73 protein-coding genes, 1 tRNA gene and 2 pseudogenes (2 of these 76 cut by a window edge) are annotated in these 115,343 nt (G+C 65.5%); 31 read left to right on the top strand and 45 right to left on the bottom strand.

What is annotated here, in order from left to right; genetic code table 11:
• The 7 genes from ACPDIT_RS13515 to ACPDIT_RS13485 form a co-directional block, all read left to right on the top strand.
• Nucleotides 1–1,784: the 3' portion of a PVC-type heme-binding CxxCH protein gene (locus ACPDIT_RS13515; protein WP_423444317.1), read on the top strand. 1,117 nt of this gene lie to the left of the window's left edge; 1,784 of the gene's 2,901 nt are visible here — the last part of the coding sequence; its start codon lies off the left edge, out of view; its stop codon occupies nucleotides 1,782–1,784.
• Between the two features lie 397 nt (nucleotides 1,785–2,181).
• On the top strand, nucleotides 2,182–5,376 hold the full coding sequence (locus ACPDIT_RS13510; protein WP_423444315.1) for an autotransporter-associated beta strand repeat-containing protein: 3,195 nt from the start codon (nucleotides 2,182–2,184) through the stop codon (nucleotides 5,374–5,376).
• 56 nt (nucleotides 5,377–5,432) lie between these two features.
• A complete protein-coding gene (locus ACPDIT_RS13505) occupies nucleotides 5,433–6,203 on the top strand; it encodes a PEP-CTERM sorting domain-containing protein (protein WP_423444313.1) in 771 nt (256 codons plus the stop codon).
• A 401-nt stretch (nucleotides 6,204–6,604) separates the two neighbouring features.
• Nucleotides 6,605–9,469 (top strand): hypothetical protein, encoded by a 2,865-nt coding sequence (locus tag ACPDIT_RS13500; RefSeq protein ID WP_423444311.1) that lies wholly within the window; start codon nucleotides 6,605–6,607, stop codon nucleotides 9,467–9,469.
• A 160-nt stretch (nucleotides 9,470–9,629) separates the two neighbouring features.
• Nucleotides 9,630–12,959: a glycosyl hydrolase gene (locus ACPDIT_RS13495; RefSeq protein WP_423444309.1), complete on the top strand. Its 3,330-nt coding sequence runs from the start codon at nucleotides 9,630–9,632 to the stop codon at nucleotides 12,957–12,959.
• 1,094 nt (nucleotides 12,960–14,053) lie between these two features.
• Complete coding sequence (locus ACPDIT_RS13490) at nucleotides 14,054–15,136, top strand: prepilin-type N-terminal cleavage/methylation domain-containing protein (protein ID WP_423444307.1); 1,083 nt, start codon at nucleotides 14,054–14,056, stop codon at nucleotides 15,134–15,136.
• An 88-nt stretch (nucleotides 15,137–15,224) separates the two neighbouring features.
• Nucleotides 15,225–16,025 carry a helical backbone metal receptor gene (locus ACPDIT_RS13485; protein ID WP_423444306.1) on the top strand — a complete coding sequence of 267 codons (801 nt, stop codon included), beginning with the start codon at nucleotides 15,225–15,227 and terminating at the stop codon, nucleotides 16,023–16,025.
• Between the two features lie 210 nt (nucleotides 16,026–16,235).
• Here ACPDIT_RS13485 and recG read toward each other — a convergent pair whose 3' ends face one another.
• The 9 genes from recG to ACPDIT_RS13440 all read right to left on the bottom strand — a co-directional run bounded on the left by recG (nucleotide 16,236) and on the right by ACPDIT_RS13440 (nucleotide 27,911).
• Nucleotides 16,236–18,320, bottom strand: coding sequence for an ATP-dependent DNA helicase RecG (gene recG / locus ACPDIT_RS13480; RefSeq protein ID WP_423444304.1), 2,085 nt, complete (start codon nucleotides 18,318–18,320; stop codon nucleotides 16,236–16,238).
• Nucleotides 18,321–18,508: 188 nt separating this feature from the next.
• Nucleotides 18,509–19,456, bottom strand: a complete 948-nt coding sequence (locus tag ACPDIT_RS13475; protein WP_423444302.1) for an ABC transporter permease — start codon at nucleotides 19,454–19,456, stop codon at nucleotides 18,509–18,511.
• A gap of 3 nt (nucleotides 19,457–19,459) precedes the next feature.
• On the bottom strand, nucleotides 19,460–20,203 hold the full coding sequence (locus tag ACPDIT_RS13470) for an ABC transporter ATP-binding protein (protein WP_423444300.1): 744 nt from the start codon (nucleotides 20,201–20,203) through the stop codon (nucleotides 19,460–19,462).
• A gap of 1 nt (nucleotide 20,204) precedes the next feature.
• On the bottom strand, nucleotides 20,205–21,413 hold the full coding sequence (locus ACPDIT_RS13465) for an NEW3 domain-containing protein (RefSeq protein ID WP_423444298.1): 1,209 nt from the start codon (nucleotides 21,411–21,413) through the stop codon (nucleotides 20,205–20,207).
• Nucleotides 21,414–22,110: 697 nt separating this feature from the next.
• Nucleotides 22,111–23,478 carry a Gfo/Idh/MocA family protein gene (locus tag ACPDIT_RS13460; protein ID WP_423444297.1) on the bottom strand — a complete coding sequence of 456 codons (1,368 nt, stop codon included), beginning with the start codon at nucleotides 23,476–23,478 and terminating at the stop codon, nucleotides 22,111–22,113.
• Nucleotides 23,479–23,833: 355 nt separating this feature from the next.
• The gene (gene ispE, locus ACPDIT_RS13455) at nucleotides 23,834–24,715 is read right to left on the bottom strand and encodes a 4-(cytidine 5'-diphospho)-2-C-methyl-D-erythritol kinase (protein ID WP_423444295.1); all 882 of its coding nucleotides are present in this window, start codon (nucleotides 24,713–24,715) and stop codon (nucleotides 23,834–23,836) included.
• A 67-nt stretch (nucleotides 24,716–24,782) separates the two neighbouring features.
• Nucleotides 24,783–25,223 carry an exosortase system-associated protein, TIGR04073 family gene (locus tag ACPDIT_RS13450; RefSeq protein ID WP_423444294.1) on the bottom strand — a complete coding sequence of 147 codons (441 nt, stop codon included), beginning with the start codon at nucleotides 25,221–25,223 and terminating at the stop codon, nucleotides 24,783–24,785.
• Nucleotides 25,224–25,552: 329 nt separating this feature from the next.
• Nucleotides 25,553–25,768 carry a hypothetical protein gene (locus ACPDIT_RS13445; RefSeq protein ID WP_423444293.1) on the bottom strand — a complete coding sequence of 72 codons (216 nt, stop codon included), beginning with the start codon at nucleotides 25,766–25,768 and terminating at the stop codon, nucleotides 25,553–25,555.
• Between the two features lie 142 nt (nucleotides 25,769–25,910).
• On the bottom strand, nucleotides 25,911–27,911 hold the full coding sequence (locus tag ACPDIT_RS13440; RefSeq protein WP_423444291.1) for a choice-of-anchor Q domain-containing protein: 2,001 nt from the start codon (nucleotides 27,909–27,911) through the stop codon (nucleotides 25,911–25,913).
• A 1,459-nt stretch (nucleotides 27,912–29,370) separates the two neighbouring features.
• Between ACPDIT_RS13440 and rpmE the strand changes: the two genes are divergently transcribed.
• Nucleotides 29,371–29,616 carry a 50S ribosomal protein L31 gene (rpmE, locus tag ACPDIT_RS13435; RefSeq protein WP_423444289.1) on the top strand — a complete coding sequence of 82 codons (246 nt, stop codon included), beginning with the start codon at nucleotides 29,371–29,373 and terminating at the stop codon, nucleotides 29,614–29,616.
• A gap of 234 nt (nucleotides 29,617–29,850) precedes the next feature.
• Nucleotides 29,851–30,960 (top strand): peptide chain release factor 1, encoded by a 1,110-nt coding sequence (gene prfA / locus ACPDIT_RS13430; protein WP_423444427.1) that lies wholly within the window; start codon nucleotides 29,851–29,853, stop codon nucleotides 30,958–30,960.
• 163 nt (nucleotides 30,961–31,123) lie between these two features.
• Here the strand turns inward: prfA and ACPDIT_RS13425 are convergent, their stop codons facing one another.
• The 8 genes from ACPDIT_RS13425 to nuoF all read right to left on the bottom strand — a co-directional run bounded on the left by ACPDIT_RS13425 (nucleotide 31,124) and on the right by nuoF (nucleotide 40,766).
• On the bottom strand, nucleotides 31,124–32,767 hold the full coding sequence (locus tag ACPDIT_RS13425) for a complex I subunit 4 family protein (protein WP_423444287.1): 1,644 nt from the start codon (nucleotides 32,765–32,767) through the stop codon (nucleotides 31,124–31,126).
• A 37-nt stretch (nucleotides 32,768–32,804) separates the two neighbouring features.
• Nucleotides 32,805–34,670, bottom strand: a complete 1,866-nt coding sequence (gene nuoL, locus ACPDIT_RS13420) for an NADH-quinone oxidoreductase subunit L (RefSeq protein WP_423444285.1) — start codon at nucleotides 34,668–34,670, stop codon at nucleotides 32,805–32,807.
• Between the two features lie 88 nt (nucleotides 34,671–34,758).
• On the bottom strand, nucleotides 34,759–35,070 hold the full coding sequence (nuoK, locus tag ACPDIT_RS13415; RefSeq protein WP_423444284.1) for an NADH-quinone oxidoreductase subunit NuoK: 312 nt from the start codon (nucleotides 35,068–35,070) through the stop codon (nucleotides 34,759–34,761).
• Between the two features lie 92 nt (nucleotides 35,071–35,162).
• Nucleotides 35,163–35,672 (bottom strand): NADH-quinone oxidoreductase subunit J, encoded by a 510-nt coding sequence (locus tag ACPDIT_RS13410; protein WP_423444282.1) that lies wholly within the window; start codon nucleotides 35,670–35,672, stop codon nucleotides 35,163–35,165.
• A 70-nt stretch (nucleotides 35,673–35,742) separates the two neighbouring features.
• On the bottom strand, nucleotides 35,743–36,291 hold the full coding sequence (locus ACPDIT_RS13405) for a NuoI/complex I 23 kDa subunit family protein (protein WP_423444280.1): 549 nt from the start codon (nucleotides 36,289–36,291) through the stop codon (nucleotides 35,743–35,745).
• 140 nt (nucleotides 36,292–36,431) lie between these two features.
• On the bottom strand, nucleotides 36,432–37,517 hold the full coding sequence (gene nuoH / locus ACPDIT_RS13400) for an NADH-quinone oxidoreductase subunit NuoH (RefSeq protein ID WP_423444278.1): 1,086 nt from the start codon (nucleotides 37,515–37,517) through the stop codon (nucleotides 36,432–36,434).
• Nucleotides 37,518–37,578: 61 nt separating this feature from the next.
• Nucleotides 37,579–39,282 (bottom strand): molybdopterin-dependent oxidoreductase, encoded by a 1,704-nt coding sequence (locus tag ACPDIT_RS13395; RefSeq protein WP_423444276.1) that lies wholly within the window; start codon nucleotides 39,280–39,282, stop codon nucleotides 37,579–37,581.
• Nucleotides 39,279–40,766, bottom strand: coding sequence for an NADH-quinone oxidoreductase subunit NuoF (gene nuoF / locus ACPDIT_RS13390; protein WP_423444274.1), 1,488 nt, complete (start codon nucleotides 40,764–40,766; stop codon nucleotides 39,279–39,281). Before nuoF ends, ACPDIT_RS13395 begins: the two co-directional genes overlap by 4 nt.
• Before the next feature lie 74 nt (nucleotides 40,767–40,840).
• Between nuoF and ACPDIT_RS13385 the strand changes: the two genes are divergently transcribed.
• A tRNA-Gln gene (locus ACPDIT_RS13385) sits at nucleotides 40,841–40,914 on the top strand.
• 122 nt (nucleotides 40,915–41,036) lie between these two features.
• Here ACPDIT_RS13385 and nuoE read toward each other — a convergent pair.
• From nuoE to nuoB, 4 genes are all read right to left on the bottom strand, one after another.
• A complete protein-coding gene (nuoE, locus tag ACPDIT_RS13380) occupies nucleotides 41,037–41,573 on the bottom strand; it encodes an NADH-quinone oxidoreductase subunit NuoE (RefSeq protein ID WP_423444272.1) in 537 nt (178 codons plus the stop codon).
• 74 nt (nucleotides 41,574–41,647) lie between these two features.
• On the bottom strand, nucleotides 41,648–42,946 hold the full coding sequence (gene nuoD / locus ACPDIT_RS13375; RefSeq protein ID WP_423444270.1) for an NADH dehydrogenase (quinone) subunit D: 1,299 nt from the start codon (nucleotides 42,944–42,946) through the stop codon (nucleotides 41,648–41,650).
• A 49-nt stretch (nucleotides 42,947–42,995) separates the two neighbouring features.
• Entirely contained in the window at nucleotides 42,996–43,580 is a 585-nt protein-coding gene (locus tag ACPDIT_RS13370) for an NADH-quinone oxidoreductase subunit C (protein ID WP_423444268.1), read from the bottom strand.
• Nucleotides 43,577–44,134, bottom strand: a complete 558-nt coding sequence (nuoB, locus tag ACPDIT_RS13365; RefSeq protein WP_423444266.1) for an NADH-quinone oxidoreductase subunit NuoB — start codon at nucleotides 44,132–44,134, stop codon at nucleotides 43,577–43,579. The genes ACPDIT_RS13370 and nuoB overlap by 4 nt, the downstream gene beginning before the upstream one ends.
• 351 nt (nucleotides 44,135–44,485) lie before the next feature.
• On the opposite strand from nuoB, the gene ACPDIT_RS13360 reads away from it, so the two are divergent.
• Together ACPDIT_RS13360 and ACPDIT_RS13355 are read left to right on the top strand one after the other, a co-directional pair.
• The gene (locus ACPDIT_RS13360) at nucleotides 44,486–47,029 is read left to right on the top strand and encodes a response regulator (protein ID WP_423444264.1); all 2,544 of its coding nucleotides are present in this window, start codon (nucleotides 44,486–44,488) and stop codon (nucleotides 47,027–47,029) included.
• Between the two features lie 27 nt (nucleotides 47,030–47,056).
• A complete protein-coding gene (locus tag ACPDIT_RS13355) occupies nucleotides 47,057–48,022 on the top strand; it encodes a S66 peptidase family protein (protein ID WP_423444262.1) in 966 nt (321 codons plus the stop codon).
• A 44-nt stretch (nucleotides 48,023–48,066) separates the two neighbouring features.
• On the opposite strand, the gene ACPDIT_RS13350 is transcribed toward ACPDIT_RS13355, so the two are convergent.
• The 3 genes from ACPDIT_RS13350 to ACPDIT_RS13340 all read right to left on the bottom strand — a co-directional run bounded on the left by ACPDIT_RS13350 (nucleotide 48,067) and on the right by ACPDIT_RS13340 (nucleotide 50,305).
• Nucleotides 48,067–48,774, bottom strand: coding sequence for a 3-keto-disaccharide hydrolase (locus tag ACPDIT_RS13350; protein ID WP_423444261.1), 708 nt, complete (start codon nucleotides 48,772–48,774; stop codon nucleotides 48,067–48,069).
• Nucleotides 48,775–48,942: 168 nt separating this feature from the next.
• Nucleotides 48,943–49,947, bottom strand: coding sequence for a DUF6807 family protein (locus tag ACPDIT_RS13345; RefSeq protein ID WP_423444259.1), 1,005 nt, complete (start codon nucleotides 49,945–49,947; stop codon nucleotides 48,943–48,945).
• A gap of 58 nt (nucleotides 49,948–50,005) precedes the next feature.
• Nucleotides 50,006–50,305 (bottom strand): Dabb family protein, encoded by a 300-nt coding sequence (locus ACPDIT_RS13340; protein ID WP_423444257.1) that lies wholly within the window; start codon nucleotides 50,303–50,305, stop codon nucleotides 50,006–50,008.
• Nucleotides 50,306–51,202: 897 nt separating this feature from the next.
• Here ACPDIT_RS13340 and ACPDIT_RS13335 point away from each other — a divergent pair.
• Nucleotides 51,203–52,306, top strand: a complete 1,104-nt coding sequence (locus ACPDIT_RS13335) for a 3-isopropylmalate dehydrogenase (protein WP_423444255.1) — start codon at nucleotides 51,203–51,205, stop codon at nucleotides 52,304–52,306.
• A 333-nt stretch (nucleotides 52,307–52,639) separates the two neighbouring features.
• Nucleotides 52,640–53,668, top strand: coding sequence for an SDR family oxidoreductase (locus ACPDIT_RS13330; protein WP_423444253.1), 1,029 nt, complete (start codon nucleotides 52,640–52,642; stop codon nucleotides 53,666–53,668).
• 171 nt (nucleotides 53,669–53,839) lie between these two features.
• On the opposite strand, the gene ACPDIT_RS13325 is transcribed toward ACPDIT_RS13330, so the two are convergent.
• From ACPDIT_RS13325 to ACPDIT_RS13310, 4 genes are all read right to left on the bottom strand, one after another.
• A complete protein-coding gene (locus ACPDIT_RS13325) occupies nucleotides 53,840–54,847 on the bottom strand; it encodes an aspartate-semialdehyde dehydrogenase (RefSeq protein WP_423444252.1) in 1,008 nt (335 codons plus the stop codon).
• Nucleotides 54,848–55,554: 707 nt separating this feature from the next.
• A complete protein-coding gene (locus tag ACPDIT_RS13320; RefSeq protein WP_423444250.1) occupies nucleotides 55,555–55,866 on the bottom strand; it encodes an isoamylase early set domain-containing protein in 312 nt (103 codons plus the stop codon).
• A gap of 612 nt (nucleotides 55,867–56,478) precedes the next feature.
• On the bottom strand, nucleotides 56,479–57,633 hold the full coding sequence (locus tag ACPDIT_RS13315) for a trans-sulfuration enzyme family protein (RefSeq protein WP_423444248.1): 1,155 nt from the start codon (nucleotides 57,631–57,633) through the stop codon (nucleotides 56,479–56,481).
• 217 nt (nucleotides 57,634–57,850) lie between these two features.
• Nucleotides 57,851–58,357 carry a DUF488 domain-containing protein gene (locus ACPDIT_RS13310; RefSeq protein ID WP_423444246.1) on the bottom strand — a complete coding sequence of 169 codons (507 nt, stop codon included), beginning with the start codon at nucleotides 58,355–58,357 and terminating at the stop codon, nucleotides 57,851–57,853.
• Nucleotides 58,358–58,804: 447 nt separating this feature from the next.
• On the opposite strand from ACPDIT_RS13310, the gene ACPDIT_RS13305 reads away from it, so the two are divergent.
• The gene (locus ACPDIT_RS13305) at nucleotides 58,805–59,236 is read left to right on the top strand and encodes an RrF2 family transcriptional regulator (RefSeq protein ID WP_423444245.1); all 432 of its coding nucleotides are present in this window, start codon (nucleotides 58,805–58,807) and stop codon (nucleotides 59,234–59,236) included.
• A gap of 281 nt (nucleotides 59,237–59,517) precedes the next feature.
• On the opposite strand, the gene ACPDIT_RS13300 is transcribed toward ACPDIT_RS13305, so the two are convergent.
• From ACPDIT_RS13300 to ACPDIT_RS13270, 7 genes are all read right to left on the bottom strand, one after another.
• Nucleotides 59,518–60,540 (bottom strand): nucleoside hydrolase, encoded by a 1,023-nt coding sequence (locus tag ACPDIT_RS13300; RefSeq protein ID WP_423444243.1) that lies wholly within the window; start codon nucleotides 60,538–60,540, stop codon nucleotides 59,518–59,520.
• A gap of 208 nt (nucleotides 60,541–60,748) precedes the next feature.
• Nucleotides 60,749–63,379, bottom strand: coding sequence for an ATP-dependent chaperone ClpB (gene clpB, locus ACPDIT_RS13295; protein WP_423444241.1), 2,631 nt, complete (start codon nucleotides 63,377–63,379; stop codon nucleotides 60,749–60,751).
• A gap of 27 nt (nucleotides 63,380–63,406) precedes the next feature.
• The gene (gene lon, locus ACPDIT_RS13290; protein ID WP_423444239.1) at nucleotides 63,407–65,908 is read right to left on the bottom strand and encodes an endopeptidase La; all 2,502 of its coding nucleotides are present in this window, start codon (nucleotides 65,906–65,908) and stop codon (nucleotides 63,407–63,409) included.
• The gene (locus ACPDIT_RS13285) at nucleotides 65,905–66,342 is read right to left on the bottom strand and encodes an Hsp20/alpha crystallin family protein (RefSeq protein WP_423444237.1); all 438 of its coding nucleotides are present in this window, start codon (nucleotides 66,340–66,342) and stop codon (nucleotides 65,905–65,907) included. The genes lon and ACPDIT_RS13285 overlap by 4 nt, the downstream gene beginning before the upstream one ends.
• 4 nt (nucleotides 66,343–66,346) lie before the next feature.
• A complete protein-coding gene (gene ftsH, locus ACPDIT_RS13280; RefSeq protein WP_423444235.1) occupies nucleotides 66,347–68,392 on the bottom strand; it encodes an ATP-dependent zinc metalloprotease FtsH in 2,046 nt (681 codons plus the stop codon).
• Nucleotides 68,393–68,473: 81 nt separating this feature from the next.
• Nucleotides 68,474–70,033 carry a DegQ family serine endoprotease gene (locus tag ACPDIT_RS13275; protein WP_423444233.1) on the bottom strand — a complete coding sequence of 520 codons (1,560 nt, stop codon included), beginning with the start codon at nucleotides 70,031–70,033 and terminating at the stop codon, nucleotides 68,474–68,476.
• Nucleotides 70,034–70,354: 321 nt separating this feature from the next.
• Nucleotides 70,355–70,816 carry an Hsp20/alpha crystallin family protein gene (locus ACPDIT_RS13270; RefSeq protein WP_423444231.1) on the bottom strand — a complete coding sequence of 154 codons (462 nt, stop codon included), beginning with the start codon at nucleotides 70,814–70,816 and terminating at the stop codon, nucleotides 70,355–70,357.
• A gap of 1,269 nt (nucleotides 70,817–72,085) precedes the next feature.
• On the opposite strand from ACPDIT_RS13270, the gene ACPDIT_RS13265 reads away from it, so the two are divergent.
• Complete coding sequence (locus tag ACPDIT_RS13265; protein WP_423444230.1) at nucleotides 72,086–73,180, top strand: aldose epimerase family protein; 1,095 nt, start codon at nucleotides 72,086–72,088, stop codon at nucleotides 73,178–73,180.
• A 33-nt stretch (nucleotides 73,181–73,213) separates the two neighbouring features.
• Here the strand turns inward: ACPDIT_RS13265 and ACPDIT_RS13260 are convergent, their stop codons facing one another.
• Nucleotides 73,214–74,227 carry an ABC transporter ATP-binding protein gene (locus tag ACPDIT_RS13260; RefSeq protein WP_423444228.1) on the bottom strand — a complete coding sequence of 338 codons (1,014 nt, stop codon included), beginning with the start codon at nucleotides 74,225–74,227 and terminating at the stop codon, nucleotides 73,214–73,216.
• A gap of 346 nt (nucleotides 74,228–74,573) precedes the next feature.
• Between ACPDIT_RS13260 and ACPDIT_RS13255 the strand changes: the two genes are divergently transcribed.
• Nucleotides 74,574–75,728 (top strand): hypothetical protein, encoded by a 1,155-nt coding sequence (locus tag ACPDIT_RS13255; protein ID WP_423444226.1) that lies wholly within the window; start codon nucleotides 74,574–74,576, stop codon nucleotides 75,726–75,728.
• 461 nt (nucleotides 75,729–76,189) lie between these two features.
• On the opposite strand, the gene rho is transcribed toward ACPDIT_RS13255, so the two are convergent.
• Nucleotides 76,190–77,374: a transcription termination factor Rho gene (gene rho, locus ACPDIT_RS13250; protein WP_423444425.1), complete on the bottom strand. Its 1,185-nt coding sequence runs from the start codon at nucleotides 77,372–77,374 to the stop codon at nucleotides 76,190–76,192.
• 508 nt (nucleotides 77,375–77,882) lie between these two features.
• On the opposite strand from rho, the gene ACPDIT_RS13245 reads away from it, so the two are divergent.
• Nucleotides 77,883–79,256 carry a right-handed parallel beta-helix repeat-containing protein gene (locus tag ACPDIT_RS13245; RefSeq protein WP_423444224.1) on the top strand — a complete coding sequence of 458 codons (1,374 nt, stop codon included), beginning with the start codon at nucleotides 77,883–77,885 and terminating at the stop codon, nucleotides 79,254–79,256.
• A gap of 92 nt (nucleotides 79,257–79,348) precedes the next feature.
• Here ACPDIT_RS13245 and ACPDIT_RS13240 read toward each other — a convergent pair whose 3' ends face one another.
• From ACPDIT_RS13240 to ACPDIT_RS13230, 3 genes are all read right to left on the bottom strand, one after another.
• A complete protein-coding gene (locus ACPDIT_RS13240) occupies nucleotides 79,349–80,197 on the bottom strand; it encodes a formyltetrahydrofolate deformylase (RefSeq protein WP_423444222.1) in 849 nt (282 codons plus the stop codon).
• A gap of 136 nt (nucleotides 80,198–80,333) precedes the next feature.
• A complete protein-coding gene (locus ACPDIT_RS13235; protein WP_423444220.1) occupies nucleotides 80,334–82,676 on the bottom strand; it encodes a tetratricopeptide repeat protein in 2,343 nt (780 codons plus the stop codon).
• A 113-nt stretch (nucleotides 82,677–82,789) separates the two neighbouring features.
• Nucleotides 82,790–83,674 (bottom strand): D-hexose-6-phosphate mutarotase, encoded by an 885-nt coding sequence (locus ACPDIT_RS13230; RefSeq protein WP_423444218.1) that lies wholly within the window; start codon nucleotides 83,672–83,674, stop codon nucleotides 82,790–82,792.
• A 119-nt stretch (nucleotides 83,675–83,793) separates the two neighbouring features.
• On the opposite strand from ACPDIT_RS13230, the gene ACPDIT_RS13225 reads away from it, so the two are divergent.
• The 3 genes from ACPDIT_RS13225 (at nucleotide 83,794) to ACPDIT_RS13215 (ending at nucleotide 89,214) form a co-directional block, all read left to right on the top strand.
• Nucleotides 83,794–86,373 (top strand): hypothetical protein, encoded by a 2,580-nt coding sequence (locus ACPDIT_RS13225; protein ID WP_423444216.1) that lies wholly within the window; start codon nucleotides 83,794–83,796, stop codon nucleotides 86,371–86,373.
• Nucleotides 86,374–86,492: 119 nt separating this feature from the next.
• On the top strand, nucleotides 86,493–88,091 hold the full coding sequence (serA, locus tag ACPDIT_RS13220) for a phosphoglycerate dehydrogenase (RefSeq protein ID WP_423444214.1): 1,599 nt from the start codon (nucleotides 86,493–86,495) through the stop codon (nucleotides 88,089–88,091).
• A gap of 25 nt (nucleotides 88,092–88,116) precedes the next feature.
• The gene (locus ACPDIT_RS13215; protein WP_423444212.1) at nucleotides 88,117–89,214 is read left to right on the top strand and encodes a peptidylprolyl isomerase; all 1,098 of its coding nucleotides are present in this window, start codon (nucleotides 88,117–88,119) and stop codon (nucleotides 89,212–89,214) included.
• A 66-nt stretch (nucleotides 89,215–89,280) separates the two neighbouring features.
• Here the strand turns inward: ACPDIT_RS13215 and ACPDIT_RS13210 are convergent, their stop codons facing one another.
• On the bottom strand, nucleotides 89,281–90,357 hold the full coding sequence (locus ACPDIT_RS13210; protein WP_423444210.1) for a ribonuclease D: 1,077 nt from the start codon (nucleotides 90,355–90,357) through the stop codon (nucleotides 89,281–89,283).
• A gap of 215 nt (nucleotides 90,358–90,572) precedes the next feature.
• Here ACPDIT_RS13210 and ACPDIT_RS13205 point away from each other — a divergent pair, with 215 nt between their 5' ends.
• Both ACPDIT_RS13205 and mnmE read left to right on the top strand, forming a co-directional pair.
• On the top strand, nucleotides 90,573–92,444 hold the full coding sequence (locus tag ACPDIT_RS13205) for a hypothetical protein (RefSeq protein ID WP_423444208.1): 1,872 nt from the start codon (nucleotides 90,573–90,575) through the stop codon (nucleotides 92,442–92,444).
• A gap of 337 nt (nucleotides 92,445–92,781) precedes the next feature.
• Nucleotides 92,782–94,152 carry a tRNA uridine-5-carboxymethylaminomethyl(34) synthesis GTPase MnmE gene (gene mnmE / locus ACPDIT_RS13200; protein ID WP_423444207.1) on the top strand — a complete coding sequence of 457 codons (1,371 nt, stop codon included), beginning with the start codon at nucleotides 92,782–92,784 and terminating at the stop codon, nucleotides 94,150–94,152.
• 42 nt (nucleotides 94,153–94,194) lie between these two features.
• On the opposite strand, the gene ACPDIT_RS13195 is transcribed toward mnmE, so the two are convergent.
• Together ACPDIT_RS13195 and purF are read right to left on the bottom strand one after the other, a co-directional pair.
• Entirely contained in the window at nucleotides 94,195–95,694 is a 1,500-nt protein-coding gene (locus ACPDIT_RS13195; protein WP_423444205.1) for a sodium:solute symporter family transporter, read from the bottom strand.
• A 108-nt stretch (nucleotides 95,695–95,802) separates the two neighbouring features.
• Nucleotides 95,803–97,263 (bottom strand): amidophosphoribosyltransferase, encoded by a 1,461-nt coding sequence (gene purF, locus ACPDIT_RS13190; protein WP_423444204.1) that lies wholly within the window; start codon nucleotides 97,261–97,263, stop codon nucleotides 95,803–95,805.
• A 1,308-nt stretch (nucleotides 97,264–98,571) separates the two neighbouring features.
• On the opposite strand from purF, the pseudogene ACPDIT_RS13185 reads away from it, so the two are divergent.
• Nucleotides 98,572–98,832 (top strand): annotated as a pseudogene (locus ACPDIT_RS13185) (hypothetical protein); the annotation flags it as partial.
• Between the two features lie 147 nt (nucleotides 98,833–98,979).
• Here ACPDIT_RS13185 and ACPDIT_RS13180 read toward each other — a convergent pair.
• The gene (locus ACPDIT_RS13180) at nucleotides 98,980–99,582 is read right to left on the bottom strand and encodes a discoidin domain-containing protein (protein ID WP_423444202.1); all 603 of its coding nucleotides are present in this window, start codon (nucleotides 99,580–99,582) and stop codon (nucleotides 98,980–98,982) included.
• A 631-nt stretch (nucleotides 99,583–100,213) separates the two neighbouring features.
• Complete coding sequence (locus tag ACPDIT_RS13175; protein WP_423444201.1) at nucleotides 100,214–106,957, bottom strand: autotransporter-associated beta strand repeat-containing protein; 6,744 nt, start codon at nucleotides 106,955–106,957, stop codon at nucleotides 100,214–100,216.
• A 785-nt stretch (nucleotides 106,958–107,742) separates the two neighbouring features.
• On the opposite strand from ACPDIT_RS13175, the gene ACPDIT_RS13170 reads away from it, so the two are divergent.
• From ACPDIT_RS13170 to ACPDIT_RS13140, 7 genes and pseudogenes are all read left to right on the top strand, one after another.
• On the top strand, nucleotides 107,743–108,681 hold the full coding sequence (locus tag ACPDIT_RS13170) for an SPFH domain-containing protein (RefSeq protein ID WP_423444200.1): 939 nt from the start codon (nucleotides 107,743–107,745) through the stop codon (nucleotides 108,679–108,681).
• Nucleotides 108,682–108,709: 28 nt separating this feature from the next.
• Nucleotides 108,710–109,240: a PH domain-containing protein gene (locus ACPDIT_RS13165; RefSeq protein WP_423444198.1), complete on the top strand. Its 531-nt coding sequence runs from the start codon at nucleotides 108,710–108,712 to the stop codon at nucleotides 109,238–109,240.
• The gene (locus tag ACPDIT_RS13160) at nucleotides 109,240–109,428 is read left to right on the top strand and encodes a ribbon-helix-helix domain-containing protein (protein ID WP_423444196.1); all 189 of its coding nucleotides are present in this window, start codon (nucleotides 109,240–109,242) and stop codon (nucleotides 109,426–109,428) included. The genes ACPDIT_RS13165 and ACPDIT_RS13160 overlap by 1 nt, the downstream gene beginning before the upstream one ends.
• Before the next feature lie 327 nt (nucleotides 109,429–109,755).
• Complete coding sequence (locus tag ACPDIT_RS13155) at nucleotides 109,756–110,439, top strand: TetR/AcrR family transcriptional regulator (protein ID WP_423444194.1); 684 nt, start codon at nucleotides 109,756–109,758, stop codon at nucleotides 110,437–110,439.
• Between the two features lie 200 nt (nucleotides 110,440–110,639).
• On the top strand, nucleotides 110,640–111,752 hold the full coding sequence (locus tag ACPDIT_RS13150) for an efflux RND transporter periplasmic adaptor subunit (RefSeq protein WP_423444192.1): 1,113 nt from the start codon (nucleotides 110,640–110,642) through the stop codon (nucleotides 111,750–111,752).
• A gap of 30 nt (nucleotides 111,753–111,782) precedes the next feature.
• Nucleotides 111,783–114,899, top strand: a pseudogene (locus ACPDIT_RS13145) (efflux RND transporter permease subunit); the annotation flags it as partial.
• A protein-coding gene (locus ACPDIT_RS13140; protein WP_423444423.1) for an efflux transporter outer membrane subunit crosses the window boundary here: on the top strand, nucleotides 114,897–115,343 show its 5' portion. Its footprint extends 1,074 nt past the window's final position; 447 of the gene's 1,521 nt are visible here — the first part of the coding sequence; it begins with the start codon at nucleotides 114,897–114,899; the stop codon falls past the right edge of the window. The pseudogene ACPDIT_RS13145 and the gene ACPDIT_RS13140, both read left to right, overlap by 3 nt.

Genomic DNA, 115,343 nt, shown 5'->3' with positions numbered 1-115,343 from the left:
CGTTGTACGTCGTGGACTTGCACAGGGAATTCGTCGACCTCCCGGAAGCACTCCCCCCAGACCAGCAGGAACCGGCCCGACTTCGACGGGGTGCGGACCGCGGCCGGATTTATCGCATCGTGCCGGTCAAATTCCAGCAACCCTCGCCCCCCCGCCTGGAGCACGCGCCGCTGCTCGAAGTGCTCCGAACTCTGGCTCATCCCAATCCGTGGCACCGAGAGACCGCGTTGCGCCTGATCTGCCAGCGACAGGATCCCGCTGCGGTCCCGTTACTGAGCAACATGGTGGCGACGGCACGAAGCCCCCTGGCCCGTCAACACGCCCTGGATGCCCTGGGAGGCCTGAACGCGCTGCATCCGGCGATTCTCTCCCGCGCCCTGCAGGACACCAACGCAGCCGTCCGCTTGCAGGCCGTGCGGTGGATGGGCACGCTGGCGGAAACCGGAGCGCGAATCCCGGATGGGCTTTGGGTCGTTTTGCGCCGGCTCAGTGCGGATCCCTCGCCCCTGGTCCGCTACGAACTGGCCTTGACGCTGAATCGTTACCAGGCGCCCCAGCGCGAAATCGCATTGCTCGAAGTGCTGCGCCGCCAACCGGACAGCCCGTACACACGCGCGGCCGTTCTCGTGGGCCTTTCCCGCGATCCCGGGGACAGCCTGGCTCTGGCGATGCTCGACCCGACGTTGACCCGAAGCCCGGGAGGACGACTGTTCCTTCGAGAGCTTGCTCGTCTGACCGGCCTGCTCGAACACGGCCCGGGGATTCAAAACATCCTGACAGCCGTGCAACGGCTTCCGGATGCAGAACTGGGCTTGAGCCTGATGACCGGTCTCCAAGAGGGTCTGCGCATGCGTGGCGACACCGTGGCGCGCTTCGCAGAGTGGGAGCCTTTCGAAACCGCCTGGCAAAAAACCCTGCTGGCCGTGGAAGACCGTTCCCTGCCCCTGCCCACGCGGGTCGAGGCCGCGCGCCTGCTCTCAGCACTCCCGTACCTGACAACCCGGGACGTTCTGCTCCCGCGCCTGATGGCCTCCGAGCCTCCGGAACTGCAACAGGCCGCCTTGCTCACCCTCGGATCCTACGCCGGCACAGACGCCGTCGCCACCCTTGTGGAACGCTGGCCCAACCTCGCCCCGGCCGCGCGGGCCACCGCGCTCCGCGTGCTCATGGCCCGCCCGGAGACCGCCCTGGCCCTGCTCGGGGCCATCGATCAGGGTCGCCTCCCACACCACATCCTCGGGCCGTGGGAAGTGGAAGGGCTGCGACGTTACCCGGCCGCCCAGGTGGCAGAAGCCGCCCAGAAACTGCTCGGCCCACCCGGCTCCACCAACCGCACCGAACAGGTGAGCGGGTGGCTTACGAATCTACCCCCCGCGGGCGTTGCGGAACGCGGTCGCGCCTTGTTTCAACAACGATGCGCCCGCTGCCATCGATTCCAAGGAATGGGCAGCGCATTCGGACCGGATCTGGAGGCATCCCTACCCCGGGGGCGCCAGGCCCTGTTGGTCCGAATCCTCGACCCCAACCGATCCATTTCTCCGCGGGCAGAACTGCGGTGGATCGAAACGCGCGAGCAGGGATTCCTTCTCGGCACTGTCCTCGACGAAAACCCTGCCGGCCTTTGGGTCTTGACCTCCGACGGCGAAACCCTGGCCCTGCCGCGTGCAACCGTGCGCTCGCTGAGTCCCTTGGGCCGCTCCGCCATGCCCGAAGGGTTGGAATCCGGTCTGACCGCGTCTCAAATGGCCGATCTGCTGGAGTTTCTGGTCGAACCTCGAAACTGATCCGCTCGCCCCGACACCGCGAATGGGACCCCGGAGCCGCCGTTCCCGTCCCGCTTGAAATCCCGGAACTTTGCCTCTGAGCCGTGCCGGGCACTTGACGCGAACTTGCCGGCTCGCGGACATCGACGGATTCCGGAACCTTGCTCGGTCTTTGGGGCACCGTGAGCGCCAACGCCGGGGACTCGTCCAGAACCTCACCCAGCCGGTGCCTCGCAGCCCGCGCCGCCCGAATAGCCTCACCCGATTGGGGGATGGGCAGTCCCGCTGGCGGACATTAGAGTGGCACCGCGAAAGAGCGAATGGGACGTCGAGAGGAGCGACGACTGCGTTGGCCGGCCCCAGAGGGCGCGGCGAGGGACGCAGGCAGGTGGCGCTCCCAGGCAGTGAACCCATGGGCATGAAGCGCTACAATTTTGGGTGGCCAGCCTCCCTGGCCGCGTTGATCGCGGGGACCTCGATGGTTCCGGCCGTCATTGTCGGTCCCTACTCCCCGGATGCGCATACGTTGCATCTCTGGCACTTCGACGAGCCGGCTCCACCCATCACCAACGCCGTGGCGGGCGGCCTGGAGCTCACCGTTCTCGGGGGCGGCGCCGTGCTCACCAACCTTTCGTACCCCGGCTTCGGGGGTTCCCTCAACACCTTCGATGGCGGACCGAACGCCACGGCGGGGACCGACCGGGACGCCTACGCCGCCCCGCGCACGCTGGTCAATGGCACCGCCGACAATGTCTCGCTCACCTACGCCGATCCGGCAAGCGGGGCGTTCACCCTCGAAGCGCTGGTGCGCATCGACTTCGATCCCTCCCTCAATTACGGACCGGTCGCCAGCGGCGGCAACGGGCGCGCCGCGCCCATGCAAATCGTCACGGCCGAAGACGAAGCCAACGCCGGCCGTGTCTTTCAGTTCCGGATCGTCCCCATTGGCGTGATCAACAACAACCCTTACGTGTACCTCGAGTTCATCAATGTCCACCAGGCCGCTCCCCCTATCGAAAACATCACCGTACCCATCCCCACGGAAGGGCCCGACGCCATCCAACAGGGCCAGTGGTACCACGTGGCCGTCACGTATGACGGCAACGAGAACACCCCGGACAACCTCAAGTTCTACTGGACTCGCATGGACCCAAATCGCACCGAGGCCAACCTCATCGGTACCTGGGCCATGCAAAACGACCTGCCCGTGGCCGCCACCGATTTCGTGGTGGGCAACATCGGACGCAACCCTTCCCAGAACAATTTTGTGGGGCTGATCGACGAGGTCCGCATCAGCAGCATCGCCCGACCGGCCAATGGCATGATGTTCGCACCCGCGCCGCCGATTGTCGTCAGCCAGCCGCAGCCCCAAACCCTGGCCGTCGGTCAATCCTTCACGCTGGCCGCGGCAGCCAGCGGTCAGTTGCCCCTGGCTTATCAGTGGGAACGCAACGGACAGCCCATCCCCGGCGCCACGCAGGAGGTGCTCCACGTCGACAGCGCCACGCTCGCAGACGACGGTCTCTACCGGCTCCGGGTCACCAACGTGGCCGGCGTCGCCTACAGCGATCCCGTGCGCGTCCAGGTCCGGACACCGGCAGACCTCGTCTGGGCACCGGCGGTAAGCTGGACGTGGAATTCCACGGACCCCAACTGGGACAGCAACGGCGATCGCCAGGCCGACACGACCTTCACCGGAGGCGACCGCGTGACGTTCGATGACACGGGTGTCCACGCCCCCGTCGTGTACCTCGAGGGAGTGCTCAACCCCAGCCGCATCACCGTGCAAACCTCCTCCGAGTATCAGTTCACCATGCTGGGCTCCGCGGCGTTGGTGAACAAACTCACCCTGGTGAAGGCCGGCCCCGGAACGCTGACGTTGGACGTGGACGGCAGCTGGAGCGGGCCCACCCTCGTGGCAGAGGGCACCCTGCAAATCGGCGCCGGCAGCAGCCGCGGCAGCCTCGGCCGTGGTCCCGTTACGAATCAAGCGACCCTCGTGTTCAACCGCACCGGGACCCTCAACCTCCCTGACTCCATCTGGGGACCCGGCCACCTGATCAACAGCAACACCGGAACGATTCGTCTGCTGGGCACGAACGGTCTGACACCCGAGGCCCACGTGGTGATCGATCGCGGAGCCATCGTGTTCGGCCCCGCCGCCCTGGGCTCGGTGACCAACATTGTCGCCCGTCCCTTCGGGCCCCTGTTGGGCACGCAATTCGCCCTCACCGGAGGCGCCGTGGTGGGATCCAACGTCACCATTCATCTTGCCTCGACCAACTGGAGCGACGGCATCAGCACCTACGATTGGCGCTCCAGCATCTTTGCCGAGGCCGGCTCGAACATCGTCCACGCCCATCTCCGCCTGAGCGGCAACAGTGCCATCTTCCTCGCCGCGGAGGCCGGCGCCTGGCTGGAAGTGGACGGCCCGGTCAGCGGCCCGGACTTTACCTACCAGTTCGCCATGCGCGGCAACGGACAGGGACTCCTGCGGAGCGTGGTGACGTTGCCCCAGGGTGCCCTGGCCAAAACCGATGGCGGCGTGTGGACCGTGGCCGGGGACGGCAGTGCCAGCACCTACCTCTACACGCTGATCGTGGGCGGCCGCCTTGCCCTCGGAAACGACAACGCCTTGAATCCCAACGCCTACCTGCGTCTCGGAAACGGGGTCTTCGACCTCGCCGGGTTCAACCAAACCGTGTCCGGTCTCAGCAACGAGACCTCCGGCGTCCGTCTGATCGCCAGTAGCAGCACCAACCGCGATTCCGTCCTGACGATCACCACGGACCGGTCCTGGATCTTCGACGGCCAGATCGCCGACAGCACTGCCGGTGGCACCCGCACCGTCGGACTGACCTTTCGCGGCAGCGCCAACGCCGCACTCACTCTCAGCGCAACCAATCCCTACAGCGGTCCGACCCGCATCGAGGCCGGCCGCCTGATCCTCACGGGCGCAGCCGACCTGCCCAACACTGCGTCCCTGTGGATCGGTTCCAACGCTGTCCTCGATGTGAGCACGCGCACCGACGGCGCCTTCGTCCTCTCTCCGCGCCAAACCCTGCGCGGTGAGGGTCGCTTCTTCGTCGTTGGCTCCCTGACGAACCTCGGCACCATCGAACTGCGCATCCGCAAGGCGGGAGCCGCCCTTGCCCACGACCGCCTGGCCGGTCTGCAGCATCTCCAGCTGGGTGGAACGTTGCGGCTGGTGCTCTCCGGGGATCCCCTGGCCCCGGGCGACGTTCTTCCGTTGTTCGAAGCCCGAACCCTGACCGGCGCCTTCCAAACCATCGAACCGCCCGCGCCCGGCCCCGGCCTGGCCTGGGATTTGGAAAACCTTGGCGTCAACGGCTCGCTGCGCGTCGTGGCCACAGAGCTCCGCGTGCCCACGATCTCGCGTGTGGAATTCGGCGGGGCGCAACTGGTCCTGCGCGGCCAGCAGGGTCCTCCCGAGGCCCCTTATACGTTGCTTGCCACGACCAACCTCGCCCTGCCGTTGTTCCAATGGACCCCGGTGACCACCGGACAGTTTGGCCGCGACGGTTCGTTCGAAATTGTCCTGCCCGTGCAGCCCGAGCCGTCGCAACGCTATTTCCGGCTGCGGGTGCCTTGACGCAGCCGGCACAGCAGAGCAACCCACGAAGGCAACCCGGAACAGCGAAGATACACATGAAACGAATCCTCCTCACCACCGTGTTGGGTGCGGGCCTGGCAACCGCCTGCGCCCAGACGGTCATCTACAACCATTCCTTCAGCGGCTCCGGAGGGCCCTTGCATGGAACGCCGGAGACCGTCAGCGGTACGCCGTGGCAGGCGGGCAACCTGTTCCTCGACAACGGCGTGGTTCTAACCCTGGTGGCAGGCTCGGCCAACGGTCAGGCCGCATGGCTCCCGTTCAGTCCCGCCGACGGCCTCATCTACACTGCCACGGCCACCATCTTGAATCCCCAGCCCAACTGGATCGCCTTCGGCTTCATGCCGGCCACACCCCCGGCAGGCCTGAGCTGGTCGGATACGAGCTTCCAAGTGCGCCACTCCAATAACGGCGCCTATCTGTGGGGGTTGACGCGCAACAATCCCACTCAGCCCGACCAACAAGCCTTCGTCGGTCCCAACACCACGGGGGGACTGAGCAACTTCAACGGCGATTTGGTCGACTCCACCCAGCCGGTGGAGATCAAAATCGTCCTCGACACCACCGCGCCCACGTGGACCGCGGAGTTTTTCCTCAACGGCGTGTCGCGCCAGGTCGTCAACGTGCCTGATGCCGCGAAAACCGCCATCGGCGGCATCGGCTTCAGTCGGGAGCGCAACGCCACGGACAACCCCGGCGGCCAGATCCAATCGTTCAGCCTGACCGTCGTCCCCGAACCGGCCACGGGCGCTCTCTTGCTCACCGGCTTGCTGGGACTCTGGCTGATCCGTCGGCGCGAGGCGTGATCCCCCGGATCGTCGCCCTCTGGAGGCGTGAAGACGGCCGTCAAGGCGCCCCGCCAGATTCCAACGGTTCTTTGGCTCCCCGCACTCATGAAGTCGGCGGCGGAGCCTCCTGCGGCGGGCCCTTGGCGGCCGGTGCTTTGTTGATTCAGGGCGACAAGAGACCCGGGCACTGCGGCAATTCTCGAGAGCCGCTTGTCCGCCGCGGCTCTGTGTGGGAATCCCGTGTAGTTCACTCCGGCATTTCTGGCTCGGGCTCCGTTCCCCGCGCACCACGGCCGGGCTCCCTGTCCGCCTCCGTTCAGGTCAGCCGATCCCACCTCGCGCAGACACCTCGCCCCGGGGTCTCAACCCCGCCGGCAAGTCCCTGGCCGCTTCCATTCCCCATACCGCTCCGCAGCCACATGCCGGGTTGTTTGTCCACGGTTTCTCCCACCCGCAGGTTCCTGACCACCGCGTTGGTGTATCTACCCCTCCTGACCCTGCTGAATGCGCATCCGCTGTACCTGGAGGCTCTTGAAGATTTCGAACGCCACGCCGAGACCCTTTGGCGGAATGCAACGCACACGGGCCGCCCACCGGACTCGGGCTACTGGGGCGATGGGAACAGCACCGGCAACGGCGGGATTCGCGGTTCATGTGGCATCGCCGTGGCCTACGCCACCCTGGTCTATGCCCAACCCTCGGCCCCGCAAAACAGCAACCGCCTGGACAAACTCCGCCGCGCCCTCAATTACGCCGCGAACACCCATCTGACCGGAAGTTATGTCGCCCGCGACGGACGTCGCTGGGGTCGTGGTTGGCAGACCGCAGAGTGGGCCGCGTCGATGGGCCTGGCCTGCCTGTTGGTCCAGGCTCGCCTGCCCGGCGATACCGTGGCGGCCGTGCAGCGGGTCGTGGCCGATGAGGCCGACCACCGTGCCGGAATTCCCCCCGCCACCGGTTACATCAGCGACACCAAATCGGAGGAGAACGGGTGGAACAGTAACATCCTTGCCCTCGGGGCGGCCTGGCTGAGCGAACACAGCAATGCCCCCGTTTGGCTGGAAGCAGCCCGTCGTTATCTGGTCAACACGTACACCATCGCCGATACCAACAACAATCCGCTAAGCCCCTGGATTACCACCGTTACGCTCTACCCGAGTTACGCCCTGGAAAACCACGGTTTCTTCCACCCCACCTATCAAATGGTCGGCGGCATGTCCCTGGGCGATTCCCTCTTGATGGCCCGACTGGCGGCTCCCGCGATCGCCCGCGAGCTTCAACCCTTCGCCGAACATAATGTCAGGGCCGTCTGGACCAATATCCTGGCGCCCCTGCTGCTCCACTCGGGAGATTTTGCATATCCGGCCGGTTTGGACTGGGAGCTGCATGATTTCGAGCACAACAGCTATCTGGCCTGGCTGGCCGCCCACTTTCGCGATCCGCTGGCCCGGTGGGCCCACGAACGCGTGGCGCGACTGGTCCGGTACCGCCAGATCATCAACGGGGACGGTCAATTCGTGGGGCCCAGCGGTGGGGGGTTCTATCGCGAAGCGGTCGAGGCCCGGCGGACCGCCATCGCGTGGCTCCACGCACAATTCGACGAGGATCCCAGCGGGGCGGCAGTGCCTCCCGGGGAAGCGTTCCTTCACAACCCGGACGTCCAGGTCATCCATCTGCGCGCGGCGCGCGGTTCTTTCTCCATCAGCTACAAGTCGGGACGCATCATGGCGGTGGTGGAGCCCGCCGCCCGGGACGTTCCCACCAACGCCTTCGTGGCCACCCCGCGGCTGCCCGGCCTGATCGGCCTGGGTGCACTGGGGCCGCCCACCGCGGCGCGACTGCTGTCACTGAGCCAACCGGAACACGGATTCGACGCCGAACTTGCCCTGACCAACGGAAGCATGGGCTGGACCCACGTACGGGTGCGTTGCGATGGTGAAAGCTTCGCCGTCCTCGAGGTACCGCACCCGACCAGTGGCGCTGGCGCCCCTCCGGCCCCCAGTTTCATCTGTGGCATCGAAAACGACCCGCTGACCGGAGGCGTGCGATTGTTGAACTGGGCTTCCGGCACCGGCTTGGTGACGAACCGGTCCGGCCTCCTGGTCCGGGCGACGAATGCCTGGATCAGTGTGTCGGATTGGTACGGGCTGATCGCGGGCCCGGAAGGTTGGTTCGAGTACCAGGCCGCCTCGAATTACAACATCCTCGGGGCCGCCGAGGATCAGTTGCGGTTTTTTCCCGCTGATCCCCTCGGCGCGCGCTATGCCATCTGGTTCCCCGCTCGCACAACCGCCGAGTTGCAAGTTCTGGCCGCGCAGGTCGAATGGTCGCTGAGCAATGGTACGGCCCGTCTCGCATGGCCGGCGCCGGATGGCTCCCGGCACCATCTTGAACTTGCCGTGCCACAAGCCCCGCGCTACCCGCCGTATTCGGTCCGACCTGACTGGATCCGGGCCTCTTCTACGCAGGGAGTCTATGGGGTCGAACGGGTGTTGGACGGTGATCCCGGCAGTTTTTGGGTTTCGCTCTACGGTCTCACCAACCGGATCGAGTGGATCTGGGTGGCCTGGTCCCGACCCGTTGCATTGTCGGACATCACGCTCGTGCCCCGACCCGACAATGGCGGATATGGTCCCAGCCAGGTCCAATTGCTGTTGAACGTGTCTCAACTGCCTTCTCCGGGCAGTCCGCCCCTCACGGGAGAAATCGCTTACGAGGGTCCGGTGCCACCCACCAGCGAGCTGTATCTTCGCCTCCCCTCCCCGCTGACCGCCACCAATGCACTCTGGCTGATTCTCGGTGCTTACGACCGCGGCAGCACCAACGCTCCGCGGAACGTCCAGATCAGTGAGCTCATCTTCCGGGAACGCGCCCGTCCGGGAACCTACGCCGACTGGGCCCTGCGCAACTTCTCAGCGGCGCCGGAACCGGCAGCCGACGCGCTCGGCCCCACCGCAGATCCGGACCGGGATGGAGCCGTCAACCTCTTGGAGTTCATCCTGGGCACGGATCCCCGGGTCCCGGAACCGCCTCCGGCGAGCCCGGTCGCCGGGGATCTCTCATCCACTCATGTCCACTGGTTGCTCCGGGAGTCTTCCGCTCTCGCAGGAGTCTCCCGGCGCTTTGAGTCGTCCCCTGATCTGCACGCCTGGTCCCCGGTGGAGCCGACTTCGATCCGCCTGCTGCAACGCACAAATGGCCTGGACCTTTGGGAAGCGACTTTTCCCGTGGAAACAAGCCCGAGATACTTCCGCCTGCAGTATGAACTTACCGAGGAACGCTGAGGCGGGCCGCTGCCCGCGTCGGGACTCCCGGGGACGCTGTGTCCTTCGACCGACGCTGTCTGCACACGCCAGAGAACAGCGCCCTCCGCACCGAGGGCCCGGGTTGAGATTGGGTCGCATCGCGGTTCGGCTCGGACTGGCGCTGCTTTTCTGTAGCCTGTTGCGGCCCTTAGCCGCCGGGCACGATCTACCCGATCCCCTCGAGGCCGGATTCGACGCGCCACCTCCGGAAGCGCGCCTCCGTGCCTACTGGTGGTGGCTGAACGGCAATGTCACCAAAGAAGCCATCACCCGCGACCTGGAGGAAATGAAAGCCAAGGGGTTCGGCGGTGCAATCCTTTGCGACGCCGACGGTTCCAATCAGGACGGCAACGCCCGCGTGCCGCATGGACCTACCTTTCTTTCCCCCGCGTGGCTGGAATTATACCGACATACGCTGGACGAAGCCGCCCGGCTCGGACTCGAAATCAGCCTCAACATCCAGAGCGGTTGGAACCTCGGAGGTCCCATGGTGCCACCTGACGATGCCCCCAAGAAAGTCGTTTGGAGCTTCACGCGGCTCACCGGACCTACGAATGGCATCTTTGCCCTGCCTCGACCCGAGGCCCGTGATGGTTACTACCGGGATCTCTACGTCCTGGCTTATCCGGTCCGACCGCCCCCGCCCCACTTGCCCATCCTGCACACCGTCCGCAGCAGCTCGGCCCAAGTCGACCATCCCCCGAGCCTCGCCGTGGACGACGACCCCGAAACCTTCTGGGTCTCGGGCGGGGAGAGCCCGGGCGACGGCCCGCGGCCCGACCGCCCGGAATGGATCGAGTTGGAATTCGACCGCCCCGTGGACGTGCAACAACTGGCCCTCCGGCCTCGTCCGCGTTACGGACCTGCCGAACTCGAGCTGTCGGTTTCGGACGATGGCACCCAATTTCGCCCCGTGCATCGCGCCCCCGTCTCCGGCACCCGTGAAACCACCCTGCGTTTCCCCTCCGTCACCGGCAGGGTGTATCGCGTCACCTTCTATCGATCGCGGGACCCCCGCTTCCCCGGAGCGGCGCGCAACGTACAAGTGGCCGAGATCAAATTGGCCGGCGGGCAGGGCGAGTGGCCCGCCTTGAACCGCATCTCGCGCCCCTTGCGAAACTGGGCCCAGAAAGCCATGCACCGTACTCTGGAGCCTTTCTCCGCTCCCGAATCACGTCCCCTCTTCGAAGAATGGCCCGCCCGCCCGGACGAAGCAGATCTGCGCACAGCCGATGTCCGCGACCTTACTTCAGCCCTCGACTCCCAGGGGCCTCTCCACTGGGAGGTGCCGCCCGGTCCATGGGAAGTCCTTCGCCTCGGCTGTACCCTGAACGACCACTGTTATGTCTCCACCTGCAGTGAAGGTTGGGAGGGTTACGCTCTCGACCCCTTCGACGCGGGTGCCTTCCAGCGTTACTGGGACCTGGTGGTGGAGAAGCTCCTCGAGCATGCCGGGCCCCACAAGGGCCGGACCCTCAAGTATCTTCATACCGACAGCTGGGAAGTGGAGGTCGCCAATTGGACCCCGACGCTGCCGCAGGAGTTTCAACGCCGCCGCGGCTACGATCCAAAACCGTGGCTGCCCGTCCTCGCGGGCCGGATCGTCAACAGCCGCGAAGAAAGCAACCGCTTCCTGCATGACTTCCGACGGACCTTCGGGGACCTGGCCATCGACCACCACTACCGTCTGTTCCGTGACCGCGCTCATCGCCACGGACTCCTGATTCACCCCGAAAGCGGCGGCCCCCATGCGGTGCCCATCGACGCCCAACAATGCCTGGGTTTCAACGACGCTCCCATGAGCGAGTTCTGGGCCTGGTCGTGGCGCCATCGCGTGGGCGACGCCAACCGCTTCTTCGTCAAGCAGCCCGCCTCCGCCGCCCACACCTACGGTCGCAAACTCGTCATGGCCGAAGGGTTCACCACCATCGGTCCGCACTGGCAGGAAACCCTGTGGGACAACCTCAAACCGACCTTCGACAAGGCTTGTACGGAGGGACTCAACCTCCTGGTCTGGCATGCCTTCGTTTGTTCACCGGAGAGCGAGGGCATCCCGGGCCAGCAATACTTCGCCGGCACCCACCTCAACCCCCTGGTAACCTGGTGGTCCAAATCCCGACCGTTTTTCGACTATATCAACCGCTGCCAGTTCCTGCTCCAGCAGGGGTGGTTCGTGGCCGACGTTGCCTTTTATTACGGGGATCACGTGCCCAACTTTGCCCAACTCAAGAGCAGCGATCCCGCCGGTATCCTGCCGGGATACGACTACGACGTCGTGACCGCGGAAGTCCTGTTGCAGCGCATGGAGGTCCGTGACGGCCGATTCGTGCTGCCGGATGGGATGAGTTATCGTGTCCTCGTCCTGCGGGATCTCGGCGTGATCTCCCCTCCGGTCCTGCGGCGGTTGCGCGACTTCGTCCGGGCCGGCGGCATCGTCGTTGGACGCCGTCCTGTCAGCCCCGGTACACTCACGGATTACCCCGCTTGCGACGAGGAATTCGGCCGTCTGGTGGAAGAACTCTGGGGCCCTGCAGACGCGCCGCCGCCCGAGATCACCCCCCGGGGGACGGTCCCGCGCCGCGTCATCGCAGACCGGGGAGCCCGGGCGGTGCTCGCCGCCCTCGGGGTACCCCCGGACTTCGAGTGGAAGCCCCTCGACACCAACAACGTCGCCGATCTGGACTACATCCATCGCCAGACCGAGCAGGCCGACATCTACTTTGTCGCGCACCGGGGCACCAATGCGACTCGCGTTCTGGCCACCTTCCGTGTGGCGGGGAAGGTTCCCGAGCTTTGGGATCCGGTCACGGGGGAGCGCCGCCGTGCCACGGACTATCACATCGGCGACGGCCGCACGACCCTGCCCCTGTCGTTTGCCCCCTGCGGCTCCTGGTTCATCGTGTTCCGACATCCGGCAAAGCTGCATCCCCCGACAGGCCGGCCGAACGAGCCGGAGTTTCATCCCGTTCTCGCCATCGAGGGACCGTGGACGGTTCATTTCGACCCTGCGTGGTCCTCGGTCTCGAACCTCGTTCTAACCAATCTGATTTGCTGGACCGAGCATCCCCATCCAGACATCCGATATTACTCGGGCACGGCACGCTACGAGACCCGTTTCGTCTGGACACCGGATCGACGGCCGCCCGCCACCGAGATCTGGCTGGACCTGGGCGATCTGAGGGAACTGGCCGAAGTCCGCCTCAACGGCCGGGCCTGCGGCATTGTCTGGACACCGCCTTTTCGCGTGCAGGTGGATCCGGCGCTTCGCGCAGGGGAGAATCACCTGGAGATCGAGGTGGTCAATTTCTGGCCCAATCGATTGATCGGGGACACCGGCCTGCCGCCCGAACAACGGCGAACCCGAACAAACATCCGAAAGTTCACCCCCGAAACCCCGCTGATGCGCTCCGGCCTCTTCGGACCCGTGCAGCTGCTGATTGCCGGGCCTGACCCCGCTCCCGACCGGTAACATCCCGCCGCCTCTTCGAATCCTCACCCGGCCATGTGGGCACGCACCCGCGCCACCTAAACAGCGAGATTGCGTCCATCTCTCCGGCTGCAGGTTCTGACGCAGGCGGCTTTGTCGGGGATCTCTGACGAGGGCACTGACGACGTTGTCCCTTCGAAAAGGCGCCGGGCAGATCAAAGCCTTGTCCCAGGCGCCCCTGGGACAAGGGGCCCTGGGCAGCAAGTTGTGAGTGCAAGCTGTGTAGTCTCCGGGAATGGTGCCCCCAGGCACTTCACTCCCCAGCAGATCTCTGAAAGAGGCCGGTCCAACCCTGGCAGCTTCCCTTGCGGGCGAAAGTCGCGAGCCCACGATGCCGCCCCGACCCTGGCTACACGGGGATCGCGAGCTCAATATCAAGTAGCCGCCGACGAAAACCGCCGAATTTCCATACAGCAGCGCCTGCCGGAACTTGGTCGGCCAGCCCACCATCGACCGGGTGGCCGCGTGGTCACGTTCCGGGACACGGACCGTATTCCGATTCCGGCTCCGCCACCTCGCGGTAGCGGCTGCCAACCCTCAATCCGTAGCCGCCGACGGAAGTCGGCGGATCTCCTGAGAGCGGCCGCAGACAGAGGTCCTCGGACTTGCCCACTGTCCATCCCGCTGCCTTGCCGTTCATCACAGAGGGTCCGAGCCCGATTCCAGATTCCCGGTCCGCCACCTTGCAGGGGCCAACCGACCTCAAATCCGTGGCCGCCCCGGGACCGGCGGAAAATCTTCCGCGGACCTTCCAGCGCGTGTCCGCACGGCTGGGCGACCTGCCAGGCTTTGCGAAATCCGAGGGCTGGAGCCATCGTGGACTTGCGAGAGGCACGGATGACCAGCGGAGGATTTCGTCCACAGCGATGCGTTTTCTTGGCTGGCCTGCAGGGAGACCACGCGCGCTTCACACGCTGCCGGCAGGCAAACGCCGCACGAGGGCCCGGGCAGGATCTTGAGGATCGTGTCGGCCCGGCCAATTCGAGGTGTTGAAGCTCGTCGATTGCGCTACTTTCCCAGTCGTGGTAGGTCGCGGGTACCAGGGACACTCAATCGCGCCAAAGCCGTCGCAGCCGATGGGAACGGCCAGCACGGGTGTGCCGAAGTTCCGTTGCGGGATCAGTCGCCCACGCAGCGATTCCGATGTCTGCCAGCACGAAGAGGGCCGAGACCGGGCCGTGTTCCGAACGGGCTCGAAGGGTCCGACCACGCTGCGCCCGGTGCCGAAATGCTCGCCAGGTCCTGAACTCGATAAGATCCCAGGCCGCGTCCCCGTGGGTGGGTCTCACGGTGCGATCTCTTCCCGCGAACCGGATTTGAGACCTCTCTACCCGCCCCGCGACCTGCGACGGAGCGTCAGCAGAAAGCCGGTCGCAGCCGACCCCGGTGGGCCTGGGTGGTCCACTCGGCCGCAACGGCCCCCGCCTGCGTCAGCGGGGTTCTCCCTCGTCGAGCTCCTGGTCGTGATGGTCATTTTGGGGATCCTGGCGGGGATTCTGTTGCCCGCCCTGGCTCGCAGCCGGCAGCTGGGCAAGCGCACGCAATGTCTGAGCCAGCTGCGGCAATTGGCCGTGGCCGCGCAAATGTACACCGATACCTACGCCGGCTTTTTCCCGCCTGCCTACTCCTATGAAGTCCGCGAGGGTCTCCCCTGTGCGGTGGCATGGGACTTGACCACGGTCATGAGTGATCCACCGCGCGTGGTCCCGGGCACCCTGTGGGATGGCCAGGGCAACCCGCAGATCCAACAGTGCCCTGAGTATCGCGGCCCCGCCAATTGGGCCGTGGACCCTTACACAGGTTACAACTACAACACCAGCTATCTCGGTCATGGCCAATTCGAATCCGTGCCCGAACCGGCCCGATTGGCCGCCGTGAAGCAGCCGGCGGCCACGGCGATGTTCGGCGACGGACAATACGCCGGAGGAGCCAACAAATTCATGCGCGCTCCCTGGCCCAACCCCGGCGATGCGGAATTCCGCGGGCGCTGGGCGGGCACCCAGGGCTACCGACACGCGAACCGAAGCAACACCGCATTTGTGGACGGACATGTGGAAAGCCTGCAGCGGCGTTTTATCGAGAACCAGGACGGAGCCCTCATGGTGGCACCGGGCACGGGCTTTTTGTCCCCTGACAATTCCCTGTACGACCTGGAATGAGGCGTAAACGTTCTTCCGCACTTGAAGCGCCCCGCAATCATCAGGAAGGCAGAGTGGATGAGAATTCCGGACAAATGACTTCGCCGAGATGAACCGACACCGACCGGAACGGATTGTGTGCCTCAGTGCCGAGGCTGCAGACTGGCTTGCCCGCATCGGGGCATGGGACCGTGTCGTTGGTGTAAGCGCGTTTTTCCAGTGCCCGGATGGGCTCCCCCCGAAGCCGCGCGTCGGAGGGTTCAGCTCGGCAAATGTGGAGGCGGTGCTGGCGCTGCGACCGGACCTGGTCGTTCTGTTCTCGGACGTGCAGGCGGATCTCGCCGCGCGCCTCATCCGGTGCGGTTGCACCGTCCATGTGACCAACCCCCGTACCCTGACGGACGTGGAGCAAACCCTCGCCACCCTGACACGCCTGGTCGACGGCGGGGAGCGGGGCATGGCGTGCCTGGAGGAGTTCCGCCGACGCATGCAACCGTACCCGCCCCTGCCACGTCGCGTCCGTGTGTACTTCGAAGAGTGGGACGAACCTCCCATCTCCGGCATTGCATGGATCAGCGAAATGATCGAGCGAGCCGGAGGTGAGGATGTGTTCGCCGGATTCCGGAGCCGCGGCCGCGCATCCGACCGGACCGTGGAGCTGCGGCAAATCCAGGCCGCCGATCCCGAGCTCATTCTGGCCAGTTGGTGCGGCAAGCCCACCTCGGTGGATCGCATTCTGACGCGGCCCGGTTGGGAAACGGTCGCCGCCGTGCAGCACCGGGCCGTGCATGCCGTCCCACCCGAGATCTTTCTGCAACCCGGATATCGGCTGGTCGAAGGTTACACGCTGTTGCGCCGTTTGCTGGAGGCAACCGTCGGGGACCCGAAGAGTTCAAGGGACCCGGATTAACCGACCCAGATCGCCTGGGTGCGGTCTCGCGAACCTTGGATTCCCGGGCTTCCAGAGTGCAGCGTGCACTCGCCGCTCCGCCTCTGAACCGCCTACGTTGTTCGCACCCCTCCGGATCGGCCCCTCGCCGGGGTGGCGCACAGTCGCTGCAAAGCCCCATCCCAGCGGCGCGTCCCGACAATCGACACCCCGCGCACACCACAGCCGACCTCAAGAACCCACCGAATTGCGCGTGGCACTCGGTTCCTGATCCGATCGCGGCGCCCCTTCCCGCACGATTCGCCGTGCAGCCTCGATGAGGGCATGGTCGCGAACCAGATCGCCAAAACGCAGGCGCGGCATCCCGCTTTGTTGCTGGCCCAGCAACTCCCCCGGGCCACGCAGTTGCAAATCAGCCTCCGCGATGGCAAAGCCGTCCCGGGTTTCCTCCAGCACGCGCAGTCGTGCCCGTGCCTCGGGCGTGCGGGCGTCGGACACCAGGATGCATTCCCCCGGTTGCGCTCCGCGGCCGACCCGCCCCCGCAATTGATGCAGTTGCGCCAGCCCAAAGGTCTCGGCGCTGAGGATGACCATCACGGTGGCCCGCGGCACATCCACCCCCACTTCGATCACCGGCGTGCTCACCAGGACCGAGATCGCTCCGGTGCGAAAGGCCTCCATGACCTGCTCCTTTTGCCGCGCCGGCAGACGACCGTGAAGCAGGGCCACCGGGTACGGTCGCAAGGCCTGCTGGACCCGCGCGAATTCTTTCTCCACCGCTCGCACGACACCCGCGTCGGTGTCCTCCACACGCGGGCAGACCACGTAGGCCTGCCGACCCGCCGCCAGCTCGGCCCGCACCCGCGCCCACACCTCCGGAAGCTGCGCCGACGATCGCACGCAGGTGCGCACGGGTTTGCGCCCGGGCGGAAGTTGGTCCAGCAACGACACGTCCAGATCCCCATAGAGCGTCAGAGCCAGGGTGCGCGGGATGGGCGTCGCCGTCATGACCAGCAGATGTGGGTGCCGGCCCTTCCGCACGAGGGTCTCGCGCTGGGTGACGCCGAACTTGTGTTGTTCGTCGATGATGACGAGACCCAGGCGGGGCAGAGAGACCTCGCCGGTCAGCAGCGCATGGGTGCCGACGTAAAGGGCGGCGAGCTCGCCGGGCTCGCCCTGCGGGGCACCCGACGCCGATCGCCGCGCAGACCCTTCGACCGGCAAGGGTTCGATTTTGCGGCTTCCGGTCCGCAACCAGACAGGCACTCCCAACGGACCGAACCACTGCTGAAACACGCTGTAATGCTGCTCGGCCAAAATCTCGGTGGGCGCCATGAGGGCCACCGAGTAACCGCTCTCGATCGCCATGAGAGCCGCACAAGCAGCCACCACCGTCTTGCCGCTGCCCACGTCTCCTTGCAACAACCGGCGCATGGGCCAGGGCCCGCCCAGGTCGCGCCGGATCTCCCGCAGGACGCGGGTCTGGGCCTCGGTCAAGCGGAATCCGAGCCGGGCCAGAAACGGTTTGATCAGGCGATTCCGATCCCCGGCACAGGGAAGCGCCGTGGCCACCCGTTCGAATCGACGGCGCCGCTCCCACAGGGCCTGCTGCAGGGGAACGAACTCGTCCAGCGCCAGCCGCTGCCTGGCCCATTCCGCCTGCTCCAGCGTGTCCGGGAAATGGAGCCAGCGCAGGGCCTGGGCACGGGTGGGCAGATGCTGCAGTTCCGCGGGGAGTTGCGACCGTGGCCAGGGGTCGGCCACTGCCTCGCCGTACTGCGCCAGCGTGCGCCAAATCAGCGCGCGCAACCAGCGTTGCGGCAGCCCCTCCGTCAGAGGGTAGACCGGCGTCAGCCGGTCGAAATGAATGAACGCCTCGGCGTCTCCTTCGATGACCTCGGTCTCCGGATGATCCATCGCAGGGGGCCGGAGCGCGCGCACCTTGCCGTACACCACCACCTCGTCCCCCACGCGAAAGTACCGTTCCATGAAGGGCGAGTTCCACCACCGACAGTACAACCGGCCGGTTTCGTCCTCCAAAACGACCTCGAAGAGCGAACGCGTCCTTCTCCGGAAGGTCTTGAGTCCCATGGCGATCACGCGCCCCCGCGTCAGCGCCGCCTCGCCCACCTGCAACTGGCCAATGGGCCGGAAGTGCCGGCGATCCTCGTACCGACGTGGCCGATGCAGCAAAAGGTCCTCGACCGTCCGAATCCCGAGGCGTGCCAATTGTTCGGCCCGTTCCCGGCCCACGCCCCGCAACTCGGTCACGGGGAACGCCAGGGGCCCGGCAGGCTCCGATGTCTTCGCATCCATCGGCTCCGCACCTTACGAGACGGCTCCACGCCCCTCAACGGCAAAGCCGGCGAGGGGACGCCCGGAGTCGAAGACAGGCCGCGAGAAGGTCCTCCGCCAGGCGGTCCGGCCCCGCACGGGCACGACACCCGGGGGTCGCGATGAAGGGCCCGGGTTCGAGTGGGAAACTCTCCCGGACTCGCCCGGTCCTAGACGGTTCGAATCTCCTGCCGCAAGAAGGTGACGTACCCGATCCCGAAGCAGATCAGGGTCAGAGCCATCATCAGGACAATATGCGGCCAGACGATGAACATGGACTGGTCCAGCGGCAGAGGACCCCGAAAGCGCTCCAAGGAGAATGCCTCCATCGGCGTGATCACCAGCAGGGATCCGGCACTTCGCTGGAAGGGATCCAGAATGGGACCCGTGGCTTCTCCGTAAAGGACCACCGGAGATACCAGGCTGAACGCATGCGCCAGGCGGTCGTTGGCCACCACCTGTTCCACGTCCCGCCGATTGTACACGGGCCGCAGGGTGTCCGCTGCCATGTCGGCGACGAAGCCCATGAAAAAGGAGAAAAAGATCCACAGCGCCACCGAGGCCAGCGCCGACGTGGCCAGGGAGCGGAACACGATGGAGAACAGAATCGCCAATCCCAGCCAGAAGGAGATATACGCGATGCTGATGATGAGATACACGGCCAGCCGCGCGATCTCCTCCCAACCCGGCACCACCCCCAGGGTTACCAGCCCCATCCCGGTCAACAACAACAGCAGGCTCACCATGACCAGCGTCACCGTGATCACGCCGGCTAGAAACTTCCCGTTGATCACCGCGTCCCGAAAGATCGGCTGCGACAAGAGCTTGCCCAGGGTTCGCAAGTGCCGTTCCCGATTGATGGCGTCAAAGCCCATGATGATCCCCAACAACGGCCCGAAAAACGCGACGAACTGTACGAGCGAGAAAAACTTCCCCGGGGTGGTGAACATCATCAGGAATACGTGGGAGGACTTGGGAAACCCCTCGAGCGCCTTGTGCACATTTTCCACAGCCATGTAGGCGGCCACCAGCGCCACCATGAAGATCAGGCAGAACAGCAGCAGGAAACGGGTGGAACTAAAATGGTCCGCCAGTTCCTTGCGGCAGATGGTCCACATGGCTCAGGCCTCCTTGAAGTAACGCATGTAAATCTCTTCCAGAACCGGGCGCCCGCTGTCGGCGCCCTTGCGCCGGGCCAGTTCCTCGATGGTCCCCAGGGCGACCAGGCGACCCTTGATCATGATGCCGACCCGGTGGCAAATCCGCTGCACCTGATCCAGCAGGTGCGACGAAAGCATCACCGTGATGCCCCGGGACCGGTTCAGATCCCGGATCAAATCCAGCATCTTGTTGGTTCCGTCGGGGTCCAGTCCCAGAGTCGGTTCGTCGAGAATCAGCAACCGCGGGTCCTTGACCAGGAGCTCCGCGATCCCCAGCCGTTGCCGCATGCCCCGGGAATAAGCCCCCACCAGCTTGTCCCCTTCGTCGGCCAGGCCCACCGTCCGGAGCGCCGATTCGATTTTTCCCGTGGCCTCGGGTTCAGGGATGCCGTTCAAGTCGGCGATGTAACGGAGGTTCTCCCGCCCGGTGAGGTCATCGTAAAAGCCGACATTTTCCGGTAAATACCCGACCTGGCGCTTGATCGGCAGGGGATCGCGCACCGGGTCGTAGCCCAACACGCGCGCAGAGCCCGCGCTGGGTTCGGTCAGGCCCAGCAACATCAGGATGGTGGTCGTCTTTCCCGCGCCGTTGGGGCCGAGAAAGCCGAAGATCTCGCCCTCCTGCACCTCGAGATCGAGCTGCTCGACGGCGGTTTGGCGGCCGTACCGTCGGGTCAGGCCCTGCGTCTGGATGATCGCAGCCATGTCACCGGCGGCCCAAATAGTGAAACGTCACACCCAGGCCCGCCACCACCAGCACGATGATGGCCAGGCCCACCCAGCCCCATGTGGCTCCCGCCCGGATGGTGACCCGGAATTCCAGGTCGCGATTGACCCGTTCCCCATCGATGGCCAGGCTGACCGAGTAATCGCCCACCAGGGCCTGCTCGGCCGGGGTGATGCTGACCTCCACCTGTTTGACCTCGCCCGGTTGCACATTCTCCAGCTTCTCCGGGGAGAACTCGACCTTCCAATTCTCCGGCTTGAAAGATTGAAAACTGATCTCCCGCTGCGGCGCCGAACCGGTGTTCTGGACCAGCAACGTGGCAGTGGTCTTTTTCCCCCGCTCGGTGACCAGCGAGAGCAGCCCGCTCGGCGTGCCGACCTTGAGATCGTAGGTGCCCGTCAACACCACCTTCAGATCCTTCTCGGCTCGCGCCCGACCCGCCTCCACCTCCACCTTGAAATCGTACTCGCCCGCCTGGGCCCGATAGGGCGGGGTCACCTCGAACTCGATCGACCGACTCGAACCGGCATTGATCTGCAACGAGGTGATCTGCTTGGATTCGTAGGCGGGCCGGAAGGAGGTCTGCCAGCCCTGGGGCGCCGTGGCCCGGAAGTTGAACACTGCGTCCTGACCGGTCTCGTTTCGCACATCCAGCGAGAACTGGAATTTGTCGCCGCTGGAGCCCCGCAGCGTGGGATACGAGGTTTCCAACGTGATGCGCTCCGGGCCATGCTCGCCCGAGCTGACGGTAACCACCAGCGACGATTCCCGCACCAGGGCGTTGTCCGGAGTATGAGCCCGGATGGCAAAACGGTACGTCCCCTCCGGAAGCCGCTTGAGGTTCCGGTCCTTCGGACGAGCCGTGAAGGTCAGCGTTTGATCCTCTCCCGAGGGCAGGAAAACACCGGTCACGGCCGTGCCGTAGCGGCGAATCTCCACGTTCCAGTCCGCCGGTTGCTCGGTCACCTCCAACAACACCGTCTCGTCACTGCGGCCGCGGTTTTTCAACCGCACGTCCACGTTGAGGCTGTCCTCCGGACTGAGCCGCACACCCGGATATTGAAACGCCGCTGTGAAATATCGTTCCGGCAGGTCATTGGTGCTGGTGGCAGCCAGAAGCGGGTCGGCACCCGACCCCAGCCACCCCAGCAACCCCACCATCCAACAAAGCTTGGTCACGCGCTTCATAATCCTCCACTTTGGTCCTCCGGTTGGGTCGAAGCGTTCAAACAACCGCAGCTTCCGTCCGGGGCCGCGCCGGCTCGGACAGACTGGACTGGCCTTGTAGGCAGGCGCGCCCGGCGCTGTCAAGCGGAAGGCGCGGGCCGGTCGTCGAAGCCCGGGCAGGTTCTCCGGACCCCCGGCGGTCCCCTGCGGCCAGTCCGCCGTCGTCGGCCGCGAGCCGCCCGGAGGTTGGCGCGCAAAAAGCAGAGCCGGTAACTCCCCGGGAGTTCACCCGCCGCAATCTCGTGCGCGCGTCCGCAATGCACGGATGCCTGCTTCTGGTACCCTGGTACGAAATGCAGAGCCCAGCCCGGACTTCGCACCCCCTGTGCGGTGGCTACGCCGTCTCAACCCGGGTCCGCTCAACCGAAGCCCACCGCGAGTCGATGCTCGAAGAACACCCGACAAAATTGCATCGCCGGCACGGAACTCTCAGGTCCCGACCCCGGCGGCGCAGCCTCTCCGATCTGCGCGGCCGGAGCGCGCTTGCGCCTGCAGTCGAGCCGGGGAGCAGACAGGCCGGCAGCTTCGCGCCGTGCAACCAGCCGGCGCCGCGTGTGGCTCGGTCCGCCCCGGACCAGCCCCAACCATGTCTGCCCGGCCTTCGGCCGGCCCCCGTATCATGCGCCTTCCATTCAGGCGCGCTCCATTCCGCCCATGTTCAGACCTTGGGCAGCGACCAGGGCGCCCGATACGGCTTGGAAACCCAGCGTGCCAGCTCTGCGTCGCCTACAATCCGCTCCTGATTCGGATCCCAGCGGACCACTTTCCCCGTCCGCACGGCAATGTTGCCCAAATGACAAACCGTGGCCGACCGATGCCCGACCGCCACATCGCAGATCGGCAGCGCCCGCGTGCGAATGCACTCCAGCCAGTTCTGATGATGATTGCGGCTGGCGTACACCCGCAGGTCGTTGTCCCCGATGGATTGCTGCAGAATCTCCTCCGGCCACGTCGCGATCGCACCGCGGTTGATGTACAACAGCCCTCGTTCGCCCTCAAAGATGCAGCCGGTGAATTCGTCGCGCCCGTTGAGGATCTCCCGGGCTTCCTTTTGCCGATCCGGCAACAACTCGGAGACCAGGGCCCGCGGACTCCGACACTCCACCACCACCCCGTTGGCATACCGGTAGGTGATGGAGAAGGACACGGGCACCTCGAACCGTTTCTGCGGATCGTACTCGCCCGTGCCGCGAATCTCCAGCGGACCCGAGCCATCCATCCCGAGTCCCCATTGTGCGATGTCCAGATGATGCGCCCCCCAATTGGTCATCTGGCCCCCGGAATAGTCCCAGAAAAACCGAAAATAGTAATGCACGCGGTGTTTGTTGTACGGTCGCCAGGGCGCCGGGCCCAACCACATGTCATAGTCCAGCTCGGGCGGCGGCTCCGAATCCGGTACGGGGGGCTCCTGAGTCCAGTTGACCCCCGTCAAGCCCACCAACACCCGCTTGATGACTCCGAGCCGGCCGTTGCGCACCAATTCGACCGCCTGCCGAAACCGGGCATCGGACCGCTGTTGGCTCCCGGTCTGGACCACCCGACCCGTCCGCCGTGCCACCGCCACCATGACCTGCCCCTCCTCGATCGTCAGCGTCAGCGGCTTCTCCACATACACATCCTTGCCCGCCTCGCATGCGTGGATGGTGGGCAGCGCATGCCAATGATCCGGCGTACTGATGCAAACCGCATCCACCGACTTGTCCTCGAGCATGCGCCGGTAATCCCGATACCCCGCGCAGGTGCGGCCCGTGGCTTTCTCCACGGCTTTCTGCGCTGCTTCCAGGTGGTTCTGGTCCACATCGCAAACCGCCACCGCGTTTTTCATGAGCGCCCGCAGGTTGCTCATGCCCTGGCCGCCCACGCCGATGAATCCCACGCGGATGAATTCCGACGGATTCTGACCCGTGGCCGCCTTCGTTCGGTTGAGGAAGAGGTTGGGGAAGGCCAGCCCCGCTGCCACGCCCACGGTGCTTCGCCCGGCCGCTTGCAGAAACTGGCGACGAGTGACACTGCGCCTTTGACTCATGCCAACCATTTGCACGGATCTGGATGCGCATGTCAATCGAACGAAGTATGGAGTCGTCTCCAAATCACAAACCCAGCCCGCCCCCTCCGAGGGCGCGCGTCAACGCGGTCCTTCCCGGCGGGATCGGCAACGCAGCTCGGCACGATCTGCCCGTGCTTCAACCGAACGATCCGTTCTCCGCCCCGCCCGTTTTGCCCCGCGGAAGAAGCTGGCCGCCGGGCGCCGGTGAAATCGAGGTCGGTTCCGTCAAAGACGTGCGCTCTTCCCCAACCACGGGCTTCAACCCCGATCGCGGCTGCCAAAAGAGCCCGCCCCACAATCCCCATGACAGCCAGTCGGGAACCGGGCAAATGCCTCAGCCCGGGCAAACCGGTACGACCGCGGCCCAGACCCGATTTCCGAACCGGTCCTTGAAAGCTTCCAGCATCCGTTCTCCCGCAGCGACATCCGGAACCACCGCAAACACGGCCGAACCGCTCCCGCTCATCCGCGCCCCGTAAGCGCCGTGGGAGGCGAAAAACTCGCAATACAGCGCCAGCACCGGAAACTTTTCAAAGGCTGGAGCCTCGAACGCGTTGTAAAACTCCGCCCCGGCCTTTCGAGGGTCGTCTCCTTGCAAAGCGACCAACGCCGCCCGGGCCCGGCCCGGCGTCCCATGCAGAACCTCCGGGAACCGACGCAGTTGCGCGTACGCCCAGGGTGTGGCGATCCCAAAGCCGGGATGCACCACCACAAACGCACAGCCACGCAGGGCGGGAAACCAGTCCAGCCATTCCAGGCATTCCCCCCGACCAGTGGCCAGGGCGGGCACTCCGCGCAGGAAAAACGGCACGTCGGATCCCAGCCGGGCGGCCAGCTCGTGCAACGCGCTCTCTCCCAGTGGCGCCCCAAAACATTCATTGAGTGCCAGCAGCGTGGCGGCCGCGTTCCCGCTTCCCCCGCCCAGTCCGGCACCCTGCGGGAGCCGTTTCTCCAGATGAATGCGTACCCCGGCCCGCACGCCCGATGCCTCGAAGAACATTCGGGCCGCCCTGTACACCAGGTTTCGGTCATCCGTGGGCAGCCGCGGATCCGTACAGGTAAGCTCGATCCCGTGCGGCCGCGTCTCGAAAACCAGACGGTCCTGCACTGCCAGGGGATGTAGAATGGTCTCCAACTCGTGGTAGCCATCCGGACGGCGACCCAACACGTTCAGCACCAGGTTCAGCTTCGCAGGAGACGGTTTCTGCAGTTCCATGGCAAAACAAAGGCGCGCCGGGACAATTCCCACAGCGCGCCCTTCGCTTCCGGCGAACGCCGCCGGTTTAGCGATCGAAAATCTTGAAACGGCTGTTCGGAATCATGGGCGCCACATCGCCCCCACTGAAGCCCAGTTCGTTCGCCGAATCGAAGGCCGGCACCGCCAAAAGGTCCGGTTTGTAGTTGTCCGGATACACCGGCTCGGGCGACAGATATCGCGTGGCGACCGGCTCGTAGGGTGGGAAAGGCGCCGTCACAATCTCGTACAGGCCCACGCCAAAACGTGCCATGGACCGGTTGAACCCGCGTACCAACCCCGTGGTGTAGGCCTGATCCGGCGAATCGAACAACGCGGTCTGCTCCACCGTGCGGCGCAACTCCCCCCAGCGCACAATCTCCGTCGTGTTCCGCAGGCCCCGCCCCAACTTCTGCTCCGGCCCCGCACAACCGCACAACAGCCCCGTCGCCATCGCCAAACCCACCAGGAATTGGATGCTCGCCTTCATAACGTTCCTTGTCCGCCGGCAAGCCTAGTCGCCCCGATCGCCATGTAAAGTGCATTTCACGGGAGGTCGAGAAAGAGGGCGCATGTTCCGCCCCCGATCGTGCCCCTCAAGAGCGTGAGCTGCTCCAAGCGCCAAAACCACCCTTCACACCGCCCAAGTGACCACGCGTCAACATCCCCAGAGCTCGAGCGCCACCGTCCCAGCGTGCATTGTGACCCACACCGGCCTTTGCTGTGATCGCACCGAACGCCACTGGCCCACACAAGAAGTCGTCGGCCCGGCACCGCCGCCACAAATCCAAGCGGTGCGGCTCGCCGCTTCTCGTGCGCTCACCATACCGTCCGCCTACAAACACACCGCCACCAGCCCGCCCAACGCTCCTCCCTGACCCCAAGGCCCTCCAGGCCCGACTCCTGCCTCCGTCCCACCCACCAGCCCTCGAACTCCGGGTTTTCCCGCTCCGTGCATACATCAGTGCCTGCCGCCTGCGTCTCAAACGCACCTTCCACCTTGCGCCGCAGTGCCAGCACCACCGACCGCGTCATCCGCCTGGGGCTTTTCAGCCCGTCACGCAAGAAGCGAGCCTTAAGAAGGCAGTTCCACGGCTGCCATCGCCCCAGTGTGCGGGAGGCTCTGTGGGTTTGGCCGCCGCAGCCCGGCCGTCGGGAAGGGCCCTCCTGTCCGGCATCAAGGCCGAACTTGACAGGCGCGGAAGAAACGCGCCGGACAGTCCTCGACCGCATTCGTCCAATCCACGATGACGGTGCAGTTGGTAAAGGCCCCCACTTCGACCCACGCCAGGAGGTTCGTGGAGGCTTCGAGCCGGTACGCGCCCGGCTCTGCGAGCAGACGCAGTTTCAGTCGGTCCGGGTCAAGCCAACCGACACTGAGGAACTGCAACGGTTGGCAGCTTTCGTACGCGCCAATGTCCGTGCGGGCTCCGGTGGCGCGGGACAAGCCGCGCTGGTCAACGGTCAATCCGGCCACGTTTTCCCCGGCATCGATGGCCGGGCTGCCGGGGAGCAACCTTAATGTGCAGGTCGGCCCGCCATTGTCGCTCAGTGGACCAAGCATGGGGTCGGTGTTGATCAGGTTGCTGGGCTCCCGAAACGCGCCGCTGGCGTCGGAACACAAGTTGTGTCCGCCGTCCACCGGCGCGCCGAAGATGTTCGAGCCTGTGATGCTGTGCGCAATGATGGTGTTTTTGAGCCACAAGAGGCTCTCCAAAACAGCCAGGCCCCCGCCGTTACTGGCGCCGGGCGGGCCCAATAGACCTGGGTCCGGGTCGCCCGAGCCAAGGCCCCCCATGGCACTGTTGGCAGCAATGGTGACGTTGGTCAGGCCGGCCCGCCCGCGACTGCACAAGCCCCCGCCCCATGCGTCGCCACCGGCCTCGCCTGAGGAAGCCATCCAGGGGAATCCACCTTGCCCTCCAACCGCCACGTTTTCAAATATCGTCGAGTTGAGGATCGTCATGTGCCCGTTGTTCAAGATCGCGCCCCCCAGACCCTGTCCGCCCAACCACACGAACGGGCTGATTCGCCCGTCGCCGCCACGCGCTTCATTGGCGTGGAACAGGCATCCGGCTATCTCGCAGGGTGCAGTGCTGGCAACGGAAGCACCATGACGCAACGCACCACCGGAGCCCTCGCCCGGCCGTGTATGGTAGCCGCCTCCGCCGCCAGTAGCGCGGTTCGCCCGGAAGGTGCAGTCCCGGATGGCCAACCGGCCACCGGCGTTATGGACGGCGCCCCCTTGACCGGCGGCCCCTCCTCCGCCCTGACAGCGATTTGTCACAAAGGTGCTCCCAACGATCTGAGTCTGGTTGCTGCCCAGGCAAAGGCCCCCGCCCTCGGCAACCCCGCCCCAGCCGTAACGCGCGCCATAGCCTCCTCGCGCCTCGTTGTCGGCAAAGGTGCAACCGGTTACGTGCAGCGTTCCGCCCAGGACCCGGATGGCGCCGCCATGCGCGCTACCGCCGCCGCAGCCGGCCATGGAGACCGGATCATAACCTCCCTGGCCGCCAACAGCGCTGTTGTACTGAAAGTCCACGCCTTCCAATTTGACCTGCCCGCCCACGCTAAACACAGCGCCCCCTTCAGCCCCGCCCCCTCCACCGCACACCCCGGGCCGCGCACTCCCGTCTCCGCCCCGCGCCAGGTTGCCCACCAGACGTCCGCCCCGAATGATCAACGTGCCCTGGTTGAAAACCGCCCCGCCATATGCGGGTAATCCCTGCAGGCCGTCGTCTACCAGCTCACCCACGGCCGTATTGGACACAACCTGGCAGTTCACCAGGGTAACTGCCTCACCGATGTTGCGGATCGCTGCACCGCTGGCACTGCGCCCTTCCCGCACCGTCAGGTTCCGAAGCGTGAGTTCCGCGCCCGGGTTCACCTCGAAGACACGAACAGCGTTGTTTCCACTGAGGGCAACCGCGTGCTCTCGGGCGTCCACGGAAACGTTCGTCGTGATAACGAGCGTTTGGCTGAGCCCGACTGTACCGTCGCAATCGAAGACAATTCGTCCGCCCCTTGCGATGGCCGCCCGCAGCGCGGCCTCACTGCAGTTGGTGAGCCGAATGTCGGCCCACAGACCGGGTGCAAACGCGTCTCCCGACAGCCATAGAAGAACCAGCCACCACGCCCGAGGCCGCTTGGACAGGATGGGCTCCGGCCCAACCACCACCGTGGATCTGGTGCATTCTTCGATTTCGAAGCTTTTCTGCAGCTGCCGCAAGATGAGGCCCCGGCCCGGGGATCGCGCTCTCCACCGTCTCCATCTTATGCCAACGCGAGGCGAGCCGGTGGCCTACTGAGCGTGCATAACTGCGCACATGCCATTCGGGAGGCCACCCGCACCGCGGGCGAGCAGCCACGCCTCCAGGCCCCGACCGGCCGGCCCCAGATACCTGGCTGCCCCACCCCTTTCCCGACCTCGACCTTGGTACTCCCTTTCATTGGCTGGCTTTTCAGACCTGTAGAGCCGCCGCCCCGGGTGGTCCAAAAACAGCGTTCGGCGGCTACCGCACCCCGTCCCGGGCCCGGCTGCGCTGCAAAGCCACCCGTCGGCTTTCGCCGACCCTGGACCGGCAGGCTCACGCAGCGGCCCCAAAAAAGACCGCCCGGCCGCCCGTGGCCTGTCCGCCGGATCGACGCCCGGCCCAACGCCCGAAAGGTCTGGGCCCCGGTCCCACCCCCCGAGCCGTGCCCGTAGGCCCAACCGGACCAAACCTCTCCGCTCCCGACCCATCCCCAAAGTGCCGCCCCTCACTCACCGAGGTCGTGTCGGCCTGGCATAAAACCCGTCAGCGCAGCCGCCGTGGGCCGGGGCGGCATCGCAAGGTTCAGCTGCAGTGCCCCACCGGTCAGCAGCGATACGTGCGGACCCGGGATTCCCCGGGCCTGCTGCTGCGGCACCACTCCCTACTCGTCCTCGTCGCACCCCTGCGCCGCTGGGTCGCCAGTTCCAACTCCCAACCCACCGGCACTTTGCTCCAGACTTCCAGACCCTCTCGAGCGATGGCGATGAGCGCTCGGAGCGAGTGCGCCAAACCTGTTTGCCTCTTCGGTCCCGGCGGTTGCACCACTCACACCTGGCACAAGGGCGGTGCGCACTTGACTGATCCCGGGCAAGAAGAGTTTCCCTCGGCTCCTGCGCGCGATCTGAAACTTCCACAGCCATGTCGCCCCGGTGTCGGTGCACATCAGTCCTCCGCGCCAGTAACGGCCCATGGCGTTTGCGGCCCCGGTCGGCTTCCTCTTGGGGCACCGCCGCGGTGCGAATGCCCGGCATCGCATCCCGGGCCCGTCTGCGCCCCGACCGCAGCCGCCGAAACTCCGCCGTCCAGAGCAGCTCGAGTGCAGCGGCGAAGAAATCCCGAAGGGGAACTCCACCGCCGGTTCCAAAGCCAACGCCGCAGCCGGCACCGCATCCGGGCTGACCAGCTCCTGGAGCCTAAACAACCACAGACCTCGGCCCCGGTACTTAACCGCCTGGGCAAACACCGAACCCCGGTTCCGGCTCCATCCCAACCCGATTTCATCCCCTCCAACGGACAATTCGCCAACCTCATCCCCTGTGCAGTTGAGCGAGACTTCGGCCTTGTCAGGCGGCGGCCCGCTGGTAGGCTGGTCTGCCTTGGGATATGAAAGCAGACATTCATCCGAAATACGTGGACGCGGAAATCCGTTGCGCCTGCGGCAACGTGATCAAGACGCGATCCACCAAACCGGTGATCATCGTGGGCATCTGTAACGCCTGCCACCCGTTTTACACCGGTCAGCAGAAACTGGTGGATACCGCAGGGCGCGTGGACAAGTTCCAACAACGCCAGGCCAAGACGCAGGCCCTGCAAGCGGCGTTGGCGGAAAAGAAAAAGAAGAAACGCTAGCCTGTCGGCTTTGGCGGACCGCCCGTCGATGTGCGCCGTCGCTCGCGCCCGCGGGCGGTTTGCTTTTGGTGTGCCGCATGCGTCACGCAGGCATCCCTTGCATCCGGGCCTCTGGTTCAGTCCCCGGGGCCCATGGGTTGGGGTCGCCAACCGATCGCCGTGTCGGATGGCCGCGCCATCGTCTCGCGTTCAAGTCCGGGGCGGACCGGCCATCCATTTCGCTCCCGAACCGCCGTGGATCTGCGCCCTTACATTGAGCGATTCCGCCGCCGTCTGGCGGAAGTGGAGACTGCGCTGGGAGACCCCGGGGTGGCAGCCCAGCCGGCGCGACTCCAGGAACTGGGCCGTGAGTACGCGCGCCTGAAGGATTTGGTCTCCTGCGGAGAGGCTTATTTGCGCGCCCTGGAGGAACTGGAGCGAAACCGCGCGCTGCTGGCCGCCGAGCCGCCTCAATCGGAACTGGCCGACCTGGTGCGGGAGGAGATCGCCCGGCTGGAGTCGGAGATTCCCCGCCTCGCCCGTGCGGTGCAACGCGGGTTGCTGCCCCCGGATCCCGTAGATCAACGGAACATCATCATGGAAATCCGGGCGGGCGCCGGCGGACAGGAGGCCGCATTGTTCGCAGCCGATCTGTACCGCATGTACACCCGCTATGCCGAGGCCCGTGGGTGGCGCACCGAGACCATGGACGCGTCCCCCTCGGATCTCGGCGGATTCAGAGAGGTGATCTTCCTGATCAGCGGCCAGGACGTGTACCAACGGCTCAAGTTCGAAAGCGGGGTGCATCGGGTCCAACGCGTGCCTGTGACCGAGGCCCAGGGACGCATTCACACCAGCACCTGCACCGTGGCCGTGCTGCCGGAGGCCGAAGAAGTGGACGTGGAAATCAAGCCGGAAGATCTGGAAATCACAGTCTGTCGCGCCTCCGGTCCGGGCGGTCAGGGGGTGAACACCACGGATTCGGCCGTCCAAATCCTGCACAAGCCCACCGGCCTCATCGTGCGCTGCGCCGACGAGCGGTCCCAGCAAAAGAACAAGGCGAAGGCGCTCCGCGTCCTGCGGGCGCGTCTGCTGGACGCCAAACGTGCGGAAGAAAACGCACGTCTTGCGGCCCAGCGCCGCGCCCAGGTCGGAACGGGCGAACGCAACGAACGGATTCGCACCTACAACTTTCCGCAAAACCGCGTCACCGACCACCGAATCGATCTCACGATTTACAACCTCGGCGCCGTCATGGATGGTGACCTGGACCCTGTCATCGAACCCCTACTGGCGCACGATCTCGCGGAACGACTGGAGGCCCTGACACGCAGCGAGTCCCCCCCGGTCGCGGATCAACCCTGATTCTGCGAGGCAAGGTCAGCCCGTAGGTTGCTTGGTCGCGTTCCCCGCCCGACAGCATCCATCCCTCGGTGCAACGATTCGCCCTCCCTCGCGTTTCGGTCGGCCGCCCGCGGCGGGCCATTCAGGCAAACCCTCCCGTCCCCCTCATCGAGCCCTGATGGCCTCAGCGCACTTGCTGCACGGCAGTCCGCCCTGAAGGAGAATTCGCCATTTCGGCCTGACCAACACCGGAGCCGCAGAGGGTGTCCGCCGAAGGGGCATCCAAAAGATCCGTTTCCGGGGTCGCTCCGAAAGCCAGCACGCCGGATCGATCCACCGGCAGCATCTTCGCCACCGCGGGTTCCACTTTCCCGACCAGAATCTGAGGGAGCCAGCCGAAACACAACAATCCCGCGAGCAACAACGCGTACGGCCACCGCCCCGACCAACCCTGAATGTCTTGTCCCAACTGACCCGCCGCCGGCACCGGCCCGTGCACAACCGCGCGCACGGCCCGCAGCATGTACACGGCCCCGACAACCAACGCTGCCCACAAGGCTCCCACCGTCACCGCGCGCAGTTCCTGCACCTGCCAGGCACCCAGGAAAACTGTCACTTCTCCGATGAAATTGGCAAAGCCGGGCAACCCGCAGCCGGCCAGCGCGGCCATGGTCAACGTCGCTCCAGCGAACGGCATCGACCGGCCCAGCCCGCCGAATCGCCGGATCTCCAGCGTGCCGGCTTGCTGGTGAAGATGACCCGCCACCGCGAACGAGAGCGCCGCCAACAACCCGTGCGCCACCATGACGACCACGGCTCCCGTCAAACCCAGGGCATTCCCCGCCGTCAGCCCGAGGAACACAAATCCCATGTGCGCCACGCTGGCGTACCCCAGCAACCGCCCGAGGTCCTGCTGCCGCATGGCCACCCAACCTGCATACAGCAGGTTACCCAGCGCCAGCCAGGCCACGACCGGCATCCAATCTGCGGCGGCATCCGGCAACCAGGGCTGACCGACCCGCAGGAGACCATACAAGCCGAACTTCTTTAAAACGCCCGCGTGCAGCATCGCCGTGGCGGTGGGAGCGGCGGCGTAACCCGGTGGTGCCCATGAATGAAAGGGCCACAAGGAAACCAGGATCCCGAACCCGAACAGCAGCATCGGGTAGATCCAGGCCTGGACGCTCGAGGGCAGCGGGTGGTCGCTGAAGTAACGAGTCAGCGTGGGGATGTCGAACGTTCGAAGTTCAGGCGGCACCTGCAGATACAGCGCGACCAGCCCCACCAGCGCCAACAGGGCCCCCGCCGTCAGGTAAAGGGTCATCTGATACGCCGCCGCGGCGCGGTCCGGGCCGCGCCCCCACATTCCGATCATCAGAAAGGTGGGCACCAGCGCGAGTTCATGAAAGAAGTAGAAAAAGAACAGGTCGAGCGAGGCGAACGCGCCCAGGATTCCCCCCACCATGAGCAACAGGAGGAAATAGAACTCCTTGCCTCGGTGTTGAATCTCCCGGGCACAGGCCGCGGCCGCCAGTCCCACCATGGCGGCCATCAACAGCAACGCCACATTGAGACCGTCCACCCCCAGTCGGCACCGAATCCCGAGGCTCGGAGCCCCCAAACCGGGAATGTCCGTCACCAATCGATACCCGTCGGCATCCGCTGCCGCACCCTCGAAACCTGCAAAAACGCGGAGGCCCAACACCAGCGTGACACTCAGGGCACCCAGCGTGAGCCATCGGGGCACCCGGGCTGCGTCCCGGGGCACGAACAACACCGCCCCTGCGGCCAGCAACGGAATCAGAACCATCCAACCCAGCGCCGTCATCTTGTCCCCCCGTGCGTTCTCCTCATCGGACCCGTGTTCACCCTCCCAGCACCCACCACAGCAGCAGGGCCACGCCCGCCCCGAAGACCAGTGCGTACGTCTGCAAGTTGCCCGACTGCAACAGCCGCAGCGACTGGCCCAGCAGGTCGGTGCCCCCGCGGATCAGGCCGAGACAAAGACCGTTCAACACCCACCGCTCCACCCCCGCTGCAAAGCTTGCCCACGCCTCGTGGAACCAAATCACCGTCTGCGCATAAAGTTCATCGAAGTACAGCCGGTTCCGGAGCCATCGACTCAGCGCCGGCCAGCGCTCCACCCACGGATCTTCCGCAACGCCCGCGTAGCATTTCCAGGCCAGCGCGAGGCCCAACCCCATGGCGACCAGCCCGCCCGCAGCCGGCAGTGGCGCGTGATGAAACGGTTCCCTCAACCGGGCCCACCAGCCCGCGCCGTGGGTGCCCTCCAAACCCGGCAGGATCCCCTGCAACACGGGCTGAATCCCCAGGACACCTGCGACCACGCTCAGAGCGGCCAGGACACGCAAGGGCCAGAGCATCCCCTGGGGAGACTCCTCGGCGTGCGCCGCGGATTCGCTCCGGCCCGTGCCCCCGAAGGCCACCCATACGAGCCGGAACATGTAAAAACTTGTCAGGCCCGCCACCCCCAGGCCAAGGGCGAACAAGGGCAGGTTCCGCTCCCATGCCGCGGCCAGCAGGGCATCTTTGCTGAAGAAGCCGCTCAACGGCCATGCACCCGCCAGGGCCAGTGTACCGACGAGGAAGGTCCAGAACGTGACGGGCATTCGCCGCGCCAGACCGCCCATCCGCCAGATGTTCTGCTCATGGTGCAGCGCGCAGATGACTGAACCGGCCCCGAGAAACAGCAGTGCCTTGAAGAACGCATGCGTCACCAAATGAAACATTCCCGCCGCCGGCGCGCCGAGACCCACCCCCATGACCATGTACCCCAATTGGGAGAGCGTGGAATAGGCCAGGATGCGTTTGATGTCATTCTGCTGCGTGGCGATCGCCGCCGCCAACAGGGCGGTCAACCCCCCGGTCCACGCAACGACCATGAGCGCGTCCGGGGTGAACAGGAAGAAGACCCGGCACAGCAAGTACACGCCCGCGGCCACCATGGTGGCGGCATGGATCAGGGCGCTGACCGGCGTGGGACCTTCCATGGCGTCCGGCAACCACACGTGCAGAGGAAACTGCGCCGACTTGCCCACCACACCGCAAAAAACCAGCAAGCCGGCGACGGTCGCCACGGGGCCCAACGCGGGGATCATCCCGGGCCAGGTCTCTTCCAGCCGGTCGAACTGCAGGGTCCCCGTGAGGCCGTGCAGCAGGAGAATGCCCGCCAGAAAGCCCAAATCCCCCAGTCGATTCGTCAGGAACGCCTTTTGGGCTGCATCCGCGGCCGCCGGGCGTTCGAACCAGTGACCAATCAGCAGGTAACTCGACACGCCCACCAGCTCCCAGAACACAAACATCTGCAGGAAGTTTCCGGCGAGCACAATGCCCAACATCGAGAACATGAACAGACTCAGGCAGGCAAAATACCTTGAATAACCCGGGTCGCCCCGCATGTAACCAACCGAGTAAACGTGGATGGCACTGCCGACCCCGGTCACCACCAGCAGCATCAACAAACTCAGCGGGTCCACGCGCAGGTCGAACGTGGCCGTCCAGGTGCCGATCTTCCACCAGGTCACCGACACCTGACCGGTGGTCCAACCATTGGCCATCCAGAACAGCAGCGTAAGAGCGAACGAGGCCAGAGCCGCCCCGATCGACAATGTGGCGCTGCGCCGCGGATCCTTCAGCGTGCGCAGTGTGATGCCGACGGCCGCTGCCAGGGGCAGCAGCAGAATCCACCACAACAAACCTTCGAACTTCATGGCACGACTTGCCTGCTGCGGGCGGGGCCCATGCCCATGCCGCGCGGTGATTCGTTCCGACCCGCTCTCTCAGCCGTCACGCGGGGATTCACAGGCGCAACAGGTTGACATCCTCCACATGGGCGGTTTGGCGCTGACGGTACAGGGCCACCAACAGGGCCAGACCCACGGCCACCTCGGCCGCGGCCACGGTGATGACAAAAAACACCAGCATCTGCCCGTTCAAATCGCCACGGAACCGCGAGAAAGCCACCAGGGCCAGATTCGCCGCGTTGAGCATCAGTTCCAGGCTCATGTACATCACCAGCAGGTTCCGGCGCACCACCACACCCAGCAGGCCCAGGCCGAACAACAAAAAGCTGACCGTGAGATAGTGCTCCAAACCGGGTTTCCATTCCATGGGTCAATCCTCCGTGAACGGTCTGGTCCGCGGCGCACGGCGCTTCCGCAAGGCCGCCCGGCTCCGGCGCCTCTGGTGTGGTTTGCCCGTGCTCATGGCAGGTCCCGTTTGCTCAGGATGATCACCCCGATCATGGCCACCAGCAGCAACAATCCCATGCCCTGCAAAGGCAGGAGGTAATCCGTAAACAAGAGCCGGCCCAGGGGATGCACGGTTCCCTCCATGGCCATCGACGGCAACGCCTCGCCCGGTCGGTTCTGCCACAGGGCTCGCAGCAACAGGCCCGTGGCCAGCCCCACGGCCACCAGGCCGGTCATCAGCGTGGCCAGGCGCAACCGGCGCCTGGCTTCCTCCCGCAAATCCAACAACATGAGCACGAACAGGAACAGCACCATCACGGCCCCGGCGTACACCAGCACCTGCACGGCCGCTACGAAGTAGGCGCGCAGCAGAACGAACAGTCCGGACAGCGCCAGGATGGTGACCACCAAAAACAACGCGCTGTTGACCGGGTTGCGGCTGAAGGGATTCCACACCACCAGCACCCCGCTCACCAGCGCCACAAGGGCAAACCCATAAAACAAAAGGTCCGGCAGGCTCATGCCTCGAACACCTCCCCCGAGCCATACGGCCCGGCCGGGCCGGCACACAACCCCGGAGACACGGTCCGGTTCACGTCGGCGGCGGGAAGTCCTCTTGAGCGCGTGCCTCTTCCAGCTTGTGTTTCCATTTCTGAATCCCCGCGTGCACCCCTCCCAGGGCCAGCAGTTTCTCCTTGTTGTAAATCATCTCCTGCCGACTGGTCCCCGTCAGCGAATAATCCTTCATGAGGAAAATGGCCTCCTCGGGACAGACCTCCTGACAGAACCCGCAAAAGATGCACCGCAACATGTCGATTTCGAACTCCAGCGGCATCTTCTCGGCATTCGGCCGATCCGCCGGCGGCCCGTCCGGGCCGGGCGGCACGATCCGGATGGCCTTGGGCGGGCAAACAAACTCGCACAACTGGCAGGACACACACTTGGTGTTGCCATCCTGGTCGCGCACCAGATAAGGCGCGCCCCGGTAACCCTCGGGCACCACCCATTTCTCTTCCGGATACTGGAGGGTCACCTTTCTGCGGAAAAAATGCCGCAGGGTGACCTTGAGCCCGCCCCAGACCGCCGGCAGGTAAAGGCGCTCCCAGAGGTTCAATGGCTTGCGTTTGACGACCGTGGTCATGCTACATGAGCCAACGCGTGCCATCGCCGACCCCCGCGACCGGCCCGGTCCCGGGGGCTGTCGACCCCGGCCGCCTCGTCCGTTGGTTGTTGCCCCGACTCATGCTTTCTGTCTCCGGGTTTCGTGCCTCCCCGCCACCGTCAGCCCGCGCGCCACCAGAGCCACACGGCGGTTGCGACAATGTTGCCCAGGGCCAGCGGAATCAACCGGTGCCAGCTCAGTTGCATCAGTTGGTCGTACCGGAACCGCGGCCACATCCACCGCACCCAGATGAACACCAGCAAAAACGCCAGCACTTTGCCCAGAAAAATGGCCACGTGCAACAATCCACCCCAGACAGTGGCCGCCGGCCGGTCCAATCCCCCGACGGGCAGGGTCCAACCACCGAAAAACAGCGTCGTCATGAGGGCGGAGGCCAGAATCATGGCGGCATATTCGCCCATGAAAAACAGCGCGAACCGCATCGAGCTGTATTCGATGTTGTAGCCCCCGGCCAGCTCCTGTTCCGCCTCCGGCAAATCGAACGGGGTCCGGTTCGTTTCCGCAAAGGCCGCCACCAGGAACAGGCAAAACGACAGAAACAGCATCGGACTCTGGAACACCAGCCAGTTGGGGACCGGCAACCAGGCGGGAGCCCAATCTGCGCGGCCCGCCTGAACAGCCAGGATCTCGCTGAGATTCAGGCTACCCACCCACAAAAAGACCGGGACCGCGGACAGGCCCATCAGGACCTCGTACGAAATGAGCTGGGCACCGGATCGCAGCCCGCCCAACAGCGGGTAGCGCGAATTGGAGGCATAACCGGCCAGGACAATCCCGTAGACACTGAGGGAGACGATGCCAAACACGTACACCAGGCCCACATTCAGGTCCGCCACCACCCAGGAACCGGAGGTTGTTCCGGGCGCCGAGCCGAAGGGGATCACGGCGAGGTTCAGAATGGCCGGCATCATGACCAGGGCCGGCGCCAGCGTGAACAGCACTCTGCGCACATGCGCGGGAGTGAAATCCTCTTTCAGAAAGGCCTTGATGGCGTCCGCCGCCGGTTGGAGCAACCCCAGGGGGCCGCAACGGTTCGGACCCACGCGATCCTGGATGAACGCACACACCCTGCGCTCGATCAGCACGATGTAGGAAACCAGGAACATCAACACGGCAAACGCCCCCACCGCGCGGAGCACGGTCACCAGGGCCGCCTGGGTTGCCGGGTTCAACTGTTCCCACATGCTCATGCTTCCTTCACCCTCCGGGACTCGATGAGATTGTTACCAGGGTCCGCGTCGTCCTTCAGACCGGCACCGAGACCCCCAGGTCGCCCAGGCCCGCCCAGGTCAGCCCCCGATAAGCCGGCACCGCTGCCGCCATGGCATCGAACAGCCCGGGCAGATGAGACGGCAGTCGCTGACCCGTCACTTTTTCCACCAGTTCCGCGAGCATTTCCCACTCGGGCCGTGCGTCGCCGGGAGGTGCGATGGCCGCATGGAACCGTTGCACGCGTCCTTGGACGTTGGTGAAGCTGCCGGATTTTTCCGCGGGGGCAGACCCGGGCAACAGATAGTGGGCCAGGGCCGTGGTGGCGTTGGGCAACACATCCGACACAATCAGGGTGTCGAGTTTCTGCAACAGGTCCGGCTCGAAGCCGTGTCGCGTCACGTCTTCTCCGAAGACCAGCAACGTGCGCACGGTGCCCTTTTGCACCTGGTCCAGAATCCGCGGCAGGACGCTGCCCATTTCGGTGTAACAGATCCCTGTGAGCCGTGCGCCCTGGCTGTTCGGGTTGCGGTCCGGGTGCAGCAGCAGGTGATCGCCCTCGCCCTCCCGGGGCACGGCATCGCTCAAGGCACGGAAATGCTGCTTGAGTCGGGCCAGCAACCAGAGTTCTTCGTTGCTCAGGCGGGCGGAAGCCACGATCGCCACCGTGCCCGGGGTGGCCTGGCGCAGCCGCTGAACCATTTCCAGCATGGCGCGCTCCCAGGTCGACGGCTGTCCCTGAATCAGCACCTTTTGCAACCGGTCGGGCCGGTGAATCCACTTGTAATTCAGCCGACCATAATCGCACATCCAATGGCTGTTGACGGCATCGTTGGGTCTGGGGGTGTAACGATAGATCCGACCCTGCCGGGAGCCGATGAGGATGTTGCAGCCCGTGCCGCAACTGGGACAGATGCTCTTGGTTTCCTTCAGGAACCAGACCCGCATCTGGAAACGGAAATCCCGCGAGGTCAGTGCGCCGACGGGACAAATGTCCACGGTGTTGAGGGTGTAGTTGTTGTCGAACGCCCGGCCGGGTGCCGTGGCGATCGTGTTGTAACTGCCGCGGTTCAGAATCCCCAGTGCGTCATCGCCCACGATGTCCCGCGTGAACCGAATGCAACGGGTGCAGAGAATGCACCGCTCCGCATCGAACACGATCCGCGGCCCCAACAACACGGCCTTGGGCTTGTGGACCTTGGCCTCCACGAACCGGCTGCGGCTCTCGCCGTAATCGAGCGCATACTCCTGAAGCTTGCATTCTCCCGCCTGATCGCAAATCGGGCAGTCCAATGGATGGTTGATCAGCAGGAACTCCAGCACCCCGGCCCGCATGGCCCTGACACCCGGCGTGTCCGTGTAAATCTCCATGCCCGGACTGACCGGTGTGGCGCAAGCGATGGCCGGTCGGGGCGACCGCACGATCCGCGGGGTGCCGTCCGGATTGAGGATGGGCTGGCGATCCGGCCCCAGTGCCGGCGTCCCGTATTCCACCAGGCACATCCGGCAGTTGCCGGCCACGGGCAACTTGGGATGGTAACAGTAATGGGGCACCGTCACCCCGGCGATTTCACATGCCTGCAGCATCGTGGTGGGCGCGGGCCGGCCCTGCCAGTCCGGCATGGTGCGCGGCACCACGACCTCCTTCCCGTTGACGCGGACGCGCAGGGTCTCCGGAGGAGCCGCGATCGAACCCGCCGAGGTCACCGCAGGATTGGGAGTGAGGGAACCAGCGCTCATGATCCGCTAGGAATCGCCACTGGTGACGGTTGGGCGGTCGCCTCCACCGGGGCCCGGCCCGGCGTCGAAGCGGCCGCCGAAGCCGCCGAAGCCGCGCGTTGGGCAGCCCTTCGCGCTTCGGCCTCGGCCCCGCGCGCCACAAATTGTTCCTTGAATTTCTGCACCGTGCTTTGCACCGGCCACGAACATGCATCGCCAAACGCGCAGATCGTCCGGCCGCCCGGAATGTTGTCGGCAATGTGCAGCAGGTCGTCCGCATCCCGGCGCCGGCCCTGCCCCGCCGCCAGCCGCTGGAGGATCTTGGCCATCCACAGGGATCCTTCCCGGCAGGGCGTGCATTGACCGCAGCTTTCGTGGGCGAAGAAGGCGCTGATGTTGGCTAACACCTCCACCATGCTGACGGAATCGTCCACCACGATGATGGCCCCGGACCCCGACATGCTGCCGGCCGCGATCAACGTGTCGAAATCGTACGGCAGATCCAACACGTCCCGTTCCTCAACGGTCTCCTTGCCGTCCAATCCGCGGCGACGCAGGGTCACACGCTCCCCGGCCCGGAAGACCTTGGCGCTCACCCCGCCCGGGATGATCGCCTGTAATTGGCGCCCCTCGCGCAGCCCCCCGCCAAAGGCCGGATCGAAAATCAACTCACCCAGCGTGACCTTGCCCGTTTCGATCTCATAACACCCCGGCCGTCGCACGTGCCCGCTCAAGCTGACCAGACGGGTGCCGGTGTTGTTGGGGGTCCCGATCCTGGCAAACTCCGCACCGCCCATGGCGACGATGTGCTTGATGTTGCAGAGCGTCTCCACGTTGTTGACGATGGTGGGGCACATGTACAGCCCCAACACGGCCGGGAAATAGGGCGGCTTGATCCGCGGGTACGGCCGCTTCCCTTCGAGCGACTCGATCAGCCCCGTCTCTTCTCCGCAAATGTAGGCCCCGGCGCCGCGGTGCACGTAAATCTCCAGATCATAACCCGTGCCCAGAATGTTGCGGCCCAGAAAACCGTGCGCCCGCGCCTCCTCCAGCGCCCGCTCCAGAATCCTCGCCCCCTCCACGAACTCACCCCGGATGTAAATGAACGCCAGGTGCACGTCGTTGGCAAAGCACGCCAGGATCATCCCTTCGAGCAATTGATGGGGATCGCGGTAGATGATCTGGCGATCCTTGAAGGTGCCGGGCTCGGACTCGTCGGCATTGCAGATCAGGTAGATGGGCTTGCCGCTCTTGCGGTCCACGAAGTTCCACTTCATGCCGCAGGAAAAGCCCGCGCCGCCACGGCCCCGCAGGCCGGAGCGCAGCACCTCTTCGCGGATTTGCTCCTGCGCACTCAAGACCCGGCCATCGGGCAGGGTCTTGGGCGGCAACGTCAGGCCCTTCCGCAGGGTCTCGTACCCCCCGTGGCGCAGGTAGCACGCCAGGTCCGGCGTGTACCCCGGCTCCGAAGCGTGCTTCAAAATCAGTCGATACTCGGCCGGCATATGCCTAGGGCAGGCGGGCGGGCTGGCCCCTTGACTCCGCGGCACAAACGCGTAGTCTCTCTAGCAGACGGGGTTGCCCGATGGTGTAACGGTAGCACAGCAGACTCTGGATCTGTTTGTCATGGTTCGAATCCATGTCGGGCAGCCAATTCTTTTTGTCCCGAATCCGTTTGTCTCCCCCACCCTGCCGGCGTTTTCCGAGCCCGCCGCCGACGGCAACAGGTCCGTAGCGCGAGGGATTGGGGCCCGAGACCGGTAGCGCAGAGCCTTTCATGCGCGGGAATCGGATGCCACGGGCGACACGCGCTCCGCATTGGGAACGGCGTCCGGATCGGCCAACAACGAGTCGACCTGCTCGGGCCGTATGTGGGCACAAAGCTTGTCATTAATCATCAACACCGGGGCCGTGTGACAACTGGCCAGACATTCGACGAACTCGACGGTGAACCGGCCATCCGCGGTGGTCTGCGGGCCGTGCCGGTGCGGATCCAGCCCCAAGCGTTCGCACAATCTCCGGTGCACCTCATGGGACCCTGCCAGCATGCAGCTGAGCGTGCGGCACACTTTGATCTGGTACCGACCGGCCGGTTGCTGCCGGAACATCGGATAAAACGTCACCAGTTCATAGATGTGAATGGGCTGCAATTCCAGCTTGCGGGCCGTCCATTCGATGGCCTCCTGCGACAGCCATCCGAAGTGCTCCTGCAGCGCGTGCAGGACCATGAGCGACGCGCTCCGCTTCACCGGATATCGCGCCACCAACGCGTCAATCCGCTCCTCCAACGCCCTGGGTACCGTCCAGTCCATCCCTTTGTGTTCCTTCCCGGGGACGAGCGCCGCCTTCGCGGCCCGTGCATTGTCCGCCCCGGGCCTTCCCTCCCCTAGCGGTCACACTCGCCCATGACAAAATCGAGCGACCCCAGAATGGCCGTGGTGTCACTGAGGAGGTGACCCGGCAACAGCCGGGGCAGGATGCTCAAATTGCAAAAGGAGGGCGAGCGGATTTTCAGCCGCCACGGGCTGCCCCCGCCCCGACTGTAAATGTAAAAGCCCAGTTCGCCCTTGGGGTTCTCGTGCCCGAAATAGACCTCGCCCGGTGGACAATGAATCCCCTGCGTCACCAGCATGAACTGGTGGATCAACTCCTCCATCGAGGTGAGCACCTTGTGCTTGGGCGGCAAAACGATTTTGCCATCGTCCACGCAGATCGGCTCGCCCGTGGCATTGTCCGGGCCCCCCGGCAGCCGATCCAGACACTGCCGGATGATTCGCGCGCTCTGCCGCATCTCTTCCATGCGCACCAGGTAGCGATCGTAGCAGTCGCCCGTGGACCCCACGGGCACGTCGAACTCCAGTTCCGCGTAACAAAGGTAGGGATGCGCCTTTCGCAGGTCGTGGGCCACGCCGCTGCCGCGGAGGTTGGGCCCGGTCAACCCGTGGGCAATCGCCAGCTCGGCCGGAATCACTCCCAGGCCCTGCGTGCGGTCCACCCAGATGCGGTTGCGGGTCAACAGCGTCTCCACCTCGTCCACCGCCCGCAGCAACTCATCCAAAAACCGGCGCACCGCATCGCACCAGCCCGGAGGCGTGTCGCGTGACAGCCCGCCGATGCGGGTGTAGCTGGTGGTGAACCGGGCTCCGGTGAGGGCCTCGCAAAAGTTGTAGATCTTCTCGCGCTCGGTGAACGTGTGCAGGAACACGGTCACGGCGCCGACGTCCATGGCGAAGCTGCCCAGACCCAGCAAATGCGCCGAAATCCGCGCCAGTTCGGCACAGATCACGCGAATGTACTGGCAGCGCGGCGGCAGGCGATCGTGAATGCCCAGAAGTTTTTCCACGGCCAGTGCGTAGGCGACGTTGTTCGCCAGCGGCGCCAGGTAATCCAGACGATCCGTGTACGGGATGAACTGCGTCCACGTCATGTTCTCGGCGATCTTCTCGTCGCCGCGATGCAGGTAACCAATGTCGGGCGTGGCGCGCGTGATCACCTCCCCGTCCAACTCCAGGACAATGCGCAGGACCCCGTGCGTGGAGGGATGCGACGGGCCCATGTTCAGAACCATTCGGTCGCCGTGGATCTCCTCCCACGGCCCTTCGTCCGGCGGTGACGGCAGTGCCGCGCGCGCTTCTTCCATGCGCGCGGCCGCGTCGCCAAACGTCAGTTCGTGCTGGTTGCTCATGCGTTCAGCCTGTCCCCTGCGGACCGCGTTCCCGGAACGCGTCCGCGCTTCAGGACTCTTTTTGCACCGGTCGGGCCCGTGGCTCGCGGGCGATCGCGTCCGGGGCTCCCGGCAGGGTGACGAACGGGCCGCCCTCCAGGGGCGCCGGTTCGGTGAAGGCCACGCCCGGCACGTCGCTGGGCAGACCGCCAAGGGGAAAATCCTTGCGCAAGGGGTGGTACGGGTAACCCTCCCACATGAGGATCCGCCGCAAATCGGGATGGCCGCGAAAGCGCACGCCCATCATGTCATAAATCTCGCGTTCATGCCAGTCGGCGGCGGGCCAGACGGTCGTCACCGTGGGGAGCTCCGATTTCTCCTCGCTCACGCGGGTCTTGAGTCGCAGGAACTGGCGATGCCGCAGGCTGTACAGGTGGTAGACGATCAACCACCGCGGCGGCTGGTCGAAGTTGTCCACACTGGTGATGTCCAGCAACAGGTCAAAGCCCAGCTCGTCGCGGGCCACCCGGCCAACCTCGGCAATGCAGTCCGGATCCGACAGTTCCAGGCTGACCTCCCCGCGAAATTCGAGCGGCTCGCCCAGGAGCCCTCCGAAGCGGTTGCGCAACTGTTGAGCCAACTCGAGCGCGGTCATGGTTGAAGTCCGGCTTGCAACACCGGCGGCCGCGTCGGCAGGGCGGGTCCCGGTTGTTTCAGGGTCCGCAGCACCGGCTCCCGCCGAACCTTTGCCTGCAACTTGATCAACGCATCCAGCAACGCCTCCGGTCGCGGCGGGCATCCGGCCACATAGACGTCCACCGGCAGGATCCGGTCCACCCCCTGCAACACCGCGTAGCTTCGGTACATCCCCCCCGTGGAGGCACAGGCCCCCATCGCGATGACCCACTTGGGCTCGGCCATCTGTTCATACAACCGCCGCACCACCAACGCCATCTTGTAGGTGACGGTGCCCGAGACGATCATGACGTCCGACTGGCGCGGACTGAACCGCATCACCTCGGCCCCGAACCGCGCAATATCGAACCGACTGGCCCCGGCCGCCATCAGTTCGATCGCGCAACACGCCAACCCCATCGGCATCGGCCACAGCGAATACTGCCGGAACCAGTTCAAAGCGGCCTCCAGGCGCGTCACAATGACGTCGCCCTCGACCTTCGAGTTGTATCCGATCTCCGTGGTGGTTTGCATGAGACCGTCCCCGCTCCGTAAGCGCGGCCAAACCTAGTGGAGCTTCGCCGCCCCTGCAAGGTGAATTGCCCTGCCCACCCGGCCCCGGCGACGCGAGTCGCCCGCCCACGAGCTCCGACCCCGGCGGTCCCGCGCGGGTTTCCTGTTGCCGAGGCCGCCGGGACGCGCCAGCATGAGATCCCAGCGGAATGCGCAGCCTGCCCCGGAAACGGCGGCGCGTGGATGTCGCCAGCCCGCGGTTGAACCGTGGGCAACGCCGCACCTGCCGCGGGGCTGGAGCGCGCAAGAATCGCGCAGGTTGGAACCGGAGAGGTGCCGTGCCCCAAACCCGGCACGGAGGAACCGGCCGCCATGACCAACATCACGCCGCGGGAAGGGCCCGAGGCCAGGGCTCCCCTGCCGACGGGGTGGCCCTCGGCCGATTATCGCACCATGGTCCTGCTGGTGGACGACCAGGCCGTGGTTTGCGAAGCGGTTCGTCGTATCCTCGCCACGGAACCCGACATCGATTTTCACTACTGCGCCGATCCCCGGGAGGCCCTCGCCGTGGCCACCGAAGTCCGGCCCACAGTGATCCTGCTGGACCTGCTGCTCCCCGGGATCGATGGCCTCAGCCTGCTGGCGCAGTTCCGGGGCCATCCCACCACCAGAGACGTTCCGATCCTCGTCCTGTCCGTCCGCGACGATTCGCAAACCAAGAGCCGCGCCTTCGCCGCCGGAGCCAACGATTACCTGGTCAAGCTTCCGGACGCACCCGAGTTCATCGCACGCATCCGCTACCACTCCCGCGCCTACCTGAACCTGTTGCAGCGCGACGCCGCCTATCGGGCCCTGCGTGAAAGCCAACAAAAATTGATGGAAAACAACGCGGCCCTCCTGGCGCTGAACCAGAAGCTCGAGGAGGCCACCCTCGCCAAAACCGAGTTCCTGGCCAACATGAGCCACGAGATCCGCACCCCCATGAACGGTGTCATCGGCATGGTCAACCTCCTGTTGGCCACGGAATTGACCGAGGAACAACGCGAATACGCCGAAGCCGCCCGCCACAGCGCCGAGTCCCTCCTGACCATCATCAACGACATCCTCGACTTCTCCAAAATCGAGTCCGGCAAGCTCGAACTGGAACAACACCCGTTCGAGTTGCACGCCTGCATCGAGGAAGCCCTGGAACAGGTCGCCCCCAAGGCCGCGGAAAAGAATCTCGATCTGGCTTATTTGCTCGATGACCACCTGCCCCGCGTGATCATTGGCGATGTCACCCGTCTGCGCCAGATCCTGGTCAACCTGCTTTCCAACGGCGTCAAATTCACCCATGCCGGCGAAGTCGTCGTGGAGGTCCGACCCGCGGGAAGTCCCGACCGTTCCGGTCTGCCTCGCACGGCCGCTTCGACCGCCCCGGGCGAAGCCCCCAACGTCCTGCTGCATTTCTCCGTGCGTGACACCGGCATTGGCATCCCCTTGGACAAACAGGACCGCCTTTTCAAATCCTTCCAACAAGTGGACGCCTCCACCGCCCGACACTACGGCGGGACCGGCCTGGGCCTGGCCATCTGCCGGCGCCTCTGTGAACTGATGGGCGGCCGCATCTGGGTGGAAAGCGACGCCGGCAAAGGTGCCACCTTCCACTTCACCATTCAGGCCTGCGTCGCTCCCGCCACCACCCCGGCCCTCTGGCAGTCCCCTCAGCCCGTGCTGCTGCGGAAGCACCTTTTGCTGGTGGAGGACAATCCCACCAACCAACGCCTAGTGCGGCACCGGGCCACCCAGTGGGGGATGCGCGTGACCACCGCCAGTACGGCCGCAGAAGCCCTGAACCTCCTCGAGCACACCCCGGGCGTGGACGTGGCTCTGGTGGACCAGCAACTGCCCGGCACGGACGGCCTGGCGCTGGCGCAGCAAATTCGACAGCGGCCCGGCGGACGCCCGCTTCCCGTGATCCTCCTCTCGAGCCTGCCCCTGCGTCAGGAGGATCGTCGCGCCACTCAGGCCGGGTTCGACCTGATCGTTTACAAACCCATCCGGCCGGCTCAACTCCTCGACACGCTCTGTCGTGCCATCGGCGTCCAAATCCAACGCGAAAAGAAAACCCCTTCGCCGCCCGTCCTGGACGCCACTCTCGCCCGACGCCTGCCCCTGCGCCTTCTGGTCGCCGACGACAACCCCATCAACCTCAAGGTGGGACTCACCATTCTGCGCAAGCTCGGCTACCAGGCCGACACCGCCACGAACGGCCGGGAAGTCCTGGCCGCCCTGCAACGCCAGGATTACGATATTCTCTTCCTCGATGTGCAAATGCCGGAGATGGACGGACTCGAGGTCGCCCGCCACATTCATCAACACTGGCCCCGGCACAAACGCCCCCGCTTGATCGCCATCACCGGCGCCGCCTTCGCCAGCGATCGCGAGAAATGCCTCGCCGCCGGAATGGACGACTACATCTCCAAGCCGATCCGCATCGAAGAGATCCAGAACGCCCTCGAACGCTGGGGTCCCACGCGCCTCCGCGAATTCGACACCACCGCCTTCCTCGCCCGACAGCCCCAGGCTGCACCCGAAGCCCTGCTGGATCGGGAGCTGCTCGAGGAGTTACGCGACATCCCATCCGGCGAGAATCTCACCATGCTGCAGGAGCTCATCGACCTCTACCAACAAACCGCTCCGCAACAGCTTCACCAACTGCGCCAGGCCGTGGCCGACCCCACCCAATTGGCCTTCCACGCCCATTCGCTCAAAAGCATGAGCATGAACCTGGGCGCCCGAAAAGTCGTCGCCCTCTGCCAGCAGATCGAAAAGGCCGCCCGGGCCGGTCAGACCCAGCCCGTACCGGACCTGGTTCGCGAACTCGAGGGCGTCCTGGCCCAAACCTTGTCCGAGCTGGCCGCACTCCGCGGCTGATGCGCGCCCTGTTCCCCCCACCGAACCGTGCGGACCCTCCAGCTCCTCCGACCCCCGCGGCTCGAACCCGGAGATTTGATCGGTTTGGCCGCTCCCGCCAGTCCCTTGCCACAGCCCGCCGACCTCGATCGCGCCGTCGCCCGGCTCGAGGCACTCGGCTTCCGCATCCTGCCCGCCCGACACCTGCTGCGCCGGCGTGGGTACCTGGCCGGGACCGATCGGGAACGCGCCGCCGATCTCCATCAACTGGCGCGCCACCGGAAGGTCAAAGCCATCGTGAGCCTCCGGGGCGGATACGGCTGCGCCCGGCTCCTGCAGTGGTTCGACCCCGGGCTTTTCCGTGCGCACCCCAAAATCGTGGTCGGCTACAGCGACCTCACCGCCCTTCACTGCGCCCTCCTCACCCACGCCCGGCTCGTCACGTTCCACGGGCCCATGGCCGTGCCCGACTTTGCCCGACCCAATCTGCCGGATTTCACCCTTCGATCCTTCCTGCGTCTCTTGACGCGGTCGGAGCCCTACGGAAGTGTCCGGGACCACTGCCCGGCGCCTGCTCCTCGCATCCTTCGTCCGGGCCGCGCCGTCGGCCCTCTGCTCGGGGGAAACCTCACCGTCCTGGTCTCCACGCTGGGCACGCCCTGGCAGCCGGATTTTCGCGGCCGCGTCCTGCTCTTGGAAGAAGTGGGTGAGCCGCCCTACCGTGTGGACCGCCTGCTCACCCAATTGCTCAACGCCGGCTTGCTCCAACAAGTCGCCGGAATCGCCATCGGGACCTGCGAGCGATGCGAAGACCCGTGGGCACCCACCTCCAGTGAACCACGGCCCACTCTGGAAGACGTCTGGAAAGATCGCCTGGGCCCGCTGCGCAAGCCGGTCGTCATCGGCCTGCCCTTCGGGCACACCCCCGGCAACGCCACTCTTCCCCTCGGGGTCCGCGCCGAGCTGGACGCCAAGCGTGGCGACCTGATCCTGTTGGAACCCGCCGTGGCGTGAGCCGTGCGCAGTTCCTCAGCGGCAGTGAAGGGCGCGCCGCTTCGTCACGGGAGCGGACGAATCTCGATGTTCCGATACGCCACCGGCCCGTGGTTGCCCTGAAACATCAGCGGACCTTTCGGTTTCTCCCGGCCATCCACCCCGCCCGGAGTCGGCCCTTTCATCTCCACGTTCTCGTGAATGACCACGCCATTCAGAATGACCTTCTCGAAGCGCGCATTGGCGACCTTCTTTCCGTCGGCATCGAACCGGGGGGCACGCCAGTGGATCTCGTACGTGTTCCACTCGCCCGGGGCCCGATATTTCGGCCGGCGCGGCGGTTGCGCCCCGTAAATCGCCCCCATGTCTCCCGGCCCCGGCCGGTCGTCTCGCCCGTAACTGTCCAGCACCTGCACCTCGTACTCGCCCATCACGTAGATGCCACTGTTGGATTCCCGGGGCACCATCACTTCCAACTTGATGATCGCGTCGCCGTGAAGCGCCTCGCTGTACAAATCCAGCCCCTGTCCGTGGCCCGGAGCGGCGTTGATCAACTCCTGCCCACCGGGGTCCACCACCAGCCGCCGCGGATCCGCCGGGTCCAATCGTGCCGTGCCCACGGTCCAGTAGTTCCGGTTGTTGCCCTCCGGTTTGGTCTTCCAACCCTCCAGATTCCGACCGTTAAACGGCCGCAAGACAGTGTCCGATTGCGCCAGGGCCGTCACCGCCACGGCAACGCCCAGGCCCGTGATCCAGGAAGTCATTCGTGTCATGGTCGAGGTTCTCGTTTGGTTCGTGCGAGGAACAAGCAATCCCTCTCTGCCCTTGCAGCAAGGGTGGTTCCCCGGCTCGTTGGACGCACCCGGAGTGCAAACCCTTCAAAACCACCCCGGTCCGCCCGGGTCCGACCTGTCCGCACACGCGCGGGACAGTGCCGGGTCTCATCGCGAGACCGAAAGTTCGCGACAATACTCCTCGTACGCGCGGCGCAAACGATCCGCAGAGACCGCACCGCGGTGGATCCAAATCCGATACCGGGCCCGGATGGTTTGGCCCTCGGCGAATGTGGCTGCCTGCACGCCCGGCCAACCCAAACACAGCACGCCGTAATGACGCAGGAGCCATTGCGGGGGATAATCGGGATGATCGGGCGCAACGAAGATGGCCGCACCGCTGGTCTGACGGGTGGCCTCCCACAGCCGCGTCAAATCCGCCCACGGCAAATGGGTCATGGGCAGGTCTTCGGAAATGCGGCCCGCAGGGATGGTAATGGTCGTGTTCGTACCCGGTGCAAAGCGCAGCGTCAGTCCTCCGTAGCTCTTCCCTTCGGCCCCCTGTAACGTGAGCGGCCCTTTGCGCACCGTCCATGTGAACGCCACATCGACCGCACGAGCGTCCTCCCGCGCCGGATGAACATGGAAGCGCACCTCTTCCGCCACCACCTTGTCGGCTCCCACATACCATCCGTTTTCCACCTCCAACCTCGCCCCCTCGTTTGTGGCCTCGCGCCGTATCCAGCGTTCGAACTGCTGCCGGATCCCCCGCAACAACCACAAATCATAATGGGCCTCCCCGATCCGCACATGCGGCCAGGCCCAAAACAAACCCCGATGATGCAGGTGGTCCGATGGGAAATCGTCCGTGAGCACCTCCCCGTCCAAGCCGTACAGGGGATGCACGTAAGTGCTCCGGGCCAGGTGTTCCGCCACCCCTGGTCGCCGGATCACCCCGTGATTGTACACCAACACCGGACGCTCCCCCTCCCACAAGCCCAGAGAGGTCTCGTTCACCGAACCGAAGCGGAACCCGCCCTGGGTCTGGCCCGGCACCGGGGCAGCCGCCCAAATCATCGCCGCCAGGCCGAGGGCCCGGGCCGCGGCTCGCGCCGAAGCCGTTGTCCCAGTTACCCACCTCTGCGGACGCAGCCGTCTCCACCGCGTTGTCATACTCATGCTCCTTCGCACCCTCAGCGCATCGTCGTCCGCCCCGAACCTGGCCGCCGCTTCAGGCGAAATCATAGACCACAACCCGGGTGCAGACGCGTTTGAACACCTTCTCCACAAACTCCACATGCAACGGGTGCACCTGATAAGCATCGTGAGCCGCCTTGTCGGCGAACACGACGTTCAGACCCACCTGGTAACTCTGCTCCACAACCGGACGCTCACTGGGCACCATTCGACCCACGTGAAAATGCAGAATCCCCGGGATGGGGCGCAGATATTGTTCGGCCCCGGCCACCAGTTCCTCCACCGCCCCGGGTTGCCCCGGATCCGTCCAAAAAATGACAATGTGCGAGAACATCGACCTGATCCTTTTGTCGCAGCCCCCAATCGTACCCGGCGGAAAGGCTATGTAGGCGCCCCGAGCCCCGCAAACACGAAAGCGTCTCGAGGTTGTGCCCGGTCGCATTCCCGTTTTTGACCTCCGGTTTCAAGAACCCGGCGAAAACGTGCCTTCCCCCGGGCTTTGCCGTGGGGGACGCCCGGCACTCCGCCCGGCCTTTCGGGAACGGCCCAAAACCCGAAGTGCGCCGGAGAGGGGATCTGCCGCGCCAAAGGCCCTGCCTGCGGCACGCTGCAACCGAGCAGCCACACCAACGCGGCCCCCTGCACACCCTTTTCCACCACCCCACCGAGGGTCGGAAAGGTGTCCGGGTTCCCGACACGCCACGGGTTTCTCCCGGTGTGGCGTAAAAGCACCGGCCCACGGCAGCGTCTTTGGACAAAACCGATGGGCCCGCTGTCGGATGAATGGTTCCCCGCCTTCCCCGCGCCCCTGCTCCGCCCCAGCGGGGCGGGAATTCGCCAGCTCCGGCCAACGCATCACAAATTGGATTGCAGATTCACCCTGTCCCGAAGGGGCGAGATTCAGTGTGATGCGCCCGGGCCGGGCGGTGGAGGTCCCACTGGCGGAGCCCTTTCAGGCGGGTCAGGGCGATCCAACCTCGCGGGGCGTTGCCCCGGGCTCGAGAAGGCGATGCGCCTCGGGCACGCGGACGGGCTCGCGGACATCAGAGGGCCACTTTTGGGTTCTTGTGCGCCGAGCGTCTCCCGGAATTGCGCCCGAGTTTCCGGGGAACCCCGCACCTGAAATGCACCGCCACCCGGACCGGACCGAGAATACAATTGCCCCACCGATTTCGAGCACTAGGATGTGGGGCTCCGGCGGCAAACCGCCCGCCCGACAGTTTTGCAAGGTATGAAAAGCTACGACATCGCAGTCATCGGAGGCGACGGCACCGGGCCCGAAGTCGTCCGGGAAGCCATCAAGGTCTTGGACGCAGCGGCCCCCAAATTCGGGTTCAAACTCAACTACACGCATTACGACATCGGCGGCGACCGCTACCTTCGCACCGGCGAAGTGCTGCCGGACAGCGTGTTGGCCGAGCTGCGCCGATTTCCGGCCATCTTGCTGGGGGCCATCGGCCATCCCAACGTCAAGCCCGGGATCCTGGAAAAGGGCATCCTGCTGCGCATCCGGTTCGAGCTGGAGCAATACATCAATCTCCGGCCCGTGCGCCTGTACGACGCCCGGTTCTGCCCGATCAAAGACAAGCGTCCCGAAGACATCGATTTCGTGGTGGTTCGCGAGAACAACGAGGGACTGTACACGGGCGCCGGCGGCTTTGTTTTCAAGGGCACGCCTCATGAAGTGGCCGTGCAGGAAAGCATCAACACGCGTCGCGGCGTCGAACGCTGCCTGCGCTTCGCCTTCGAGTTCGCCCGCAAGCGACACGCCCAACAGCCCTGGCGCGGCCTCAAACCCGAGGATGTCGCCGCCGGCAAACGCGCGCAGCTCACCCTCTGCGGCAAAACCAACGTCCTCACCTACGCATTCGATCTCTGGGAACGCGTCTTCCACGAGGTCGGGAACGAGTACCCGGATGTGAAACGGGACTATGCCCACGTGGATGCCACCACCATGTGGTTCGTCAAGAACCCGGAGTGGTTCGATGTCATCGTCACGGACAACATGTTTGGCGACATCATCACCGACCTGGGCGCAATGATCCAGGGCGGCATGGGCATCGCCGCGGGCGGCAACATCAATCCGCAGGGCACGAGCATGTTCGAACCGATCGGCGGTAGCGCGCCCAAATACACCGGCAAGGGCGTCATCAACCCCCTGGCCGCGATTTGCGCCGGCCAAATGATGCTGGATTTCCTGGGCGAAACGGCCGCTGCCGCAGCCATTGAACAGGCCGTCATCCGCGTGGTCCGCGAGAAGCTCAAAAGCCTGGCCGCAGGCCAAATGGGCTACAGCACCAGTGAGGTCGGCGATCTGGTCGCGTCCCACGTTTAATCCGAACGGATTCATGGCACCCCCCGGATCGAGGTGGGTCACGAACCGACCCGCCGGTCGCGCAAATGATGGCCCGCCCCCATGGAAGCCTGTGCAAATCGCAACCCAGCCGGATGCGAAACCGCAAGGTCTCCGGGCGGCTGCCATCGAATGCGGCGCTCGAGCGGGGCCTCCCATGTTCTCCAGGGAACGCGTCCTTCCCGGCGACTCTGGGGTTCCGGGCCTGCAGCGCCGGCCGCACCTTCCGACCAGGGCAGATTCGCGCAAAAGGTTTTGCCCCCACGGCCGTTGCGGCAGCATTGAACCGTGTGAGTGCGCCACCCACACCCCGTCATGAATGAATTCAGCAAGGTCGCGGAAACCCTCCGGAACCGGCCCCGAACCTGGCTGGTCACCGGCGCCGCCGGATTCATCGGTTCCCACCTGTTGGAAACGCTCCTTTCGCTGGACCAGAGCGTCATCGCTCTGGACAACTTCAGCACCGGCAAACCCGAAAACCTCGAAGCGGTCCGGACTCGCCTGCAGCCGGCGCAGTGGGCCCGCTGCCGCATCATCGAAGGAGATGTCGCCGACGCAGCCACCTGCGCCGCCGCCTGCCAGGGCGTGGATTACGTCCTGCACCACGCCGCCCTCGGCAGCGTGCCGCGTTCGCTGGCGGAACCTCGGGCCAGTCACCGGGCCAATGTGACGGGTTTCCTCGAACTCCTGGAGGCCGCGCGCCACGCCGGCGTCAAACGCGTGGTCTATGCTTCGAGCAGTTCCGTATACGGCGACGCCCCCGAGCTGCCCAAGCGGGAAGACCGCATCGGTCGACCCCTGTCTCCCTATGCCGCCACGAAGTGGATGAACGAGATCTACGCCGACACGTGGGGACGCGTCTACGGACTTGAATGCATCGGCCTGCGCTACTTCAACGTGTTCGGCCCCCGACAGGATCCGCAGGGGCCGTACGCTGCGGTCATCCCGCGCTGGATGGATGCCCTGTGGCACGGCCGCCCCGTCACCGTCTACGGCGACGGCGAAACCAGTCGGGACTTCTGTTACGTCGCCAACGTCGTCCAGGCCAACCTGCTGGCCGCCACCACGGACCGGGCCGAAGCGGTGCACCAAGTATACAACATCGCAGTCGGGGAGCGGACCTCGTTGAACGAACTCTACCACCTTCTGGTGGTCGGCCTCCGGCGTTGGCGCCCCGATCTCAACCCGCCGTCGCCCGTGTACGAGCCTTTCCGGCCCGGGGATGTGCGACATTCACAGGCCGACATCTCCAAAGCACGCCGCCTGCTGGGCTACGATCCGCCCTACCGCCTGGCGGAAGGTCTCGAACTGACCTGGCAGTGGTTCCATGACCGCGGCGACTGAATCCCAAACAGCACCGCGGCATGCCATCCAAAATCGCCGCAGCAAACCCACCCTGCTGCACCCGGCGCCAAGGCACCGGGAGGAGGCTCGACGCCTCGCGGGCAAGCGCGCCACCCGGCCCGACGCGCCCTGACACCGCAACTTTCGCACCCTTGGGGATCCCAGGGGACGCTACATCGCCAACAGGGTCTCGGCGATTTGTACCGCGTTCAACGCCGCCCCCTTGAGCAGTTGATCCCCGCACACCCAGAAACAGAGTCCGTTGTCGAACGCACAGTCCTTGCGAATCCGGCCCACCGCACAATTGTCTCTGCCCGCCTGATACAGGGGCATGGGGTACTGGCACTGCGCCGGATCGTCGATCACGTCCAACCCCGGCGCCTGCCGCAACACCTCCAGCGCCGCTTCCACGCTGACCGGCTTCTCGAACTCCGCACTCACGGCCACGGAGTGGGCGCGATAGACCGGCACCCGCACACAGGTCACACTGGCCCGGAAGGTGGGATGATGCATGATCTTGCGCCCCTCGTTTTCCATCTTCATCTCCTCCTTCGTGTAGCCGTTGGGCAGGAACACATCCACGTGCGGCAGCACGTTGAACGCGATTTGGTGGGGATACACCTCCCGGGTCACCGGTTCGCCCCGCACAATCTGCCGCACCTGCTGTTCCAACTCCGCAATCGCCCTGGCACCCGTTCCCGAAACGGCTTGATAGCTCGCAGCGAAAATCCGCCGGCAGCCAAACGCCTTGTGCAAGGGGTAGAGGGCCATCAGCGTAATCGCGGTCGTGCAATTCGGATTGGCAATGATGCCCCGATGCCACCGCACATCCTCGGCGTTGATTTCCGGCACCACCAGCGGGACCGTGTCATCCATCCGAAATGCACTGGAATTGTCCACCACCACGCAGCCCGCCTTCACCGCCTCGGGCGCAAACTGCCTGGAAATGCTCCCCCCCGCACTGAACAACGCCAGATCCACCCCGCGAAACGAGTCGGGCTTCAGCTCCTGAACGGCAATCTCCTCACCCCGGAATTTCAATCGCTTGCCCGCCGAGCGCGCCGACGCCAACAACGTCAGCCGGCCCACCGGAAAGTTTCGGCGCTCCAACGTCTGAATCATCTCGATGCCGACGGCCCCCGTCGCACCGACCACAGCCACATGCGGTTTTCGATTCATGTTCAGTTAAGCGCTCATCATAACCCCGGCCCCTGCCCTGTCAATGGGCCCATCCCACCCTCGCAACCTCCAGCACCTTTCGGTGTCTGAACATCCCGGAACGCACCGCCGAACTCCGGACGTTCCCGACGCGGCACAGCCGCGGCCAACCGGCATTCCATCGGGACTCTGCAATTGGGCCCCCAAAAACTGAAAGACGCCTCCGCACCTCGCAGCCGGATCCCGACGTGGCATTCTGCCTCCCTTTTCCAGAGAAGCCCGGGCCTTCTCAAGAAACGAGAAATCAGTGCGCCCGCGACAGGCTGCGCAGATCCCATGGCCGGTCGAACCCACGCCCCGGCAATCGTCCCATCCGGTGGCCCGAAACCCGGTGCCGCCGAACCCGCCCGGTGTCCACATCTCCCCGGCTCTCCGCTCCGGGCGGGGCACCCGGAGACGCTCGAAGCCGCGCAGGCATTGCGGTATTTCCCCCCGGGTGGAGGGCGCCGCCGAAAACGAAACCACCCCCACCCACCCCAGCGCCCCGCGGTCACCGGCAGGTCACCTCCACACCGGAACACCCGGGCCCTCTCACTCCCACGGATCCTCAGCCGACCCCGGGGAAGAAGCCCGGTTCACACCTCCCCTGCGGCCGCCGGCGCCCCCCATCGGCCGGCCGTTTCCGCTGCCCGGGCACGCGCTTCGCCCCGGGGCCGCAAGCAAATCGATCAGCTCACCGGAATGAGCGAGACGCGCTCTCCGCGATCGTTGCGCGTTATGCCCTGAGCCCGCGGATCCAGCGTCAGCACACCATCCACCCAAAACGCGTAACGGTGATGCCCGTGGCGCAGGTCCACCTTGAGCAGCCAGGCGCCATCCGGCATCCGCTGCATCGGATGTGCCGTTGGATCCCAGTTGTTGAAGTCGCCCACCAGACTTACCGCCTGCGCCTGCGGGGCATAGCAAATGAAATTGACCGGCCGCAGGTTGCAATGGGCACTGTACCGGTGGTGTGTCGTGGATGAAGTACCGCTGTGCATCGAACCAATTACCGTCCTTGTTCTTCCAATTAGCTCGCAGCAATCTGCCACGGCCTCGACCCAATGGCCAGACCCTTTTTTCGAACCCGTGGGCAATTGTCAGCACACGGAGACCTGTCCGGCTGTGAACCTCGGGGTCATGGACCTCCGGGGCAAAGACGGCGCCACGCTACGCAGACCCGCCACGCACCAACCCACCCCTGGTCCACCTTCAAGGCCACGCAAACCAAGCCTCCCGGGCTTGACCTTCGACGTACCGACGGCCACGGAATTCGCCACCGAATTGTCGCCTCATCCGCCGCCACAACCTTCAGACCGTCGCTGAGCGTCGCCAGTTTCTCCAACACCGTGTCCAAATGGACCATGCGGGATCATGCGCGACCCGGTCTCCTGCACACGGGCGCAGGCCGGGTGACTGCGAACGGTCCGATGCCCCGAACGGCACCCTCTCCCCGCGTGAGGCATGGGGAAACGCGGCAGCGCCTCATCGCGCCTCGAAGCCGCGCAGCCCGGCCGACCCTCGGAAAAATCCGGGATGTTCCGGTAACTGCTCGCGCGATTCAGCGGGCAGCGGTCTTTCCCGGCAAAACCGGTCCCTGTCAACCGGGGGCTTCAGCACCCCTCCAGAGCCTGCGCAAAATCGGCCACCAGGTCGGCAGGGTCCTCGATGCCCACCGATACGCGCACCAGGGCTTCGGAGATGCCGGCTTCCCGTCGTTCCTCGGGCGACAGCCGTCGATGCGAAGTCCGAGCGGGCACACAAACCAGACTCTCGACTCCGCCGAGGCTCAGAGCCGGCAGGGCCAGCCGCAGACGCTGAAGGAACTTGTCCACAGCCTCGGGCCGACGCAGCTCGAAGGAGAGCATCCCGCCGAATCCCCGCATCTGCCGGGCCGCCACCCCGTGATCCGGGTGATCGGGCAACCCCGGATAATACACGCGGGCCACGGCCGGGTGACCGCAAAGGAACTGCGCCAGCTGCAGACCGTTTTCATTGTGCCGGTGCATGCGGAGGGCCAGCGTTTTCAACCCGCGTTCCAAACGGGCGCACGCTTCGGCATCCAACATCCCGCCGTAGAGCATGGCCACTTCGCGGAGACGTTCGATCTCCGCCCGCGCGCCCACCACCACGCCCGCGTTCACGTCACTGTGCCCGTTGAGGTACTTGGTGGCGCTGTGAACGACCCAGTCGAAGCCTAGGGCCAGAGGGTTCTGATTGATGGGAGTGGCGAAGGTGTTGTCGATGACTGTGCGAATGTTCCTCCGACGGGCCAAAGCGGCCACCGCCCCCAGGTCGAGACACCGCAGCGTGGGGTTGGCGGGCGATTCCACATAAATCAGGCGCGTGTTCGAGCGACAGGCCCGTTCGATCTCTTCCACGGTTCGTGCCCGCGACACCTCCACCTGCCAGCGCGGCAGCTCACGGACAACCAGCTCGTGCGTGCCTCCGTAGAGGTCGGTCTGAAAGATGGCGTGGTCCCCCGGTCGAAGACACGTGGCCAGGAGCGTGCTGATGGCGGCCATGCCCGACGAAAACACCAGGGCCGCTTCCCCACCCTCGAGGGCGGCGATTTTGCGGGCCACCACCTGTTGGTTCGGGGTGTTGAAGTAACGGGGATAAACATTCTCGCCCGTCGGATGGGGATACACGTGAGCAGTGGACAGAAACACCGGCGAACAGGCGCCGCCCGTGGCGGCATCGAACCAGGTTCCGGCGTGGACGCACCGGGTGGAGAAACCGGCGCGAGCAAGATCCTGCGGGTTCATGGCTTCGAGGAGGACGGCGGATCGGCCTGCTCCGTTTGGTCCCACGCGTCCCATGCACCAAACTCCGGACAACAAGAACCGCAGAGCGTCACGCAGTCCGGACAAAGGAGGCGATCTCCCCAGGGCTGAGCACCGTAGCAGCCGCACTGATCACAAATCGGGTCCCCCGGCGCCGGGCCGGACACGGACTTCGGCCAAGGACTGGATGGTTGGGATGTCATGGCACGGATCGTCGAGGCGACCGGGACCGCCGGGCCCAACGCGGGCGGACCCTGGGCGGTTGCGCCGGTCCGGAGTCAACCGCATGGGGCGGGAGCATGGAACCGCAACTCAGGTCGCTCAAAAGCGCCGAACCGCCGCTCGGGACACAGTTCCCCATGCGCGAAACGAGAAATTCTCGCAACACAACCGCATGGTTGTGAAGCGGGTCGGAGGCAGCGTACAGCAGAGTAATGCAGCCATGCTGTGCAAGTCGCGGCACGATTTGATCTACGCACGGATTCTGCTGAAGCTCCTCCCAATACCGGCGTCGGAACTCCTCCCAGCGGCTCGGATCGTGACCGAACCAGCGACGCAGTTCATGGCTGGGGGCCAGTTCCTTCAGCCAACCCGTCAGAACCAACGCTGCCTTGGAAACCCCGCGGGGCCAGAGTCGATCCACCAGGTACCGGGCGCCGTCCGTGGGCTCCGGTGAATCGTACACGCGCTTGAGCTGAATGGTCATGGCGAATGGTGTGCGTTCGAAAGCCGGCGCCCCGGCGGGGGAACCCCCCGAAAGCAACGCACCGCACGTACCGGTTCCGGGCACCCTTGCCCTGGCCGGCATGCAACGCTCGGCAGAACCGGACCCGGATTGGAACGCGCGTCCACCCGGCTCCTTCCCGCCCAGGCACCGGAATCCGAGCGGCTTCGCCCAGGGGAAGCGTGGCACCGCAAGGCAACGGAAAGGTGCCCCTCGGGTGCTCCGCCTCGCCTGCCGCGACCTCGCATTTTCATGTCCGACGCCAGTCAGGGCCCACGCCCCGTCCGGTCGTGTGCTGCCTTCGACCGGCTCGGGCCGGTCACACCGGACAGCGTACACCCTTTGCGCCCTACAGTGGTCAGAAAACGCGCCAAGTCAAATCCCTGCGCATTTGGGGAAACGACGTTTTTAGAATAAGTTCCCGACGTCATGCGCATAAGTCGCTTCTCCGATTACGCAGTTCGAGTCCTGATGTACACGGCTCTCCGTGCCCCGGCCCGGGTGACGGTGGAAGAAGTGGCCGAGACCTTCGGCATCTCCCATCATCATCTGACGAAGGTCGTGCACAAGCTGGGGCGACAAGGATACTTGCGGACGAGCCGGGGGGTCAGGGGCGGGTTTCAGTTGGCGCGTCCGGCCGGCCAAATCCGACTCGGCGAGGTCATCCGGTCGTGTGAGTCCGAAGCCTCCGTGGTTTCCTGCGAAGACCGTGGCGGCCGGCCCTGCCGGCTGGTGCCGAGCTGTGCCCTGAAGCAGGCCCTGGACGAAGCGGCCGGAGCGTTCTACGAGGTGCTCGACCGGTACACGCTGGCCGATCTGACGGCTCGAGGGCCCATCCATCAAATCCTCCTTCCCCGGTAAGCTGCCCGGGCAGCCCGACCGGCTCCCGTAACCATCCCCGGAGCGCCTCAAGGCGGCGCACCTCCGCGGATCCTCCGTGGACGGCGACCCTGCCGAGTATTGCGGCAGGCCCGGTTCGGGCGCGCTTGTCCGGCGGGTGCAGGGAACGGTCGCGAGTCCAGGCCCCCCGGCGCGGTCCGTTGAGGAAGGCCGCAGCCGGGCCGCGCACGCCCTGTTTTCGTCCTTCGGTAAATCTGGGCTGTTCGGCGCCACAATCCTCGGGCCCTCCCGAGGGAAGTTCCTCAGGGGCGCGTCAGTCGCTGGACCATCCATTGCCGAAAGGCGGGCAGGTCCTTCCAATCGGCGGCCACGCGGATCGGCCGTCCGGCCGTGTCAATGCGGGTGAATCCGTCCTCCGTGACCCGCAAGCCCAGCGTCTCGATTTCACAAAATGCCTCCGAGACCGCCAGGTAAACGGCCACGCAGTCAAACAGGGTGGATGAGCGTTCATCGACATTGGCCGGTGCGAGCTCGCGGCGTTGGGCGGCCCAGATGCGGTAATTCTCGAGAATCGTCCGGGGAATGGGCTGTCGGGAATCACGAACTCGGGCGAAATCTTCCCCGGCCAAGGAGACCAGACCACAGGTGTCGAGCGGCGTCAGCAGGATCTCACGCCAGGGCGCGGCAAAGACCTTTTGGGCGGCGCGGGGATCGCAGCGGACGTTCCATTCGGCATCAGGGGCGGGCTTTCCGCCATAACCCTTGCGCACGCTGCCGTGCATGCCGATGAACCTTGCGCGCGGCGCGATGCCCGGTTCCCGGTCCAGAGCGGCGGCCAGGTTGGGCAAGGGCCCGATGGCAATGACGGTCACCGGCTCGGGCGAGGCCCGGATGCAGTCGATGAGGGCCTGGACCCCGTTGGTATGAATGGGGCCGGGATACTCCTTCAGATCGTAGGAGCCCAGCCACGGGGCCTGGGATTCGAGGCCGCCGACGTGAGGGACCTCGACCCCGAGACCGATCGGGATCTCCGGTCGGCCCATCGCTTGCAGGAGCTTGGCGGCGAGCCGGCCCCGGTACATGGGCCGACCGTAATCGGTCAGAACCAGCTTCACGTCCAGTTCAGGGCATTGCAACAGCAGCCCCAGGGCCCAAGTATCGTCGATATCGTCGCCGATGTCGGTATCGAGGATGACCGGAGTCGGTTTGGCACCGCCGGCAGGAGCGCCCGATTCCGCCGCACGAGAACATTGGCCGGCCATCATGAGCAGACTGCAACTGCAAAAGCCGACCCACAGGCTGAAGCCAAAAAGAGGAGGACGCATGGCTCGATTCCTTTCCCGCTTCGCATGAAATCACGAAGCGGGTGATTTGGCCAGCCTAATGCGCCCGGCCGGGGCAAGGATGCATCCGCTGAGATTCGAAGCCCGGGACGGCTTGCGGGGGCCGGGGATCCGGGGGCACGGGCCCCCGGCGTCTCCGGAACCGATGGATCGCAGGGAGCCCGTGGGCCGGGACGGGCCGTGGATCACCTCAAGCGGCAGATGGACTGGGGCTTTCGGCGCGGAACACCAGCTCCCCGTTCTTGCAATCCACGGTGACGCGGCTGTGGTCGGTGATTTCGCCGGCCAGCAGTTTGCGGGAGAGCGTGGTTTCCAGGTGACGCTGGAGGAATCGCTTCAGCGGACGGGCGCCGTAGACCGGGTCGTAGCCGGAGCGGGCGATGTGTTCCCTGGCGGCGTCGGTCAGCGCCAGCTCGATGTGCCGGTCGGCCAGTCGCTGGCGCAACAACTGCAACTGCAGGTCCACGATCTTCTTGATCTCCGCCAGGGTGAGCGGCTTGAAGAGCACGATTTCGTCCACGCGGTTGAGAAACTCGGGTCGGAAATGGGCGCGCAGTTCCGCAAGGACCTTGCGGCGGACGCCCTCGGCGATTTCCCCGGTCTCGCTGGCATTCTCGAGGAGATACGGACTGCCGATGTTGCTGGTCATGATGATGAGGGTGTTCTTGAAGTCCACGGTGCGGCCGTGGCTGTCGGTCAGGCGACCGTCGTCGAGGATCTGCAGCAGGATGTTGAAGACGTCGTGGTGGGCCTTTTCGATTTCATCGAAGAGGATGACCGAGTACGGTTTGCGGCGGACGGCTTCGGTAAGCTGGCCACCTTCCTCGTAGCCGACGTAGCCCGGCGGGGCCCCGATGAGGCGGGCCACGGCGTGTTTTTCCATGTACTCGCTCATGTCGATGCGGATCAGGTTGTCTTCGCTGTCGAAGAGGGCCTCTGCGAGGGCCCGGGCCAGTTCGGTTTTGCCGACGCCGGTGGGGCCGAGGAAGATGAAGGAGCCGATGGGCCGTTTGGGGTCTTTGAGGCCCGAACGGGCGCGAATGACGGCATCGGCCACGGCCTGAACGGCTTCGTCCTGGCCGATGACCCGTTGGTGAAGGATCTGGTCGAGGCGGAGGAGTTTTTCCTTTTCGCCCTCCAGGAGGCGTGCCACGGGGATGCCGGTCCAGCGGGAAACGACCTCGGCGATTTCGTCCGGGGTGACTTCTTCGCGCAGGAGGCGCTGGCCGGACTTGCTGACGGCGTCGGCTTTGGCTTCGAGCTCGCGCAGCTGTTTCTCGAGGGCCGGGATGCGGCCGTACTGGTATTCGGCGACGCGGCCCAGGTCGTGTTCGCGTCGGGCTTTTTCCATTTCGGTGCGGGCCAGTTCGAGGGCTTCGCGGAGTTTTTGGATGTCGTCGACGAGCTGTTTTTCGGTTTGCCACTGGGCGCGCAGGGAATCGCGCTGAGCCTGGAGGTTGGCGAGTTCCTTTTCGAGGGCCTGGAGGCGTTCCCGGCTGGCCTCGTCCTTTTCCTTGCGGAGGGCCTCGCGTTCAATTTCGAGCTGGGTGATGCGGCGTTCGAGTTGTTCGAGCTCCTCGGGCATGGACTCCATCTCCGTGCGGAGCTTGGCCGCCGCCTCGTCCACCAGGTCGATGGCCTTGTCCGGCAGGAAGCGGTCCGAGATGTAGCGGTGGGAAAGCTGCGCGGCCGCCACCAGGGCGGCATCCTGGATGCGGACCTTGTGGTGAAGTTCGTAGCGTTCGCGCAGGCCGCGGAGGATGGAAATGGTGTCCTCCACACTGGGCTCGTCCACGAGCACCGGTTGGAAGCGCCGCTCGAGTGCGGCGTCCTTCTCGATGTATTTGCGGTATTCGTCCAGCGTGGTGGCGCCGATGCAGTGGAGCTCGCCCCGGGCGAGCATCGGTTTGAGCATGTTGCCCGCGTCCATGGCGCCCTCGGCCTTGCCCGCACCGACCACGGTGTGAATTTCGTCGATGAAGAGGATGATCTGGCCCTGGGACCGGGCGATTTCCTGGAGGACCGCCTTGAGGCGTTCCTCGAATTCGCCGCGATATTTGGCCCCGGCAATGAGGGCGCCGAGGTCCAGGGCAATGATGCGTTTGTCCTTGAGGCTGTCGGGGACATCGCCGGCGACGATGCGCCGGGCCAGGCCCTCGACGATGGCGGTTTTTCCGACGCCGGGCTCGCCGATGAGGACGGGATTGTTCTTGGTGCGGCGGGAAAGGACCTGGATGCAGCGACGGATCTCGGCGTCGCGCCCGATGACGGGATCCAGTTTGTTCTGGGCGGCCAGGCGGGTGAGGTCCCGACCGTATTTTTCCAGGGCCTCATAGGTGGCCTCCGGATTGGCGCTGGTGACGCGCTGGTGGCCGCGCACCTCGGTGAGGGCCTTGAGGAAGTCGTCGCGGCGGATGCCGAGGTTTTTGAAGATCTTGCCGATGCCGGTGCCCACCGGTTCATCGAACATGGCCAGAACGAGATGCTCCACCGACACGTACTCGTCCTTCAGACGTCGGGCATGGTCACGGGCGGTGACGAGCAGGCGGTTGAGGCGTTGGGTGATGTAGATGCCCTGGGTGGTGACATCGCTGCCGGAGACGCGAGGCAGGCGGGCCAGCTCCTCCTCGACCTTGGTCTTGAGAAGATCAGGGGAGACGCGGGCCTTCTCGAAGAGCCGGGGGATGAGGCCGCCCTCCTGCTCGAGGAGGGCCAGCAGGAGATGTTCGACGTCCACCGCCTGGTGTTGGTAGCGCACCGCGATGTTTTGGGCTTCCAACAGGGCGGCCTGGGATTTTTCGGTGAATTGGTTCAGGTCCATAGGCGTTTAAAGGGTGGTTTGCAGGTTTCAGGCAGAACTCGGCGTGGACAAGGCCGGTTGGGTGGATGCGGCCCGGGCTGTGCGGCGCGGGCGCGGAGGCCGGCGGAGGGCCAGGGCCAGGACCTCGTCCACGGTTTCCACGGGTTGAAAGCGCAGCTGGCGTCTGGCTTCCGGGGGCAGTTCGGTCAGGTCTTTTTCGTTGTGCTTCGGGAGGATGATGGTGCGGATGCCGGCCCGGAGGGCGGCGAGGCATTTTTCTTTCAGCCCTCCGATGGGCAGGACGATTCCGCGCAGGGTGATTTCGCCGGTCATGGCGATATCGGGCCGGACGGGGCGCTGGGAGAACAGGGAGGCAATGGCCGTGAACATGGCGATGCCCGCGGAGGGGCCGTCTTTGGGGACGGCGCCGGCCGGCACGTGAATGTGGAGGTCCACGTCTTTGAAGGCGTCGTCGGGGATCCCGAGTTCCCGGGCCCGGCTTTTGACGAGGCTCAGGGCGGCCTGGGCACTTTCCTTCATGACCTCGCCGATTTGGCCGGTCAGCAGGATGTTGCCCTTGCCGGGGTAGGCGAGCGCCTCGATATGGAGGATCTCGCCGCCGGTGGGCGTCCAGGCCAGGCCCGTCACCACGCCGGGTCGGCCGGTGGTCAAGCGGGTCTCATGAATGTAACGGGCGGGGCCGAGGATTTTTTCCACCTCGTCTCGGGTGACGGTGAATTCCGTGAGTTCGCCCTTCGCGACGCGCGCGGCCACGTGACGGCAAATGGCGGCGATCTGACGTTCCAGTTCGCGCACGCCCGCCTCGCGCGTGTAGTCATGAATGATGCGCTGCAGGGCGGCCGTCTCGAATTTGCACTGGCCGTTCTTGAGGCCGTGTTCCTTGAGCTGGCGTTTGACGAGATACCGGCGGGCGATTTCGAGTTTCTCGCGGTCGGTGTAGCCGGGAATCTCGATCACCTCCATGCGGTCGCGCAGCGGCGCCGGTACTGTGTCCATGACATTGGCGGTGCAAATGAACATGACCTGGGAAAGGTCGAAGGGCACATCCAGGTAATGATCCACAAAGGCGTGGTTCTGGCGCGGGTCGAGTACCTCCAGCAGGGCGCTGGCGGGGTCGCCCCGAAAATCACTGCCCAGCTTGTCGATTTCGTCGAGCATGAGCACCGGGTTGCGCGAACCGGCGCGGCGGATTTCCTGGATGATGCGGCCGGGCATGGAACCGATGTAGGTCCGGCGATGACCGCGGATTTCGGCCTCGTCATGCACCCCGCCGAGGCTGACCCGCGCGAACTTGCGTCCCAGGGCATCGGCGATGGACTGGCCGAGGCTGGTCTTGCCCACGCCGGGAGGCCCGCAGAAGCAAAGGATGGGGCCGTGCCCCTGCGGGTTGAGTTTGCGGACGGCCAGGTACTCGATGAGGCGGCGCTTGACCTTTTCGAGGTTGAAATGATCGCGGTCCAAAATCTTTTGGGCGCGGTCCAGATCGAGGTTGTCCTCGGTGAGTTTGTTCCACGGCAGTTCCGCCAGGGTCTCCAGATAGGAAACCACCACGGCGTATTCGGGACTGGCGGGATGCAGGTGCTGAAGCCGGCGCAGTTCGCGTTCGGCCTGCTGCAGCACCGGCTCGGGGGCCCCGGCCTCCTGCAGGCGGCGACGGAGTTCCTCGATTTGCTGTTCGACGCCGCCCTCGTCTTCACCGAGTTCCTTTTGGATGGCCCGGACCTGTTCCCGCAGAAAGGCGCGCCGTTGCTGGTCGGTGATGGCCGAGGAGACGTCCTTCTGGATTTTCTGCTGAATGCGCGCGATTTCGAGTTGGGCGGCCACGTGTTTCAGCACGGCCCGCACGCGCCTGGCGACGTCGAGTTCCTCCAGCAAGGGCTGTTTTTGTTCCACGGGCAGGTTGAGGCTGCCGGCCATGAAATCGGCCAGCTGGCCGGGGTCGCGGAGATTGCGGAGGACGGCCGCGGCCTGGTCGGGCGGGTCCAGCGTCAGTTCGACCAGTTTCAGGGCGGCGTCGCGCAGCCCCTCGACCGCGGCAATGAACTCCAGGTCGTCCGCGGGCGGGGTGGTGCTGTGCAAGACCTCGATCTCGGCCCGGAGAAACGGGGCGACCACCAGCACGCGTTTGAGGGCGATCCGCTCCAGGGCCTGGACGATGATGACCAGCGTGTCATCGGACTGGCGCAGCAGCTTGAGGACGCGGGCGGCAACGCCGACGTGGTAGAGGTCCTCCTGCCCGGGTTCCTCCACCGTGGCATCTTTTTGCGTGAAGATGCCGATGATTTTGCTGTGCGGCAGCGACTCCTCGAGCAACTTTTTGGACGAGGGTCGGCCGATGGTCAGCGGAGCCACCAGACCCGGGAAAAGAACCGTGTTGCGCACGGGCAGGATGGGCAGCGTGTCCGGAATGCGGCTGTCCTGCTCGGCTCCCTGGCCGGAGGCCGCGGCGGCGCTGCCGGGCTCGGACGTTCCCTCGATGACCGAGTCCAGCAGGATGGGGAACAGCTCAAAGCGTGCGTTGGCGTTCATGGCTGATGGTCCTCCGTTGGGGTGGGCGAGCTGGAATGGGTTGCCAGGGGCAGGCGGATCCAGAGCAACCCCTCGCGGTAATGGGCGGTGACCTGTTCCGGCTGGATCGGCTCGGGCATTTCCACCGTCCTTTCGAAGGGGCCGTAATCGATTTCCATGGCCAGGACCTGCGGCGAGGGACTGGCATCGGTGCGGGGAGGTTCGGGTGCGGGCCGGTGGCCGCTGATCGTCAGCCGGCGTGCGTCGACGCGAACGGAGATGTCCGGTTTTTGCATCCCGGCCAGATCCACGCACACGAGGTAGTGATCCGGCAGCCGAAAGGCGTTGATTGCAGGTCGCCAGGCCGCCGTGGACTGCAGGTGGACGACACTCAGCTGGTAGAGCTCGTTGGAGAGCTGGCTGAGTCGGATCTGCCATTGTTCGAACGCGTTCATGGATTCAGGGGCGATCGGGGGGGGTGGATTTCGTGCGGGCCGGACTGCCGGAGTGGGGATCCGGAGAGGCCGCAGCCATCGGGGCCGGTGCGGGCAGGGGCGGCACCGGCTCTTTGGCCTGCGGACGGGGTTTCCCCACGAGTCGGTAAAACTCGTCGCCATCGAGGGTTTCGCGCGCCAGGAGCTGGGCGGTGATCTGCTCGAGCTGATCCCGATGCTCGATGAGCACCTCTTTGGCCTGGGCATAGGCGTGTTCGAGGAGGGAACGAACCTCCTCGTCAATTTCGCGGGCGGTTTGCTCGGAACAATCGCGTTGCAGGCCGCCGTCGTGGCCGGCCAGAAAGACCGGGCCGCGCTGGACGCAGTGGGCCAGACCGATCCGCTCGCTCATGCCGTAGGCGGCGACCATTTGGCGGGCCAGGGCCGTGGCGCGTTCCAGGTCGTTTTGGGCGCCCGTGGATACTTCACCAAAGACCACTTCCTCGGCGGCGCGGCCGCCCAAGAGGCATTTGATGCGGTCGAACAGCTCGCTGCGGGTCAGCAGGAATTGATCCTCCTGCGGCAGCTGCAGGGTGTACCCGAGAGCGGCCCGACCCCGGGGCACGATGCTGATTTTGTGAACGGGGTCGGCGTGGGCACAGTAGGCGGCCACCAGGGCATGGCCGACCTCGTGGTAGGCGACGCGTTTTTTCTCCTCGGTGTTGAGGCGGCGGGTGCGCCGTTCGGGACCCGCCACCACTTTTTCGATGGCCGCCTCGATGTCCTGCTGCGTGATGGCCTCGGCCTGACGCCGCGCGGCCAGGAGAGCCGCCTCGTTCAAGACGTTGGCCAGGTCGGCTCCGGAGAAACCGGCCGTGGCGGCGGCCACACGCCGCAGGTCCACATCCGCCGCCAGCTTTTTGTTCCGCGCATGGACCTTCAGGATGGCTTCGCGACCGTCGAGGTCCGGCGCGTCGACAACGACCTGCCGGTCGAAGCGGCCCGGCCGCAGGAGGGCGCGGTCGAGGATCTCCGGTCGGTTGGTGGCCGCCAGGATGATCACGCCCGTGTTGGCCTCGAATCCGTCCATCTCGACGAGCAGGGCATTGAGGGTCTGCTCGCGTTCGTCGTTGACGGCGCCCAGGTGCACGCCGCGCTGGCGGCCGATGGCGTCCAATTCGTCGATGAAGATGATGCAGGGCGCATGTTCCTTGGCCTGTTTGAACAGATCGCGCACCCGGGCGGCACCGACGCCGACGAACATTTCGACAAAATCGGCGCCGCTCATGGAAAAGAAGGGCACACCGGCCTCCCCGGCCACCGCGCGAGCCAGCAGGGTCTTGCCCGTGCCGGGCGGGCCCACCAACAACACCCCTTTGGGTATGCGGGCGCCCAGCTGTTCATAGGTCTTCGGGTTCTTGAGAAAGTCCACCACCTCTTTCAGTTCCTGCTTGGCCTCCTCGCACCCGGCCACGTCGGCGAAGGTGACCCCCGTGTTTTTGTCGAGGATCAAGCGGGCCCGGCTGCGACCGATGCTCAGGACATGTTCCCCTGCGGCACTGAGGCGCCGACTGAGGAACATGAACAAGAGCACCATCAAGCCGATGGGCAGGAGCCACCCCAAAACCAACTGACTCAGCACGCCCGGCCGGGCGCCGGAGAACTCCACTCCGGCCGCCTGAAGTTCCTTCACAAGATCGGGGTCTTCGACTCGAACCGTGCGGAAGTAAAAGGGACGAGCCGCGGGACCGGCCTCGGTGCCGGGCGTGGAGGCGCTGGCAGTGGCGGGCGGTTGGGTCGCCGAGCCCGCAGCGTCCGGTTCCGCGGTGGCCTCCGCGTGCGGCACGATCCGGCCCACGATCTCGGTCTCCTTGACCTGGGCTTGAACGACCTCGCCGCGCTGCAAGTGGCGTTTGAACTGGCTGTAGGGGATGGTGCGGACGGTCCATTGATCAAACCATTCCTGCCAGCCCCAGAGCACCAGCAGAGTGGCCAGGAAGTACCAGAACAGCAGTCGGGCTTGCGGATCGAATTTGCCCGGGAGTTTCAGTTGGGGCGGATTCTTCTTCATGGGCAGGATGGCTTGCGAGTCCGGGCCGGGCCGGAGCCGGACAGGATCCGCGGCGCCCCGGCCCGGCGAACGGACACAACCTCAGCGTCGGCGTGTAGCGTCAATGACCAGGAATCGACTCGCACCGTTGCTCCAGACGCGCAGCAACACGCGGTCGCCACGCAGATTCTGACTGATCCGGACGGCCTGGTCGGCACTGGTCACGCGCTGGCGGTTGATTTCAAGGATGACATCACCCGGCTGCAACCCCTGTTGCCCGGCCAGGGAATCCGGATCCACCTCGACGACCAGCGCACCTCGAACCTGGCTGGGGATGTTGAATTGTTGACGGTTGCGGGGTGTCAGGTCGTCCACCACCACGCCGTCCAAGAGATCGGCCGCGCTCCGATCGCCCCGGCGCAGCCCACCGGGGCGCCCGGCGCGGGCCAGGCCACCCTCCTCGGGGAATTCTCCGAGCGTGACCTTCAGGGTCAGCTCTTTGCCGTCCCGCAACACCTTGACGGGGACGGTGGTGCCGGGAGGGGTTTGGGCGGCCATGAGGCGCAGATGCCGCATGTCTTCCACTTTTCGGTTGTTGAATTCGACGATGACGTCGCCTTCTTTCAGCCCCGCCTCGGCGGCAGGCGAGTCGGGAACCACCTCGGCCACCAGGGCGCCGCTGGGTTCGGACAGCTGGAACTCGCGGGCCAGCTCGCGCGTCAAGGGTTGGAGCGACAGGCCCAAATAGCCGCGCGTGACCTTGCCATCACTGATCAGCCGTTCCATCACGTACCGGGCCAGGTTGGCAGGGATCGCAAACCCGATTCCGAGGTTCCCACCCGTACGCGTAATGATGGCGGTGTTGATCCCCACCAGTCGACCCGAGGCGTCCACCAGGGCGCCGCCGGAGTTGCCGGGGTTGATGGCGGCGTCGGTTTGAATGAAATCCTCGTAATCGAGGCCGAGACCGGACCGCGATTTGGCACTCACGATGCCCATGGTCACCGTTTGGCCCACGCCAAACGGATTGCCGATCGCCAGCACGATGTCCCCCACGCGCAGTTGGTCGCTGTCGGTGATCACGATGGCGGGGAGGTTCCGCGCTTCCACTTTGATCACCGCCACGTCGGTGCGTGGATCCGAGCCCACCAGCCTGGCTTCGTATTCGGTTTTCCCGTCGGCCAGCGCCACCCGGATCTCTTCCGCACCGGCCACGACGTGATGGCTGGTCAGGATGTAACCGTCCTCCGTGACAATCACGCCCGAGCCCAGGCTTCGTTCGCGACGCTCCCGCGGACCCTGGTCCGGGAAATCAAAGAAGCGGCGGAAGAACGGATCCTCCAGGAACGGCGCCCAGAACGGTTCCTGCCGAACGGTTTTCGTGCTGTAAATGTTCACCACACTGGGCGCCACCCGCTCCACCACGCCGTGGAAGGACAGGGTGGGACGCGCCTCGGCGGGCAAGGGTGACGTGTCCAGCTTGAAACGGGGCGCCGGGGCGGCGGCCCAGGCCCCTTGAGCGAGTGCCCAGACCAGCAAGGTCACCCATGGCCAAACAGGCCGATGGCCACCCGGGTTCCGCCGGGAGCCTGCGGGTTTACCGAGTGCGAACCAGCTGTGCTGGATGAAGCTTTTTAAAAGGATCCAAGGTGACGTTTTCATACGAGGGATTTGACCGGGTTGCGGGGAAAACGTTTGCACTCACCCAATGTGTAGCTGGAAAAGGACGGAACTCCAAGTCCGAAACCCGCCGCGCCTCCAGGTCGCTCCCGGCACCATTTCGGTCGGGCGAAGATCGGGCCCGGGATCGACGGTTGCACCTGCCGATGCGCGTTTTGGGACCATCGGCTTCGCGGGCGCGTTCTTTCCGAGTTTGGACGGGTCCTGCTCATGGAAGAGACGGAATCGCAACCCCCGGCGGTGCAACAAAGCGCGGGGGCGCGAAGGAGGCGCCCCCGCGCGCGTGCCGGGAGCGAAGGAAGGTCAGCTGACCTTGACCTCGATCTGTTTCGGACGGGCCTTCTCGCTCTTGGGCAGGTGCACGCGCAGAACACCGTCCTTGAACTCGGCCCGAACATTCTCGGGCTCGGCATCATCCGGGATGGTGAAGCTGCGCTCGAACCGCCCATAGTACCGCTCGATCCGGTGATACCGGCGGTTTTTTTCCTCCTTCTCGGCTTTGCGTTCGCCGGAGATGGTCAGTGTGCCATTCTGCACCGTGACCTTGACGTCGTCCTTGCTCACCTCGGGCAACTCGACCTTGAGCAGGTACTCCTTGTCATCTTCCGAGATGTCCACCAAGGGCGACCACTCGGGCACGGTGATGGTTTCCTCGTCCGTGGTCAGCGTGCTGCGACGGAAGGGCGACCAATCCAACAGAGCAGCCATCCGCCGCTGCATTTCCTCCAGCTCCCGGAAGGGATTCCAGCGAGTCAGGGCCGACATATTCACTTCTCTCCCAGCACAGGCGGCTTGTTTTGCTCTGTGGACCTGCCAACCGCGCCGCCGATCATCACGGTTTGCAGGCGGCTTGGTCATCCTCTGTGGCGACCTCCACTCGGAGGCCACCGCCAAGCCACCTCCTAATAAAACATCCGGCATGCCAATCGACGGATTCAAAACAAGTACTTGATAATGAATAACTTCCGCGTTTCACACCCAAAGCGATCGAGACATATTGTCTCTTAAGCCGTTCGATCCCTGTGCCAACGCAGCACCAAAAGAGACATTTTGTCGCATGTTGCAGGAGGTCTTTCCGAGATCTGCTGCCGGCCACTCAAGGACCGGGCGCAAAACCGGCCGTGGCTTTGGCGATGCTACCGCAAAAAGAGCCCCCGCGAATCGATCACTTTTTTGGGGTTCTTCTGCCACTGAAGCGGGGTCAGGAACTGCCGGTCGCACGCGGCCCCCCCGAAGGCGTGTTAAAGAGCCGTTCGCTCCCCAACGCGCCTGCACAAGGTCATGGATTTTGAATGTCAGCTCTCCGACGTGAACCGAAACTCAGCATCCCGCCAAGGCTCCGTTCCGAGAACGACGGGGCTGCTTTCCACGGTTCCCTGACGACAGCAAGAGCGCCCACAGGCCCGGCCTGAACGGTTTTCAGGGCTCCGCAGCGACGGCTGGACATGCTTTCCCTGGCATCGTCCATCCGTTTTCCCTTATGGCGTCGGTTTTTCCGGAGCCGAACCTTCCCGGCAGGCGGCGGCCCCAAACGGATTGGCCTTGGGAACAAGCAACTTCGGCCAACCCGAGTTCTCCCCGGATGCTTGAGGGTCGCAGAGCCAAACCCCGGCGATGAACCGCAGCCCGGGATGCTCCGGGCCCCGGGTTGGAGGAATGGAAAGCCGAAGAGCGACAGGTCCGCCCGCCAACGAGGGTCCGCGCAACAAGAGCGGGCGCGGCCGATGCCTCTGCCGAGGACGAGGGTTCGAAGGATCGCGACCTCTCTCCCTTGGAGGTCAACGGCGGACCGGACGACCCGGGAGTTTGGACGGGTGCATTTCCCGGGCGGGCGCATTTCCCTTTTTGAACAGTTGGTCGTTTTGCCCCGAAGCCCGACTCCAAGACCACCCGTGGATCGGGCTGAAGCTGGGTTTTCCCATGCGAAGCCGGCTCAAAGGTTCGAATCCTGAAATCTCCCCGGTCCGGGCGGACCGCGCGGATTGATCTTGCAGACCTGGCGGCTCGGTTCAGGCTGACGGTATGCAGGCTCGCATGTTGTGCGTGGTTGCCGGGGTCTTGTGTCTCGGCGCAGCAATCTCGATGGCGTCGGAGGGTTCCCCGGTGCGTCTCGAATGGCAGGAGCACCGTGGCGGTGCGGACGGGCGATTGATTCGCGAGTTCGTGTTGCGGAATCGCACGGGCATGGAGGTCAGGGGCATCGGTTTCGGCGCGACTTTGACCGGCATTTGGGTGCCGGATGGCCGGGGAGGGAAGACGAATGTGATCCTGGCCGCCGCCGAGCCGGCAGAGTACGAGAAGGGCTTTGGGGGCGCGGCTGCGGTGATCGGTCGGGTTGCCAATCGCATTGCCGGCGCACGTTTCACCCTGGACGGGGTGGAGTATCGGCTGACTCCGAACGCGGGCCGACACCACATCCATGGCGGTCGCCGGGGGTTCAGTCAGGTATGGTGGCAACCGGCCGGGTCAGGAGTGGAGCCAGAGGCAGCATGGATTCGATGGGAGTATGTGAGCCCGGATGGGGACGAAGGGTATCCCGGCACGTTGCGCGTGCACGTCAAATACACCCTGACGGACGGCAACGAAGTGCGGGTGGAGTACGAAGCGCAGACCGACCGCCCCACGCCGGTGAATCTGACGCAGCATGCCTATTTCAACCTGGCCGGTCATGGAGACATCCGGAACCATGAATTGTGGCTCGCGGCGCGTTTTTATACTCCGACGGATGAGGAGCTCATCCCCACGGGCGAGATTCGGACCGTGGTGGGCACGCCCCTGGACTTTACGACGCCGACGCGGTTGGGGGCGCGCATGGCCGCACTGGAGCCGCGGTTGAGGGGGTACGATCACAATTACGTCCTGGGCGGGGACGGCACCCTCCTGCGCCTGGTGGCACGCTTGAGGGATCCACTCAGCGGCCGGGGCATGGAAGTGGAAACGACCGAACCCGGGCTGCAATTGTACACCGGCAATCACCTGCAGCATCGCGGCGTGTGTTTGGAGACACAGCACTATCCGGACGCGGTGAACCAGCCGCATTTCCCGTCGGTGATTCTGCGTCCCGGCCAGGTGTTTCGGAGCACGACGGTGTTCCGGTTTTTGCCGACGACGCACGGAGAGAGCCGGTGACCCTTCCGGGGTAGCCCGACGGCCCGATCCGTCTCACGAGGCACCGCCCGAGTCCGGAGGAGAGCGGCGCCGGCTGAAGAGATTCCGGATGACTTCCTCGACGGGCACTTCACGAATGTCCAGGTCACGAACGGGAAACTGGTCCAGCAGTGCCTTGCACACGGGGATGACCTGGTCGCGTTTGACGCGAAGGCGGACGAAGGCGGGGTTGAGCTCGGTGATCTGGCCGAGGGCTTCCAACCGGGCGGGCGCGGGCGGGACGGCGCCGGAATCCCATCGGAGGGTGATCAACTTGAAATCGGCATAGCGCTCGAGGACCTCGGTCAGGGGACCGTCGAAGATGATCCGGCCGTGATCGATGATGATAACCCGCTCGCAAAGCTCTTCGATGTCGGCCATGTCGTGGCTGGTCAGCAGAATGGTGGTGCCCGCCTGTCGGTTGTACTCGCGCAGGAAATCCCGCACGACCTTCTGCGAAACGACATCGAGCCCGAGCGTGGGCTCGTCCAGGAAGAGAACCCGGGGCCGGTGCAGCAGAACCGCGATCAGTTCCAGTTTCATGCGTTCGCCCAGCGACAACTCCCGCACTACGACGTCGAGTTTGTCCCGGACGCCCAGGCGTTCGGTCAATTCCACCACCCGTTGGTCCAACTCTGCCTTGTCCAGGCCGTAAATGGCGGCATTGAGGGCGAAGGTCTCGCGGGCGGGCAGATCCCACCAGAGTTGATTCTTCTGGCCGAGCAGCAGGGCGAACTGGCGCCGGTAGCCGTCGGGTCGTTCCCACGGCACGTAACCGAGAACCCGGGCCGTGCCGCAGGTGGGATACAGGAGTCCGGAGAGCATTTTCAGCGTGGTGGTTTTTCCCGCGCCGTTGGGACCGAGGAAGCCGACGAACTCACCCGACTCGATCTGGAAGGAAACTTCCTGCACGGCGGTGACCGTTTCGTAGCGTCGTCGCACCAGGCCCCGCAAGGCGCCGCGGAAGCCCGGCTCCTTCTTGTAAACGCGAAAGGTTTTCGTCAGTCCCTGCACCTCGATGACCGGCATGGCCCACAATATGGAGCGAAAAAGGGACCGAAAGCGATGCGTTCCGTCATGCTTTTCAGTCGGAGGCCCGGAAGGGGTCGGGGCTTGTTGGCCGTGCGGCCCATGAGCCCTGCAGCCTTTTGGAGCGGGCGACCAACCCGGCCCGGAGGCGGTTTACCGGCGGGCAGCCTGGCTTTGGGGAGGACCTCGAACAACCGTGGGATCCGGATGGATTCCTGCCAGGTGCACCGGGGACTGATCTGTTCGAGGTCGGCTCGGGAGGCGAAATGGGGAAGGTCCGGCAGGAAGGGTTCAGGCGAGTGACGCACCTTTGACGGCGGCCGTAATGCGGGGTAGGGTGGAGGCGATGTGCAGGGTTGCGATGCTGGTGGCGGCGCGGTGGTGTGTCTGGGCCGGATTGGCCTGGATCGTGGCCGGGCAGGAACTCGTCGCACAGCCGGTCCGCCGCGGGCCGCCCATTCAGTTCTCGGAACCGCAGAACGATTTGCTCGTGACGAACGCGAACCGGTTGCCACGCAGGGATCAACCCCGTCCGAATCTTTCAGAAGAGCTGCAGCGACGTCGCTCGCCACTCCAAGAACTGGGGGATCCGCTGCGCCCCAGCCTGCTCCCCCGTCCCCCGGCAGGTCCCATGATCCAGAGTGCGCGCGTGCGGGAGCTGTTGGAACGGCAGAGACTGCGCGAGTCCTCTTCCGAGGCGGATCCGCTGAATCAACTGCAGGGGATGGAAGGACAGGCGCGTTTGAACCAGAACCCGCTCGAACCACGGTCTTCTGCGACGGATTCCCCGGAGCCGACGGATCCGCGGTTGTGGACGCGGTTTGCCGAGGAGTTGGAGGACGAGCAGGCCGGGGGGGAGGCCGAAGCCGGCGAGCCCGGTCATGCACGCGCGGATCCAGGTGCCCCAACACCGCGCAGATCCCCGGAAGCCGCCGCCACCGAGGCGCGCGTGGAGCAGTTGGAAAAGGCCTTGCGACAAGGCGGCGAAAGCAGCGGGCTGCTGAATCTGCTTCCCGGGCTGGAGCGATCGTTTTGGGACGGCCCCATGACGACGCGGGAATCGGACCTGGCCAGAGCGCAGGCTCGGAGCCGGGAAGATCGACTCGAGCGATTCCGGGCGGGATTGGAGGCCATCACAACCGCGCCGGAGGGTGGTTTGGATCCGATGCGGATCGAGGGTGCGGGCCAACCGGGGCGAACCGGCACGCGTTCTTTGGCTTTGCCGACGGCTCCGATGTGGATGGAAACGCCCTCGGCAACGGCGGGTGCCGGCCAGCCGGCGACGCGCTCGCCGGGACTGACTCCGGGTGGAGCGTCGCCGAGTCCGGGCTGGGGAGCGTCGGGGAACACGCCGGCGCTCGGGGCCGGAACGTCCGCGTCCGGTTCACCCGTGGGAGGAACGGTGGCACCGCCGGTGACGCGACCGTCCGCATCCCCTGCGCTCCGCGGACCGAAGATGCCGTCGCCGTTCACGGAGATTCCCAAGCGGCCGGGCATCTGAGCCGCTCCGGCAAAGCCCGTCCGTGACAGGGCCGGGTCCCCGGCTCGCTTCGGCATTCTGCCGGTAATCGTCCAGGGCCGAGAGGTTGCCACGCTCCCTCTTGGCCTTCCGCAGTGCGAGACTTTTCATCCCGAGCCACGGGGCAAATTCGGCTCGCCGGCTTGTTCCTGATCGGTCGGACCTCCTCGTGGCCCTGCGGGACAGCTTGTCGCCTTAGATTCATCAAGGCGTGACATGTCGCATCCGAAGATCGCAGCACACCTCTGAGGTCCGGGCCCGATGCGACGCGATTCAAGAAGCCCTCCGGAAGAAGATATCGTGAACCCGTGGCCAGACGGGGAGACGGGGGAAAAGCGACCACGTCGGACCGGCAGCGACGCCCAAGGCGGGCCGATCAAGTGCTTGAGGCTGATGGTGCCGAAGCGGCGGTGCATCCACCGAGCTTTGCCCCCGCTGGCGACCTAGAGAAGCTTGGCGAGCAATTCGTCGTTGGTCTTGTGTTTCCGCAGGGCCGCGATGAGCGTTTCCATGGCCTCGACGGGGTTGAGATCCACCATCATGCGGCGCAGCTTGCGGACGGCCTCGATTTGGTGTTTGGGAAAGAGTTTTTCCTCCTTGCGGGTGCCACTGCGCGGAATGTCGATGGCAGGGAACAGCCGGCGGTCGGCCAGTTTTCGGTCCAGCACCAGTTCCATGTTTCCGGTGCCTTTGAACTCCTGGAAGATGAGTTCGTCCATGCGAGATCCGGTCTCCACCAGTGCGGTGGCGATGATGGTGAGGGAGCCGCCGCCCTCGATTTTACGCGCCGACGCGAACATTTTGCGGGGAATCTCGAGGGCGCGGGCGTCCACACCGCCGGTCATGGTACGACCGCTTCCGCCGTGGACGCTGTTGTAGGCACGGGCCACACGGGTGAGCGAGTCCAACAGGACGAACACATCCTTGCCGCATTCGACCATGCGCCGGCACCGTTCGATCATGAAGCGCGACAGCCGGACATGCGTTTCGAGGTCCTGGTCGTTGGAGGAGGCGACCACCTCGGCTTTGACCGAACGCTGGAAATCGGTCACCTCCTCGGGACGTTCGTCGATCAACAGCACCAGAACGTACACCTCCGGATGATTCGTGGTGATGGCGTTGGCGATTTGCTTCAGCACCGTGGTCTTGCCGCTGCGGGGTGGCGCCACGATCAAGCCCCGGGTGCCCTTGCCGATCGGCGTGACCAGGTCAATGACCCGCGTTTCGATCATGTCCGGGGTTGTTTCCAGCTTGAATTTCTCGATCGGGTCGATGGTGGTCAGGTTTTCGAACCGCACCAGCTTCAGGTATTCCTGAAACGGCAGGTCATTGACCTTTTCGACGGCCTTCAGTTGCGGGCTGCTGCCACGATGCGGCGGCTGCAGGGGGCCCGCCACCAGACACCCTTCGCGCAGGAAATGGCGCTTGATGGTATCCGGAGTCACAAAGATGTCGGTGGGCTTGGGTTGGAAGTGGTTCTGGGGCGAACGGAGAAACCCAAACCCTTTTTCCGAGATTTCCAAATAGCCGGAACCGTAGCCCGGCGTGTTGCCGCTGTTGTTGTTGCTCATAACGAGACTGATGGTGTCACAGGTCCGGAAAACTGAACCCCGACCCCGGGGATGCAGCGCCTTGGAGCGCTCTGGGAATTTGCTGAGCCGAAGGGCGGTTGCCGGGCAACCGCTGCGGCCAACAAGACCTACGACGCCTTTACTATGCGATGTGAAGCCGCCCTTGTGCAACAGAAAAAAAAGCGGTCCGCGGCCGCAAAGGGGGCGTTTCAAGGATCGAGCGCCGGATGGAAGATCCCGAGGACATGCCAGTTCCCCGTCGGCTTTCCCGTGCCGCGGCTGCCCTGCGTTCCGCCGAACGTTCGGCGGATGTCCGAAAAGCTGAAATGCGCCCGGCCGGGAAGGTGCCCCCCTCGCGGGCCCCGGCCCGCATGGTATTCCGTCCGGGTCGTGTGCCGGGGCCAAGAACCCATGAGCCTGCGGAACGGCGTGAGGGGACTTGAGCCGCCTCCGAATCCGGGTCAACGTCACAACATCGCTCGAGCCGCGGCGACCATGCCCATGACCGGCAGCGATCCCGCCGGGGCCGCCGTTGGCTCGCAACAAGTCGGTTGCGGGACATTCCATGAAAACAAAGGCCTGGCGACGCTCGCACTCCGTCGGAAGCGCCTGGTGGAGCGTGGGGTGGATGCTCGCCCATCTTTCGGCTTTGGAGGGGGCCGAACTTCACGTGGGCCCCGGCCATGCGTGGGCGGATCCTGCGGCGGCGCTGGCGGAGGCGCGGGCGGGCGATGTGATTGTGGTCCATCCCCAGCCGGGAAACGCGCCTTATCCGCGGGTGGCGTTGCGCGTGCGTCAACCGGGCATCGTGCTGTGTGCGGCATCACAAGCGGCCGGCCCGATTCCCTTGAGCGGCGAGGGAGCGGACCTTTCGGGGCGCGGAGTGCATCCGCGGGCCATTGTGCAGTTCGATCCCGACGCCGACGGGGCGCGGTTGGAAGGGTTCGAATTGTACGGTGCCACGAATGAAACCGGTAACGCCGCCGGCGTGCGTATCACCGGGGCCCGCAATCTCGTGGTTCGGAACTGCGTGATCCGCGACAACGACATGGGAGTGATGTCCGACGGGGCGGGCAGGTCGGGCGGTGCCGGCGGTTTGGTTCTGGAGGGGTGCCGGATCTATCGGAACGGCAGTCCGGCGCACGGCGGCTACAGTCACAACCTTTACCTGGGCGGGGAGAGTGTCACCCTGCAAGGATGCGTGATTCACTCAAGTCGGGTGGGACATAATCTGAAGAGCCGTGCGCATGAGACGCGGGTCCTGGGTTGTTACCTCTACGGCGCGGCGGAGCGCGAGTTGGACCTGGTGGATGCAGCAGGCTGGACGACGCGGCCCGGAAGTCATGCATGGGTCGTGGGGTGCGTGATCGTGAAGGCCGATCCGACCCGGGGGAATCGGGCCGTGGCGCACTTCGGTCAGGACGGGCGTCACGATCACACGGGCACGTTGTGGCTGGTGCACAATACCATTGTGACGCCGCACGTGGCGCCGGTGGTGGAACTGTCCGCGCCGGGGACCTCTGCGTGGCTGGAGGGCAACGTGGTGTGGGACGGGGGACGCAGGCGCCCGGGACAGCGATTGGTGGAAGTGCGCAGCGGCGCCGAGGCAGAGCGGGTCCGCGGCCGGTGCAACTGGCTGGCAGCGGGCTATCGCGGCGACCCGCCACCCCGGTTGGAACAGACACAATGGGGCGCGCCCGACCAAGAGCTGCCCTGGACGGATCCGGCCCGAGGCGACTATCACTTGCAGGTCCCGGTAACGGGTATCACCGATGGCGGGGCCGAGCCGGCGGCGTTGCGGCAACGCGTCCCCGGTCTGGTGCTGTATGAATTCACGCCACCCGCGGGGTGGCGGATACGACCGGAGCTGGGCCCGCTGGATCTGGGTGCATTCGAGGGCACCTCCGCGCGATCCACCAATCCTGTTTCTCAGCAGTGAGAGAGGCGGCTGAAGCGTTCCCGCGCAGGGCGAGCCGCTCCGGCAGTACGTGGCAAATGCGCTGCAGCCCATGGAAGCATGGCTGGCTCCCCTCAGACCTCCTTCACGACACCCCAGTACACGTCCAGCCGTTTGGTCAGGAAAATCTTGATGGCCCTCAGAAGGGTTTTGGCTTCGTGTTCGCGCCCCTTGGCGATGATCTGTTGGAGCGTCATGCCGGACTTCACCGGGAAGGCGCTTTGGGCGATGATCGGTCCCTCGTCGAGGTGCATGGTGACGAAATGGGCTGAGACCCCCACGATTTTGACGCCGCGCTCGTAGGCCTGACGGTAGGCCTGGGGACCGGGAAAGCTGGGCAGAAGCGAGGGGTGGATGTTGATGATCTTGTTCTTGTACCGCCACACGAAGTTGGGCGAGAGAATCTTCATGAACCGGGCCAGGACGATGAAATCGCACTCGTACTGGTCCAGCACTTGCAGCGCCCGGGTCTCGGCCTGGTTGCGATCTTCCCACGGGATATGCACGAACGGCAACTGGTGAGCGCGGGCGATCGGCTCGAGGTCAGGCCGATTCCCGATGACCACCACGGGCTCGGCCCGCGGCAGTTGGCGGGCGCGCCAGGCTCGGAGGATCGCTTCCAGGCAATGAGGTTCCCGGGTCACCATGATCCCCATGCGCTGGGTGCGGTGGGGCTCGGTGAACCGGATCGTAACCTCCATTTCCAGCTCGCGTCCGAGCCGGACGAGGCCGTCGCGCACCGCCGTTTCATCGAGTTTGCGCGGGCTCCAGGAAGCCTGCAGGGTCATGCTGAACTGGCCGCGCGTCACTTGTTCTTCGAGAGCCTCGATGTTGGCGCCCTGGGCAAAAAGGAAGCTTGTGATGCGGGCAACCACACCGGTCTTGTCCTTGCCGATGACGGTGACGGTGGCGAAGCGTTTCATGGCCCAGCACTTCACCAGAGGCGCAAGCCGCTCGCAAATCCTTTTCGCAGCGGCGGTTTTCCAAGGAGGCAACGCGCCCGCAGAGAGGCGGGCCGAACTGACGCTCCGGAAGCCGCTCCCCGTCCCCATGGCGGACTCATTCCCGGACAGGCTGGCGGGCACGGTAAAGTTCGAGCAGTTGGCGATTGCGCTCGACCAGGTTTGTCTGGCCCAGTTCGGCAGCACGGGCGATGGCTTTTTCGGCAGTGGCCACTGCCTCGGCGAAGCGGCCGGCTTCTGCATAAGCGGCGGCCAAGGTTCCGAGCAGCAAGGGAACCTGATGGTCCGTCAACCGACACGCTCGTTCCGCCAGCTGGACCGCCAGAGCCCCGTCCCGGTGAGAGGCATCGGGATCGGTGGCCAACATCCAGGCCAGGTTGTTCAGGACTTCGACATCGTCCGGGTGCGTCGCCAGGGCCTTGCGGTAGTGATCCCGAGCGCCTGCGCGGTCGCCCCGGGCCACGCAGAGATGACCCATGTGGGCATGCGCCAACCCGTGATCCGGCTGCGCTGTGAGCACCTGCTCGAGATGCCGGGTGGCGGGTTCCAGTTGCCCCTGCCGGAGGCGAAGGATGCCGAGGCGGAGGTGGATTTCGAGGGCGTCCCGGGAAAGCGCCAGAGCCTGTTCGTAGGTCTGACAAGCCGCCTCCAGGTCCCCGCGGAGGGCCAGCGCGCCGCCCAGGCCCTGGAGGGCGGAGGACAAATCCGGCTTGAGCCGGAGCAGTTCGCGATAGTTGCGGATGGCCTCGTCCAGTTTGCCGGCCTGATGCTGCGCGCGGGCGAGGACGAACCGCGCCCCGAGGTGAAGCGGCCATAACTCCACGGCGCGTGCGGCCGCTGTCTCTGCAGCCGCCCATTCGCCGCGCTCGAGGTGGACCGCGGCCAGGCCGTGCCACGCATCCGGGTAGGTGGGATCGGAACGCAGCGCCAGTTCAAAAGCCTGTCGGGCCGCGTCCAACCGGCCCTGGCGGAGATGCACGTTGGCCAGGGTGTTGAGGGCCTCCGGGTAATCGGGTCGGATGGCCAGCGCCCGTTCACAGGCCTCTCGGGCGGCCTCCAGTTGTCCCTCCCGCAGGAGTTCCGTGGCCAGTTGCGTCTGTGCCACAAAGTTGTCGGGATTCACGCGCAGAGTGTGTTCGGCAAGCGTCCGGGTGTTTCGCCAGGCCCACAGTTGTTCACGAGTCAGTCCGAGGCTGGTCGTCAGGACGGCTGCCGCCAGGGCCACCCGAACTCTGCGCCAGAGACAATTCGTGGGCCACAGGTGGCCAAGCGACCAAACGATCGCCCAGAAAAGGCCCACATGGGGAAGATACGTGTAGCGATCCGCGATGGATTGTCGGCCGACCTGAACCAATCCCAGCACGGGAACCAGTGTCCCCAAAAACCACAGCCATCCCACCAGCCCCCAAGGCCATCGGCGTCGCTGGAACCAGGCGGCCGCAGTCACGGCCGCGACGACTCCCACGCCCACCCAAACAGACGGATCCGCCCAGTCTCTCGGCTCATAGGGGTAGAAAGGTGCGAGGTTCGACGGCCAGAACGTCTTCTGCAGATAGGCGGCGTAGGCCGCAAAGGCGTGGGCAACCCGGGCCTCCACGGGCAGGGCTTCCAGGGGAACCGTAGCCCCGCCCCGGGTTTGGGCAATGAGCGTAACCAGAGAGCCGGCTGCGGAGAGGGCGAAAAACGGCACTTTTTCCAGCATCAAGCGGCGCCACGACTCCGGCGCACAAGAGAAAGCCGCGCCGGAAGGCTCGATCGCCGGCGGAGAGACGGGCATGCGGCGAAGCGGCCAATAGTCGAGCAACAAGAACAAACAGGGCACGGTGACCAGCATGGGCTTGCTCATCAACCCCAGGGCCAGCAGGAGCCAGCTCAGGGCGTACCACCGCCGGGCGCGGGCCGGAGCGGCCAGAGGAATGCCCCGGGCGCGCGCATACGCACTGTAAGCCCACACCGAACCGAGTCCGAACCCCATGCTCAACACGTCTTTCCGTTCGGCGATCCAGGCGACGGATTCCACGCGCAGCGGATGCCAGGCGAACAACGCGGCCACGACCCACGCCCATGTCCACCGGCCGGTCACCCACGCCAGCCAACCGAACAAGAGCACGGCAGCCAGCCCGTGCAGGCCCACATTGACCCGGTGATGCGCGCCGGGACGCAGACCGAACAGGTGACAATCCAGCATGTGCGAAAGCCAGGTCACGGGATGCCAATTGCTGGAGTGGACGGCTGTGAAGGACCACCGCAGCCCCTCCCAGGTAAGGCCCGCCTGAACACGTGGGTTTGCCGAGACGTAGTCGGGATCGTCGTAGTTGACGAAATCAAAACTGCCCACCGGGCTGTAGGTGGCCCACGTCAGGAGAAAGAGCAACAGCCCGGCCGCTGCGGCCGAAAAGACCCGGGCACGGGTGACTGGGACCGCTGAATCCGCATGCATGCGTTCACGTTGGGCGCGCGCGGTCGAGGACGGCAAGTCTTCACCTGCCCGAGAAACACCAGGGCCATCCGGGGGAAGCTTCTCCGGGGTGCCGGGGCGGTTGCGGCGGGTCCTCAGGCGCCGGGTCGGCTGCTGAGTACGATCTGCAGGGTCGTGTTGCCCCCGGGCGGCAGGGTGAGAGCGTTGTCGGCGACGTTGCCGGACTCGACGCAGACCATCTGCAGGTATTCGTCGTCGCCGAAGTCGGACATCTCCTTGGCCCTGGAGCTCCCCGGATTCCAGACGACCGTGCTGGCCGAGCCGGTCTTGTCGATGCGGAGGGTCCGTCCCAGGACAGGGTCGTGCACCTCGACCGGTCGCGCGGTGTCCAAGTAGATCCGGTCCACTTCGCCCTCGATGCGCAACGAGTCGCCGGCGTCGCGGCTGCGGCGCAGCCCGGCCGTGGCGTCGAGATAGTCGGTGCCCTGCAGTCCGGTGATCCAGATCTGACGCACGTCGCCCACCCACAGGTAGGTATGCAGACAAAGTTCGAACCGGAAGGGACGATCGGATTGGTTGGTGACGCTGACTTCGGCGGTGAGGGTGTCCCGAATGACCAGTTCATATTCGACGGCGCAGGCGGCGCAGTCGGGTCGGTTTTCGCAATCGGGCATGCGCAAACGCAGGCGCAACGAGCCGTCCAGACCCGTGGCCAGCTCGCTCAGGGCCCAGTCGCACAAGCGCGCAAACCCGTGTCGGTAGGGCCGCCCCTCGGGCTTCCCGAACCAGGGGAATACGATGGGGATGCCCCCGCGGATGGGCGCGCCGGGTTCAAACCGGCTGCACTGGCTGGTGAACAGCAGCGGGGGTTCACCGTGCTTTTGAAAGTGAGTGACCTGCGCGCCGTGCAAATACAGTTCCGCCGTGCTCCAGCGGGTCTGGAGCTCGAGCATGGGAAGTTCCCCGCGACCGTTGAGGAAGGCGACGTGATTGGCCAGGGCTGGCGTGGAGGCATTCATAAACCGTACGGCGCAATCCTACCTTCGGACCCCGCACAGGACACGTCAAAACTGCCGGCCGGCTGCGCGAAGGCAGGCCGACCTTGCCAGATTGCGGGCCGGCCACGCACGATGGCCACGTGAGCGGATTGGCGATGCACCGGTGGCGGCCGCGGGGACCGGCTTTCCTCTTGGTGGGGCTGCTGACAGCCGGGTTCGTGGGCTGGATCCTTGCGACGCGATGGGACCCTGCCCTCCCGTACTTGCCGGCCTGGGAAGGTCAGGGTTGGTGGGTCCCGCCACGCACGGCGTCCGCCGAAATGCACCGGCAAGAGGTTCGGTGGACGTGCTTTCGCGCGCGGTTCGAGTTGGACCAACGACCGGATGGACCCGTTCTCCTGGAGGTCGCCGCGTTTCGACAAGCCGCGGTCTGGGTCAATGAGCAGCCTGTGCCGGAGCTCCGTGTGGACCCGACGGATTGGAAGCGGCGCCGTGCCGCTGACGTGGCGCCCCGACTGCGGCCCGGGTCGAACGAAGTCGGGATCTGGGTGACGAACATGCTCGGTCCACCCGCATTGTGGGCCAAGTGGGAGTCACCGGTCCCGGCTGCGCTGCCAAAGCTGCATTGGGAGGTGATCTCGGCCGGCGCGGAGCCCCAACCTGCTCGGGCCGCCCACATCCCTTTGCCCGTGGCAAAGGGGAGCTACCTGGATGGACAGGTCCCGTTGCCCCATCTGCTGCGGGCGGCCTGGAAGGCGTGGATGGGAATGGCCGTTGGCAGCGGCCTGTTGGCCGCCGTGGGGTTCCTTGCCGGACGATTTTTGGAGGAACGCCTGAAACAAGCATGGCACCGGCTCCTGCCGGCAATGGTCCTGGGGGGGAGCGCGGTCGTGTGGCTGGGCCTTTTTGTCAACAACCTGCCGCAGTTGCCCCGCATTTACGGGTTCGACGCCGAAGGCCATGAGCAATACATCCGGCTGGTTCAGGAGGAAGGGCGCCTGCCCCTGGCAGACGAGGGCTGGCAGATGTATCAGCCGCCCCTGTACTACGTCCTGGCAGCCGCGTTGCTGGAGCTCTGCGGCTTGACAGTAGCGGAAGACACCGCGGTGGCGGTGTTGCGGGGGTTCAACGGGCTGCTCGGCTGGCTGCACGTTGCCGCCGTTTTCTGGCTTTTGCGTCTGTTGTTTCCCCAAGAAGGTTGGAAGGCGGCCGTGGGTGCGCTCCTGGTCAGTGCTCTGCCGGCTCACCTGTTGCTGTCCCATTATGTGACCAACGAACCCCTGGCCGCGCTGGGGGTGACGGTCGCCCTGGCCCTGGCGCTGAAAGCGGCACGAAGTCCCCGACCCGTCGGGCCGGCCATCGGTGCGGGTGTGGCCCTGGGTCTGAGTCTGCTCACGAAGTTCTCCACGCTGCTGGCCGTGCCGATCGTGTTGGGGCTCCTGTGGCAGGGAGAACCGCACGCAGGAAAAAGCGCGCGCGTCGGTGGCGGTCTGCCCGCTGCCGGGGCGCTTCGGGTGCTGTCGGCGGCCCTGACTGCAGCCCTGGTGTGCGGTTGGCACTACCTCCGGGTCTGGTGGCACTTTGGAAAACCGCTGGTCGGGAACTGGGACCTCGAGGCCTGGGCGCACTGGTGGCAGGACCCGGGCTACCGCACGGCATGGGATTACCTGAGATTCGGTGGGGTGTTTGTCGAACCCTGGTTCATCGGCTTTCGGAGTTTTTGGGACGGCCTGTACGCCACCTTATGGGGAGACGGGCTGGCCAGCAGCGCGGCCTGGATGGCGTTTCGACCGCCGTGGAATGAATCGTGGATGGCGGTGACATGGTGGCTGTCGGCGGTGTGGACGGTGTCGCTGGTTGTGGGGGCGGGCGTGTTGGCCTGGCGATGGGTGCGGCATGGCGATGAGGCCGGGTGGGTGGGGCCCGGACTGTTGGCGCTGTTTTTGTGGGGCCTGCTTTACATGTCGGTGCGCGTGCCCTCCTACGCGCAGGTCAAGGCCTTTTATGCCCTGCCCGCGCTCGCGGGCCTGGCCGTGGCCGTCGTGACGGGATGGGAAAGGTTGGCAGGCACGTCGAGGATCCGACATGGGCTGCTGACGACGCTGCTCTTGGTCTGGTGCGGGTCCAGTTGGAGCGCGTTTTTCGTCCGGGCTTCCCATCCGCAGACAATGGTGGTCCAGGGCATTTGGGCGTTGGATCAGGGAGACGTGGCTGCCGCGGCGCGCCGGTACGGCGCGGCCCTGGCGGTTTCGCCCCGCTGGCCGCCCCTGGCCGACGCCCTGGCCCAGGCAGTGCGTGTGCGGCCCCGGGAACCGATCTTCCGCGACCTGTACGCCACGTGTCTGGAAGCGCACGGGCAGTGGCGGGAAGCGGTGGACCAGCGCCGTGCCGCGCTCGCAAACGCCACGGATCGGCCGGAGTTGTTGAACAACCTTGCATGGCTGTTGGCCACGGTTCCGGTGGAAGAACTGCGGCAACCGGCGGAGGCGGTGGCGCTGGCCCGGCAGGCCTGTGAACTGACCCGGTGGGCCGAGCCGCAGTTTCTGGGAACACTGGCCGCGGCCCTGGCGGCGGCAGACCGGTTTGCGGAGGCGGTGCAAACGGCGGAAGAGGCCATTCGTTTGGCGCGGGAGCAGAATCGAAGTGATCTGGTGACGTTCAACCAAAACTTGCTGGAGTTGTACCGATCCGGCCGATCCTATCGCATGCCTGCGCCCTGACGCCGCGCGGCTTCACGGTCTGCCATCGAAGACAGCCTGCTGCGACAGGGTCCGAACGTTGACGTCCAACGCACGTTTGACCCCGACGCCAAAGCCCCCTTACACTCGCCCCATCGTCTATGAAGATTCTGGTCTGTGACCCTATCGCGCCCAAGGGCATCGAATTGTTACGGGCGCGACCGGAGTTTCGGGTGGAAGTCCTGTCACGACGCCATTCCGAAGACGAGCTCCTGCCCCTGGTCCGGGACGCGGTGGCCCTGGTGGTACGGTCGGAAACGAAGGTCACGCGGCGGGTGCTCGAGGCCGCGTCGGCCCTGCGGGTGATCGGCCGGGCGGGCGTGGGAGTGGACAACGTGGATGTGGAGGCGGCCACCCAGCGCGGCGTGGTGGTGATGAACACGCCCGGTGGCAACACGATTTCCACCGCCGAACTGACCTGGGCCATGCTCCTGGCGCTGGCCCGCAAGTTGCCCCAGGCGCACGCCTCCATGGTGGCCGGGCAATGGGATCGCAAACAGTTCACCGGCATCGAGCTGGCCGGCAAGAAGCTCGGCATCCTGGGTCTGGGCCGCATCGGAAGTGAAGTGGCCAAACGGGCCCTGGCCTTTGGGATGGAGGTGCTGGGCTATGATCCGTTCCTGACGGACCCGCGGGTGCGCAATCTCGGGGTCAAACTGGTGCAAGAGGTGGACGAGGTGTACCGGGCGGCGGATTTCATTACAGTGCACATGCCGGTGACCGAACTGACGCGCGGCATGCTGAACGCCAGCGCCTTCTCCCGGATGAAACCCGGCGTCCGCATCGTCAATTGTGCGCGCGGGGAGATCATCGTGGAGGCCGACCTGTTGGCGGCCCTCGACAGCGGTCAGGTGGCGGGAGCCGCGCTGGACGTGTTCGCGGTGGAACCGTTGCCGGCGGATCATCCGTTCCGCAAGCACCCCGCGTTGATTCTGACCCCGCACCTCGGCGCCAGCACGAAGGAAGCCCAGGAGAAGTGCGGGGTGGAGGTGGCCGAAGTCATTGCCGCCTACCTGCTGACGGGCGAGGTTCGAAATGCGGTGAACCTCCCCTACCTGGACGCCCAGACCTACGAGCAGGTCAAGCCCTACCTGGTGCTGGGGGAAAAGTTGGGCAAGCTCCTGGGCCAGCTGGTGCCGGGTCCGGCCGACCGATTGCACATCACCTACGGCGGCAAGGCGCGCGAGCTGCCCAATGTCGATCCCATCACCCGCGCGATCCTGCTCGGGTTCCTGGCGCGGGCGGGCGTGAAGGATCTGAACAACGTCAACGTCCGCAGCATCGCCTCCACGCTGGGCCTCACGGTGGAGGAAAAGCGATCCCACGAGCCCGTTACGTACAACGAGTGGCTCCATGTGCAGGTGTTCCAGGGCGAACAGAAACTGGTCTCGGCCGGGGGCACGTTTTTCGGATCGCCGCAGAATCCGCGCATCGTGCGGCTCTACAGCATGCCGGTGGAAATCCCGATTGCCGGGCATATTCTGCTGTTGACCAACAAGGACCGGCCCGGCATGGTCGGGCACATCGGGACCCTGATGGGTCGTCATGGAGTCAACATTGCCAGCATGAGCTTGCATCGGGACGAGGCCGGGGGCCGTGCCCTGACGGTCCTGCACCTGGATAGCGAGCCGCCGGCCACGGTGTTGGAAGAACTGGAACGAGATCCGGATATCAGCAACGTCCGCCTGGTTCATCTGTGAGCCTCCGGCGGGCAGCCCTTTGTTCATGAAGCAACCTGAACCTCGCCACACGATTCGATTCACTCTCACCACGGTGTTGCTGGCCGGCCTGGCCTGGGCCCAGACCAATCCCACCCCCACCAGTGCGGTGGCCGCGATGACCGAGCTGTTCGGAGATCAGGTCATCGCGCGCGGCAAGAGCTTCGAAATCAAGCGCAGCCAGTTGGACGCCGCCCTGCTCAGTTTCAAGGCCACCATGGCCGCGCGGGGCCAAGTGATCCCGCCCGCTGCCAACCTCCAGGTCGAACGCGAGTTGCTCCAGCAATTGATCCGCATCCAGATGCTGGTCGGCCGGGCCACGCCGGAGGATCGTGCCCAGGGACGGGCCAACGGCGAAAAACGCTTCGCCCAGGTCAAGGAGCGCGCCGGATCCGAGGAGAACCTCCTCCGCCAACTCAAGTCGGTCGGCATCTCCCCGGACCAGTTGCGGGAGCGATTGATCGAGGAGGCCATTGCCGAGGCGGTCATCATCCGGGAAGTGAAGGTCCAGGTCACCGACGAAGACGTGCGCAAGTTCTACGAGGAGAACCCGGCCCAGTTCGAGCAGCCCGAGATGGTGCGCGTCAGTCACATCCTGCTGCGCACAGTGGACGCCGCCACCCGCGAGCCGTTGGCGGAGGAGGTGCGGCAGGCCAAACGCAAACAGATCGAGGAGCTCCTGGCGCGCGCACGGGCGGGCGAGGATTTTGCCGCCCTGGCACGCCAATACTCGGAGGATCCCGGCTCCAAGGACCGCGGGGGCGAATACACCTTTCCCCGCGGCCAGATGGTCCCCGAATTCGAGACCGCAGCGTTCAGCTTGAAGCCCGGCGAGATCAGCGACGTGGTGACCAGCCCGTTCGGCTACCACATCCTCAAGCTCCATGAGCGCCTGCCGGCGCGTCGCATTCCGCTGGCCGAGGTTCAGGACCGCGTGCGCGAGTACCTGACCACGCAAGCCATTCAAAAGGCGCTGCCCGACTACGTGCGCAAGATCCGGGCCGAGGAAACCGTGGAGGTGCTGGTGGAGGATTTGAAGCCGGTGGAACTGGCAGACCTGCCCGTGGAAACGAACGCGCCAGCGCCTCCCAGGGCTCGTCGCTGAGCTGCCCTGCCCGCCCGCCGGGGTGACCTGTGCGGCACGAGAAACCCGAGTCGTCTCGCTCCGGCGTCAGGGCTCCAACAACTCTCTCTGCCAGCGCATCAAACGGGGGGCGTGCGTCTCCCAATCCCGCGCCAGATCCAGCAACACGCTGCGCGGAGCGATCAGGGAGGGCTCCAGGCCCAGCTCCTGCGCACGCGCGTTCCGACGGGCCTCCAACGCTTCGAACCGCTGCAGCTCTGCCTCCGTCAGGCGCCGCCCCGTCCCGCGGCGCAGCTCGGGCCACTGGTCCGGCGGAAGAGCCAACCCGCGGGCAATGGCCTGCTGCAGGGAGGCGCGACGACGCGGGGACAATCGCGGCGGTAGCAGGGGATCCACCGGCTGGGAATCCACCGCCGCGGCGGCGATCTGGCTGAGGGTTTCGTGCGGCAGTATGAAAAAAGGCGGGCGATTGGCCTCTCGGGCCTCGGCCTCGCGCCAGTGCCAGAGCTCCCGCAACACCGCCAGGCCGCGCCGACCGAGCCGGTGACTGCCCTTGACCCGCCAGACCTGATCCGGGTCCGGCGCCGTGTCGCACGCGCACTCGGTGATGAGTCGCTGACAGAACTCCTCGTGCCAGCTCAACCGGCCACGCCGGATCAGCTCGGCGCGAAGTCGATCGGCCAGCGGCTTCAGAAACCGCGTGTCGTTCCGCGCGTAGGCTTCCATGCGCGGGGTCAAAGGTCGGCGGGCCCAATCGGCCTTCTGCATTGCTTTGTCCAACCGCACGCCGAGAAATTTCTCCAGGAGCGCACCCAGGCTGAAATTGCGCTCGCCGAGCAGCCGCGCGGCCAGCATGGTGTCGAAAATGCATCGGGGCACGAAACGGCTGTGCCGCCACAACAGGCGCAGGTCGTAATCGGCGCCATGGAGAATCAGGTCGTGGTCGGCCAGGACGTTCAATAGCGGCCGCAGGTCCAGCCCGGCCAGCGGATCCACAAGCCGGTCTCCGCTGGGGGTGCTGATCTGCAACAGGCACAGCTTCTCGGGATACGCATGCAGGCTGTCCGCTTCGGTGTCCACCGCCACCCAGGGAGCTGCACGCAGGACGGGAAGAAAAGCCTCCAGTGCTTCCGGCGTGTCAATCACGCGGCGCAATATGGGCAAAGGCGGCGCTTCTGCCAAGACCCGGCCCGATACGGCGGGCGCGGGTCGCCAAAAACCCCCGCTGCAACCGTTGGGCCGGGAATGTGGTTCCCCTGGCCGGGGTCGCGATCCCCGGCGCGTTCCCAGCCCGCACTTGCATTTGAGCCCGAGGGCTCGCATGCTGCCAGCAGAGGGACCGCCCCCATGGTTCCATGGGCGCATCCCCACGACACGTCATGAGTGCGTTGCCGGATAACGAGTTCGACCTGGAGAAGTTGTTCCTGCCGGCTTGGGCGACGGAGCCGTCCAAGCCTTCCGAGGTCACCCGGTCCCGGGAACCGGCCGAGGAAGGCGAGGCCCGACCCCCACGGCGCCGGAAGGAACGTTCCCGGGGCGGCCGCAAGCCCGAACTGCGGCGGGGACCCGCCCCCTCCCCGGCCTCGCCACCCTCCGCCCCCGGCGCCAAGGCCCCGGCCCCGGCGCGCGGAACCAAACCCGCTCGCGCCCCCCTGCCGGATCTGCAGGTTCGACTGATCCCCGACCCCAAAGGGGTCGAGCTGGTCGCACGCCGCATCCGCAGCACCGGCCGCGCGTTTCCCCTGTTCGAAATCGCCAAGCTCTTCCTGGATCGCCCGGAGCGTTACAGCGTCGAGATCAGCGTCAAAAAGAAATCCGATGGCACCGTCCTCCAGCCCCTGTTCGTGTGTGCCCTCGACGAGACGCCCTGGCTGTCGGCCGACGAGGTCGTGGCGCACGTTCTGGAAAAGCATTTCGACACCTTCTACCAGGTGGAACGCACCCCGACCGAGCCTCCCAAGGGGAAGTACACGTTCGTGGCCCAGTGCGGGCTCAGCGGGGTCATCCTCGGTCCGCCCAACCACCACGACTACCCCAACCGCGTCCGCCAGTTGCATGCGGAACGGTTCTCGCACATGCCGTTCGAAGCCTACAAGGCGCGGATCAAAATCGTGCGAGACGAAGCCGTGGTCAAACAGTGGCTGGAAGAGCAGAGCTGGAAGACCGAGTACATCACCCTGAACGTCCCCGAGCCCATGCGCCTGGGCAGCCGCGAGGCTGTCGCGCGGCACTTCCGCGAGGTGCACGCCCCCAACATCGTCCGACAAGTGGATCTGGTCACGCTCACGGGACAGGCGGCTCGGGACATCCCCTGCCGCGAGCTGGCGCGACTCGTTCGCCACACCGTCGAAGAACAACGCCATTTCCCACTTCAGCTGGCCACCGCCTTGAGCCAGCAGTTCGCCGCCCATGGACTGCAGTTCTTCAAGGTCAACCGCACCATCACCCATGTGGCGGTCGCCCGCCCCCACTACCTGGACATCGAGAACACACCCGTCTCTCTCAATGTGAAGCGGATCGTCCAGTATATCCTGGACCATCCGCATTGCACGCGACGCGACCTGCTCGAGGCCCTGGCCCCCTCCCCCAAGCCGACGCCCCAGCCGCAAGAGGCGTCCACCCCCGGCCAGCCCGAAGCGGCCGGCACAACGCAGCCACCCCAACCTCCCACGCCAACCCCGGAACAAACCCAGATCATCGCCGATCTTCACTGGCTGATCCATCAGGGGCACGTCATCGAATTCTCCAACGGCGCCCTGGAGGTGGCCAAAAAGCCCGCCCCGAAGCCCGTCAAACCCGCCGCCTCGGCCCAGGCCACTGCCAAGCTTTCCGCTCCGGCCGGAGCGGCAACCGCCACTGCGGAAGCCCCGGCCCACGGAGGACAATCGCCCGGACCAGCCGCCCAAACCGAAGCGGGCGAAGTCACCGGACCATCCCCTGCCACGGGTGAGGAATCGGCAGCTTTCGAATCCGCCGCGGCTGCGCAGGCTTCTGCTGCAAGCACCTCCCCCACAACTCCGGAGCTCCGGGACTCTGATGCTGGTTCTCCGGCTCAAACCGCACCGGAACCCGCCCCGCCACCATCCGGACCACAACTCCAAGGGGCGGAATGCTCCGTCGCCGCGGCCCCCGGCGCGGGTCCCGAGATGGCGCCCTCCCCGGCACCGGCCAACTGCGAGCCCGCTGCGCAGATTTCCACCGCGGAAGCCGCTCCCGAGTCCCCGCGTCCGGACGTTCCCTCCGGCTCCTGACGTCGCGCCCCGTCCCGGAACACGTCCCCTTGCCACAAGCTTTTGACGTACCGCACAAGGCATCGGTCAGGGGAATCCCCACCTTCGCCGTCGAGTCCACGGAGCATGAAGCTTCGGGACCCCCGCATGAGTCTCTGCAGGAGCGCAAGGGTGGAGATGAAAAGCTCGAGAAAACGCAGTGCGGTCAAGGGCCCTCCCCGACGATGCGGATCGCAGGTTGAGAACCTCGACGGCCCGGCAAAAGTCGGGACAAGCGCGCACCCGTCGCCGCCCGCGGGGCTCCCGGGTCGGTGTGGCCCGCTTGCTCCGCCACGAATGGTCCTTCTACGCTGCCGGTATGCAACAGGACACCATTGCCGCCATCGCCACGCCGCCCGGGGAAGGCGGTCTGGCGGTCATCCGGATCTCCGGACCCCGGGCCCTCGAGGTGGCAGATCGCGTGTTCCGCCCGGCAGGCAAACGATCGTGTCTTCCGTCGGCGGCCCCTTCGCACACCTTGCACTACGGGCATGTGCATCGCCGGGGCGAAATCGTGGACGAGGTGTTGCTGGCCGTGATGCGGAAGCCGCGCACCTACACCCGCGAGGACGTGGTGGAGATTTCCTGTCACGGGGGCATGTTGGTGGCGCGGCTCGTGTTGCAAAGCGTGCTGGAAGCCGGGGCCCGTCTCGCCCAGCCCGGCGAATTCACCCGTCGGGCCTTTCTCAATGGCCGGCTGGATCTGACCCAGGCCGAGGCCGTGGCGGACCTGATCGCCGCTCGGACCGAACGCGCGCTGGCCGCCGCGCGCGAACAACTCGCCGGGAGCCTCTCCCGCCGATTGCACCAACTGCGGGACGATCTCATGCTGGCCCTCGCCCATGTGGAGGCCCAGCTCGATTTCCCCGAGGAAGACATCGCCCCCGACACCCGCGAAGGCATCTTGCAGCGACTCGAAGCGGGCCTGCGGCTCGTGGCCGATCTGCTCCGCACCGCCGAAGAGGGGCGCATTCTGCGACAGGGAATCCGCGTGGCCATCGTGGGCCGGCCCAACGTGGGCAAGTCCAGCCTGCTGAACCTGCTGCTGGGGCACGACCGCGCCATCGTCTCCCCCCGGCCCGGCACCACGCGCGACACCATCGAGGAAACCGCCAACATCCGCGGCATTCCCGTGATCCTGGTGGACACCGCCGGAGTGCGCGAGGCCCGGGACGAAATCGAACAGGAGGGCATCCGCCGAAGTCATTCGGCCGTGGCCACGGCGGACCTTTTACTTCACGTGTTCGACCGCTCCGAACCCTGGACCCCGGAGGACCAGCGTTTGTGGGAAATGTTCGCCCCGCGCCGCCGCCTTCTGGTTCTGAACAAGGCCGACCTGCCGCCGCGACTGGTCCTCCCGGAGTCCCGCGCGCCGCGCGTGGAGGTATCCTGCCGGACGGGCGAGGGGCTGGAGGCGCTCAAGGACGCGCTGGAGAACCTGATCTGGTCGGGCCGACAACCCGATCATGCCGCCCCCGAAGCCCTCATCAATGCACGGCACCAGGAGGCCTTGTTGCGTGCACAAGCCGCTCTGGAGCATGCGGTGCAGGCGCTGCGCGAAACCGTGCCGCTGGATTTGGTGGCCGTGGATCTCCGCGCGGCCACGGACGCGGTGGGCGAAATCGTCGGCCAGACAGCCACGGAAGACCTCCTGGACATCATCTTCAGCCGCTTCTGCATCGGCAAATAGCGCGCTCCCCGAGAAGCGCCCGGCCCGGCCGGAGTTCACGGATCACTGCCCGTCCGGCGGGACCCCTCCGCGGCAAGGCCCGTGCGTGTGCCTCGCTCGCACCATGGACGCGCCCCATCCCACCCCGGCCGTGAGCAACGATCCCACCACCACGTACCATTGCCACGAAACCTTGCCCGTGCTCCAGACCAGCAGCAGGCCCACCAGGCCCGCCACCAGCCCCATCAACGCGCTCGTGCCATCCACCCGTCGGGTGTAAACTCCCAGCAGAAACAGACCCAGCACCGGACCATTCGTGAAGGAAGCCAGCGCCAGCACAGTGTCCACCACCCGCGTCGTCAGATGCGCCGCGCCCCAGGCCACACCCATGAGAATCCCGCCCCAAAAAAGCGTGAGCCATTGAGAAACGCGCACTTCCCGGTGGGGATCGGCGGGGCCGACGCGCCACGCCTTGTAAAAATCGTTCATCGTGGCCGCGGCCAGCGAGTTGAGCGAGGAGGACAAGGTGCTCATCGCCGCCGCGAAGACCGCGGCCACCACCAGCCCCTTCAACCCCACCGGCAACGCCGTGGCCATGTAATGCGGGAAGACGCGATCGGGCCGCGCGGCCACCTCGGCCGGCAACGTGCCCGCTCGATCGTAAAAGACGAACAACAACAGGCCGATCCCCAAAAACAGGGTGAACTGCAACAGCACCATCGCTCCGCTCCCGAGCAGGGCCAGCGCGGCCTGCCGCGCATTTCGCGCGCAAAGATAGCGCTGCACCATGAGCTGGTCGGTGCCATGCGTGGCCGTGGTCAGGAACGCCCCGCCGATCAGCCCCGCCCAAAAGGTGTAACTCCGGCCCGGATCCAGTGTGAAATCGAGGATCTGGAACTTTCCGTGCTGATGCCCGGTCGTGACCACGGTCTCCCAACCGCCCGGGATGCTCTGCCACAGAAGCACGGCCGCCGCCCCCGCGCCCGCCAGGTACACCCCCAGCTGCAACACGTCCGCCCAGATCACGGCGCGCATGCCCCCCAGCCAGGTGTACACCATCGTCACCACACCCAGCACCACGATCGCCGTCGGATCGCTCCACGCGACCAGCGCCACCAACACCAGGGCCGTGGCCATCAAACGCACACCATCCGCCAGCGAACGAGTCACGAGGAACACCGCCGAAGCCGTTTGCCGAACGCCGCGGCTGAACCGGCGGTCGAGCAACTCGTACACGGTGAACAGTTCGCCCCGAAAGTAGGAGGGCAACAGCAACACCACCACGAGCAACCGCCCGACCAGGGATCCCAGCACCAGCGAGAGAAAACTGAAGTTCCCGCCCTCGCCGCGTGCGTTGGCCGCAAAGGCGAAGGCGGGCACACTGATGAACGTGACCGTCGAGGTCTCGGTGGCGACGATGGACGCCAGCAACGCCCACCAGGGCACCTGCCGGCCACCCAGAAAGTAATCGCGGAGGTCGTGCTGGCGTCGGCTGCACCACCAACCCACGCCCACCACGCCCGCCAGATAGATCCCCAAAACAATCAGGTCCAGCGTGTGCAAAGTCCGGAGACGCGTCTGCCCTCCGCACGTCCTCACCGGGAATCGGCCGACCGGTCGGCCCGCGGGTTCCTCCGGCTGCGGACGCCTCCCGCCCTGCCCCGACCCGGCTTACAACAACCGCCCCTGGGCCTGCTCCTGCAACAAGGCCTCCACCAGACGCGGACTGCGACTGCGGCGCCGTTCCATGATCTGTTTGTCCAGCGCCGGATCGTACGGCACCGGATAATCGCCGTTGTAGCAGGCCAGACAGAGACTGTCCTGCGCACGGCCAATCGCCTTGACCATCCCCTCCAGCGACAGGTACCGCAACGAGTCGGCCTTCAAATACTGGCGGATTTCTTCCAGCGTGTGATTGGCGGCCATGAGCTTGCTGCGGTCGGGAAAATCGATCCCGTACACACAGGGATTCATGTGCGGAGGGCAGCTCACGCGCACGTGCACTTCGCGGGCGCCCGCCTCTTTGAGCGTGTTCACCCGCGCCTTGCACGTGGTGCCGCGCACGATGGAGTCATCCACCACGACCACCCGCTTGCCCCGCACCAGCTCGCCGATCAGGTTCAGCTTCACCCGGACGTTGAAATCCCGAATCAGCTGCGTGGGCTGAAGAAAGCTGCGGCCCACGTAATGATTGCGGACAAACGCCATCTCGAACGGGATCCCCGACTCCATCGCATAGCCCAGCGCGGCCGAATTGCCACTGTCCGGCACCGGAATCACGAGGTCGGCATCCACCGGATGTTCCCGCGCCAGCTCCCGGCCCATTTCCACGCGCGCCAGATGCACGTTGCGCCCCTCCAACTGACTGTCCGGCCGGGCAAAGTACACGTACTCGAACACGCAGAAGGCCCGGCGCCGGTGCTCGGGAAAGGCCTGCAAACTCAACAATCCCCCCTCCCGGATGATGAGAATCTCCCCCGGCTGAATGTCCCGCTCGAACTTCGCATGGATCAAATCGAACGCACAGGTCTCGCTGGCCACCACCCACGCGTCATCCACCCGCCCCAGCGACAACGGTCGGAACCCGTGCGGGTCGCGCACGGCAATCAGTTCCGTCTCCGTCATGATCAACAGGGAAAAGGCGCCCTGAATCCGCCGGATCGCCTCCACCAGGGTGTTGGTCGAACCGTTGCAACGGGGCTGCGCCAGCAGGTGCAGTACAATCTCGCTGTCCACCGTGGTCTGGAAAATGGACCCCGCCGCTTCCAGTTCGTCGCGCAGCGCGGCCGCATTGGTCAAATTGCCGTTGTGTGCCACGGCGATCTGGCCCCGTGCACAATCCACCGTCAGCGGCTGGGCGTTGCGAAAGTGCGAGGAACCGGTGGTGGAATACCGCGTGTGGCCGATGGCCAAATGCCCGGTCAAAGATTGCAGTGTGGCCGCATCGAACACCTGCGGCACCAGCCCCATCCCCTTGTGCACCCGAAACTGGCGCCCGTCGGAAACCACGATCCCGGCGCTCTCCTGACCCCGATGCTGCAGGGCGAACAACCCGTAATAGGTCAGCTCGGCTGCTTTCGGATGCCCGAAAACACCGAAGACGCCGCAATAGTGTTTGGGATACGGTTGCATCGTCGCCCGCGTGAAGCACCTTCATGACACCAAAGCGCCACGCCCGAAGCAAGTGTGAACCCGAACCGGACCGGTCGCAAATGCGTTCCCCATGCAGACCATGGCCCTTGCGCTCTTCCGCCACGGCTCTCGCAAAGGGCGGGTGGCGACCAGGTGGCTGGACCCGGGGCGTCCGACGAGCCTGTCGGGTTGGCGCCGGCCGGCACGCTGTGCTCCGCCTTCACTACCCGGGGTGGCGCCGAAGCTGCAGGTCAACTCGCGCAAGGCCCCCCGAGCGTTCGGCCCCACCGCCGACCAAAACCTCGGCCACTCGGAAGCCAAAGCGACGGGCTACATCCGGGGAAGCCACCACACCGGCGTTCTCGCCGGCGTCCGGACCAAAGGCCGGCCCCACCCCTTCCTGCTGCCCTGCCGCCAAAGACCCAGCCGGTTGAGCCACGGCCATCCACGCACCTTCCGCATTCGGTTTACACCCGGGCCCTGCGCCGCAGGCGCGGCGGCTTGCCGATGCCACAGAACGTCGCGTTCCCCTGGCCGGCCCGGTGCCGGGGCTGGACGCGCTCCGGTACCAGTTTCCAGCCGCGGTGCTGCGCCGGCAGTTGGGGCAAACGGCCGAAGGCACCAGTCCTCGAGGACGTGCGGATGTCCCTGGTGCGGGTAGCCAGTGGCCGCTCAGTGGCCGCTGGCTGGAGCTCCTCCTCTGGCTGGATCACTGGGTTGCGCTGCAACCGCCGGCCACTGTGGGTCGAAGGCGATTGGGCAGGGACAGCGCGGCATCCGCCCCACCGCTGGGACCGTGGAAGCGCCAGTGGGAAAGCGAATCGGCGCAGAACGTCCTCGGGCGACTGGATGAGTTACCGGGCCAACGCGGCCACGGCAGCCCTGCCGGGACACGTTGGCCAGGCAAATGCGCCATCCGGTGAGCACGAGTCGCGGATGGACGCCAAACACGCGCCACCGCGCCAGGAGGCGCCCGGCCCCGGAGGGGCGTCGACGGCCTGCACGGACGCTCCATGGCGTTTCAACCGGTCCCGGCAGTTTGGGAATCCATGAGGGCAACGAACCGCTGCAGTGTCCCGACCCCTGCTCGCGCAACGAACGTCGGTCCCCGGGTGCTCGGGTGCTTCACACGACTCTCAACGGGGTGCCGCGCAACTCATATGCGCTCGTTCTTGGACCGAGAGGCATTGATTCTGGGCGCGCCACGCCGTAAGGGGCTCGGCAGCACGCTCGCCGAGTGCGTGCTCGAGGCGCACAGCTTCCGAGCAAGCATCCTCGCACAACCCGGACAGTAGCGAGCCGAGATGTTTGCCCCACTCAGCCTCCGGCCCGCTCCACGGCGTCACCGCCGGCGACGGGGATTCGATGATCCATCGCTACAGGGCATGCCGGAGCAGTTACCGCGAGGAGGCCGACCCACCCGCGACGCCCAGCAAACGCCCCGGCCGCGCCAGCATCGCCGAGGCGGAGCAATGCCGTGAGGTCCATCCGGACGCACCGGTTTTGGTCGTTGCCCTCAAGGCCGACCTGCGGCGCACCACGCTCTCTGATTACGGGATGAACCCGGTGTGCCGTTCGCTCCCAGGTGACGGGAGGACCCACAGTGGCTGGCGTCCAATCACTTCGGAGCGCAGTTACATGGATCGCCCTTTCCCTCTGGCGCGGAGCGCATGGATCATGCCCCTTGCCGCGTTCCGCAGCATCGTGTTCTCGCTTTTAAGATGCCGATGCGCCATCGGCTCTCAGACGCCTCCGGCCCAGTCCCAGCAAACCCAGGCCGGCCAGCAGGAGGAGCCCTGCTCGGGGCTCTGGGACCGAGATTGGATCGACCCAGTCTTGACGGGGGTGCGTATCGCCCAGGGCAACCCAGGAGTAGGTGGCATAGTTCGCCACGATTTGCAAATAGCGCCCCGAAGTGGGGGCAAACTGCAGCTCGAATAACTCGCCACGGTCGAAGGGTGTGGGAGCAGTTGCGACCGGGGTCAGCGTCGTCCAACGATTGCCAATGGGCTCATCCGAGAGATACACGCGAATGAATACGTTGGGTCCGCTGATGGAGAAAGTTGCGGAACTGGAATACTGGATCTTCACCATCGAGAGCGTCTGGGTGCTGCCCATGTCAGCCTGGATCCAGTCCGGCCCCTGGCTGCCCGCATTCCAGTAGCCGCCATTGAACGCGTCCTCAGCCCACGCCCGCCCCAGGGTGGGATGCACGATTTGCCCGCTCGCACTGTAACTGGAGGCAGGCAGGTCCGCTGCGAAGGGCGAGATGACCGGCGCGGCCCAGGCCTGAAAGCCCAGGCCAGACGCCAGGATCAATGCCGAGGAGGGGAGTTTCCGCGTTGAAGTCCCGTGCGGAGAGCGAGAAGAGTTTTTTGTTAAATTCATTTGGCTGGGTTTTAAGCCGGCGCGGTCAATTGTCAAGGTTGTTCTTCCGGTGTTGTGCACTGCCGGCCCGTTTCAGCTCATTGAGACCCCATGGTGGATGGGGGCAGCTGGAAAAAGCGCGATGAATTTCACCTTTCGATCCGCTCTCGCCCGGCGCCGCGGTCAGCCCCGGGGTTGGGCTCGACGGCCAGCGGGATTGCAAGTGGAGCCGCGATGCACGTGCTCAAACCGATCCGAAGCCTTGTCGCCGGGAAGCCGACATCCGGGGCATCGACACGCAACGCGCTGCGCCGGACCGAGAGTTGCCGCGGCAGCCCGCCAAAGGCGGTGCGCATCCCAAAGCAAACGTCCGCCCGCCTGCCAGCCGTCCTGCGGCCACTGGCTCAGCCGGACTGAACCACCGCCGTGCGCGAATGGGTCGCACCCGCCCCGGGACGCTTACCCAGCGACCCAGGGGTGCTCCGAAGCCTCGGCAAGGCCCAACGAATTCCTCCCGAATTCCCAGGAGAGGGATGAAGCCAGGATTGCAGCCAAGAGCCCGAAGGTTCGTGATTGTTGGATACTAGGGGACCTGCAGCCGGTAGAAGCGCGCGCCGGGTTCGGTGCTGATCGGCAATCGAACCTCGAAGAAGCCCTGGCCATCGAATCGGCCGGTGTCGATCACCTGCCATTGCGCCAGGGGCAAAGTGACGTCGGGGCTGCTCAGCACACGGAAGGTTCCACCCGGCGTGCCGCCGGAACCCTGCAGGATCAGGCCGTCCGGCGTGCGGATCACCTGCTCGATCCTGGGCGGCTGCGCCATTCCCACCACGGCCAATATCCCTTCGGTGGTCAGCCGGCTCGTGTCCCACGAAAGCCCGGGCGGCAGTTCGGGCAGGATCACCTCGGCAAAATTTCCCGTGAACTGGCCGTTGCCGGACACAAAGACAGGGAAACTGCTCCCTCCGGCCGGCGGGCCATTGCGCAGAGAGATCACCAGCCGGCCGCCGAAGCTCAGTCCGCCCTGAACCGTCCGCACCTGGTCCGCCCGTCCCTCTCCACCGTCCACTTCGATTTCGGTGACACCGCTCAAGAGCGCGCTGCCACTGATCGTAAGCGTACCGATCCCGTCCTCGCCCGGGGCCACGCGCGCCGTGCCCGCGGCGATCAGCTGCCCGTCCAGGGTTCCGCTGCCGGCCAACAATTGTCCGGGCTGCAGCGTCAGGCTGGCGTCGGATCGACCGACCACACTCAGAGTGGCTCCCGTGCTGATGACCAGCGAACTGGACCCGGTCAGGCTGGCTTCGCCCACCAGGGCCAGCGTGCCGGCGCGCACGCGGGTCGCACCCGTGTACGTGTTGACGGCCAAAAGGTACAAGGTGGAGCCACCCTCCTTCACCAGGCTGCCCGGGCCGCTCAAGACGTTGGTGAACGCCAACCAGGTGCCGCCGGCGACCACGGTGTTGCTGCCCAGCAACTGGACGGGGCCGCCATACGCGTTCGTGCCGCTGGCGTTGTTGATCCGCGCGCCATCCCGCAGCACCACCGGTTTGGTCAGCACATTGGACACCTGGTAGAACTGCAGCACGGCATTGGAAAACACGGTCAAAGGCCGCGTTTCATCCCCCAGAGTGGTCCAGCGTTCCACCGCCAGGGTTCCCTCCTGCACTTCGATTTCCGCCAGGGCCGGGTCGGTCTGCACGCCCACCAGTGCCACCATGTTGGTGCCGCGTTTGGTCAGCTTGAACGGCTGACCCCCGGTCAGCAGCCAGGCATTGGCCGCGGTGGCAGGTTCCGACCGGAGATCCCAGCGACCGGTCCCGCCGAAGGTGGTGTCGCCCGCCAGCGTGACATAGCGGAGGTTCGGCCCCACAAAGGCCGGATCGCCGCTGCTGTTGATGATCGCGCCCTGGCCGTCCCCACCGGCGCCCGAAACGGTCACGGGTTCCAATCCCAGATTCACGTTGTTGGCGCCCAAATCGAGCGTGGCGCCCTCGGCCACGAACGTGCCGGCATTGGCATCGCCGAGCGCGGTGCTGCTCAAGGTGCGCAGCGTGCCCCGCTGCACCCGCACCTCGCCACTGAACAGGTTGTTGGCTCCGGCCAGTTCGACCGTCCCCGGGCCCTCCAGCGTAATGACACCGAACCCGCGGATGGGATTGTTCACCCGCAACACCCCGCTCCGGGCGAACGTGAGCTGGGCGTAGTTGGTGATCGGGCCCGAGCCGAGGCTCCCGCCCGAGCCGCCGTCGCCAACCTGCAAGAAACCACTGTTGATGGTGATGGGGCCGGTGAAATCGTTGCTGCCCAGATTCGCCAGCACCAGTCCGGCGCCGTTGATTTCCAGACCGCCCGGCCCGGTCAACCGACCCGGGCCCACCAGCCGGTACGGCTGCACGAAGTTGTTGAATACCATGCCCGAGACCTCCAGGTCCCCGCGCAGTTCGACCTCGCGGTGGCTGGACTGGTCGTCAAAATTGACGAAGTCTCCCTGCGCAAAGCGACCGATCTGCCCGAACCGCAGCCAGTTCGGTGTCAGATCCGCATCCCACACGTTGGGAGCGCCCGTGGCGCCGCCCCGCCAATACAGATTGGCCACGGCGAAATCCACCCGCAGCCGAATCGCGCCCGGCGTCGTGGCCGGATCCACGACCGAGAAGCGATACCCACTGGGCGCCACCACCTGCAGTTGATTCGTGCCGCCGGTCAAGGGGCCGCTGTACTGAATCACGGTGTACTCGGCTCCCGTCTCCAGCCAGGGAATGGGATTGACCCGAATCGTGGTGAGGCCGTTCAACACCACCGCACCATTCACCACCACGCGGTCGTTCATCCCCTGCGGATCACCCGCCAGATCGAAGTCCAGCGTCGCGTTGTCCAACTGCAAACCGCCCACAATGAGCGCGGCCTGCGGTTGGCTCGAATTCCCGGGAGCGACCCGACCGCCCGCGACCGTCACCGGACCGGCTATGGAGCCCACGCCTGCTAGGGCCGCACCCGCACCCACCTCCACCGTACCCGTGCCCGTCTTGGAAGCGTCCACCACCAGGGTTCCCCCCAGCACACGGGTCGGTCCCGCATAACTGCTCGTGCCGGTCAACAGCTGCGTGCCGCCGCCCGTCTTGATCAATGCCCCCGGACCGCCGACCGCACCCGCCAGCGTCAAGGTGGTACCGCCAGCGGTGTTGATGACGCAATCGCCCTGCAGCGTCACCGGCCCGGCGATGGCATTGAGTGTGCCCGCCCCGCAGTTCAATGACGGACTCACACCGTCGCCCTGCAGCACGACCACCTTGTCCAGAGGCGTTTGAAGGTTCCACAACTGAAGCGTGGCCCCGGAAGCAATGGACAGAGTGCCGGAGGGACTCCCCAGGCCCGTGGTGGTTGTTTCGATCGAGAACACGCCCCGCTCCACGGTAACATGTCGCAGGGCCGGGTCCACGGTCGTGCCCACCAACGACACCTGGTTGGGGCCGCGCTTCACCAGATCGTACGCGGCTCCCATCGTGGAGAGTTGCGAGCCTGCGCCCCGAATGTCCCAGCGACCGGTCCCGCCAAAGACCGTCGGCCCTGTCAATGTCACATTTTGCAGGGCGTTGATCTGGTCCGGCCCAGAGTTAATGATGGCCCCCTGATCGCCCGCGCCACTGCCGGCCACAAGCACGGGTTCGCTGCCCAGGTTCTGGCCGTTGACGTCGAGCGTGGCTCCGGCCTCGACGCGTGTGCCGGCCATCCCACTGCCCAACGCCGTGGCGCTCCCGACCCGCAGGGTGCCTTCGGCCACCGTCACTTCCCCGTCGAACGTATTCGGGCCGCTCAACGTCAGCACCCCGGCACCTCGCTTGAGAAGTCCGCCCGTCCCGCTCACGGTGCTGCTGACCGCCAGGTCGTCGCTCCGATGGAAGACCAGCAAGCCGTTGTTGGCCACCGGGCCAGGGGGGAGATTGCCGGTCGCATCGTTGTTGCCGATCTGCAACGTGCCCGCCGCGACTGTCGTGCCGCCCGCATAATCGTTGATCCCCTCATTGGCCAGTACGAGCCGCCCGGAACCGTCCTTGAAGAGCTCCGTCAGGCCCGTCAGCCGACCCGGACCGATGAAGAGGTAATCGCGGGTGGTGTTCTGAACCACGATCGCGCCCGGCGCCAGGGCGGTCGTCAGGCGGACCGTCGTTTCGCTGGCCGTGTCATCGAAGCGCACACTGTCCGCGTCCTGATACACGGCCGGCGTCGTTCCGAACGCCAACCAGTTGGTGGTCCGGCCCACGTCCCAGTCCGATCCCGCGGCGCCCGTCCAGGTCAACGGCCGCGGCCCGCTCAACAGCACAAGGTAGACCGTCGCCCCCGCCACGTCGTTGGACAAATAGCCCGTCGTACCCGCCCCGGGGAGCCGACCCAACACGAAGTTGAACCCTGCACCGCCAATCGCGCCGCCGTACCGCAGCACGGGCAAAACCACCGGATATCCGGAAACCGCCCCCAGCGAGACCACGTCCACGGCGTTGGAGGCGCCCCCGGTCTCCAGCGTCCCCACCTCCAAACTCGGAGTGCCGGACAATGTCAACAAACGCAACCGGGCATTCTCGAGATGCAACCGGCTGATCCCCGGACTCACCGTGGACCGCAGCACCAACGTGCCCCCACGAACCGCGATCGGCCCGGGGTGCGTAAAACCGCCCGTGACGCCCGAGACGTCGAACGCGGCTCCGGCTTCGACCGTGAGGAGCGCCGTGTTCGCAATCGAGCCGGAACCGGCCAGCGCCAGCGTGCCCTCGCGCACCACGGTTTCTCCACTGTAGGTGCACACCCCCGTCAGCGTCTGAACCCCTGCGCCGATCTTCACCAGCGACAGCTGGCCCGACCCGTCCTGAATCAACCCCCCAAACGTGGCCGACTGGTCGTTGTCACCCACCGTAAGCGTGGAGGGAGCGGCGCCGTTGTTCAGAATGATGCAACTTTCGCCCGGACCCGTGTTCAGCAGGCCGTTGATCGTTTCGCTGTACCCGTTGAGATTCCAGGTAATGAAGCGATTGACCCCGCCGGCCATCACCACGTTGCCCCGACCGAAGCCATTCGGAATGATCTCGTGGTTACCGCTGAGGAACGTGTTGTACAGCGGCGGGGTCCCGCCGGACAGTCGCGCCGTCAAAATGGTCGTGCCGGTCCAGTCATTCGAAGGATTCGAAAGGCACACCGTGCCGGTCACGGTGGCGGGCGAACAAAGCGTCAGAGAATAGGGCCCCGAAAGACGGGCCGCGATGGCCCCGCTGGCGCCGCCGTTGCCTCCAATCGTCGTGTCCCCCAACAGCGTCCAGGGTCCGTTGAACAACCATCCCGCACTGGTCCGAATCGCCCCCAACGGCTCGCCCACGGTGCCATTGCCGGCGATGTACACAGCGTTGGTGACCGGCACACCCGGACCGGCCCCGCTGGGGAACAGGTAACAGCCGGGCAAAATGTAAATGGGTCCCGTACCGCACCCGTCGGCGTTGCCCGTCCCCACTTCACCCCCCACCATTTGCACGCGGCCCTGTAAGAGGAACGTCCCGCCGGAGTAGGTGTTGTGCCCGCGCAGCTTCATCGAGCCCGGGCCCATTTTCACCACCGTCACCGCCCCCGTGCCGTTGTCCGTAATCCGGGCATCCACCGCAAGCGTCCCGGCCGACTGACTGGTACTGTTCAGATGGAACACGATCTCGCCGGGGCTGTTGTCGCCGTCCCCCGCCGTCAACGTGCCCACATCCTGCGTGCCCGCGGCGCCGCCCTCCCCAATGACCAGCGTCAAACCCGAGGTGGTGTCCGACTTCAAAAAGCCGCCGTAGCGTCCCAACCGCAAGGTGTTGCCCGCGCCAATCCGGACGCTGGCCGCGGTGTTGCGGCGATAATGAATGGTGTTGACCTCGGTCAACGTGCCCGCGTTGGGCACATCCACCACCACGTCCCCGCTCGAGTTGTTGTCGACCATCAGGTTGGTCTCGCGCGTCGCAAAATCCCGCAGCCGTTCCCCCGTGGCATACACGCGGTAATCCGTGAAATTCACCAGGCGGCCGGCTTCGTCCACCCGTGCGTAGTTCGTGGCAATGGCCAGGTTGAACAGCACGGTCCCATCCCCCATCGTGGCCCAACTGCCCAACAGACCGTGCAGGTTCGTGCGCGTGGTGGTCACATGACCGGCACCCGCCAGGGCCGGACTGATCACCGTCAACACACCGCCGGGGTCCTGCGTGAGCGGACCCAGATGGACGAACACCTGATTGTTCACCTGATTGGTCACGCGCACCACGGCGGCCCCGAACGTCACATGCGTGCCGTGGAAGCTCTGCTCATTCGTGCGCTGCGGGGCCCCGTTGACGACCAGCGCCGCATAATTCACCGCGCCAAATCCGGCCGTCTCCCCGCCCAGCACCAACGACGTGGCCGGATGCAACAGATTCGTCGAAGGAGCACCCGGCCCCGCAAAGTCCAGCACCAACGTTCCCACCCGCACCGCCGTGGGGCCCGTGTACGTGTGGGCCCCCGACAGCGTCAACGTACCAAACCCACCCTTGATCAGTCCGCCCGTGCCACCGCTTTCCGCCAGCGTGCCGGCATAGCTCAGGGTCACGCCGCTGGCCGTCTCGATTCGACCGTATCCAAGGCCCGCGGTGGGTCCCAGCCGCACCCCACGGTTGCTCGACAACACCATCGAGCTTGTCACGCGCAGGCCGCCCCCGTCCAACACCAGTGCATCCGCCCAATACGCACCGGGCACGGCCCCCAGGCTCCCGTCCGCAGCAATCGACACCAAACCCTCCCGCACCACGACCGGCCCGCCAAACGCGTTGACCGCCGACAGCGTCAACACACCGTTGCCGAGCTTCAACAGCCCACCGCCGGCGCCATCCACCGGACCCGTCAAAGCCAGGGTCCCCTGCTCCGCCACCCAAATCGGCGTCAGCCCCGTCCACGTCAACGGCAACGCCACCGTCTGCGTCACCAGGGCTTGCTCATTCGTCAGGCCGCCGTTCAACGTGAGGCGGTTGCCATGCAGCGTAAAAGCCCCTGCCGGACTCCGAAACGTCAGCCCCCCAAAGGCGGTGCCGGGCACAAAATCGTTCGTATTGCTCAATTGCGCATCGCCCGCAAAAAACAGACTGTCCCCGGCCACCGGCCGAACGTCGGAAACCCAATTGGCATCCGTTCGCCAGTACCCATCCGCACCGCCCCCGTCCCACACCCGGTCCGCCCCGCCCAGACCCGCGGCACTGAGAACCCAAATGACCACCCAACCGGTCGGCCTGCCGCAAGTGCGAACGACCCGTGGCCACCGCGAAACATCCTCAGCTTGCATAAGCCTGTCCCGCCTGATTACCTGCGATTTCAAACGTCCCGACCCGGGGTTCGAATGGAAAACTTCGCGAACTCGCCCCGATTCCGCGCCCTCTCCTTGGGTCTTTCCCCGTCCACCTGCCGGCAACGCCCTTCCCGGCCGGTACGCCCCCGAAACCCATCCCCTGCTCCCGGCCCCGCCAAAGGGCGCGCCCTGCCACCGCGACTCGGAAACCCGGATTCACACTTTGGACGTTTGCAGAAAAACCTCCAGGCATCCATCGGACTTTTGTTCGACAGTGGGTGCCTTGCAGGTTTTTGGACACCCTCTGAAGCTCGGCGAGATTTCGTACGTCCTCGGCCCGAGAAAACCAGGGGAAACCGGCGTTTCTTCGAAGAGGTTTCAAACCGGTGAAGCGAACCTGCGCCCTTCGACAAGGCTCGCCGTCGGGAGTGTAGATTCGCCGCCCTGCGACTTTGGCCCTCCTGTGTCTTCCACACCGCTCCCTGCCCCATGGGGCGAACCGCACTCGATGGTCGGGCCCACGTCAACGATTGGACTTTGGCTTTCTGCCCCCGCTCCGGACGATGCGCGCGCACCCGCGGGTTTCAGCCGGCAGGCCCGGAGCCGCAGGGACAACGCGTCCCGTTGCGGCGGCAAACGCCGGAGTCGGCCCGCCCGGGCTCTGGGACGCGATGGCGGTGGAGGGAGTTTTCGACCCCACGTTGGCGAAGGGCGCAGACCGGGCCCAAAACCGGGGCTGCAAAAAGACTTGCCGACCGATTGCATAATGATATCATTTTGCTATGAATGCACATCTGGATGTTTCATCTGCCCCCGGCACAGGCAAACCGCCCAGCCAGGAACGTGTCGTCTCCGTCGCCAACGGCTGGCTGATGCTGGCCGTCAACGTGCTGTTGTGCCTGATCACCATCGCGCTGCTCGTCCATTCCATCCGCATGGGCATCCGGCAGGATCATTTCCCCATGGGCATGTTCGTGGGGAGTCTGCTGCTCGGCGCCTTTGCCGGGTTGATGAGCTCGGGTCATTTCACCCTTCAGCCCAACCAGGCCAGGGTCCTGATCCTGTTTGGCGCCTATCACGGCACCGTCAAACAAAGCGGGTTCCACTGGGCCAACCCGTTCTACAGCCGCGGCACCAAGATTTCGCTCCGCGCCAACAACTTCAGCACCGAGAAACTCAAGGTGAACGACAAGCGCGGCAGCCCCATCGAGATCGCCGCCGTGGTGGTGTGGCGGGTGCAGGACACCGCCCAGGCCATGTTCGACGTCGAGGACTATCACCAGTACGTGGATGTCCAGAGCGAGGCCGCCGTGCGACACCTGGCCTCCAGCTACGCCTACGACCAGGGCGAGGAAGACGAGATCACCCTGCGCAGCAACGCGGACGAGGTGGCCGCCTGTCTCAAGGAGGAATTGCAGCGACGACTGGCCAAGGCCGGGGTGGTGGTCGAGGAAGCCCGAATTACGCACCTGGCCTACGCCCCGGAAATCGCCCAGGCCATGCTGCGCCGGCAGCAGGCCGAGGCAATCATTGCCGCCCGACAAAAGATCGTGCACGGAGCCGTCAGCATGGTGGAAATGGCTTTGAACGACCTGGCCTCGCGCAAGGTGGTGGCACTGGACGATGAACGGCGGGCGGCCATGGTCAGTAACCTGCTGGTGGTGTTGTGCGGAGACACCGAGGTCACCCCGGTCATCAACACCGGCACACTGTATCCCTGAGCCCTCCCCACCCCTGCTTCCTTCCACCGTGAGACCTTCCTCCTACCAACCGCAGGAGTTCCAGGCGCCCTGGAGCGTGGGCAACCGGATCAGCACGGCCCTTTTGACCGTGATTCTGCTGACGGTCCCCTGCGTTGTGGCCCTGGCGCCCCAGCCCCGCGCCCGTGGCTGGGCTTGGTTCGGCGTGGGCGTTCTCTGGCTGATCCTCGGAGGGGTGGCGCTCTTCTGCGTGCGCGGCTACGCCCTCCGGCACGGGGAACTTTGGATCCGACGTTCCTTCTGGTGGACCCGCATTCCCCTGAGCGATTTGCAGGACGCGCGGGTCGATCCCCATGCACTCCGAGGGTCGGTGCGCATCTGGGGCGCCGCAGGGTTCATGGCCGCCCTCGGCTGGTACTACAACAAACGACTGGGGCGTTTCCGGGCCTGGGTGACCGATCCGGCCCGCTGTGTGGTGCTGGAGTTTCCCGGGCGCACCCTGGTGATCAGCCCGGACCGGCCCGAGGCATTCGTCCGGGCGCTGGGATTCGAGCCCCAACCTCCACGCATGTCTCTCTGATGGCGGAGCGGAAGGCCTTTCTCTTGCGGGTGGATGCCGAGCTGCTGAAGGAACTGGAGGCGTGGGCCCAGCAGGAGCTGCGCAGTTTGAACGGTCAAATCGAATACCTCCTTCGCCAGGCCGTGCAGCAACGGCGCCGCCGCCTCCAACAAAACCGGGACGCCGGCTCCGAGCGCCCGACCGCCTGAGCGTCGAGGCCCGGGCCCGTGCTGCGGTCTCCCGCAGCGCCCCCTTGTGCCCCTCGCCCCTCCGACCCCGGCACAAAAGTCCCCTGCCGCGCGGTGCCCGGGAAGAGGGGAGCGAAGAACAACGGAGTTCCGAACCGTTTTGACCCCTCCGGCCCGGGCATGACCGCCGGCTTCCGGGAATCGCCGGATCGGACCGGCGGCCCCGTCCCCTGCCCGGTTTCCACGCACCAGGACCGCCCGAGGGACGAACCGGGCGGGGCGGGCCGAGTACCCGGGAGGCCCCTTGACGGACGAGGGACATGGTTCTATATCTAACGTTCGTTAAATATGAACCCGCGCGCCCATACGGCCCGCGACGGTCGGACCCGGGAACGCATCCTGACCGCCGCCGAACAGATCTTCGCCGACCGGGGATTCGAGCCCGCCTCCATCCGCGCCATCGCCCGCCGCGCCCGCGTGTCGCTGCCGGTGCTGTACTACTACTTCGGATCCAAAACCGGGCTGATCCGCGCCGTGCTGGAACGCCGCTTCGGTCCGCTGCGCACCGAACATCAACAGGCGCTGGCCCGCCTGCAACCGTCGCCCGGCTCCCCTCCGCCCGAGCTGGAAACCATTCTGGAAGCGATGATCCGGCCCGTCCTGCGCCTGGCCGAGGCCGACGCCCGACAGGGCTCCGTCGTCATGCATTTGATCGGTCGCGTCATCGCCGACCCCACCCCCGCCATTCAGGACTGGTTCCAGGAGCACATCCGAAACGTGCGCCAGGGATTCCTGGAACTGCTGGCCCGCCATCTGCCCCAACTGCCGCGGGCCGTCCTGTTGTGGCGATACGAATTCATCTGGGGCGCGCTGGCCTTCATGCTCTGCAATCGCTCGTGGGTCGTCCGGAAGACCGACGGCGTGTGCGATCCCCTGGACACCGGGACGCTGCTGCCCCAGTTCGTCCAGTATTGTGTGGCCGGGCTCACCGCGCCGGCGCCCCGCGGCTCCCGAGCCCGGCCCCGACCGTAACCCCTGCACGTTTTGTCGCCATGCATCACGACAGCCGACCATCGTCCCCCAAGCCGAACAGGTTGCCCGAGAGCCGTGGAGAACAAAACCGCCTCACCCACGAGGCGGGCCCCGGAAACCGACGCAGCCGAGTCACGGCCCGAGCCCGGCCGTTGTTCGCCCTCGCGCTGGCGGGAGCACTGGCCCCGTGGGTCTCCTGCATGCGCCAACCGCCCGCGCCTCCGCCCCGCATTCCCATCGTGACGGTGGCCCACCCCGCCCGTGCCACGGTGACCAACTGGGACGAATATCCGGGCCACCTGGAGGCCGTGGAAACCGTGGAGATTCGATCCCGAGTGGCCGGCTATCTCGCGTCGATTCACTTCACCGACGGGGCCGAGGTACGCAGCGGGGATCTGCTCTTCGTCATCGATCCCAGACCCTACGAGGCGGAACTCCGACGCGCCCAAGCCGAACGGCGACGCGCAGAAACCCAGGCAGAGCTGGCCCGCAACGATCTGGAACGGGCCCGTACCCTGCGGGCACACCGGGCCATTTCCGAGGAGGAATTTGATGCCCGAACCAAGGGGGCCCGAGCTGCGGAAGACGCATTGGCCGCGGCCCGGGCCGCCGAGGCCGCCGCGGAACTCAACCTGACCTACACCCGCATCGAGGCTCCCATCGACGGCAAGATCGGCCGGCGCTTCGTCACGGTGGGGAACATGATCCAGGGCAGCACGCAGATGCCCGGCACTCTTCTGGCCACACTGGTCAGCCTGGATCCGATCTACGCGTATTTCGATGTCCCGGAAGCGGCTTTCCAACGCTATCGAAGGCTTCTGCCCGGTTTGGAGAACCCGGGAGCCTCCGCAGTGGCCTGCGAACTGGGCCTGGCCGGCGAGGACGGCTTTCCCCATCGCGGCCGGATCGATTTCGTGGACAACCGGGTCAACCCGGCCACGGGCACCCTGCGCTTGCGCGCGGTGCTTGCCAACCCGGATCGGGTGTTGGTGCCCGGCATGTTCGCACGAATCCGAATCCCGGTGGAGCGCATCGAGGGCGCCCTTCTGGTTCCGGAGGCCGCGATCCTTTCGGAGCAGACGCGCAAATTCGTGTACGTGGTCAATGAGCAGCGAGTGGTCGAAGCCCGGCCCGTGCAACTGGGCCGGGCCCACGGTGCCCAACGGGTCGTGTTGGCCGGGATCGGCCCCGGGGATGCAGTCGTCGTCAGCGGGCTGTTGATGCTGCGGCCCGGCATGCAGGTGCAGGTGGCCCGTCCGGAGGCAGCTGCTCCCGGGCCGTCGGCTGCGTCCACGGCGGCGGGGCCGCAGTAGCCCATCCATTCCGGAGGAGGTTTGGCCGCCATGAAATTCTCGCACTTCTTCATTCGGCGTCCCATTTTCGCCGCGGTTCTGTCGATTTTCATCACTCTGCTGGGACTCCTAGCGCTCTTGGAACTTCCGATCGCCTCCTTTCCCGAGGTGGCGCCGCCCACGGTGTTCGTAAGCGCCCGGTTTCCCGGGGCCAGCGCCGATACGGTCGCGGCCACGGTGGCCACGCCGCTCGAGCAGGAGATCAACGGCGTGGAAAACATGCTCTACATGTCGTCCGCAGCCTCTGCCGACGGCTCCCTGGTGATCCAGGTCACCTTCAACGTCGGTACGGACATCGATCAGGCCCAGGTTCAGGTCCAAAATCGCGTGGCGCTGGCCCTGCCCCGGCTGCCGGAAGAAGTGCGCCGCCTGGGCATCGAAGTCCGCAAGCGTTCCCCCAGCCTGACCGCGGTCGTGACCTTGTTCTCTCCCACAGGCGAGCTGGATGAGGTGTTTCTGAGCAATTACGCCTATTTGCAGGTCAGGGACGTGCTGGCCCGATTGCCGGGCGTGGGCGACGTGCGGGTCTTCGCGGCCCGCGATTACTCGATGCGCCTGTGGCTGGATCCGGAAAAGCTTTCCGCACACGGGTTGACCGCGGGCGACGTGGTGGCGGCGGTTCGCGAGCAGAACGTGGAGGTCGCCGGCGGCGTGTTCGGCCAACCCCCCAACCTTCCGGACACACAACTGCAACTGGTGGCGCAGGTGCGGGGCCGGCTGGCGACCGAGGAGGAGTTCGGCAACATCATTCTGCGCACGGATCCCTCCGGCCGGATGATTCGCCTGCGCGACGTGGCCCGCGTCGAGCTCGGCGCCCGGGACTACAATGTGAGCGCCTGGCTCGACGGCAAACCCGCCATTGCCCTCGGCATCTTCCAGCAACCGGGTTCCAATACCATTGAAACCGCCGACGCCGTGCGTCGCGCGATGGCCGAATTACGAAAGCGCTTCCCCGCCGGCCTCGACTACCGCATTGTTCGCGACGATTCCGAGTACATTCGGGCTTCCATTCGCGAGGTGTTCAAAACGTTGCTGGAGGCGATGGTTCTGGTCACCGGGGTGGTGATCCTGTTTCTGCAAACGTGGCGGGCCTCGATCATTCCGCTGATTGCCGTGCCGGTCTCCCTGATCGGAACGTTCGCCGTCATGGCCGCTCTCGGTTTCTCCATCAACAACCTGACCCTGTTCGGCCTCGTGCTGGCCATCGGCATCGTGGTGGATGATGCCATCGTCGTGGTGGAAAACGTGGAACGGCACATCGCCGAAGGAAAGGCGCCGGTGGAGGCCACCCGAATCGCCATGGATGAGATCGGGGGCGCCGTCATCGCCATCGCGCTGGTCCTCAGCTCGGTCTTTCTGCCCACCGCGTTCCTTCCGGGAATCCAGGGCAAGTTCTACCAGCAGTTCGCCCTAACCATTGCCGTTTCGACGCTGATTTCCGCCTTTGTCGCGCTGACGCTCAGCCCGGCCCTCTGCGCCCTGCTCTTACAGCCGCACCATCAAAAGAACGACCCGCTCAGCCGAGCGATCCACGGCTCGATTGGTTGGCTGTTTCGCGGGTTCAACCGGCTGTTCGATCGGACCCGATCCGGTTATTCCCGGGCCCTGGGACTGGTCATCCGTCACGGGGGAATGGTGCTGATTCTCTACGCGGGCCTGCTGGCGCTCACCGCCATCGGCCTCCGCACCGTGCCCACCGGATTCATCCCGGTGCAGGACAAGGGAACCCTTTTCTGCTACCTGCAACTGCCCGACGGTGCCTCGCTGAATCGCACCCGGGAAGTCAGCTCCCGGGTCTACGAGCTGGTCAAGGACACCCCGGGGGTCCAAACGGTACTGAAGCTGGACGGTTTCTCCATCCTTTCGTTCGGAAGCCAACCCAATGCCTCCACGCTCATCATTCGCCTGGAGCCGTTCGAGAAGCGCCGCCAGACCGGCCGGACCAGCCACCAGATTCTGGCCGAACTCCAGCCGAAGTTCGCCGGCATCCGCGAGGGCATGGTGGCGGCTTTCAATCTGCCTCCCGTGGATGGTCTGGGTTCCGTGGGCGGGTTCAAACTCCAGATCCAGGATCGCGCCCATCTCGGGCCGCAGGCACTCCAGGCCGCCGCCTTTGCCCTCATGGGGGCCGCCAACCAAAACCCGCGCCTCCAGAACGTCATCACCACCTACCGCGGCAACGTCCCCCAGGTGCAACTGGAAGTGGACCGCGAGAAGGCCAGGCGCATGCAAGTGCCCCTGACCGGCGTCTGGGAGGCCCTGGCCGTCTTTCTGGGTGGGGTGTACGTGAACGATTTCACTCTCTTCGGGCGTCCTTTCCAGGTCGTCGCCCAGGCCGACGCACCTTTTCGGGCCCGGCCTGAAAACGTCCTCCGTTTGCAGACCCGAAACCTGGCCGGCGAGATGGTGCCGTTGGCAACGGTGATCACCGTGCGAGACACCACCGGCCCCACCACCGTGTCCCACTACAACCTCTACCCCAGCGCAGACCTGAGCGGCGTACCCGCACCGGGAGTCAGTTCCAGTCAGGCCATCCGCATTCTCGAGTCTCTGGCCCAGCAGCTGCTCCCGCCGGGAATGGCGATCGAATGGACGGAACTGACGCTCCTGGAAATCCTGGCGGGGAAAACCGGTGCCTGGATTTTCGCCCTTTGCGTGCTCATGGTCTTTCTCGTCCTGGCGGCCCAATACGAGAGTTGGACCCTGCCCCTTGCCATCATCCTGATCACCCCCCTGAGCCTCCTGTTCGCCCTCGTGGCCGTCTGGGCCCGCGGCATGGACAACAACCTCTTCACCCAGATCGGGTTGGTGGTTCTGCTCGGGTTGGCCTGTAAGAACGCGGTGCTGATTGTGGAATTCGCACGCCAGTTACAGGACAAGGGCCTCAATCGCTTTGACGCCGTCCTGGAGGCCAGTCGATTGCGGCTGCGGCCGATCCTCATGACCTCGCTGGCTTTCACGTTCGGAGTCCTGCCCCTGATGATCGCCACCGGCGCCGGCAGTGAATTGCGCCGGGCCATCGGCACGGCCACGTTCTGGGGCATGCTCGGAGTTACCGTGTTCGGCGTCTTTCTCACGCCGGTCTTCTACGTCGTCCTGCGCCGTTTGCGAGGCGAAACCACCCGACCCCGACAGCCGTCGAACTCGGGACTGACGCCGGAGGGGGCTACCCTCGGTCTCCTGGCCCTCATCGCGGCCAGCGCCCTCGCCCTGACCGGTTGCACCGTGGGCCCCGACTACGCCCACCCCCGAACCCGGGTGGCCTCGACTTTTGTGCAGGGGAACGCACCCCAGTTCACCCATGCCCCCGTGGACGTGACATGGTGGCGCAATTTCCGCGATCCGACTCTCGATCGTCTCATCCAGGCAGCCGTGACCGGAAACCCGGATCTCCGCCTGGCCACGGCACGCCTGCGCGAAGCCCGCGCCCTGCGCCGCATGACCGACCTCGACCTGCTGCCCACGGTCCAAGCCGCCGGCGGATTCTCCAAAAGCGTTCGCAGTGCCGACGCGATGCCCGGCGTGCCCCGGCCCCGGCGCGAATCCGAACTT

It is taken from the genome of Limisphaera sp. VF-2 (genome assembly GCF_049537125.1).
Classification (GTDB): Bacteria; Verrucomicrobiota; Verrucomicrobiia; order Limisphaerales; family Limisphaeraceae; genus Limisphaera.
Note: the sequence above shows the minus strand (reverse complement) of the source record. Positions and strands in the feature narration are given on the sequence as shown.

Excerpts from the sequence above, each read along its gene's own strand:
- ACPDIT_RS13510 (WP_423444315.1), top strand. The coding sequence starts at position 2,182 with ATGAAGCGCTACAATTTTGGGTGGCCAGCCTCCCTGGCCGCGTTGATC.
- ACPDIT_RS13505 (WP_423444313.1), top strand. The coding sequence starts at position 5,433 with ATGAAACGAATCCTCCTCACCACCGTGTTGGGTGCGGGCCTGGCAACC.
- ACPDIT_RS13500 (WP_423444311.1), top strand. The coding sequence starts at position 6,605 with ATGCCGGGTTGTTTGTCCACGGTTTCTCCCACCCGCAGGTTCCTGACC.
- ACPDIT_RS13490 (WP_423444307.1), top strand. The coding sequence starts at position 14,054 with ATGGGAACGGCCAGCACGGGTGTGCCGAAGTTCCGTTGCGGGATCAGT.
- ACPDIT_RS13485 (WP_423444306.1), top strand. The coding sequence starts at position 15,225 with ATGAACCGACACCGACCGGAACGGATTGTGTGCCTCAGTGCCGAGGCT.
- recG (WP_423444304.1), bottom strand. The coding sequence starts at position 18,320 with ATGGATGCGAAGACATCGGAGCCTGCCGGGCCCCTGGCGTTCCCCGTG.
- ACPDIT_RS13475 (WP_423444302.1), bottom strand. The coding sequence starts at position 19,456 with ATGTGGACCATCTGCCGCAAGGAACTGGCGGACCATTTTAGTTCCACC.
- ACPDIT_RS13470 (WP_423444300.1), bottom strand. The coding sequence starts at position 20,203 with ATGGCTGCGATCATCCAGACGCAGGGCCTGACCCGACGGTACGGCCGC.
- ACPDIT_RS13465 (WP_423444298.1), bottom strand. The coding sequence starts at position 21,413 with ATGAAGCGCGTGACCAAGCTTTGTTGGATGGTGGGGTTGCTGGGGTGG.
- ACPDIT_RS13460 (WP_423444297.1), bottom strand. The coding sequence starts at position 23,478 with ATGAGTCAAAGGCGCAGTGTCACTCGTCGCCAGTTTCTGCAAGCGGCC.
- ispE (WP_423444295.1), bottom strand. The coding sequence starts at position 24,715 with ATGGAACTGCAGAAACCGTCTCCTGCGAAGCTGAACCTGGTGCTGAAC.
- ACPDIT_RS13450 (WP_423444294.1), bottom strand. The coding sequence starts at position 25,223 with ATGAAGGCGAGCATCCAATTCCTGGTGGGTTTGGCGATGGCGACGGGG.
- ACPDIT_RS13445 (WP_423444293.1), bottom strand. The coding sequence starts at position 25,768 with ATGACGCGGTCGGTGGTGCTGGCACTGCGGCGCAAGGTGGAAGGTGCG.
- rpmE (WP_423444289.1), top strand. The coding sequence starts at position 29,371 with ATGAAAGCAGACATTCATCCGAAATACGTGGACGCGGAAATCCGTTGC.
- ACPDIT_RS13425 (WP_423444287.1), bottom strand. The coding sequence starts at position 32,767 with ATGACGGCGCTGGGTTGGATGGTTCTGATTCCGTTGCTGGCCGCAGGG.
- nuoL (WP_423444285.1), bottom strand. The coding sequence starts at position 34,670 with ATGAAGTTCGAAGGTTTGTTGTGGTGGATTCTGCTGCTGCCCCTGGCA.
- nuoK (WP_423444284.1), bottom strand. The coding sequence starts at position 35,070 with ATGGAATGGAAACCCGGTTTGGAGCACTATCTCACGGTCAGCTTTTTG.
- ACPDIT_RS13410 (WP_423444282.1), bottom strand. The coding sequence starts at position 35,672 with ATGAGCCTGCCGGACCTTTTGTTTTATGGGTTTGCCCTTGTGGCGCTG.
- ACPDIT_RS13405 (WP_423444280.1), bottom strand. The coding sequence starts at position 36,291 with ATGACCACGGTCGTCAAACGCAAGCCATTGAACCTCTGGGAGCGCCTT.
- nuoH (WP_423444278.1), bottom strand. The coding sequence starts at position 37,517 with ATGTGGGAACAGTTGAACCCGGCAACCCAGGCGGCCCTGGTGACCGTG.
- ACPDIT_RS13395 (WP_423444276.1), bottom strand. The coding sequence starts at position 39,282 with ATGAGCGCTGGTTCCCTCACTCCCAATCCTGCGGTGACCTCGGCGGGT.
- nuoF (WP_423444274.1), bottom strand. The coding sequence starts at position 40,766 with ATGCCGGCCGAGTATCGACTGATTTTGAAGCACGCTTCGGAGCCGGGG.
- nuoE (WP_423444272.1), bottom strand. The coding sequence starts at position 41,573 with ATGGACTGGACGGTACCCAGGGCGTTGGAGGAGCGGATTGACGCGTTG.
- nuoD (WP_423444270.1), bottom strand. The coding sequence starts at position 42,946 with ATGAGCAACCAGCACGAACTGACGTTTGGCGACGCGGCCGCGCGCATG.
- ACPDIT_RS13370 (WP_423444268.1), bottom strand. The coding sequence starts at position 43,580 with ATGACCGCGCTCGAGTTGGCTCAACAGTTGCGCAACCGCTTCGGAGGG.
- nuoB (WP_423444266.1), bottom strand. The coding sequence starts at position 44,134 with ATGCAAACCACCACGGAGATCGGATACAACTCGAAGGTCGAGGGCGAC.
- ACPDIT_RS13360 (WP_423444264.1), top strand. The coding sequence starts at position 44,486 with ATGACCAACATCACGCCGCGGGAAGGGCCCGAGGCCAGGGCTCCCCTG.
- ACPDIT_RS13350 (WP_423444261.1), bottom strand. The coding sequence starts at position 48,774 with ATGACACGAATGACTTCCTGGATCACGGGCCTGGGCGTTGCCGTGGCG.
- ACPDIT_RS13345 (WP_423444259.1), bottom strand. The coding sequence starts at position 49,947 with ATGACAACGCGGTGGAGACGGCTGCGTCCGCAGAGGTGGGTAACTGGG.
- ACPDIT_RS13340 (WP_423444257.1), bottom strand. The coding sequence starts at position 50,305 with ATGTTCTCGCACATTGTCATTTTTTGGACGGATCCGGGGCAACCCGGG.
- ACPDIT_RS13335 (WP_423444255.1), top strand. The coding sequence starts at position 51,203 with ATGAAAAGCTACGACATCGCAGTCATCGGAGGCGACGGCACCGGGCCC.
- ACPDIT_RS13330 (WP_423444253.1), top strand. The coding sequence starts at position 52,640 with ATGAATGAATTCAGCAAGGTCGCGGAAACCCTCCGGAACCGGCCCCGA.
- ACPDIT_RS13325 (WP_423444252.1), bottom strand. The coding sequence starts at position 54,847 with ATGAATCGAAAACCGCATGTGGCTGTGGTCGGTGCGACGGGGGCCGTC.
- ACPDIT_RS13320 (WP_423444250.1), bottom strand. The coding sequence starts at position 55,866 with ATGCACAGCGGTACTTCATCCACGACACACCACCGGTACAGTGCCCAT.
- ACPDIT_RS13315 (WP_423444248.1), bottom strand. The coding sequence starts at position 57,633 with ATGAACCCGCAGGATCTTGCTCGCGCCGGTTTCTCCACCCGGTGCGTC.
- ACPDIT_RS13310 (WP_423444246.1), bottom strand. The coding sequence starts at position 58,357 with ATGACCATTCAGCTCAAGCGCGTGTACGATTCACCGGAGCCCACGGAC.
- ACPDIT_RS13305 (WP_423444245.1), top strand. The coding sequence starts at position 58,805 with ATGCGCATAAGTCGCTTCTCCGATTACGCAGTTCGAGTCCTGATGTAC.
- ACPDIT_RS13300 (WP_423444243.1), bottom strand. The coding sequence starts at position 60,540 with ATGCGTCCTCCTCTTTTTGGCTTCAGCCTGTGGGTCGGCTTTTGCAGT.
- clpB (WP_423444241.1), bottom strand. The coding sequence starts at position 63,379 with ATGGACCTGAACCAATTCACCGAAAAATCCCAGGCCGCCCTGTTGGAA.
- lon (WP_423444239.1), bottom strand. The coding sequence starts at position 65,908 with ATGAACGCCAACGCACGCTTTGAGCTGTTCCCCATCCTGCTGGACTCG.
- ACPDIT_RS13285 (WP_423444237.1), bottom strand. The coding sequence starts at position 66,342 with ATGAACGCGTTCGAACAATGGCAGATCCGACTCAGCCAGCTCTCCAAC.
- ftsH (WP_423444235.1), bottom strand. The coding sequence starts at position 68,392 with ATGAAGAAGAATCCGCCCCAACTGAAACTCCCGGGCAAATTCGATCCG.
- ACPDIT_RS13275 (WP_423444233.1), bottom strand. The coding sequence starts at position 70,033 with ATGAAAACGTCACCTTGGATCCTTTTAAAAAGCTTCATCCAGCACAGC.
- ACPDIT_RS13270 (WP_423444231.1), bottom strand. The coding sequence starts at position 70,816 with ATGTCGGCCCTGACTCGCTGGAATCCCTTCCGGGAGCTGGAGGAAATG.
- ACPDIT_RS13265 (WP_423444230.1), top strand. The coding sequence starts at position 72,086 with ATGTTGTGCGTGGTTGCCGGGGTCTTGTGTCTCGGCGCAGCAATCTCG.
- ACPDIT_RS13260 (WP_423444228.1), bottom strand. The coding sequence starts at position 74,227 with ATGCCGGTCATCGAGGTGCAGGGACTGACGAAAACCTTTCGCGTTTAC.
- ACPDIT_RS13255 (WP_423444226.1), top strand. The coding sequence starts at position 74,574 with ATGTGCAGGGTTGCGATGCTGGTGGCGGCGCGGTGGTGTGTCTGGGCC.
- ACPDIT_RS13245 (WP_423444224.1), top strand. The coding sequence starts at position 77,883 with ATGAAAACAAAGGCCTGGCGACGCTCGCACTCCGTCGGAAGCGCCTGG.
- ACPDIT_RS13240 (WP_423444222.1), bottom strand. The coding sequence starts at position 80,197 with ATGAAACGCTTCGCCACCGTCACCGTCATCGGCAAGGACAAGACCGGT.
- ACPDIT_RS13235 (WP_423444220.1), bottom strand. The coding sequence starts at position 82,676 with ATGCATGCGGATTCAGCGGTCCCAGTCACCCGTGCCCGGGTCTTTTCG.
- ACPDIT_RS13230 (WP_423444218.1), bottom strand. The coding sequence starts at position 83,674 with ATGAATGCCTCCACGCCAGCCCTGGCCAATCACGTCGCCTTCCTCAAC.
- serA (WP_423444214.1), top strand. The coding sequence starts at position 86,493 with ATGAAGATTCTGGTCTGTGACCCTATCGCGCCCAAGGGCATCGAATTG.
- ACPDIT_RS13215 (WP_423444212.1), top strand. The coding sequence starts at position 88,117 with ATGAAGCAACCTGAACCTCGCCACACGATTCGATTCACTCTCACCACG.
- ACPDIT_RS13205 (WP_423444208.1), top strand. The coding sequence starts at position 90,573 with ATGAGTGCGTTGCCGGATAACGAGTTCGACCTGGAGAAGTTGTTCCTG.
- mnmE (WP_423444207.1), top strand. The coding sequence starts at position 92,782 with ATGCAACAGGACACCATTGCCGCCATCGCCACGCCGCCCGGGGAAGGC.
- purF (WP_423444204.1), bottom strand. The coding sequence starts at position 97,263 with ATGCAACCGTATCCCAAACACTATTGCGGCGTCTTCGGTGTTTTCGGG.
- ACPDIT_RS13175 (WP_423444201.1), bottom strand. The coding sequence starts at position 106,957 with ATGCAAGCTGAGGATGTTTCGCGGTGGCCACGGGTCGTTCGCACTTGC.
- ACPDIT_RS13170 (WP_423444200.1), top strand. The coding sequence starts at position 107,743 with ATGAATGCACATCTGGATGTTTCATCTGCCCCCGGCACAGGCAAACCG.
- ACPDIT_RS13160 (WP_423444196.1), top strand. The coding sequence starts at position 109,240 with ATGGCGGAGCGGAAGGCCTTTCTCTTGCGGGTGGATGCCGAGCTGCTG.
- ACPDIT_RS13155 (WP_423444194.1), top strand. The coding sequence starts at position 109,756 with ATGAACCCGCGCGCCCATACGGCCCGCGACGGTCGGACCCGGGAACGC.
- ACPDIT_RS13150 (WP_423444192.1), top strand. The coding sequence starts at position 110,640 with ATGCGCCAACCGCCCGCGCCTCCGCCCCGCATTCCCATCGTGACGGTG.